Source organism: Polycladomyces subterraneus, assembly GCF_030433435.1.
Classification (GTDB): domain Bacteria; phylum Bacillota; class Bacilli; order Thermoactinomycetales; family JIR-001; genus Polycladomyces; species Polycladomyces subterraneus.
In genome coordinates, this window is record NZ_JANRHH010000019.1 from 1 (window position 1) to 115,343 (window position 115,343).

A 115,343-nucleotide genomic window follows, 5' to 3' on the forward strand; every position below is an offset into this window, starting at 1 on the left:
CCATGTGGGTACATACGGCAAGAAACGTAGAACTGCATGGGATGGGGTGATGACACACCCCTTAGCTTGAGGGTTGCCCGAAACAGAAATGGACTGAGGGCGTTAACCACTCAAGAATCCCACGGCTTTAGCCGTGTGGAGTGTCAAGTTCTTCGTCCTCGACAAATGTCTTAAGAGCGTTCTCAGCAAATTGAAGGGCATGCTCCAGTTGGTTCTGCCTGTAACTGCATACGCTCAACTCACAGAATGAAGCAGCTTCGATGTTGTACTTTTCTTCCGTCTTGTAGTGACTGGCCAGTCGGATTCATTATACAGCGCTTTCTCCGCTTTTTTCCAGTTTCCGTCGGCGACATGACACTTTCCTTTCAAATAGTACACAGTGGGTGCAAATTTGTGGTCGTCCCCGATACCCAAGCCGTCCAATTCCGACAACAGTTCGCGGCTGTCGCCGTATCCGATGGAGGATTCGATCGCCATCAACCGGATCAGCAATTTGTTTTCCTTGTGCGTTTCACATTCCAACAATTGCGGGATTTGTTCCAGCGTCAACCCGAGTTTGTCCAGCAGATACAACGGTTTATCGGGACTGACATGGGGAACGCCGCGCTCGATGTTGCTCACTGTGGCCGGTGAGATGTTTTCGTCGGCCAGGTCCTCGAGACGCAGGTTTTTGTTTTTGCGCACCTTTCGAATCACATTGCCGACTTGGATCACGTCGAATTCTTTCATCAAATTCTCCCCTTGGGAAAAACGATTTGGTTAATGATTCTATCATATCATTTGACGGAAAAGTGAGAAATAAATTTTAAACGCACACGGCTCCGATCCCACCCTCATAACGGTGGGACCGGAGCCGTGTGTAATTTCAATGTGTGGCTCATCAACCTTCTTTTTTTACCGCTTGCGCACGTTTTCGTTCGCTTTTGGTCAGGTAGCGTTTGCGCAGCCGGAAGGAGACAGGTGTTACTTCCAGCAATTCATCATCCGCTAAATATTCGATGGCATCATCCAAACTCATTTTGCGCGGCGGTTCCAGACGAAGGGCGTCGTCCGATCCGGCGGCACGGAAGTTGGTCAGTTGTTTTTTCTTGCATACGTTGACTTCCAGATCGGTTTCCCGGATGTGCTGGCCAACGATCATGCCCTCGTATACTTCGGTGTTGGGTTCGATAAACAACTGACCGCGATCTTGGGCGGCATGAAGCCCGTAAGTGGTAGCCACACCCGATTCCCACGCGATCAGCGATCCGAAATTGCGGGTCTGAATCTCTCCCACGTACGGTTCATAACCAGCAAACAAGGTGTTCATCACACCTTCGCCGCGTGTGGCGGTGAGGAACTGCTGGCGGAAGCCGATCAAGCCCCGAGTAGGAACGAGATATTGAAGGAATACCATCCCGTCCTCCCGGATTTGCATATCCTGCATCCGTCCCTTTCGTTGACCGAGCAGCTCGACAACGGCCCCCTGATGCTCGCTGGTCACTTCAATTTCCACCATCTCAAACGGTTCACACAGCTGGCCGTCGATCCGCTTCATGATGACTTCCGGTTTGCTGACTTGAAATTCGTATCCCTCCCGGCGCATGTTTTCAATCATGATGCCAAGATGAAGCTCGCCCCGACCGGCTACGAGAAAGACATCCGGCGAGTCCGTGTCGGAGACGCGCAGGGCAACATCCCTGGCCGCTTCCAGATAGAGGCGCTCCCGGAGTTTGCGGGAGGTGACGTATTTGCCTTCCCGTCCGGCGAACGGGCTGGTATTTACTCCGATCGTAACGCGCAGGGTGGGTTCTTCCACTTTGATTGGCGGCAGCGGTCGCGGATCATCAGGGTCGGCGATCGTGTCCCCAATCCCGACGTCGCCCAGTCCTGTCAAGGCGATGATATCACCGGCTGTGGCTTCCTCCACTTCGATCCGGTTCAGGCCGCGATGGGTAAAAACTTGTGCCACTTTAAGCGGGTGGGAAGTCCCGTCAGCCCGCATCCACAAGACATTTTGGTTGCGGCGGATCGTCCCGCTGTTCAATCGTCCGATGACGATTTTTCCTTTATATTCGTCGTAGCCCATCAATGTCGCCTGCAGTTGCGTCGGACCCGACGGGTCTACTTTCGGGGCGGGAAGGTCCGCTACGATCCGTTCAAACAGCGGTTCCAACGTATCCGCCAAACGGTCCGGCTCCGTCCCGGCCCATCCTTTGATCGCGCTGGTGTAGATCACGGAAAAGTCGGCTTGTTCATCCGTCGCACCCAGATCGACGAACAAATCGAAGGTCTCATTGACCACTTCGTCAGGCCGGGCGTTGGGTCGGTCGATTTTGTTGACGACGACGATCGCTTTGTGACCCCGTTCCAGGGCTTTGCGCAGCACGAACCGGGTCTGCGGCATGGGACCTTCTACTGCATCGACCAACAACAGAACCCCGTCCACCATGTTCATGACGCGTTCCACTTCACCGCCGAAATCGGCGTGCCCTGGTGTATCGACAATGTTGATCTTGATCCCTTTGTATTCGATGGCGGTGTTTTTGGAAAGAATCGTGATTCCCCGTTCCCGTTCCAGTGCGTTGGAATCCATCACGCGTTCCGCCACCTGTTGGTTTTCGCGGAAAATACGGCTTTGTTTCAGCATGGCGTCGACCAGTGTAGTTTTGCCGTGGTCGACGTGTGCGATGATAGCGATATTGCGAATCTGACTCGGTTGTTTCATGTCCGTCAAGGGGTTGTCCCCTGTGCCTCCTCCACTGCTAAAATAGCGGATTTCACTAAATGACATGGTATCACACGAGAGATGGATTACGCCATAGGCAATCAGATGAGGGAGATGAAAGGAATAAACGGACTGTGAAACGTATAAAAAACAAAACTAGATTGGATAGGATTAATCAGGCAAAATTTTGAGTGAAATCCGGGAAAGGTGAATGGGAAATGGAGCCGAACCGTCAAAAGCGGATCGTGATTCGGGAAGCGGAAAGGAAGGATTCCGCCGCCATCCTTTCCTGTCTTCAACAGGTGACGATGGAGTCGGATTTTTTGTCATCGGAACCGGATGAAATGAGTTTGACGGTAGAACAGGAAGAGCAATTCATCGAAGAGATGTCCGCTCGTTCCAATTCGCTGTTTTTGGTGGCCCAGTCAGGAGAAGAGATTGTGGGTACGCTAACGTTTACCGGGGGTACTACCCGACGTACCCGGCATGTAGGGGAGGCAGGAGCTGCCGTCTTGCGGGATTATTGGGGAAACGGAATTGGTTCGAAGTTGATCCAAGGACTGCTGGATTGGTGTCCACGGGCGGGGATTCGAAAGGTCAACGGAAGAACACGTTCGGATAATGTACGAGCCATTCGTTTGTGTGAAAAGATGGGATTTCAACGGGAAGGGGTGTCGAAGAGGGCAATCCAGATCGACGGGTGGTATTTCGATTTTGTGCTGCTGGGTCGTGTGGTGGAATAAAAGGGTAACTCCTGGGATTGGAGCGGAAAATAGCCGCAATTGATGGTCTTGGTTAGCGTGTGTCTGTTAAATATCAATCTGGCTCGTCCCAACCGCGCTCTACAAAGAAGTAAACCTAGGCGGCCACGTTCCATCTGAGAAGCCAAATCCACCGGATGATCATCCCAAGAATAAATTACAACGAGGAGGAGTATAAAAAGCTGGATATATAAAACCCGTCCAGGTTTTGAAGACCTGGGCGGGTTTCTTTTTGTGGGCAAACGGAATCAATGCTCCCTTCACTGACTTAGCATTTCTTTGTATCGATCATAGGCCTGTTGCGCATGGGTCATGGAGAATTCTACAGGTTCACCGTCAAGCACTGCTGGAAGCATATCGATGATGGTATGCCAACCGGAAAGATCTCTTGGACGATGGTTGTCGAGAACGGAAAAGAACTCCTTTAATACGAGCAAACATCCATCCTGCTTGGGATACAACTCCCAACGCAACTTATCATTGCCCCAAGTGTACTCCATTACCGTTTGCGGTTGTATCTCGGTAATGGTACAGGATACGGTGTTTCCTACCGGCTTGAACGTAAGTTCAACTGTACCACCAACTTTTAAATCGACAACTGCGTCAGCAAACCATTTGGATAATTTCTCCGGTTGGGTCAGCGCCGCCCAAACCTTTTCGACAGGGTGATTTAGATGGCGTTCAAAGCGTGCCACGTATCCTCCATCCATTTTCTCCACAGTTGCCAGCACATTATAATTGCTCTTCCTTTGGGAACTTAACATTTTGGTGTACTTACCATACAGCTCTTCCCAACGGCTGTATGAAAATTCAACAAGCTGACCTTCAAGCACCGAGAGAAGTATATCGGTGTGAACGTGCCAACCGGCAAGGTCTTTGGCACTTTGGTCGTTGATGGTGTAGAAGATTTGTTTGAGTACCAACAAACATCCGTCCTGCTTTGGATACAGCTCCCAACGGACCCGATCATCACCCCAAGTGTATTCCAATACGGAATGTGGCTTGACCTCCGTAATTGTACAGACCACCACATTTCCCTCTGTTTTACTGAAAGTGAGTTCGATTTTCCCTCCTTCTTTTAGCTCTTCAATAACCGCGTCAGCAAGCCAGTTGGCCAGTTTCTCCGGTTGGGTAAGCGCTGCCCAAACCTTTTCGACAGGGTGATTCAGATGGCGTTCAAAGCGTGCCACGTACCCTCCAGCGATTCTCTCTACAGTTGCCAGCACATTATTCCTCCTCGTCAAGATATTTTTCAAGAGCATCCAATTTGTTCGACCAGAATTGTCGATATGGCTCAAGCCAATGATCAATTTCTGCGAGCGGTTCTGGACGCAGACGGTACCAGCGCTTTTGTGCTTCCTGACGAACTTCCACCAACCCAGCTTCGCGGAGTATCCGAAGATGCTTGGAAACACCGGGTTGACTCAGTGCGGTTTGTTCGACTAATTCCCCAACCGTACGTTCACGTACTCTTAAATAATCCAAAATGCGCCGCCGATTGGGTTCGGCCAGTACCTCGAAGATGTTCAGGTTTTTCATGGCTATTATATTACTTATTGGTTATATAACTGTCAAGACATAAATAATCATTAGATTTAGGGTTTCCTTTTTCGGGATCCACATGAAGTTATCTGAGCTGAATTCGGAAACTCGTTCATCATTCCCTCGAGACTGGGTATTTCCCTTTGTATCCTACAACTCTTTACAAGGATGCGAATTTTTAGTACAATTGCAATTGTATCTTTATGAAGGGGGGATGTGCCATGCAACGGGTGATGGGAAAAATCAAGCAAAGGAAGCGAATGGCACAATACCGCCCTGATGGAATTCAAAACTGATACGGCAAATTTGCCGGTTGCCCATCATTCCACAGGTGCGTTAGCGTGCCTGTGGTTTTTTGTGCCGTTCATTCGTGGACAGGGGGGAGATCATGCGGATTTTCCGGGAACTTGGGTGGTTTTTCCGTCAGGAAAAAAGGAGTTACATCGTTGGGGTGTTAACGCTGTTTCTCGTTGCATTATTGGAACTGTTTCCTCCCTATGTTATCGGTGTGATTGTCGATGCCATCGAAAGCGACACGCTGACTTCCAGTATGATCGGGGTATGGATGACATTGCTTGCATTGTCCGGGGTGCTGATCTATTTCCTGCGTTACATCTGGCGGGTCATGTTATTCGGGGCGTCGATGCGTCTGGGCAAATTGTTGCGCGAACGGCTGTATCATCATTTCACGTGTATGCCGTCCGCCTTTTTTCACCGCAGACGAACGGGTGATTTGATGGCGCATGCCACCAACGACGTCAGCGCCGTAGAGCAAACGGCGGGTGAGGGTGTGCTGACCTTGGTGGACTCGCTGACATTGGGTGGTCTGGTAGTTTGCACGATGGCGTTCACCATTCACTGGAAACTGACGGTAGTCGCCTTGTTGCCGTTGCCTGTGATGGCGTGGGCCGTCAGCCATTACGGTCGGTTGTTGCATGAGCGGTTTCACCGGGCGCAAGAGGCGTTTTCCACGATGAACGACAAAGTGCAGGAAAACATCTCCGGGGTGCGGGTGATCAAGGCGATGGGGCTGGAAGATGCGGAGACGGAGGCGTTTCGCATACTGACACACGACGTGGCGGAGAAAAATATCGCGGTGGCCCGGGTGGATGCCTTGTTTGAGCCAACCATCTCAGGGATCGTCGGTTTTTCGTTTTTCCTGACGGTGGCAGTCGGTGCCTACTACGTTGTACAGAGTGAAATCACCGTCGGTGAGCTGACCCAGTTTTCCATTTACCTGGGGCGGTTGATCTGGCCGATGTTGGCGTTCGGATGGCTGATCAACATCCTGGAACGGGGAAGCGCTTCGTACGATCGGATTCGTTCGCTTTTGGAAGTGAAACCGGAGACCACCGAAGAGCAGGCGACATTGGACCGAACTTCCTCCACGGAAATGGAGGTGCACATCAACTCTTTCACCTATCCCGGGCAAACCTCTCCCGCGTTGCAACAGATCCATTTGCATGTACAGCCTGGCCAGACAGTAGGGGTGGTAGGCAAGACGGGCAGCGGGAAATCCACATTGCTTCGTTTGCTGCTCAGGGAGTGGGACGTGACGGACGGCGTTATCCGGTTGGGCGGGCATCCCTTGTCTGCCTACCGATTGGAAGTCCTACGGGGGATCATTGGTTATGTGCCGCAGGATCACTTCCTTTTCTCGACTATGGTGTCGGAGAATATCGCTTTCGGCAAACCGGAAGCGACGCGCGAGGAGATCGAGGCCGCAGCTCGATTGGCCAGAATTCACGAGGATATACTCCGGTTTGACCGCGGCTACGAGACAATGGTGGGCGAGCGTGGTGTCACCTTATCCGGTGGACAAAAGCAACGGATCTCCATCGCCCGCGCACTGCTGCTCGATCCGCCCGTTTTGATCCTGGATGATGCATTGTCTGCGGTGGATGCGGAGACCGAGCGAAACATCCTGCAAGCGCTCCGCCGTCATCTGACCGATCGAACTACATGGATTGCCGCTCATCGAATGAGTGCGGTTGAACATGCCGACCTGATTCTCGTCTTGGATGGTGGAACAATCGCGGAGTCCGGCACGCATGATGAATTGATGGCCCGAAATGGATGGTATGCGATGATGTATCGACGGCAGCAGATGGAGTCGCTGGTGCAGAAGGGAGGACAGGCGAATGGTCGCTCGTAGGTTGTTTCGTTATCTCCGACCTCATCGCAGGGAATTGGGATGGGCAATAGTAGCTTTGTTGGTGGCGACCGGCGCCAGTGTGGCCGGGCCCGTATGGATCAAATGGTTTATCGACGATCATTTGACACCCCGCAAACTGGATGCAGAGGTATTGTGGGGGTTTGCTGCCGGCTATCTCGCCCTGCATGTGATTTCGGTCGTGTTAACCTATTTTCAACTGTTGTCGTTTCACCGGATCGCCCAGTGGGTGGTACGGCAACTGCGCGTTGACGTCTTTGCCAAGGTGCAGCGTCTGGGCCTGTCCTTTTTTGACCGTACGCCAGGAGGCTCGCTCATTTCCCGCATCACCAACGACACAGAAGCGGTGAAGGATCTGTTTGTCAACGTCCTGTCTACTTTTATCCAAAACATCGTGTTTATCATCGGTGCCTTTGTCGCTTTGTTTGTGCTGGATGTGAAATTGGCTTCCGCCTGCCTGATCATCCTGCCGCTCATTGGTGGTGTAATGCAGGCGTACCGGCACTTTAGCACCCAAGTATACCGGCGAGTGCGGAACTTGGTGAGTGAGATCAACACCAAATTGAATGAAACGATCCAAGGGATGTCCATCATCCAGGCGTTTCGCCAAGAACAGCGGATGCGGCGGGAATTTGAGCGAAGTAGTATGGAACTGTATGGGGCACACATGCGTAACATCCAATTGGCCGGGTTGTTGCTCCGCCCCGCCGTCGATGCCATTTACCTCATCGCTTTAATCGTGGTATTGACGCTATTCGGCATCCGTTCTTTCGACGGAGTGGTATCGATCGGGACGATGTACGCCTTTTTGAATCTGTTGGAGCGACTGTTTGAGCCGTTCATCCAGATTATGCTGAAGCTGTCGCAGGCGCAAAATGCGATTATCTCCGCTGAACGGGTATTTCAACTATTGGACGAGGGCGATCTAGCTCCTGTTAAAACGGGGGATGAGAAACCTGTCATCACCCATGGCAGGATCGAGTTTCGCAACGTGACGTTTTCCTACGACGGACAACACGATGTCCTGCGTAACATCTCATTTGCAGTAGAGCCGGGTCAAACCGTGGCGCTGGTCGGACACACAGGTAGTGGCAAGAGTTCGATCATCAATCTGCTGATGCGGTTCTACTCGTTGCGGCAGGGAGAGATTCTCATCGACGGGGTTCCACTCACCGCATATGACGAAAAGGAACTGAGGCGTCAAATGGGGTTGGTGTTACAGGACCCGTTTCTCTTCGTCGGTACGGTCAGGGAAAACATTCGAATGGGGGATCCCGATATCACGAACGATCGGGTGGAACAGGCGGCACGGTTTGTACAGGCCGATACATTCATCCGTCGGTTGCCTCAGGGATATGAGACGGAACTGGGAGAACGGGGAGCCTCCCTGTCAAGCGGGCAACGGCAGTTGTTGTCGTTAGCGCGGATCATGGCACGGGAGCCGAAAATTCTGGTGTTGGATGAGGCAACCGCACATGTGGACACCGAGACGGAAGAGGCAATTCAACAGGCGTTACGGCACATGCGTCAGGGGAGGACGACAATTGCCATCGCCCATCGTTTGTCTACCATCCAGGACGCCGATCTGATTCTGGTATTGCATCGGGGAGAGATTGTGGAGCGGGGTACTCATGACGAACTGATCGCACGCAAGGGACTCTATCACAAGATGTATCTGTTGCAGGCATACGGCACCGCATCATAAGGAGTTGGCCAACCTGTTCTACTTGCCGCCAGCGGAGCATCCGATTTACCAGGAGCCGGCAGACAGGGATGAGCGGGGATATCAGGTTCACCTTGCGAAGGGCCAACGATCCCTGGTTGATCGGGAATTGAACGACGGGGTGTTCATTGGCGAAGTTATCCATCCGTTGCAAAAACGGCCGGCACTGATTTTGAACAGCTGACCAAACTTTATCTGCACGGGACCGCCAGGGATGGGCAAATCCAGCATGATGGTGGAGATGATCCAATCCATCCTGGAGATGTGGGTCAAAGAGCCAGACACCACGCCCGGGTTTACCTACATCGACCCAGCCCGGGAGACGATCGCCATCATTCTAAACCGGCTGCGCCACATGAAACAGCAAGGGATCACCATCCCCGAGGACAAGATTCATTGCTTCCCGATCACACCGGATGCCACGTATACAATCGGGTTGAATTGTTGCATAAGACAGCTGGTGTACCACTAAATGAAGTAGCTGAGTCCGCAGCAGAAGTAATCTTGTCCACGGTGCCCAACAGCGACAGCTTGAGCCGTACCAAGCGACTGTTGTCCATGGCGATTCAGACGCTGTTAGAGGACGACCAGGTTCACACGATCCTCGGAATCGAGGAGCTGTTCCGGAATGACCAGTTCCGAAATCGGGTGATCGCCAAGGTGAAAGACCCTTATGTCAAGCGGTTCTGGAAAAACGTCCAGCTACAGGATAAAGAGTTCAAAGAAGAGGTTGAACCGATCCTCAACCGGTTGGATCCGCTGCTCAAAAATCCGGCCATGCGCTGGCTATTGCCAGTTGGAATGGACGTTGGACGTTCGCCGGTATGAGGGCCACATCGTCCTGATCGACATCTTGGGCTTGAGCAATTTCAACATCAAAACAACCGTGGGTCATTTGATCCACGTATACCACAACACCGCCAAACAGCGACCGATCGGATCCAAGATTCACCTCATGATGATCAATGAGGCCCACCTGGTCCAAGTACCGGTACTGGCGAAAATCATCGCCGAGGACCGGAAATTTGGATTCGGGCTGGGACTGATCACCCAAGAGCAACAGTTTACCGATCCCAAACTGAAGCACGCCATCAAAAGCTCGATGGGGACGATCCTAAGCTGTGCCCAGATGGCCGGGGCAAAAAACGTGGAAGAAATGACGTCCGGCCATCTGGAAGCGTCATTCCTATCCAGGCTGCGGGAACGGAATGTGGCGGTGTTTACCCGCACCTAAAAGGATGAACGCAGCACCATTACCACCTGTGTGGTCAAAAACGAACCGCCGCACTTCTACATGCTTGACGGCCGGATTGCCAACTATCTTAACCGTGAAAAAGGAAAAGCCCAGGAGTGGAGATTGGAGTGGGGTAGGGAGCTCTTAGCCCAATCCCAGGAGGCAAAACCGGTAGAGGAAGTGGATCGCTTCATTGAGGAGTACATGAACAGCTCCGTACCGACGATCCGCCAGGTAGTGGAACAGAAGCAGGAAAAAGAGGAAAAACGGAAAGTGGTACAGATTGCGGACTATTGATCCGAGAATGGCCCGCTGAAGGCCTTCTATTTTCCGTTCTTAGCGACTTTTTTAGACGGGTGGCATTTCTCTATCTAAGGGATAATAGAGGTCTGAAATCGCCTGGTATAAATGGTGTATTAGTAAAAAAATAGGAGGTTGTTTCTCGGTGCTTTTTCATTGGATCGGACATCCTTCTTTTGGAGGCGATGAACAACTGAAGGCGGTTCTGTATGATATGGGGATCGCGACGAAGCGAAAGATGCTTATCTTCACCGGCTGGAATAAAAACCAGCTGAAATGGTATCTCCAACGGATCCGCAAGCGTGAAACGGAGGAGCAAAGTTATCTGGAATGCTTATTCCTTGCGGATTCGGCACCAAGGGGACAGACGCGCCTATTCGCTCAACAAAGCAGGAATTCGCTACGTCAAGGAAATGATGCAGAGCGACAACCTGTATGTCAAGGAGGCTCCAGAGGCTCACATCCGACATTACCTTGGCATTAATGAAATACTGGTCCGGTTGATTGAGAATGGAGTTGAGCGTGAAGGTTTGATTTGGCTATTTACGGCCGAGGCGACAGCTTACTTATCCCGGCTGCTGGAGGCCCTGGGTGAGAAGTTCGATCGCCGCAATCGGATCCGACCTGATGCCTGGGTTGTTTTGAACCATGTATCGTTTTGGCTCGAGTTCAACAATGACACAGAACCAACACGAGTATTGGAACGGAAATTTCGCCAATACGTTTATTCCCTGACCCTCACAAACAATACGGATCCGGTTTTGGGGTAGCTGAAAATGAAAAACGCGACAATATCTCGCCAGACAGTGGGAATCAGTGAAAACTGTAAGCTACGGAGACAGGGGTGCTCTTTGTTGAGGGGGAGGATGTGGACTTTATGCAATCCAAAGAGTTGACTTTGACTTCCTAAGAGCTTCCTGCTTCTTATTCGCTTCTATCCTACTTCTTCAAATTATGCTTGCTCTATGAGGGGGGTGACGTGTGGGGCTGTCTGTTCGCCGTGATCGACGCGTATGACAAAGAAATTGTGGGATATTCTTTCTCACGGTTCTGTAGAACCGATGAGCTTCTTTGCCACTGTCAACGGAATTGGAGTACCATCCCCCAAAGGAGTTAAAGGTCGTTGCCTCACATTGATCAGTCGCCTCTATGTTAAAGATTTACGAGATTACGGAACAATCAGGAATGAACAACCGTTGGGCAAGAATGGTCAACGCCATGAAAATGGTCGACCCAGTAATTGTTGACGAAACGCGTCAACAATTACTGGGCCATTTGTTTATGCTTAGCTTCAAATAAGCTACAACACTTTATCCTTGAGCATATGGTCCTTGATAGAAGGGAGGCGGGTTCCAATCGGTTTGAACATCGTCAGGGAAAGTTTTAAAGTAATAGCGACCTTTGCTTGCGGTCGAGATCATGACATGCAAAACTGGACCAATTATCATGGAGAGAAACGAGGCGTAGTAGATTGGGTAAACGTTAAATACACCCAGCGCGCCGATCAACACGGCAACGGACAGCGAAATCATTCCCGCCGGATTCCAGGAACGAAGATACTCTTGTCGGTACTCAACAAAATCAGACGGAGCTAGTCGCATCACCTTACGACAAATATAGTAATCAGCCAGCATTATCAATATCCACGTATTCGTCAGTATGCCCGTAATCGCAAGGAATGTGCCCATGTACTGAAGCACGTTGCTCGCGTAGAATACCACACCCAAAAACCAAATCAACAACATCCACCACTGGCGCCCTGGTCGGAAACGAAACGCGATATCCATCGTATTAGAAAGCGCAAGTGAACCTGAATAAAGATTCATCACATTGATACGTATCTGGGTAACAATTACAAACACCATGCCGAGGAAGCCCATGATAAACGGGAAGACAAAACCGGGATCGGATGCCATCGCATAGGGGTTGATGTTTTTGAGGTGCGGGAGCAAAGTATGGGCTAACATGGCACCTAAAATAATGACGGCGGTCATTGGTACTAACATCCCTATCATGATGGTCGCTGTTCCTTTATAAGTAACATCGGGTTTGGCAAAACGTCCGTAATCAGTCGCTAACAATCCCTGAAATACCACCTGCCCGTTCGCCATATTCATGACCGTCCACATGGTAGTAGCCGATATCTTATCCTTCGGGATCCAACCTACCGGACCGATAACATCATAGTTGGCAGACAGCTCGTATAACCCGAAGAGAAAAAGAGCGAGAAAAATCGGTACGCCCCACGTCTGCAGAAATTGCATCGAAGTCATACCTTTCCACACAAACCAAATGGTGACCAATCCGATCGCGGCAAAAATAGCGATTCCACCTGGCGAATTGATTTCAATGCCGGCAACATTGGCAATCGCGTGAGAGACAATTGTTCCCTCGAATATAAAATAGAAGATATAATTGATTGCGTAAATTAAGGATGTTATCGCTGAGCCCATATACCCGAAACCCAAGCCACGAGTGAGAAGGCTCATCGATAACCCTTCCTTGCTCGCAATCTTCATCGTACATGCGCCAATAGCCGTCGCTCCGACAAAAAAATACAAGATCGGAACAAGCATGGTAGGCCAACCGACTAAGTAGCTGAACTCCGCTCCATAAGTGAAAAAAAACATCGCAGTCGAGTTACCCCATAACACGAGAATAATCGCCGGGATCGGCCAGCGATACCGTTTCGGCACTCGGCCAATAGCATAATCCTCAATGGCTTCGGCTTTTGTGATATCCTGTGGTCCCTGAAACCATTCTTTCCACTTGCTCATTATCTCACTCCCTTACGTTAGTCTGCGATGAATATCGGCCAATTGTTCGTACATTTTGGTCGTTAAATCTCTCAATACGGGGAAGTAAGGGCGGATCTCCCGGTTTTTCTTCACATCCACCTCACCAATGGTGATGCTTTCTCCTTCATAGGGCGCTTTACATACGATCGGACTGCCGGGAACCTTCGTCTTCTTTTCCCCCGGACCAATGATGCAGCCGCCGCCCCAGTACTCCGTGTCTCCTTCCTTGCCAACCAAATTGGTATATATGAACCAAACTGTATTTTCCATCGCGCGCACTTTGACGATCGGCTCGAAGATCTCTTTTTCAAATTTGGGCGAACCGGAGATACCAACAAGGATATCCGCACCTTTCAACGTCAAAGCACGCGCCAATTCGGGATAAAAAATGTCGTAGCAGATCAAAATGCCGATGTTCCCTATCGGTGTGTGAAATATCGGGAGACCCTCACCTGCTTTGAAAAACCGCCTGTCGGGAAAGGCGCCGGGCCCCGCTTCATCGGTGGCGTGTCCCGGAAGCGTATGCTTCCTCCACTTGCCGATATAACCCTCCGGTCCGACAAAGGCTGCCGCATTGTAAAGAATCCCGTCAATGCTTTTCTCCGGCATGCCCCAAATGATATAGGCCTTGTGTTTCGCTGCAATCGAGGCAAAAAACTGGGTGGATTCACCGGGAATCGTTTCGGCAAGATCAAAAAACCTATCGCCGCAGTTATAGCCTGTTAACGCAAGCTCGGGAAATACGACCAGTTTAGCACCTTGCTTAACCGCATTAAGTGTAAATTCTTTCATTTTTTGTTTGTTGCGATTCTTGTCATTTGTTTTCGGTGTGATCTGACAAATAGCAACTTTCATGTTAATCACCTTTTATAATAGTTTTTTGAAATTATCTACTATAAAAAAGTTTAATGTCAAGGACTTTGAATGGGAGCGAAGAGCTTGTTCGGAAATCTGGGGCCCCGGACCGTCTGGTTAGTAAACACCAAGCTACTTACAATTAATAGAATTTTACCTATTTTCGCCATCTTGTTGCCAGAAGCATGGCAATTCGCTACATTTATGGCGATCACTATGTTTCACCCTGTCATTTTCATAAAGGGAGCATTCCGGAGGGGAAAAATATGAAAAAAGCATTGGAAAAAAGAGAAATTCCGCGCATGGGCACATCGGTTACCTTCTTAGGCTTCGGCGCTTTGGAAATCGGGCGAGACTGGGGCCTAGGGGATAGCCGGGAAAGACAAAAGCCTGATGAAAAACAAGCAGGAAAAGTGCTCCACACTGTTCTGGACTTGGGGATCAATCTCATCGATACGGCTAGCGCTTACCATCGTAGTGAAGAGCGAATCGGCAAATTTTTGTCCTCCCGCCGCCATGAATTCATTCTCGCCACCAAATGCGGAGAACACAGCAATGAACCGGATACGTATTACGATTTTTCCTACCGTGCGGTCAAGGAATCGATCGACCGCAGTTTAAAACGATTGCAAACGGATGTGATCGACATCATGCAAATCCACTTTGGGCCCAATCCGGAACAAGTGATTGAAGCCGGGGAAACCCTGGCCGCGATGAAAGATGCGCAAAAGGAAGGGAAAATCCGCTACCTTGGCGCTTCGATCGACGGGGAATTGGCCACCCACTTAATCGAGTCGGGCGATTTTGACGTGATGCAATTGGGATATAACCTTCTTGATCAAACCAATGAACAAAACATCGCCCTTTGCCTGAAAAAAGGAATCGGCGTCTTTATTCGTTCCGGGCTCGCTACTGGTCTGTTATCCTCGCGTGTGTTGCCGCATCTGAATGAAGAGTTTGCGCACAAGAAAAAAGTGCTCGCCCTTTTGGAACTAGTCGGAGGGGACGGTGACAAATTAGCTGCCCTGGCGCTTCAATTCCTGTACCGGAATCAGGGAATTAGCTCCATCCTGGTTGGTACCAAACAGCCTGAACGGATTCAGCAAAACATCGATCTATTGGAACAAGAGATTTCCGACGATCTGATACAAAAAGCGCTGGAAATTGTAAACGAGTAACCTTCTTGTTGCATATAGCCTCCATTCTGTAAGGAAGAGATTAATATACCCCTGTGTTCTTGTTATCTGGGAATATAAGTGTAAGGAACAGTGAGTCACGCAAAAGGCTCGTGATCCCAGACACGAATAACCCGCCCGGGTTGTCAGACCACAGGGCGGGTTACTTCTTTTCAATGATGCGATAATGTAGGACGTGCACGACTGGGACGACAAACGCTCAGTTTCATCATGAACGTCGTGGGTACTCCCAGGATGGGGCTCCCTGTTGACATGATAAGGAGATGAAGCATCATTGCCACGGGCTTGCTGTGTTTGCTATAGCCAACGTGCTGATTTGCTTGGCATCGTCTTGCATCATTTTGCTGATCAGTCGCATCTTGGCCGGTTTGGCCGCCATTGCAGTGACACTCTTTTTATTTTGATTCTATCAAACCAGAGAACTCTACACATTTTACCATCCCATATTGAAAGGGATCGCTTAATTTTGCCCGTAACGATTCCCCTGAGGATATTCCATATTATTCCCAAAGCGCATAATACTATCTAAATATATTGACGAATCAGTTAATATTGTTTAGTATATAGTTATCAAAACGCTTTTAATAACAACTTTTGAATGGATGGTTGTTTGAATGCTACACGTTCCTTCTGGTGGAAGTTCCGTAACGTTGAAAAACATTAATAAGGCTTCCATTTTGCGATCCTTGATAAAGTCTTCACCGCTCACAAAGGCAGAGATAGCTTCCCGAACACAATTAACCTTTGTTACAGTGTCCAACCTTTTGACCGAGTTAGTCGAAGAAGGATTGGTTCAGGAATTGGGCTATGCGGAGTCAAACGGCGGACGCAAGCCGGTTTTGTTCGGAATCAATTCTTCTGCCTACGTGTTTCTCGGCGTTGATGTGCAAGTTGAGAAACTTGTTTGCGTATTGACCGACTTTCAGTGCAAAGTGCTGGATTCCCGGACCGAACTGATCAATGTGCGACAGGGCCCGGATTCAGTAATTCGCCAGATTCGGATTTTGGTTGACAGGATCCTGAATGAAAACAATGTGGAATTCAAACGGATAGGGGGGATTGGAGCATCAACTCCAGGACCGATCGATGACAAAACTGGAGTGATCATTTCTCCTCCCAACATGCCTGGGTGGAAAAATGTACCGTTCCGCGATATGTTACAGCATGAATTCCAAGTAGCCTGTCATCTGGAGAAAGATGCGAACGCAGCTGCTCTTGGCGAAAGTCGATTTGGCACAGGAGCCGGGATACAACATCTGATCTACATAATCATCGATGTAGGGATCGGCGGAGGCATTATCATTAACGGTGAAGTGTACCGGGGTTTTTTGAATGGGGCCGGTGAAATTGGCCACATATCGATCGACGTCAACGGTACGGAATGTAATTGCGGAACTTGGGGTTGTTTGGAAGCGATGGCATCGAGAGCGGTGATCGAAAAAAAAATTGCACAAGAATTCGGTTATCCTGTTCCTTTTGACAAAATTCTTGAATTATCCGCACAAGGAGACAATACGGTCAATGAGCATCTTGCACAGGCGGGAAGCTATCTGGGGGTTGCGATAGCAAATCTGTGCAATATATTCAATCCCGAAATGGTGATTCTTGGAGGGGATATCGCCACGAGATGTGATGTCTATTTTGAGCATGCGAGACAAACAGCTAAACGGAGAATTTTGCCTGATTTTTCTCACCGGATTAAGATTGAACGCGCAAAGTTAGGCGAATTGTCGGGAGCAATCGGTGCCGCTGTTTTTGCATTTGAGAAGATGTTTCATGATATCACATCCTTATAGGGTGTTATGAAAGGGCTTTCATCAAGAGCATGTGCTTTCACAAAGGGAGATTTCAGAAATATACGGTGCAATGGAAAAGGGGATTCTACAGAACTAGTCGAGGAGTCTGTCCGATGAACGGGTATTTTGTATAATCCTTTGATGGTTTCGTCGAATAGACTCCTGGAAAACTAGTTCTGTTAAACATAAATAGCGACCAAATCGGGCGATGATCACTAAGCTGAGGAGGATTGCAAATGTCTATTTCCAAGAAAAGCCTTTTGGCTCTTGCGGCAATTTTGCTGCTGATAGTTTCAACTGCTTGTAGTAGTCAGGAAGCTCAAAACGGTAACATGGTTAAAGTGGCTTATCGGGATTTTGGTGCCAATGGCAAGGCACTGACAGAGTGGTTAAATGTCGTCAAGGCAGAATTTGAACAACAGCATCCCGGCGCTAAAGTGCAATTAGTACCGGTTCAGGCATCGGAGGCCGATTGGTTTGCTAAGATCGCCCTGATGATGAAGTCAGAGGATACAGCGCCTGATGTGGTAACAGAGGACACCTTTATGGTGAACTCAGATGCAAAAGCTGGATATTTAGAACCACTGGATGACAAGGTAAAAGGATGGTCCGATTGGGAAAACTTTTTTGATGGAGTGAAGAATGGCGTTACAGCCAACGATGGAAAGATTTACGGTGTCCCCTATAGCACAGATACACGAGGGCTTTTTTATAACGTAAACATTTTCAAAAAAGCCGGTTTGCCTGTTCCTTGGCAGCCGAAAAACTGGAATGACATCCTGACAGCGGCCCAAACGATCAAGAAAAAAGTTCCAGGTGTGGTCCCGTTCTGGGCGAATTCGGGGAAGGCATCTGGTGAAGCCACCAGTATGCAGACCTTTGAAATGTTGCTATACGGTACTAATGACACGCTTTACGATTCTAAAAGCGGGAAATGGATCGTCAAGAGCCCTGGTTTTCTGAATTCCCTCAAGTTTATCCAGACGATTTACTCAAAAGGTTTAGGTCCTCAATTGTCTCAGGTGTTGACTGGCCAAGCGGGTGACATATTGGTAACGCAACTGATGCCGAAAGAAAAAGTCGGCATTGTGCTGAATGGTAACTGGATACCGAGCACCTGGAGAAAAGATGGTCCTACCCCCTGGCCGGAGGGGACAAAAGTTTATCAATTCACCGCAATGCCGACCCAAAACGGTCAGGCCCCGGGATTCACTTCAATGTCGGGTGGTTGGGCTCTCTCGATTCCTTCAATGGCAAAAAATAAGGAGCTCGCATGGGAGTTTATTAAACTTGCAACCAGCAAGAAATATCAGAAAGAATATTCTCTCAAATCAGGTGACTTGACAACCCGTAAGGATGTTGCAAACGATCACGAATATAAAGCAGAGGGCATTTTTAATCAGGCGACAAAATTTTTGGAATTTACTCATTTCCGGCCTGCTGTTGACCAATATCCGGCTGTCTCTACCCAGATTCAAACTACGGTAGAAGCCGTTGTGACTGGTTCTCTTCCTCCTAAACAGGCGATGGATCAATATGCCCAAAACGTTACAAGGGTCGTCGGAACTGACAAGGTAGTAAGCAAGTGAACTAGTCTTAGGTGCGTGTTTCAGTCTAGTTCGGAAGGCATAATCGCCGTTCCAGAAAGCGGCGATTATGCCCCACCAGTTACAAGGGGGAGAATAGATCGTGGATGTGACACTCGAGAAAAATACGAAGAGAACGTTGGGAGGCTTGATTTCAAAAAGTGGATTGACAGGAAATATCTATCTACGGTCGTTTCTTTTTTTGTTACCGTCTTGGGTGTTGCTTCTTCTGTTTTTCTTTGGTCCGATTCTAATGACATTCTTTTTTGCGTTCACAAATATGTCCCTGACAGGAGTAGCTTCACGTAACATTGAGTTTGTCGGTTTTAAAAATTTTACCTCAATGTTTTCCGATCCTACTTTCTATACTAGTGTCACGAATACGATTGTCTTCCTTGTTTTTTCAGCGATCATCGGACAGCAAATCCTTGGGTTTATTCTAGCTTTGCTGATGCGGGAACGGTCGCGTTCGTTTCGGCGTATTATCGGCGTTCTCGTTCTTGCTGGTTGGGTCACGCCCGAGATTGTCGTCGCGTTCGTTTGGTTCGCATTCTTTGGTGATCAGGGTACAGCGAATACAGTGCTAGGATGGTTAGGGTTAAAACCTGTGGCATGGCTGCACCAGTTTCCAATGGTCTGTGTCATTATTGCAAACATTTGGCATGGAACTGCATTTTCGATGCTTGTTTTCCAGGCAGCATTGGGAGATGTTCCAAAAGAGATTGAGGAGGCCGCGATGATTGATGGCGCAACAGGCTGGCAGCGCCTGTGGCGGGTGATCCTCCCAATGATCCGCGGTTCGATCATGACAAACATGGTGCTTATTACGTTGCAGACATTGGGCGTATTCACACTGATTTATGCCTTAACGGGCGGAGGACCTGGAATCGCAACGGAAACACTGCCGATTTTTATGTACCATCAGGCTTTCGTCAACTATCAGTTGGGATACGGAACGGCAATTTCTCTCATCCTTTTACTTATAGGCATTATTGCAAGTATTCTCTATATTCGATTGCTCAAAGTAAAAATATGAAAGGTGGAGTGCCATGGCAACTAGAGGGAACAGAATACGCTGGAATTTCTATTTCATGGGTAGGGTCATCCCCTATTTGATTCTTAGCCTGATTGGCATATTGTTTGTCGTACCGTTGCTGTGGGTGATTTTTGCCGCTTTTGACGCGCACGCTACGCTATCTATTCGAATTCCGCAAGCAACGATTGGAAACTTTGTATCCATCTTGACAGATGAGGCTAATCAGAGATCTTTCATGAACGGATTGTTTCTTTCGTTGGGTCAGTCCGTTTTGGTCGTAATCGTGGCTGGGCTTGCAGCCTATCCGTTGTCTAGATACCAGTTGAAATACAAAAGACCGTTCATGTACGTGATCCTATTTTCAACCAGTCTTCCTCTCACTGCGGTGATGGTTCCCGTGTACCAAATGTTTGCTTTGTTGCAGTTTCAGGACTCGCTGATTGGCACCATGTTATTTTTAACCGCGTCTGCACTTCCGTACGCGATCTGGATCATGAAAAACTTTATGGATTCGGTACCGATAGAACTGGAAGAAGCAGCTTGGTGTGACGGAGCATCTGTCTGGCAGGGGTTGAGATTAGTTGTTGCCCCGCTGATGCTGCCTGGTATTTTTACGGTGATGATTTTTACGTTTGCAAGTAGCTGGGGAAACTTTTTTGTCCCTTATATACTGATACAGAGTCCAGAGAAACTGCCCGCTTCGGTGAGCATTTACCAGTTTTTTGGCCAATACGGACTTGTTGAGTACGGAAAACTGGCAGCGTTTTCACTCCTTTACACGATCCCTGCAGTAACCCTTTATATACTGGGACAACGATATATGTCGGAAGGATTTAACTTTAGCGGTGCCACAAAAGGCTGAGAATAAAACAATCCATGGAGGATGGATGTCATATGTTTTGGACTGAAGAAAAATTGGCCAATCGAATTCAGGAGTTATCTGAATACCGGTACCGAGAAGCTATTGCCATACCAACTTTCCGGTTTTTGATAGACGAAAAAGGGGAGGTAGGTGCCCGTCCACCTAAGGAAGGGAACTGGAGCACTATTAAGCTTGGAGACCGGTGGACAGGACGCGACCTCTATGCCTGGCTTGCTGCAAAGATCGACGTTCCAGCGAACTGGAAGGGGCGTCAAATCCTCGGGAGGTTTGATTTCGGGTGCACCGGAGGGGGCAACAACTCCGGGTTTGAATCGCTGTTATATGTAAACGGAGTCCCGTATCAGGGAGTAGATTCAAACCATCAAGAAGTTTTCCTCCCACAGGATGTTGCGGGTTCAACGATTGAACTTACGTTTCGTCTCTGGTCTGGTCTCGAGGGTGGTGGGAAACCCACGCCACAGGAACACCGGTTACAACGTGCAGAGCTGACATGGCTTGATGAAGTTGTCGATGATCTGTACTTTACCGCAAAGGCCACACTGGAGACTGTGAAACTATTAGACGAAGGCCGACCGGAACGTCTGGCGCTACTGACTGCCCTCGACCGGGCATTTCGTGAAATTGACTGGTCCCGGCCCGGTTCTGATCGCTTCTACAACTCAGTTTCAGAAGCTCGGGATCTCTTGCGATCTGAATTGAAAAATATGAAAAAAATTCACCCGGTCACAGTCCGATGCATTGGCCATACCCATATTGACGTGGCATGGCTTTGGAGGTTAAAGCATACTAGGGAAAAAGTGGCCCGTTCATTTTCCACTGTTTTGCGTTTGATGGAAAAATTCCCTGAGTATGTCTTTCTTCAAACACAGCCTCAGTTATATGAATACATCAAGAGAGATTATCCCGAAATCTATGAGCAGATTCGCTCCCGTGTGAAAGAAGGACGATGGGAAGCAGCCGGGGGGATGTGGTTAGAGGCAGACTGCAACTTAACCTCTGGTGAATCACTGGTCCGGCAGCTTCTTATGGGAACCAGATTCCTGCGCGAGGAATTTGGAGTGGAATGCACATACTTGTGGCTTCCTGATGTGTTCGGATACAGCTGGGCTTTGCCCCAGATTTTGAAGAAATCTGGAATCGATACTTTTGTGACGACAAAAATCAGTTGGAATCAATACAATCGAATGCCACATGACACGTTTAAATGGCGGGGTATCGACGGGACAGAAGTATTGGCTCACTTCATCACGACCCCGGAACCGGACTCCGATCGGGGGTATTACACGTATAACGGGCTAATTACCCCAGCAACGGTTCAGGGAATTTGGGATGAATACCAGGACAAAGAAGTTAATCAGGAATTGCTGCTCTCTTATGGATATGGGGACGGCGGTGGTGGCGTCAACCGTGAGATGTTGGAAATGCGCCGGCGGTTGCATGATATCCCAGGATTGCCGATGGTAACTACTGGACGAGTGGATGAGTTCTTTAAGGAATTGCAGGAACTCGTCGCGAACACGGATCAATATGTCCACACATGGGATGGTGAGCTTTATCTTGAATACCACCGTGGAACATATACAAGCCAGGCTTACAACAAACGTATGAATCGCAAGATGGAGCTTCTTTATCGCGAGACGGAATGGCTTAGCGTATTGAGCAGTGTACTGGGATCAGGGTGGTCAGCTTACCGGCAGGCAGACATCAACGAAGGATGGAAGATTGTTTTACGGAACCAGTTCCATGACATTATACCCGGATCCTCTATTCGCGAGGTTTACGAAGATAGCCGACTGGAATATCAAGAAGCGGAAAGGATTGCTCGTGAGGTGTGGAACAATTCTGCTGCCTCCCTCACGTCCGGAAGATCTTCACGCACATTTACGGTTTTCAACTCTTCGCCTTGGAAGCGTACAGATCTGGTTGTCATCCCTCTCCAGTCCGGAATGGAAATGGGACAATGGCGAAATGCAAAAGGGGAAGTGCTTGAGGCGCAGCGCTCAGGGGATTACTGGGTTGTTAAGGTTCCGGAATTACCGTCTATGGGATTTACAGAAATCAAATTTGAGACAGGCCATCAAGATTCGGCGGAGAAGATTCCATTTGAAGTTCGCCCGTCAGGAATCATTACGCCGCATTACGAGATTGAATGGAACGAACAGGGCCAACTTGTAAAAGTGTATGACCGGGGTGCGGAGCGTGAAGTTTTGGCAGACGGAGCTCGCGGCAACGTGTTTCAGGTTTTTGAAGACAAACCGATGCAATACGAAGCGTGGGATATAGACTTATATTACCAGGAAAAGATGCGCGAGGTTCATGATCTGAAATCGGTTAAGGTGACCGAAGTCGGCCCGTTGCGCGCCGTTGTCCGGTTTGAATGGACGTACATGGACTCATCAATCGTACAAGACTTGATTGTGTATCGTGACAGCCGGAGGATCGATTTTGCCACGACCGTCGATTGGCATGAGCGGCAACAGTTGATGAAAGTGGCGTTTCCTGTTGCGGTTCGAGCAACCGAGGCAACTTATGATATCCAATTTGGGAACGTAAAACGGCCAACTCACTGGAATACAAGCTGGGATTACGCCCGCTTCGAGACTGTTGGGCACCAGTGGGTGGACTTGTCAGAGCGGGGATACGGTGTAAGTCTGCTAAATGATTGCAAGTACGGTCACGACATAAAGGATAACGTGATTCGACTTTCTTTGATCAAGTCGGCAGTGTATCCGGATGTAGAGGCAGATCAGGGAAAACATGTGTTCACGTATTCTTTGCTGCCACATCGTGGTGACTGGATGGAGGGAAATACCGTACAAGAGGCATGGGCACTGAACAATCCGTTGACCTATGTGCAGGGAGAGTCCATACAGCCAGAATTCTCACTTTTCCGTCTGTCTGTCGACCATGTAATGGTGGATGCCGTGAAAAAAGCGGAAGATCACGACAAAATAGTCTTGCGTGTACATGAGTTCTCAGGCAGAAGAGGTCCTGTTGAGATTTACAGTGACCTGCCCATTCGCTACTGGCAGGAATGCGACCTGATGGAACGGGTGATCGGTGAGCAGTCGACCGAGCCTGTGATTCGTTTCCACATCAAACCTTATGAGATCAAAACGTTTATGGTGGACATGGTACGGAGGTAATACAGCACTTTTAGTTTGAAAATGTTTGGTTTACTAGTGATCTTGCTGTATCTCATTTTCAACACTACTTCATCGGAAGTATCGGGATAAGGAGGTGTGTCGGAGCCGGAAGCTGGCTGTGGAATTGATATGAAAGGTTTATATGTGGGGATTGATTTGGGCGGCACCAAAATCGCCGGGGCATTGGTGGATAAAGACGGTTCCATTTTGCGCCGCATTCGGTTGGAGACACGGGTGGAACAAGGACCGCAAGCAGTTATTGACAGACTGGTCGAAACAATTGTCAAGTTGACGGACGGTGTGCGCTCCTCCGTGAAAGGAGTCGGGGTGGCTGTGCCCGGTCCGCTTGATTCCCGTTCGGGTGTAGTGTTTTCTCCCCCCAATCTGCCCGGATGGGTGAATGTACCGTTGCGCCAGGCACTGGAGGATCGTTTGGGCATACCCGTCAAGCTGGAGAATGACGCCAATGCCGCCGCGTGGGGAGAGTATTGGTTCGGTGCTGGTCAAAGGCAGGGCACGATGATTTACTTGACCGTGAGCACGGGTGTGGGCAGCGGTTTGGTATTGGACGGCCAGTTGTATCGCGGCGAAAATACGTTTGCCGGAGAGATTGGCCATACGATTGTCGATCCGGAAGGTCCGCCTTGCGGGTGCGGCAGACAAGGGTGTCTGGAGTCGCTGGTGTCGGGTACGGCCATTGCGAAATTCGGTCAAACGACGGATCCGTCGTCGTTGATTCATTCACTGACTGCGGAAGATGGTGAGGTGGTCCGCGCGGAACATGTGTTTGAAGCGTATCGAATGGGAGATGCCCATGCCGAGATTATTGTTCGTCAAACAGCACGTTACTTGGCGATCGGGTTATCCAACGTGATTCATATTTTCAATCCAGGGAAAATCGTAGTGGGCGGCGGTGTCAGTCGTGCCGTCGATGTGCTGTTCCCCTTGTTGCAAGAACAGTTGGACAGTTATCTGATGGCGCCGTTTCGAGGAACGTGTGAAGTGGAGTCAGCCGCATTGGGAGAGGATGCCGGCGTATTGGGCGCGGCGGCACTTTGGACGGATTGAGAGGAACATGCGAGTGTTTCTGGAGTCGATATGTATTTGAGTCAGCACGTAGCAAATGGGGAAGGCATGAGGTCGATATCCAAACCCGATTAATATATTCCATTTTTGGTTATTTAACCTGATGAATCAAGGCGCTTCTAAAAAGCCGGAAGGCATCCCTTCCGGCTTTGTTTTATTGTACTTGCTGTAGAATCAACAGGATCTACATTCACCTCTCTCATCGAGGCGGGGTGACGATCCGGACTTTCCGCCTTCCTCCCGGGGTGCTTTTGTTTTGCGGGAAAATAAAAGACCCTCATAGAGCGAGTTTAAGGCAGGAGATGAATATTCCCCTTGATCGGGGTTTAATCATAATATTGAGTAACTAGCTTCCCACAACTCACCTCCACAAAATCGTGGAGGTTTTTTATGTAATTACGAAAACAGCCACCCTAGAATGTAATCTACTTTAGCTTCCGCTGGTATTACTCCGAAAACATCCTCTGTACGGTTCGTGCGCCCATTGAACATTCTGAATCGCAGCTTTCATCTAGTGAAGATTCGATCTTTTTTATCCTAATTAAAAAAGAACTGTGTTAAAATTTTGTTGTACGCAGGCGGGTGCCGTGTGGGGAATCGTGGCCCCCGAAAGGAGGTGAGCGGCGCTGAACATAGTCAACACAAACTTTTTGCTGGTAGGGATCGTGGTCAGTTTAATGACCGCGGTCAAAACTCTCCTAGAGATACGACAACTACTCATTCCCCCCAACAAACGAAAAAAGCCCCGCGCTCCCAAGCGTTAAGGTTGGCGCCTGCCTTGGGTAGTTAGGGCTTTTTTCTATGGAGACTATCCAGCGACTGATCCGCATATGCGGCTATCGTGCGTACACTTGCTTGATGGTCGAGAGGTTGGCCCGATCTCTCGACCTGCTTTTATTTTATTTTATCTTTACGCAAACAATTCGTCATTATTATTCCAACACAATGGCCTTTTGATACATTGGTAAATGGGATTGGACCCACATTGTGGATTTTACTTGCCCAGTGTATTGCTGGGGTTTTTCTGTCCTCTTTTTGTTTTTGTTGCCGTACCCCTTACACATCCTCCTGCGCCTCCTAGCTATCAGAGATCCCCATCGGCTTTTGACTCGGCCCTAGCTTCGTCAATTTTTTTGTTCATTTTGTTCCGTTCTATCTCATGACGAATTTCCTCCAACTCTATACGAGTAATTTCAATGATCTTGCCCAATTTCTCTATATACTCTTCGAGCTTTATATAACGATCTTTCATAAAAGCCCCCTTTCTAAAGGATGGTAAGTAACTTGGCTAACTCCCTTCCGGTAAACAACAGATGTCCGTCTTGCATAAATAATTTTATTTATTTATCATTTTTAAAAATTATGTTAAATTAAAAAGCCATTATTCCAAGGGATCTGGTGAGATTTGTTATTGTTCACTAACGAAACCTTATATTTTACACGTATCTCGGACTAAACCCCTATTGATCAGAACAAAGGGTACGGCAACGATTCGGAAACTCTGGAAAAAGAGTGGTTGAATGTCACCAAGCTGTGCATTCAAAAACGCCAATGGATCCAGCCTTGCATCCATGCAGGTCACAACGGCAACTTTACGGGCAGGGGGTATTGGTAAATTCCCCTGATTGAACGGAAGACGTGTCGAAGAGGAAAAGAGCAAAAGACGAGGAAGATGAAAAAAAGAGTATGCAAGCCAATGCGACTGGACTCATAGGATACTCCAAAGTAGCAGAGCACATAGATAAATGAGATTGAGGGGTAACAAAACGATGCTGAGGAGAAGAACGCCCGCAAAAAAATCTGCTGAAGGAATTTATGTTCTAGACAAGGTGAAAATTGGTAAAGTGGATCAATGGGTGATGATCCGCGGTACAAACAAAAGCCATCCGGTTTTGTTATTTCTGCACGGTGGTCCCGGCGCGGCTCAGATCGGTTTTGCCCGCCCTTTTAAAAAGCTCGAAGTCTCAGAACAAGCTCAAGGGTGGATTGATCGTTTTGTTTCCGATCTGGAAGCCAAAGAGGATTTGAGTCCCAAGACGCTCAAGGAGTACGCTTCCGATCTCCGACACATCGCTGATTGGTTTGAGGCGACATGGAACAGCCACAGGGAAGAGGAAACACTGTTTCATCCCGCGGGGATCGCCACAAAAACATTGATCCGGTATCGGGAGTACATGCATCTGAACCAAAACCTAAAGCTGGCGACGATAAACCGGCGATTGAACACAGTGAAGCGATTTTTTGATTGGGCTCAGCAGACCGGCGTGGTGAAGATCGATGTGGCGGATGCAGTGAAGCTGGTACCCGAGGAGAAGACGAGCCCTCAGCAGATGACGGATAAGGAAGAAGCAGACCTGGTGGCTGCCGTTCAACAACACGGATCACTGCGGGGTCGGACGATTATTTTGCTTATGTTACATACGGGACTACGCACAATGGAGGTTTGCAACTTAAACCTGAGGATGTGACAATAGGGAAACGGAGCGGGACACTTGTGGTACGCTCAGGGAAGCGAAACAAACAGCGGGAGGTGCCGCTTAACGCTACAGTCCGGGAATCATTGACCGTATACTTGGACACTTTGCCGGCCGACGTCGAGTACATGTTTTTGTCAGAAAAGACTGGGAAGCGCTTGACGGAACGAGCCCTGCGGCATTTGATCAAAAAATACATGCGTCTGGCCGGATTGGAGGGATTCAGTGCTCACGATCTTCGGCACCGGTTTGGGTACGTGATGCCTGAAAAAACGCCGCTACATCGGCTGGCACAAATCATGGGTCATGACAGTTTGGACACCACAATGATTTATATCCAGGCAACGCGAGAGGATCTTCAGGCTGAGGTGGAGAAAATTGCGTGACAGTGATGAACTGGGACTTGTGGTCAATATATTTACAATGGGCATGGTAAACATTGGTAACAAGAACCTTACGGTTCCCTAAGCGATCATTACCCTTTTTGCATTCAACCCAAGAAGGAAAAGACGGTAAAGGAGATTTGCGTTAAACTGGAGTTTAGCAAATCGGTTCTGTATCGGGAGCTGCAGAAAACGGGAATAAACGTACACCATAGTTTAAACCAAAAGATTCGTTTTCCTGAAGTTGTCCTCCCTAAGGCTCCTGCTTCCTCTGGCTGGCACATATCTTGCATTCATTCCCCGGTGCAATTGAAGAACGAAAGGGGATGGATGAAATGTTTGACAAGTACTTTGAGGATTACGAGATCGGGGAGAAGTGGCGGTCTACCCGGGGACGGACGATCACAGAAGCGGATATTGTCAATTTCGCCTCATTCTCCGGGGATTGGTATCCTTTACACACGGATGCGGAGTGGGCGGAAAAGTCCCCTTTTCGCCGTCGGATCGCCCACGGCATGCTGGTCCTCTCCGCAGCTACAGGGCTGAATAAGATGGAGCCGGGGTATATCGCGGCCTTCTACGGGATGGATCAGGTCCGTTTCACCGCTCCCACCTTTATCGGGGACACTATTTATGTAGAAAACGAAGTGGTGGAAAAAACGGACAAGGGAAAACACGGGGTTGTTACCCTGTGTTCCGCGGTGAAAAAGCAGACAGGGGAGACGGCGGCGGTCTCCATCATGAAGGTTTTGATGTACAAGCGGCCCTAGGTGAGACGATACTCCACTTCCGATTTAATGCCCAACTTGCGCATCTTGTAGTATAGGGTGGAACGGCTGACCCCCAGAAGCCGGGCGGCTTTCGTACGACTCCCCTTCGCTTCCTTCAGTGCCTCTAGGATGCAATGCCGCTCCCAGGACTCCTTGGACAGATGATAAGATGAAACATCTTCAGCCTTGGTTTTGTCCGAGGAGACGGCGGCATCCCGGACCGGGGCGAGCCGGATCTCTTCGGGCAGGTGCTCCGGCTCGATCCACCCTTCCAGCTCCATGTTCATAGCCCGCTCGATGACGTTTTCCAGCTGCCGTACGTTGCCGGGCCAAGAATAGACCTGTAGCAGCGAGAGGGCCTGGGGTGTAATCCCGATCACATGCTTGTTCATCTTCTTATTCAGCTTTTTGATCAGGTGTTCGCACAATACAGGAAAATCCCCCATCCGTTCCCGCAAAGGGGGGATATGGAGGTGGATCACGTTGATGCGGTAGTACAAATCTTCACGAAAGGATCCTTCCCTTACCATCTGCTCAAGGTTTTTGTTGGTCGCAGCGATGATGCGGACATCCACCTTCCGCGTCTTTACATCACCTACACGCTCAAACGCTTGTTCCTGCAGAACCCGCAGCAGTTTGGCCTGCAAGGACAAAGGCATGTCCCCGATCTCGTCCAGAAAAAGAGTGCCTTTGTCCGCCAGTTCAAACTTCCCAGGCTTACCCCCGCGGCGCGCTCCGGTAAAGGCTCCCTCCGCATAGCCAAAAAACTCCGATTCCAACAGCTCAGCCGGGACGGCGGCACAATTCACCTTGATAAATTGCCCTGGTCGCCCCGACTCCCTGTGAATCGCTTCGGCAAACAGCTCCTTCCCCGTGCCGCTCTCCCCAGTAATGATAACGGTGGAGGCGCTCCTGGCTGCGAGGGAGGCTTCTTTTTTCAACCGTTCCATGGCCGGGTCCAAGCTGATGATACCGTTGAAGGCATCCGAATGGCGAGTGATCCGCTGGTATTGATCCCGGTAATAATCGCGCTCGCTTTCTAGCTGCTCGATGCGGCGGAACACGTTTCTCCACTGTTCCAGCTGGTGGAATATTATCTTGGCGATGACTCCCAGGTGCTTACCCGAGCGGATGATGGGCTCCTGGATGAATACACAGGTCTTTCCCCGGACCGTCTTGACCTCCCGTTTGATTTTTAGCTGGTGCATTGCGGTCTCCAGCGAACACTCTGGGACGACTTCCGACCAGGGCTTGCCCCTGACTTCTTCCATTTTCAGGTCAAATAGATCTAAAAAAGCATCGTTGGCCACCGCGATTCTTCCATGGGTGTCAGTGATAATGATTCCGTCATAGGACTGGGCGACGGCGTGCTGCAGTGTGTGCTGTAAATTTTTCGTGCTTTCCAGCTCTTGTGCGATGGCTTCCAAGGCGGTGACATCCTGCAGCACCGCCATCGCGCCCCCTCTTTCTTCGAAATAGGAGATGGGGATGAAGGAAGCGATGACGGTGTTTTGCCCGATTTTTTTTTGTCGGGGTTTTGCCAAAGCGCGGTCCACCAACGTCTTTTCCAAATCCGGACCCAATTCGGGAAAACAACGGTGGATCGTCTCCCCGATGACCGCCTTTCGGGATATGCCAAACATGCTTTCGGCGGCGTGATTGAAGATGACGACACGCAGATTGCTGTCGATGGCGATTACGCCATCCTGCAGGTGTTCTATCAGACTGGTCAGCTGGTTCACAAGCAGCTCACTGTGATGCAGAAACCCGCGGATGATGTCTGATTTGCCCATGGTCCCCTGCACCCGTCCCCCTTCGTCCACCACGACACCGTGACCCACGTCGTTAGAAAGGAGGACATCCTTGGCTTTATGGATGGTAGCCTTGGCGTCCAAAGTAACCACTTCTTTGCGGATGAGGGGTGTGATAGAGGAGTTTAGGTCAGCTCCTTTTAAAAGGGCACGGTATAAGGCGTATTTGCTGACGATGCCGACCAGCTTGTCCCTCTCGTCCAACACACAGGCAATGTCCAAACGGTGCTTTAAAAAGGCTTTCAGCACATCGGAAACCTTGTGGTAAGAGCGCAATACGATCGGTTGCTGCATGTAATCGTCTGCGATTTTCACCTGATTCACCCCCCAGAATATTCATTATAATCATACAACTGTGTAAATTATAACACATTTGTCTGATTGTTTGTACAAATGAGGCCCCACTTTTCCCCTTGAAGTATTGGCATGGTTTATGCGTATAACATAGGGCGAAAGTGTCTTTAGGGAGGGAGTTCAATGAATGTGGCCGCCGGAATCCGTCGGGCGGTGAAAGCGTTTTCTAATCAAACCGCCCTGCGTATGGAAAATGAGCAGATCACCTACGCAGGGCTGGAGGAGAGGGCAAACGCCGTCGCCGCCTACCTGCGATCCAAGGGTTTTCGCGAAGGGGATAAACTGGGGGTTTATCTACCGAACTGCCCGGATTATCTAATTTTGCTGTACGCAACCTGGATCCTTGGCGGTGTGGCGGTTCCCCTGAATTACCGTTTTCATGGGAAGTCACTGCGCTTTGTGCTGGAGGATGCGGAAATTAAATGGCTGGTCACAACGGAAGGGGATATTACACGGCTGAAGGGGCTGACAGATGCCCTCCGCCTGCTCCTGTTGGAAAAAGACCTGACTCATATTTACCGCCAGTCGGCGGAAGAGATCCCGATCTGCCCCAAGCGGGACGATGAGGACGCGATGTTGATGTACACCAGCGGCACCACGGGGTTGCCAAAAGGAGTACGGCAGACCCACCGCAATAACAGCTCTTCGGTGGAGATGGTCATCGACGCCTGGGATCTCACCCATAAGGATCACCTCTTGCTCCCGATCCCCATGTTCCACGTCGGGGGGTTGCAATGTTCCACCCTTCCGACCCTGTTTACTGGCGGCACCATCAGTTTTCTTCCCAAGTGGGATGCCAAAGCGTGGCTTGTGGCCAGCCGGAACGAAAAGGTGACCTGGAGTGGTTTGGTGACTACGATGCTGGTGGATGTCGCTAACTATTTAAAGGCTCATCCCGAAGAAAAAGAGCCACTTTCCTCTTACCGGTTTATCGTTTTCGGTGGATCGGCGACTCCTATGGAAATAATATCCTTTTTAGAGCGGGAATTGGGGACGCCTTTGATCGAGCTCTACGGCCAGACGGAGACGACGGGGCTTTCCATCACCTACTGTACGGGGGAGAAGACCCTCCCGGGTTTCATGGGTAGGGCCATGGAACAGGTGATACAGGCTAAGGTGATCACTCCCGGGGAAGAACACGTCATTTTGCCGGGGATGGATGAAACCGGCTTCCTGTACGTCAAAGGGGATACCGTCACCCCCGGCTATTGGAAGCGGGAGGATTTGAACGAAAAACGATTGAAAGACGGCTGGCTGAAGACGGGGGATTTGGTCCAATGGGACAAAAACCGATATTTTCGCTATGTGGACCGGTTGGATGACATGATCATCTCCGGAGGTGAAAACGTCTACCCCAAGGAGGTGGAAAACGTCCTCTCTCAACATCCAAAGGTCTTGGAGGTGGCAGTAATCGGAACCCCCCACCCCCGTTGGGTCCAACAGGTGACAGCCGTGATCGTCCCTGGAGGAGTAGGGGTGACGGTAGAGGAGATTCAACGCTTTTGCCACGACCGCCTGCCCGGCTACAAATGCCCCAAACGCATCGAGTTGCTGAAAGCGTTGCCCCGCACAGGGAGCGGTAAGGTGGACAAACGGCGGCTGAAAGAAATGTTTAAGGAGGATAAAGATCGAAGATTCAGTCACATATGAGCGGCAACCTGTGGAAGGTGCTGGTTCAATCGGGGGACCGTGTGGAAGCGGGGCAGGAAGTGGCCATTTTAGAATCAATGGAGATTCCGGTGACGGCGGAAACCGCTGGAAGGGTGAAGGAAGTCAGCAAGCAGGAAGGGGAATTCGTCCAGGAGGGCGATACCCTCTTCATCTGGAAATCGATTGAGGGAAAGGGGGATTTCATATTGGATTTTCGTGAAATTGCCGTCGTCGTTGACGGATATATCGCCACCGTAGAGCTCAATCTCCCCGAATACCGCAACCCCTTGACCAACCGCATGGTGGAGGAGTTGATCCACGCGATCCGGGCCCTTGACGTAGATCAGGAAGTGCGGGTGATTGTGCTGACGGGACGGGGCTCCGCCTTTTGCGCCGGGGGGGATATCAAGGAGTTTAAGAAAAACCTCTCCAAGCCCGCCCCACAGCTGTACGACGAAGCCTTGTGGTCCAACCAACTGTTTGAGCTAGGGGCAGTGGTGCGGACGCCGTTGATCGCCTCGGTGAACGGCCCGGCCCTCGGGGGCGGATGCGGACTGGTTGCCATGTGTCACATGGCCATCGCCTCGGATCAGGCCCAATTCGGCACCACAGAGTTGAAGCTGGGCCTCGTCCCATTTGTCATTCTGCCCTGGATCCGGAGGGCTGTGGGGGAAAAGAATGCCTTGGAGATGATGCTTACGGCGGAGGTCTTCTCCGCAGAGCGAGCCAGGGAGTTGGGCCTGGTACAGCGGGTGGTGCCCCACGACCGCTTAAGGGAGGAGACACGGAAAGTGGCGGAACAAATCGCCTCCTACAGCCCCTTATCGCTGAGGCTGGGCCTTGACGCCTTTTTCTCCACGAAGCAGATGGGCCTGAAAGAGTCCTTCAACTACTTGGGCAATTTACGCATGGTCTCCTTTATGAGCGAAGACCTTCGGGAAGGGGCGACTGCCTTTCTGGAAAAACGGCAACCGGTGTGGAAGGGACGGTGAACGAATGAAAAAAGTGCGGATAGGAGCGGCGCAGGGCTTTTACGGCGACACCTTGGAGCCGGCCGTCGAAACAGCGAAACGGGGAGAGATCCAATACCTCTGCTTCGATTGCCTGGCGGAGCTGACCTTGGCCATCCTGGCTAAGGACCGAACGAGGGACCCCGATGCGGGATATACCAAGGACGTACCTTCGGCGATGAGAACACTCCTTCCCCTCGCCAGGGAAAAGGGGTTTAAAATCTTGACCAATGGCGGCGGAATCAACCCGTTGGGCGCTTGGCGGGAAGTGATCAAGGTCGCCCGGGAGCTGGAGCTTGAAGATCTGAAAGTGGCGGTGGTCACCGGGGACGACATTCTCCCCCGCCTTGCGGAACTGAGGGGAAAAGGAGTCTCCCTGCAGGATTTGGAGACGGGAAGGAGCTTTGACTCTCTGAAGGCTCCTCTGATGTTCGCCAACGCTTATCTCGGATCCTGGCCCATCGTGGAAGCCCTCCGGCGGGGTGCCGACGTGGTGATAACAGGGCGGACCACGGACACTGCTCAGTTTCTAGCCCCTTTGATCTATGAGTTCGATTGGGGGGAAGAGGATTGGGACCGATTGGCCCAGGGGATCCTGATGGGCCATTTGATGGAGTGTTCCGGCCAGTCCACCGGGGGCAACTTCAGCGGCAACTGGTGGGAAATCGACGATCTGGATCGGATTGGCTTCCCGGTGGCGGAAGTAGATTCCGATGGTACCTTTGTTTTGACGAAAACGGAGGGTACCGGGGGTCTGGTCTGTGTGGACACCGTCAAGGAGCAGATGCTCTACGAGATCCACAATCCTGCGGCTTACGTCACCCCAGACGTGGTCGTCGACTTCACCACAGCTACCCTGAAGGATGTGGGGTTGAACCGAGTGTTGGTCAAAGGAGCCACGGGAAAACCCCGGCCGGATGCGCTGAAAGCGGTCATGGGGTACGAAGACGGTTACATGGGGCAGGTGATGATTGGCTACGCCTGGCCGGATGCGATGAAGAAGGCCCGGGCGGCCGAGCGGATCATCCGTAACATAATGGCTCGCCGGGGCTGGGAGTATGAGGAGATCCACACCTCCTTTGTCGGTTACAACTCCCTCCACGGTTCGACGGTCCAAGGGGATGAAGAGGAGCTGAACGAGGTTTACTTACGCATGGCTGTACGTGCCAAAACCAAAGCGGACGCTGCCAAATTCCGCCGCCTCTTTCCTCCTCTGGCTTTAAACGGTCCCCCAGGGTTGGGCGGGTTAACCGGGATGGAAACCCGTCAGCTGGTGGGGATGTGGTCCACCCTGATCCCCCGAGAGCTGATCGAAAACAGTGTGGAGATCCATGTGGAGGTGGTGGGTGTCGATGGCACGGGTGCAGCTTAAGGAACTGTCTCAGGTGAGGGCCGGGGACAAGGGTAATTCCGTCAACGTGGCCCTTTTTGCCCCCGATGAGGCTATCTATCGTGTATTTCTGAAGGAGGTCACGGCGGAGCGTGTGAAGGAGCACTTCAAGGGCCTCGTCCACGGAGAGGTGGTCCGCTACGAGGTGCCCAACCTCTTGGCACTCAATTTCGTCATGCGGGAAGCCTTGGGCGGTGGCGGTTCCTCCTCCCTTCGTACCGACAACCTAGGAAAATGCTTCGGGAGCAACCTGCAGCGCATGAAGGTTGAAGTAGATGATGAAATCTTGCGGGAAAGGTGGAAAGACCATGCCGACCCTTCCCTACTTTACTGAGGAACACGACGAGCTTCGCCGTACAGTACGCCGCTTCGTTCAAAAAGAGGTGACCCCTTATGTGAACGAGTGGGAGGAAAAGGGCGAATATCCACGGGAAATCCTGAAGCGGATGGGAGACTTGGGCTTTCTCGGACTGCGGTATCCCATGGAAGTCGGGGGTCAAGGTGGGGACTATTTTTCCTCCATCATCTTATTTGAGGAATTGGCCCGCTGCGGCGCAGGCGGATTTCCCTTGAGCATCGCCGTACAGACGGATATGGCCACGCCGCCGATCTTGGAATTCGGCACTAAGGAACAGATCGAACAGTTTTTTACCCCAGCCATCCGCGGGGAGAAATTGGCCTGCCTCGGGATCACCGAACCCAACCACGGCTCCGATGTGGCTAGCATTGAAACCCGAGCCGTCCGCGATGGCGACGAATGGGTGATCCGGGGCAACAAGACGTTCATCACCAACGGACCCCGGGCCGACTTCATCACCCTGGTGGCCCGTACATCCAACGTCTCAGGGTACAAGGGAATCAGCCTCTTTTTGGTGGAACTGGATCGTCCCGGCGTCTCCGTCAGCCGCAAGCTGGACAAGGTGGGAAATCGCTCTTCGGATACGGCGGAGATCATCTTCGACGATGTTCGGGTGCCTGCGGACCATTTGTTGGGCCAAGAAGGAAAAGGGTTTTATCACATCATGTGGGAGTTGCAGGGAGAGCGAATGATCGGCTCCGCCTTGGGGCTGGGGCTAGCTCAGTACGTCTATGAACTGGCGGTCCAGTATGCCAAAGAGCGAAAGCAGTTTAATCGTCCTATCGGCCAATTCCAAGTGATCTCCCACCTGTTGGCGGAGATGGCCACGGAGATCGAGGCCTGCCGGCAGATGACTTATGCCAATGCCTATCGGTTTGCCAAGGGGAAGATCTCCAGCAAAGAAATCGCCATGACCAAATTAGCCATATCGAAGATGGCTCACTGGGTGGCGGACCGGGCCTTGCAGATCTTCGGAGGGTACGGCTACATGGAAGAATACCCCATCGCCCGGATCTGGCGGGACACCCGACTGTATCGCATCGGAGGTGGGACGGATGAGATCATGAAGGAGATCATCGCCGACCGGATGGGATTAAAGGGTTAAGGAGGATGGGCATTGGGACACTGGATTTTCAACAAAGAACACGATATGTTTCGCCGAAGCGTTCGAAAATTCGTTGAAAAGGAGATCATCCCTTATGTAGAGGTGTGGGAAAAAGCCGGGGAAGTACCTCGTTCTCTCTTTTTAAGAGCCGGGGAGCTGGGCTTTCTAGGAATTAAATTTCCCGAGGAGTATGGAGGCAGCGACGCTGGATACATTACAGACGCCGTTTTTTCGGAGGAATTGACCAAGTGCGGCTCTGGGGGCGTGGCCGCCGCCCTAGGGGCCCACACCAACATCGCCATGACCCCGGTATGGCGCTTCGGCAGCCATGAGCAGAAGGAAAAGTATCTCGCACCGGGGATCCGTGGGGAAACCATCGCCGCCCTGGGAATCACAGAGCCCGGTGCCGGATCCGACGTCGCCTCGATCCGGACAAGGGCCCGCCGAGAGGGGGATCATTACATCCTCACCGGCAGCAAGATGTTTATCACCAACGGCGTCAATGCTGACTGGGTGGTTGTCGCCGCCAAAACCGACCCGGCGGCCGGACACAAGGGGATCAGCCTGTTTATCGTGGAGAGAGATCAGCCTGGATTTACCGTGGGCAAAAAGCTGAACAAGCTGGGATGGCGCTCCTCCGATACTGCGGAGCTAATATTAGAGGATGTTCGGGTGCCGGCGAACAACAGGATCGGCGAGGAAAACCGGGGCTTCTATTACATCATGCAAAACTTCCAGTGGGAGCGAATTTGCATGGCCCTACAGAGCATCGGATTGGCGGAAAAAGCCCTGGAAGATGCCATTCTCTACAGCGCGGAGCGGACCCAGTTCGGCCGCCCCATCAGAGAGTTTCAGGTGCTGCAGCATAGGATAGTGGACATGGCCGTAGACATCGAAAAGGCAAAAAACCTTACCTACTGGGCTCTTTACCTCTACGACCAAGGTAAGGACGCGCTCAAGGAGACGACCATGGCTAAGGCCTACGCGGGTGAGATGGTCCGCCGGGTGACCGACGCCGCCTTACAGATTCACGGCGGCAATGGTTACATGATGGAATTTCCCGTGCAGCGCTACTGGCGGGACGGACGCCTTGCGTCCATCGGCGGTGGAACAACCCAAATCATGAACGAAATCCTGGTGAAACAACTTGGTCTACACGAAGGGGGAGACAAATGAAGACCAAAGAGCAACCCACCATTCACAACCTGATCCAAGCCCTGCAGGAAAAAAAGCGGAGGATTCGCGAAGAGATGGGCGGGGCTGCTGCCATCGAAAAGCAACACAAACTGGGGAAACTGACGGCACGGGAGCGGATCGATCTGTTGATGGACCCGGGCACCTTTGTGGAAATGGGGGTGTTAGCCCATCATCAGATGAAAACTGGGGACATGGCTGGCAAAAAAACCCCCGCCGACGGGGTGATTACAGGCTACGGGAAGATCAACGGGCGCTTATGTTGCGTGGCCGCCTATGATTTTACTGTCATGGCCGGGTCCATGGGAACTGTTGGGGAGAAAAAAGTGTCTCGTATGCGGGAGTGGGCCCTTAGAAACCGCATCCCTATCATCTGGCTCATCGACTCCGCGGGGGCCCGTATCCAGGAAGCCGCCGGTTCCTGGTTCGCCGAGACCGGGGACATCTTTTTCGAAGAGGTAATCATGTCCGGGGTGATCCCCCAGGTGTGTGCCGTAATGGGCCCGGGAGCCGCCGGGACAGCCTACATCCCCGCCTTGGCCGACTTTGTCCCCATGGTCAAGGGCACCAGCTTTATGGCCTTGGGAGGCCCTCCCCTGGTGAAGGCAGCCATCGGCGAAGACGTGACAGAAGAGGAGTTGGGGGGCAGCAAAATCCACTGTGAAGTCTCCGGTGTCGGTGACCTGGAGGTGGAGGATGATGCAGCCTGCATAGAGGCGATCCGGGAGTACCTGAGCTACTTTCCGCAAAACAACCGGGAACTGCCGCCGATCGTCGAGACCGATGACCCGGCAGACCGGCTCTGCGAAAAGATGAACGAACTGGTGCCAGTGGAGGCCAACCGTGCCTTCGATATGCGAAACGTTATCCGAGAGATCGTCGATCACGGCAAGTTTTTCGAGATGAAGCCCAAGTGGGCCCGCAATATGATCACCGCCTTCGCCCGCATCGGCGGATACTCCGTAGGCATCGTGGCCAACCAGCCCATGTGGTTGGGTGGAGCCATCGACGTCAACGCTTCGGACAAGGCGGCCCGGTTTATCAACTTGTGCGACGCTTTTAACATCCCTCTGGTCTACCTGGTGGACACCCCCGCCTTTATGATCGGCTCCGCCGTGGAAAAGCAGGGCATCATCCGACACGGAGCCAAGTTCCTCCATGCCACTGCTAACGCTACGGTGCCCAAGCTCACCGTGGTAGTACGGAAAGCCTTTGGCGCAGGATATTACGTGATGAACGGCCGGGCCTTTGAGCCGGATCTAATCGTCGCGTGGCCCAACGCCCAAATCAGCCTGATGGGGGCGGAGGGCGCCGTAAATATCATCTTCCGCAAAGAGATCGCTCAGGCGGAAGACCCTATGGCCCGCCGCAAGGAGCTGATCGAAGAGTATAAGAAGCGCATCAGCCCGGAGTTGGCAGCCGGCGCCGCCCTCATCGACGACGTCATCGCCCCGGCGGAAACCCGGAGGGTCTTGGTGCAAGCACTTGAGCGAACCCGGGGCAAGACAGTGGAACGCCCCTGGAAAAAACACGGTGTTTTCCCTGTGTGATCCCCGTCAGAGAAAAAGGCTTCAACGCCGGAGGAAGCCATAAGGCTTTCCTTCGGCGATTGTATAAAAAGATTTATGTAAGCGCTTTAAGGAGGCGGTTTAGATGAATGTAGGCGGGATCGGTTCGTGGCTGACCAGGCGCGCGGAGATTTCCGGAGAAAAAACCGCTCTCATCTTTCCCGGCGGGTCATATACTTACAGCCAATTGAACCGTCGCGTCAATCGGTTGGCCCACGCCCTGTTGCAAAAGGGCGTGCGCAAAGGGGACAGGGTGGCGGGGATCCTCTTAAACACTCCTCATTTTATCGAGGTCCTGTTCGCCTGTGCCAAAATCGGTGCCATCTTCGTCCCCGTCAACTTCCGGCTAAGCCCCCAAGAAGTGAAAACCATTTTGCAGGATGCCGGTGTTCACGTCGCCTTCTACCATACCCATTTCACCCATCTTCTCCAGCCGATCCGCTGGGAGACGGAAGTACTCCACGGTATTTATGTGACGATGGACCCTGCCCTTTCGGGGATGGAGTCGGACCTGGAGTATGAGGAACTGATAAAAGGGGCCGATGATTCCGAACCGGGCGTCCATGTCGGCCTGGAGGATATCCACCTGATGATGTTTACCTCGGGGACGACAGGTAAGCCCAAGGGGGCGATGTTGAGTCATGGCAATACCGTCTGGAACGCGATCAACGTCTTTTTAAGCGAGATCAACGTCGAGTCGAATGATATCATTCTGACCGTCGCTCCCCTCTTTCATATCGGGGGACTGAACATCCTGACGACACCCGCCCTATACAAAGGGGCCACCGTCGTCCTCCTTCCCCGGTTTGACCCCGAAGAGGTGATCAGAACAATTGATCAGGAAAAGATCACGCTCCTTTTCCTCGTGCCGGCGATGTGGGCAGCCTTAATGCAGTCATCTTTTTTTGATCCCACCCGCCTCTCTTCGCTACGCACCCTGATTTCCGGAGGAGCTCCCTGCCCCTTGCCGGTGATCCGCTTTTATCAGGATCGAGGCTTTTGTTTTCTGGAAGGATACGGGATGACGGAAACCGCACCCTCTGCCATGATTTTGGGAAACGCGGATGCAACAAGAAAAAACGGGTCGGTAGGCCGGCCCTGCATACACGTGGAAGCCCGCATCGTCGACGATTGGGATCGGGATGTTCCCCCCGGGGAGATCGGTGAGCTGGTGCTGCGGGGCCCCAACATCTGTAAAGGGTACTGGAACAACATCACGGCAACGGAGGAAGCATTCCGGGGCGGCTGGTTCCATACGGGGGATTTGGCCCGACAGGATGAGGAAGGATTTTACTACCTGGTTGACCGTAAAAAGGACATGCTGATCTCCGGCGGAGAAAACATCTACCCAACCGAGGTAGAGCAGGTTCTCTACCAGCATCCCAACATCCGAGAAGTGGCCGTAATCGGCATTCCCGACGAAAAGTGGGGAGAAATTCCCATGGCGGTGGTGGCCCTCAAGGAGGGAGCACAGCCGATAGACCTCAAGGAAATCCAAGACTTCTGCCAAGGGAAGCTGGCCAAGTACAAGATCCCGAAGCGGCTCCGCTTTGTCGACGAATTACCGCGAAACGCCACGGGCAAGGTGCTAAAAAGGATGTTGAGAGAAGAAGAAATCAAGGTACTGGAGAGTTGACGCTCCACACGCCTGAAGGCGTTGGATTCTTTGATCCTTAGCGTCTGCAGTCCGTTTCCGTTTTGGACAAACATTTAAGTTTAGGAGGCCATCACATCCCATGTAGTCCCACGGTATCACCGGGTGTACCCACAAGGCGGCAGTAGGTTAGTCCTGCTTAGACATCCAATTGTGGGGTTTTGCTACCGAGACCCGCCAAACCATTGTATCTAACTCAATAACAGTGGGACAAGGACCACTCAGAATACTAAAAATTGATTTTTAAATAAATATATTTCCATTTTATATATCGGAGGGATAAAAATGCCGGTGAGCAAATTGGAGTATAACCTCATCCACCGAGCGTGTGTGGGGGATATCCTGACCAGGGCAGCTTGGCGCTTTCCGGAGCGAGTCGCGGTCAAAGACGGAGATGTCTCACTGACCTTCAAAGAGTTGAACGAACGGGCCAACCGCCTGGGCGATGCTCTTTTAAACCTGGGCCTTGCGCACCAGGACCGCGTGGGAATCATGTCTCTCAATTCATGGGAATTTTTGGTCTCTTATTTTGCCTGCGCCAAAGCCGGTTTCGTAGCGGTTCCAATAAACCTGGGGCTGAAGGGGCCGGAGATCACTTACTGCTTGAAGGACGCCCAAGCGAAAGCCTTGATCGTCGATGCCATGTTTGCCCAGATGATCACCCCGGTGCTGAAGGAACTGGAGGATATCGAGCACATCATCTGGTACGGGGCGGAACAGCCGATGTCCGACGGAGGGAATATTTTCAACCGCCTGCTGAAGGAAGGGGATCCTGCCGAGGTGGAACAGGTGGTGGAGGATCGGGACATCGTCCAACTCCTCTACACCAGCGGTACCACCTCCCACCCCAAAGGGGTACTAACCAGCCACGTTGCCGTCACCATCACCTCCCTCTCTTCAGCCCTGACCCTTAAACTAGACGAAAAGGATACCGTCCTGGCGGTCCTACCTCTGTTTCACTGCGCCCAACTCAACGCAATCACCCTGCCGGCCCTGCTTGTCGGCGCGACGACGATATTGCAAAAATCTTTTGACGCTAAACAGGTATCGGTCGCACTGGAGCGGGAGCGGGTAACCATGACGGCGCTTCTGCCGATGATGTACGCGGCTCTTCAAGCAGAGTCGACGGCACAAAAAAGGGATTTCTCCTCCATGCGCCTGGCCATCTACGCCATGGCCCCCATGCCACGGACGCGAATCAAAGAGATTCAGGATCTGTTTCCCAACGCCAACATCCTTCTGGGATCAGGGCAGACGGAGCTGACTCCCCCCACCACCTTCCAGCGTCCGCATCACCAGTGGGTAAAAGCGGCATCTTGGGGGGCAGCCACACCTAGCGTACAGATCGGAATCATGGACGATGAGGGCAACCTGTTGCCCAGGGGGGAGACCGGGGAGATCGTATACCGCAGTCCCCAAGCGATGGAAGGGTATCTAAACCTGCCCGGGCCGACGGAGGAGACTTTTAAACACGGCTGGCTCCACAGCGGCGATGTGGGCTATATAGACGAAGAAGGGGTAGTCTGGTTTACCGACCGGAAGAAAGACATGATCAAAACAGGTGGTGAAAACGTGGCTTCCATCGAAGTGGAGCGCCGGTTGATGGAACACCCGGCGGTCCAGGAAGCCGCCGTGGTGGGTCTCCCCCACCCTCGGTGGGGGGAAGCGGTCACCGGAGTGGTCATTCTCAAACCGGATCAATCCGCTAATGAGGAGGAATTGATTGCATTTTGCAAGGAAACCTTGGCCGGGTTTAAAGTGCCCAAACGGATCGAAGTTGTGACAGAATTCCCCCGGACGGGCACTGGGAAAATCCGGAAGCATCGCTTAAGGGAACAGCTTAAGGACCTTTACACCCAAGAGATCCCCAACAGGTAACGGCAAAAAGAGTCTTTTACTACGGTCGGAAAGCGATATTTTAGAGCACAAAACGAAGCTTGCTAAGAGTAAGTTTTGATGATCCAGGAAAAGCCCCCCTTTAAGTGGTATTTACGCACACTTTTTTATTGCGTGTCCACTTTAAGGGGGCACTTCATTTTCCCCGCTTTTTGTTACGGATTCAAATGAAAAAGCTAATCCATCTCAAAGGCTGTCCATAGGTACGGATCTTCTATCTTTCCACTCTTTCTCTTTTTCTTAATTCGCTTTTCAATACTTTTCCCACCGCATTCTGAGGTAGTTGATGAATGAATTCTACTAGACGAGGACATTGAAATTTTGCTAGTTGGCTTTTGCATTGTTCGATGATTTCTTTTTCGTCAATATCTATTCCCGGCTTGGGAACAACGTAAGCTTTAGGCACTTCGCCCCATTGTGGGTCCGGAACTCCGACCACGGCCACTTGATCTACACCAGGAAGAGAACGGATGACTGCTTCCACTTCCGCGGGGTAAACGTTTTCCCCCCCGCTTATAATCATATCCTTCAATCGGTCTACCACATATAGAAATCCTTCCTCGTCCATCTTTCCGAGATCCCCAGTATGGAACCACCCGTTGTTTAAAGACGCTTCGGCCTCTTTCGGTCGATTCCAATATCCCTGGAAGGTCTGGGGACCCGAGCAGACGATCTCCCCGATCTCGCCCGGAGGCAGTTCTTGACCGCTGGAAGGGTCCACGATTTTTATCTTTCCGTGAAATAAAGCTTTCCCCGCAGAATGCGCTCGATCCAAGCCCATTTCATGGGTCCAAAAAGTGATGCCTCCGGTAAATTCGGTAGTTCCGTATACTTGTCCCACCTGGATGTTTCTTTCACGGTAGGCGTGTATCAATTCTTTCGAAACCGGCGACGCGCCACAAAGGATAAACCGCAATGCGGGAAGATCGACCCGTTCAATCTCCGGCACCTGCAGCATGGCCTGAATCATAACTGGCACCGACATCATGTGTGTGATGTGTTCTTCCTGGATCACTTCCCATACTCGTGATGGATGAAACTCCGGCATGAAATAAGTGGTGGTTCCGGTATGCACGTTGACAACAACCGGGTTTAATCCGCCAATGTGGAACAGAGGAGTAACTGACAAAAACCGGTCCCGGTACCGCCAGTCCAGAATCCGTACGGTTCCCACCGATGCCGCGAAGAAGTTGTTGTGACTCAATATCGCTCCCTTAGGTTTTCCCGTCGTTCCAGATGTGTACATAATAACTGCCGGTGCGTCGCCGCCGATGACGACGGGGGGCTCTTGATACGATTGGTCTTGAATGGCCGATTCAAACTCGATTCCTTCCCCCGATCCCCCGACTCGAATGATAAGGGATATGGCATGTCGATATCCCAACTGATGGACAGTATCTCCAAATTCAGCGTCATACACCAACGCAGATACCCGTACGTCTTGCAGGACAAAATCCAGTCCCGAAGCCGGCAACCGCCAGTTAAGGGGGACGGTGACCACACCGATTTTGGCAGCCGCAAAAAAAGCGGTGACGTGTTGATGGTGATTTCGGCATAAGATCCCCAACCGATCTCCCGCACTCAAGCCTCTCCTTAATAAAAACGAGGCGAACTGATTAACCCGGATGTTGAATTCTTGAAACGTATAACGGTATCCTTCCCCGACCAACGCTTCTAATTTCGGTGAAATACGGGACCTTTGGGTCAAAATATCCCCCAAATTGACTTTCATACCCTCTCACCCCCCGCAGTCATTCGAGTTTCAGCCTCCTCCGCTTCTTTTAACGCTTGTTCCTGATATATCTTGAAGAAGGTTTGGCAGAAAACTTCCCATTCTTCGGCTGTCTTCATCGATTCTGCATTAGGATGATCCAGCAACGGCCGATTGAGCAAGTCTTTCAAAGTGGACGAAAGAGACTGGATTTGAAGGGGATCCGCTCCATGTAAGGAGTCCTTTACAAAAATCTCTGGGTCATACCATTCCTGTGCTTTTTGGAGATCCCGGTAAACCTGGGTCAGGAGCACGTTTTTAGGCCCTTCCCATAATTCATTGATCATGGCGTCACGTAACAATCGGGGCAACGACGAAAAATCCTCCATCACCCCGTAGCCGCCAAACAACGAGATGGCTGTTCTTAAAACTTCCACGGTTTCCTCTGCCGTGAAGACTTTTTGCAGAAGGATGAGTTCCCGGAGAATCAACCGTCTCTTTTTAATGTCTGGGGAATTTATTGTCCCGGGATGGTAAGAGAGTCGGTTGAAAGCATCTTGAATTTTGAATACGCCGGCGACAGTTCGCCGGGTGGTCGTTTCTATTTCCTCCAATTGGCGGGCTGCCAGGGGATACTGCCGGATTTTTCGTCCGAACACTTCCCGGAAATCACTGTATAATCGGACTTCTCGCGCTGCACGTAGCATGAGCGCTGCACTGGCCAAACCTATGGCAAGCCGAGAACGGGTCAAGACAATGCCAACCGCATGGGCCACTCCTTTTTCAAGCGGTCCCACCGGATAGGCGACAGCCCCTTGGTAATCTACTTCCGCGGTGGGCAGCTCCACCGTCCCCATCTTGGATTTCAAGCGGTTGATCACGTAACCGTTACGTTGTTCCTTCTTCTTTTCTTCCGGGAGCCAAGACGGGATCACAAAGACACCGACATGGTCTGTCCCATTAACTTTGGCTGTCACGACCGCATAATCCGCATGAATCGCCGAACAGAAGAATTTGTTACCGTAGATTTTGAACTTTTTTCCGTCAGGAACGGCGGTTACCAGGTTCGCGGGGATATTTGACCCCCCGTGCATCTCCGACATGAATTGGGCTCCGATACCGAAATTCCCATTGATCCCTTCTTTGCAGTGTGCCAGAATTTGCTCCAATTCCGGAATACGATCGTCGGGAAATTGATCCAAAAGAGCAATCAAACCTTCAGTGCATGCAAGCGGGCAGGCGATCCCTGATTCGCCAAGTTCGTTTATCAACAAGCGTTTCACAAAGCTTTCAAATGGATACTTTTTTCAGAAAATAACGCTTCCGAAAAGACCTCTTTCTCCAGAATCTCGATTTCATAAGGACGTACAAGGCGATCCACCCGACGGTTGAAAGCGTCATAATGTTGCAACTCAGGAGGGTTTGACCGGATCGCCCGGTCAACTAGATTATTCCATCTATAAGAAACTTTAGGAGAGAATACCAGTGCCTGTTCATGGGTTTTTTCCCCGCCGTATCGCAAGACCAGTTTTTGCAGAAAAGAATCATCTCGGTAAAAATCTAATCTTTCCCTCTTCTCCACAAACGGTTCAAATGAATAGGAGATATCAGGATTCACTATAGTTTCACTCCCCCACCTGATTTCTATCCTTTTTAATGTCTCCCCCAGCAAATGTTGCTTCAACTCCATTCAAGCCCGGGATGAAGAACAGACTGTTGGTCGCCCATGTCCCCAACAATTTCCCATGCGACTCTTCGGGAGTTCATAATTTACTTTCCTGTCAAGATCGAATTGATCTACCGGGCAATTCGGCAGATGAACCCCCAGTTTATCCCCTGGGTCACAGGTAGGCGGTAACGGTGTTTGCCCTCAACTCCAGCCCTCGTAGGTGATGCCCTCATTTCTCATACGCAGAATTGGGAAACGCTTTCACAACCCGGCGAATGGTCGCGGCATTGGACTTCCTTCCTAAAGACGCTTTCGCGCTCATGTTATACGCATAAACCATGCCAATGATCCAAGGAGAAAAGGGGGACTCAGTTGTACGAATAATAAGACAAATGTGTTGCAATTCCCACAATTGTATGACTATTTGTATAGGGGATGATTGGAGGAAAATCGCAGACGATTACATTCAGCAACCAACATGTTGCACCCTTACCACAAGGCGCCAGATGTGCTGAAAGCTTTTTAAAAGCATCGTTTGGACATGACCAGCGTGTTGGACGAGAGAGCCTTGGCTGGCACATATCTTGCATTTATTCCCAGTGCAGTTAAAAAACGAAAGGGGATAGATACAATGTTCGACACGTACTTTGAGGATTACGAGATCGGGGGAGAAGTGGCGGTCTCCTCGGGGGAGGACGATCATAGAAAATTTTGAGTATATTGAATTCAAATCGAAAGAGAGGTTATTTGCTGTGTCAATTGTAGACGATCATTATCGCAATCTGGTAGAACAGGTGAAAAACGATGTCATTAATTGGAGACGTCATTTACACAAAAATCCTGAACTCTCTTTTCAAGAGGAGCAAACTTCGCAGTACGTCTACGATAAGCTTGCTTCCTTTGGTGGACTCGAGTTGTCCAGACCGACGAAAACCTGTGTGGTTGCTCGATTGATCGGCAATCTACCAGGACGTACGGTTGCAGTACGAGCGGACATGGACGCATTGCCGATTCAAGAAGAGAATTCCTTTGAATTTGCCTCTCAAAATCCCGGTGTCATGCATGCGTGTGGTCATGATGGCCACACAGCGATGTTGCTTGGCGCTGCCAAGATCCTTTCCAGTATGAAGGACCAGATTTGCGGCGAAGTACGCTTTCTGTTCCAACATGCGGAAGAGTTGTTCCCAGGTGGTGCCGAACAAATGGTACATGCGGGTGTCATGGAAGGTGTGGATATGGTGATTGGAGCACATCTGTGGTCACCACTGGAGGTTGGCAAAATTGCGGTTGCAGCCGGTCCGGTGACGGCGGCACCTGATGTGTTTCGCATCATCATCAAAGGCAAGGGCGGTCACGCAGCCCAACCCCATATGACTGTCGATAGCATCGCAATCGCCGCTCAAGTGATCACCAATCTGCAGCATATTGTGTCGCGAAATACAGATCCATTCAATCCGCTTGTGGTCTCAGTCACGCAGATTTACGGGGGGACGACGCATAACGTAATCCCAGGGGCGATCGAGCTGGTCGGTACGGTGCGCTCGTTCAACCCGGAGCTGCGAGAGGAAGTGCCACGCTTAATGGAACAGATCATCAAGGGGGTGACCGAAGCGCACGGAGCGACCTACGATTTTGTATATGAAAATGGGTACCGCCCGGTCATCAATGATGAGAGGGTAACGAGCTTGCTGAAAGAAGCGCTGATTGAGGTGTTAGGAGACGAAGCGGTTATAGAGGCGGTGCCATCGATGGGTGGCGAAGATTTTTCCGCGTTTCTGCAAAAAGCACCGGGGACGTTTTTCTTGATTGGGGCCGGCAATACGGAAAAGGGTATTGTTTATCCGCACCATCATCCCCGATTTACGGTGGATGAGGATGCGTTGTCAATCGGTGTGCTGGCTTTTGTAAACGGCGTTTTCAAACTGCTTCAAGAACAACCGATAAGGGGGGTAGCGTCATGAGACTGTTTCGCTGGTTGGGTGCTCTTCCTATTCTCGGGATTCTCGTTGGGGTCTTTTTTGCGAATCGTATACATCCCTTTGTGCTTGGCATGCCGTTTCTCATGTTCTGGATTGTTCTGTGGGTGGTCTTGACCAGCATGATCATGTTCGTGGTTTACAAGATGGATCCATCAAATCATGGGGGTGACGCAGAATGAATGTGGCACTGATCGTCATCTTTGCGTTCTTGCTGATAAGCATTTATCTCGGCATTCGCGCAAAAAAGGGCAAGACGATGAACTTTGAGCAATGGACAACCGGTGGTCGCAGTTTCGGTACAGTGTTTGTCTTTCTGTTGAGTGTTGGTGAGATCTATACTACATTTACGTTTCTTGGCGCCAGTGGGTGGGCGTACGGAAAAGGTGCGCCCGCCCTGTACATTCTCGCCTACGGGTGTATCGCATTCATCATCTCCTATTGGTTGCTGCCTCCCATTTGGCGTTATGCCAAAGAGAATCGACTCGTGTCTCAGTCGGATTACTTTGTGTATAAATATAACAGTCCCGCTCTTGGCATCTTGGTATCCATTGTCGGGATTGTGGCGATGATCCCTTATTTTGTGTTACAGCTCAAAGGTCTTGGCATTATTGTGTCCCAAGCATCCTATGGAAGTATTTCTCCGAATCTCGCCATTTGGATCGGGGCTATTTCCATTACGGTTTTTGTGATGATTTCCGGCGTTCATGGATCGGCCTGGACATCGGTTCTCAAGGATATCATTATTCTGGTGGTCGTGGTTTTTTTGGGACTCTATTTACCCATCCATTATTATGGAAGTTTTACGCAAATGTTCCATGCGATTGACGCCGCCCATCCCGAATTGCTCACATTACCGGATAAAGGCATGAGCGTCTACTGGTTCATCTCCACCATCCTGTTGACCTCCCTCGGTTTTTATACCTGGCCTCACGGTTTTACCGCTATCTACACAGCAAAAAACGAGCGGGTCTTTCGCCGAAATGCGGTTGTCTTTCCACTGTATCAATTAGTTCTGCTATTTGTGTTCTTTGTCGGATTTGCAGCGATTTTACAAGTTCCGGGTCTCCAAGGAGCTACCGAGGATTTAGCCTTGCTCAAAATATCCAAGCTCGCTTTCCCGCCTTGGTTTGTCGGGGTGATTGGAGCAGCTGGTCTCTTGGCCGCATTGGTACCGGGATCCTTGCTGTTGATGGCCACGGCAACGTTGATATCGAAGAACCTGTACAAGGTGTTTAGACCACGCGCGACGGACGGTCAAATAGCCAAGCTTGCCACCTATCTGGTCCCGATTATAGCCCTCGTCTCGCTTTATTTCACATCTAATGGTGGCCAAACAATAGTGGCCCTGCTTTTGATGGGATACAGTTTCGTCATACAGTTCTTCCCGTCATTGTTCTTCAGTTTGTTCAGACACAATCCAGTGACGTGGGCGGGTGCATTCTACGGGATTCTCGTCGGTGAGATCGTAGTGGTATACATGACCGTCACAAATACGTCTATCGGATCGATGATGCCATTCTTGCCTCAGGCCGTGAAGGATTTGAACCCGGGTATTGTGGCACTTATCGTCAACATCGTAGTGATGTTTATTGTAAGCTTACTCACTAGAAATGTACGAGTTTCGAGACACGGGACGGCGTCAGTGACGTAAGAGGTGGTGTACTGTTCCGCTTTTTCTCATTTAGGGGTATCGAGTTGGGCAAGGTCTTTCGGAGTTATACCCATTTGTTCGCGGCTTTCCCCTTGGGACGTTTGCTTATTAAGCCGCCAATAACCTGGCGGTTTTTCCGTTGGCGGAGAAACGGGATTCAGGCTGCTGGTGATGATTTGCCGGGGGCCGGATTGCAGAAGCACCGACAAACCATGCATTGGTGATTCCATCGTTGGGGTACATTGGGGACTATTTCGCTGCCTGATACCAGATAAAGTACGGGAGGCACATGAGCAACTGATGTCGCTGTACCAAGCTGTACCATGCTTAAACCCATGAACAAAAGAAAAATCCACCCCCAGTTTTTAGTGGGGTGGGCTGAAGCCAGTCAAACCACTTCTACTACCATGCTGATGCCTTGGCCGCCGCCATGCAGAGAGAGGCGAGGCCAATTTTTTTTGCTGCTTTAGTTCATACAGCAAGGTGAGAAGGATGCGGGCGCCACTAGCCCCACGGGGTGACCAAAGGCGATGGCATCGCCGTTGACATTGACGATCTCCCGATTGAGCCCCAGTTCTTTCTCCACAGCCAGGCACTGTGCGGCGAAAGCTTCGTTAATCTCTATGAGGTCGACGTCGTCAAGGGTTAGCCCCGCTCGATCCAGAGCCAGGCGGGAGGCCGGGACCGGACCGATGCCCATGATCTCCGGGGGGACGCCGGCGACAGCCCAGTTTATGATCCGGCCTATGGGTTTTAAGTTGTGGTGGTTGACCGCTCTTTCCAAGTCGATCACGCGGCGGCTCCGTCATTGATGCCGCTGGAGTTTCCGGCCGTCACCGTGCAAACACCGAGCGCAAGGAAGCAAGACCCTCAATGGCGGTGCGCTTGGGCATTATAAACTGTAATTTTCAAATTTTATAAAAATTATTAGACCGCTCGGCGTTCACCCTCATAAAATAGGGCCAATGATAGCCGTGCCCCCCTTCTCTCGGTTTCGACTCGGTTTATGAACGAATTCGCCCCTTCTCGTCGTATTCATAAAACCCTTTGCCCGTCTTCCGTCCCAGTTCCCCTCTTTCCACTTTCTCCTCGATAAATCGGGGCGGACGGGACAAAGTGGCTGAGGTGGAATCTTATGAATCGGTCCACTTCGCTTTTCCGGATCGCTCCACCTGCTCCCTGCTAGGAAGTCGGTCTTGGCCGCTCTGAACCGGGAAGTGCAGGACCGCAAGTAAAGTAACGCTTCGCTTAAATGAAATTGCCCGCGAATGAATTCCTGCGTAAATGGCACAATGGTAAATTAGCCGCGGGACACAAAATGACGGCGGATGTGTTAGCAGAGATATATCAGGGGAATATTGGGATTTGTCTTGTTACTGCAGTTAGGATGCACTGGCATTATACAGTAACTGCTCGTCTTGGTATATATTTTAAGTTAGATTATTGGTAAAGTTTCGTCCCATCAGTAGGAATTGCGGGGGAGAAAAAAGAATAAAAAGGGAACCGGGGTGGGGGAGGAGACAATCATGATGAAAACAGCGAAACCGGAAGCACCTGAACAATTGGTGCAAATCCAGTTGGAAGCCTACAACCACCATGATTTGGAGCTGTTTCTATCTGTATACAGCCCTTATGTTATGGTGTACGACCATCCCTGTGAACCTATCATGTCTGGTCTCGACGAGATGAGAGAACATTATACCCGGCTGTTTGAACAAAATCCCAACATACACGCCGAGTTGATTCAACGGATTTCCATGGGACCCTATGTGATTGACCATGAGCGGATCACCGGACGGAATGGAGAACCGTTGGAAGCGATCGCCATTTACGAAGTGAGAGATGGACTGATTCAACAGGTATGGTATGTACAACTATGATGATAGACAATTATGTGGGTGTTGAGGATGTGTCGCGTAAATCGTCCGAGAGATTTGCCGGACACATCCTAAGGTCATATGCCGGGTAATCTCAATTGTTGGGTGTTTCCACCGTATGACATTTGAGTATTACGGCAGGGAGAATAGCGCAACCTGATGATCAAACACGGTTCAGAGAAGCATAGGATTGCGCCATGGATCGGGTGTACATTTCTACTACATTTCCGTCTGGATCTTTGAAATAGAGCGCCCGGTATTCCGGTTCAAATTGGCCGGATGGTAACGGGAATGCCGAGCGATTGCAACTGTTCAAAGGTGCAGTCGAAATCTTCTTCCTCAATATACAGGGCAAAATGTACATGTTTGCCACCCTCATCATACAATTCAGGAGACGGCCAGGAGGTCACGGGTTGTTCCATGATCCGGCGTTCCTCTGGTGTCCACTTCCGGGGAAGCCACAATCCCAACCGTGTGTTTCCCCCGACATAAAGCCAAGTTGCCCAGACATACGGGTGTTGGCGACTCACGAATTGCTCCGCTTGGAAACCGCTCGTACCGGGCTCCCACTTCCATTGATCCACGACGGGAAACCCGAGCACTTCTGACCAGAAGTGTACGGCCCGGTCCATATCCGCCACTTCCAGTACCAATTCCGATACGCCTTTGACGGGAAGTTTCATTGGCGATCCCTCCGGAACCCTGTTATATCATGATAGGCAATGAAAGATTACCCACTTTTTATAATTGATAAACATCATTGTTTTGAAAATGCTGCTCCACATCAAAATTCCCTTCCTTCATACGGTCTGTACGACAAATTATGATAAAATTTTTAAGAATATTCAGGTAGAATGGAAATAGCCGTCAAAAAAAGGAGGGGAGTACATGAAACGTTGGGGTAAATGGCTGGGCATATGGATGGCCGTCTTGCTGGCCGTTTCCGGCATCAGCCTGCCCGCTCGGGCGGAAACGCCGTCAGCGGACCAGCGATTGGATGCGACGCTCAAACACTACGTAGCCGAACTGCAAGAAAATCCCGAGACCCGGGGGATGTTGGTTGGTTACGAGGTGGTATCACTTGACCGTAACCAAACCTTGTCGGCACTGCGGGAGCACAACACGTTTGTGCCGGGATCCACAGTGAAACTGTTGTTGGCCGCGGCGGCAGTGGATCGTTGGTCTGGGGATGCGAAGATCCCTACGGAGTTGTGGCTGGACGGAACCCTCAGCCCCGGCGGGGTCTTCCGGGGGAATGTATGGCTCAAGGGATATGGCGACCCTTCATTGGACGAAAGGCAGTTGCGAAAGCTGGCAAAAGCGCTTGCGGACCGGGGTATCCGCAAGGTGGAAGGGAATATCGGTGTTGATGACCGGTACTTCGATCGGGTGCGACTGGGCACCAGCTGGATGTGGGATGACGAACCGTATCCGATCAGCGCACAGATCGGGGCGTTATCGGTGGATCAAAATACAGTACGCGTGCAAGTGACACCAGGACACCATGCAGGACAAGCCCCTCGTGTGACGGTATCACCCGCACCAGATTATGTGCAGGTGATCAATCGGGCTCAGACGGTGGAGGGAGACCAACAGCAGCTGACCATCACACGGACTCGCGCCAAAAATGAGATCGTCGTCACCGGTACGATCGGAGAGGAACATACAGGTGTCACGGTAAGAAGAACGGTGGAAGAACCGGATTTGTTCACCGGTTGGGTGTTCAAGGAACAGATGAGCCAGGTGGGCATTCGCTTTTCTTCTGCCACCCAGGTGGTATCCGGTGAATTGCCCACCTCCGCCGAACTCGTATCACAAACGACTTCTCCGCCTGTGGACCGGTTATTACAGCGTACAATCAAGACTGGCGACAACTTTTACGCGGAAATGTTGCTCAAGCGGCTGGGGGCGACGGAAAAGGGAGTTGGCAGTGCGGAAGCAGGGATCGAAGCGATTCGAACCTTCGCCTCGCATGTGGGAGTGGACATCGACTTTCGTCAAGTGGACGGGTCCGGTTTGTCCCGTCAGGACGTGGTAGCGCCCCATCACTTGATCCAGTTGTTAACGGCGATGGACAAGCATCCAGCGCGGGAGCGATTCTGGTCGTTTTTACCCGTGGCGGGTGTGGACGGGACGCTGAAAAACCGCATGACGGGAACACCTGCGGAAAATAACGTACGGGCCAAAACCGGCGGGGAATTCGGTCTGACTGGCATCACCACGTCCCGTTCCGGGGAACGACTGGCCTTTGCCGTTTTGATCAGAGGTACCAAGGAAAAGGCGCTGTCCAAAGCGTTTCAGGATCGTATCGCGGTGGCGGCGACCACGTATCCGGATTTGCCCGATCCCGGGGAGTTGCCACCGGAGGACGCCTATTTGTTGACGGAACGGTTGAACCCGCTGTTGGATGCCGAACCCTACCGGGGAGTCGTCAGCGGGGTGATGGTGGAGTCGCTGGATCGCGGGGATGTTCTGTTTGAACGGAACGGTTCTGCCCTGCTGACGCCCGCCTCCAACGCCAAATTGTTTACCTCGTCTGCGGCGTTGGGGTTGTTGGGACCGGACGCTCGTCTGCATACACGGCTGTTTCGAACTGGCCCGATTCAGGATGGTGTGCTGAATGGGGATCTGATTCTGCAAGGGGGAGGAGACCCCACCTTGGCCACGGAAGGTGCGCTCCGTGTGCAGGATGGCCCCACGATTGAACAGATGGTGAAGGATATCCAAGCCGCGGGGATCAAGCGGATCACTGGCAGCGTGATCGTCGACACCACGGCGTTTTCGGACGATGTGTACGGTCGTGGATGGGCGTGGGACGACGAGAACGGATCCTACCAGCCGCAAATCACAGCATTGTCTGTCAACCGGGGAACCGTTCGGCTGGACTACCTGCCCGGCGGGCAAGCGGGTGATCCAATCAGGCTTAGCTTGACACCACAGACGCGCTATGTCCGTGTGATCAACACTGCCGTCACCGGTCCTGCTGGCTCTGAAAACACGCTGTCCATCTCCCGTGATCGGGGAACCAACACGATCCGGGTATCGGGCAGTTTGCCCCTGGATTTTCAGGGGGACTACACGCGTGTTCCCGTGGAAAACCCGCATTTGTATACGGGTGAAGTATTGCGCGAGCAATTGGAAAAAGCGGGCGTTGTTTTTGACCAACCTGGTTCAGCACAGGCGGGAGCGGTGCCGCAGGGGGCAGAACTGGTCCGCGATTATCCGTCTCCGTCGATGTCTGAGATCGTTCGCTATATGAACAAAAACAGCGACAATTTTTATGCTGAGATGTTGATTCGGGTACTCGGACTGTATAAAGAGGGAGCGGGCACAGCACAGGCCGGCGTGGAAGCGGTCAACACCTACCTGCGTCAGTTGGGATTGAACTTTCAGCCGGATTTGGTCGACGGTTCCGGTTTGAGCAGACAGGATCAATTGTCCGCTGAGGAGTTGGTGCAACTGTTGATGGCCGTTTCCCATTCTCCCGTCGCGGTTCCGTTCACCGATTCGCTTCCCGTGGCCGGTGTCGACGGCACATTGCAGAGTAGAATGCGCAATACTGCAGCGGCCAACAACCTGAGAGCCAAAACGGGTTCGCTGACCGATGTGAGCGCCTTGTCGGGGTATGTGCGGACCAAGGATGGGGAACGGTTGGTGTTTTCGATGATCATGAACGGATACACCGCCGGTTCGCTTCGCCAGTTGCAGGATCAGATCGGTGTGACGCTGGCCGAATTCCAACGAGGGGAGTAATGCGAGATGCGCATGCGCAAATGGTTTGTCTGTCTGTCCCTGTTCGGTTGGCTGTGGATGTCGCTGGTGCCGCAACCGGCTCGTGCGGACTCACCACCTCGGGAATTTCGCGCATTTTGGGTGGATGCGTTTCATGACGGATTCAAAACGCCTGCACAAGTGGACAAGCTGATCGCTGACGTGCAGAAGTCACATGCGAACGCGGTCATCGTGCAGGTGCGTAGGCGAGGAGATGCGTATTTCAACAAAGCGCTGGAACCCCGTACCGAAGATCCCGCGTTGCAACCGGGGTTCGACGCATTGGCCTACCTAATCGAAAAGGCACATCAAGCCCGGCCGCGGATCGAAGTACATGCCTGGTTGGCCACCTTGCCGATCTGGAATTCAGCCACTCCGCCCAAGTCGCCCCAACACGTGTTCAACACACATGGTCCCTCGGCCCAAGGGCGGGACTATTGGCTGATGAACCGGGTTGACGGGGTCAACCGGGATGGTGCCAACTATGTGTTGGACCCGGGACACCCGGACGCGTTGGATTACACCGTGGAACAATATCTCAACGTCGTCCGCCAATACGACGTGGACGGCATTCATCTGGACCTAGTGCGATATATGGGTCCGGAGTGGGGTTACAATCCCGTCAGCGTGGAGCGGTTCCAACAACAGACGGGAACCTCGGGCTTGCCCGATCCGCAGGACGAACGGTGGAAAGCGTGGCGCCGCGAACAAGTCACCTTTTTGATGCGCAAAGTCTATTTGAAAGCGATCGCCATCCGTCCCGACATCAAGGTGTCCGCCGCGGTGATCGCCTGGGGGGCAGGACCCTCTACTCCTGAAGCATACCGGCAATCCGCCCCTTATACACAGGTGATGCAGGATTGGGACGGTTGGTTGCAAAAGGGATTTATCGACATGGCCATCCCCATGAACTATGACCGGGAACACGTAGATTCGCAAAAATTATGGTATGATCAATGGATTGAGTGGGAAAAGGATCACCAGTATGGTCGGCAGATCGTGATCGGTCCGGGTGTATATCTCAATGCCATCTCCGGGTCGTTGGCGCAGATCAAACGGGCGCAAATGCCTTCAGCCAATGGCAATCGCGCCGCAGGGGTCAGTTTGTACAGCTATGCGGAAACCAACAAGGACAGCTTGCCCAACGACACATTATACACGTCGTTGTCGCAACCCAATTCGTACGGAGAGCCGGTGTTTGCCGAACAGGCGGAGATTCCGGACATGCCGTGGAAATCCCGCCCCACCAAAGGATATTTGATGGGAAACGTAACGGATGCCAAGGGACAACCGGTAGACGGTGTGACGGTGGAGATCAAGGGGCAAGGCTTGAACCGTTATGAAAGCAAGACTGACGGGAGCGGATTTTTCGGTCTGTCTGACTTGCCTCCTGGTTATTATCTGGTGAAGGTGGATGGCGCGGTGCCGAAACTGGTCAAAGTGAAAGCTGGCCGGGTGACGGAGACGGATTTGCAGATGAAAAAGTGAAAGGGGAATGGCAGCCCTCCGACCGGAGGGCTGCCTCTCTTCTTCTTCAAATGGACTCAACAAGCTCGATGGGAGTTTCTCCTCACCCCGAAAGTTATCCTACAACATGCCCAATGTGGCCCATTCGATCTAGTTTTAAACAGTAACAATCACTACTATTTCCAACGGTTGATGATCGTTACATTTCCTCAAATTGATAGAAGGGATTTTTTGCAAAATAACGAATGAACCTATGACCCGCACATAAACCTCATAGAAACGGACAAAGGGGGATTGGGGATGTGGCTATCTGATGCTCCCAATCGTTTGTACGGTTCAGCGGATTGGGAACGGCGGTTTTCCCATCCGGAGCGCTCCGCTGAGGAACCGCGGGACGAGTTCGAAAGGGATTACGGTCGTATCGTACACAGTGCGGCCTTTCGGCGAATGCAATCCAAAACGCAGGTGATCGGGACCGGGGTGAGCGATTTTCCCCGCACCCGGTTGACACATTCGATGGAAGTGGCGCAGATTGCCCGTGGGATCGCCATTGCGCTCAACCGACACTCCCCCTTGTTGCAGCCGGACCGGAAGATTGATACCTCGCTGATTGAAGCGGCGGCGCTGGCTCACGATTTGGGTCATCCCCCGTTTGGCCATCAGGGAGAGCGTGCGTTGGATGCCTGCATGCGGGAACACGGCGGTTTCGAAAGCAACGCTCATACGTTTCGCCTTTTGACCCGACTGGAAGGGAAGCCGCCGGAAGGATTGAACGTGACCCGGGCGCTGCTGTTATCCATTTTGAAATATCCCATTGTATACGATGATGCCTGCAATCCGCAGGCAACCTCTTTCCCGCCCAAAGCGGGCCTGTTTGCGGAGGATCGGGAAGCGTTCGAGTGGGTTCTGCGTCCGTTCAACGATGACGACCTCGCTCATTTCCTGCAAATGGAGCATTCCGACGAGAATCGCCATGCACGAACGCTCAACAGGACGCTGGAATGCTCCATCATCGAAATCGCCGATGATATCGCTTATGCGACACACGATTTGGAGGACGCGCTCAATTTGCGGATGGTGGACGTGGAGCCGATCCGCCAACTGATCGAACGGGATCAATTGCACGAAGCCTACCCGGGATTGAAAAAAGCAGTGGACTTGCTGCGGGATTTTCGCTCCCGGGACGATGATTTCAAATCGAAGTTGAAGCATATGTTTGCCTATTTAATCGATGCATTCGTCCGTCACGTCCAACTGCGACAGGTGCCGGGCGTCACGTCCGACCGTTTGCGATGGACCGCTGATCTGCCTGACGAATTGCGGAGATTGTGCGCTGACCTCAAAAATCTCGTCAAAGAGGAAGTGATCGATTCCGACACGGTGCAAACAGTGGAATGGAAAGGACAATACATCGTTCGCAAATTGTATGAAGCGTTTTTGCAGGAACCCAAACTACTCCCCAAAAAGGACCGCCAACTGGCCGAAGAAGGGAAGAAGGAACGCGTCGTATGTGATCACATCGCGGGTATGACCGATTCCTACGCGTGGAAGACCTATGCCAAATTGTACGGGATCAGTCAGCGCTTTTTTGACTGAATGGCCCCTCATCGGGGATGAGGCTATTGACAAAGTCGCGGGTTCCGATTCCCCATCTCGTAGCAATAGCTAGAGTCGCGCGACGGGAAACGGCACACCCGGGAATCACGAGGAAACGATGTTGTCATCACACTCTCCCCCTGTTTGGGGCTTTTGTTTTGCGTATCGCGTTTTCATTGGAAGGTGATAGGAAAAGATGATCGCATGAGTGTCGGAGGTGAAATGCATTGTACCAGCGTTTTGCATTGATCTTGACGGTTGGTCTGTTGACGGCGGCCGTCGGTGCTTGGACGGTGACACAGTGGCAGGGAAAAACGGTGAACGGAGAAACCTGGATTTTGCAGGGCACGTTGAGATACTTGGACTTAGAAGGCGGTTGCTGGGTGCTGGAGGATGACACAGGGAAACGATTTCAGCTGGTTGGATTGCCCCCCTCACTGTTGCAAAACGGTGTTCGCTTGCGACTGGAAGTAAAAAAAGCGGAGCGCATGATGGGGAAATGTCAGACAGGGGAATTTGTCCGTGTATTGCGCGTACTTCAGGTTCAAGCGTCCCAAAACTCAACTGTCACGGACAAAAATCGACGGCGAAATCTCCCTCATTTCACCCGTGGGAGAAGTGGGGAGAATGTGGTACAATCGTCTTAAATCACTTTTCGAACCGGCAAAAGCCGTTCATGATTACCATATCGACAGAATCTGGAGTATGGCAAGAAAAAACAGATAGAATCCAAAAATATCTGAAAACTGTTCGGGTATCAGACAAATTCCCTGGATCACTGAAAATGACAGCAAAGCTTGTCGGATTCTTGATTGTGGGGGGTGAGGAGAAAATGGATACCCAGCGGGAGACCCGGCCGCAGGAATTGGGAGACATATTGCCCTTTATCGACAAAAGTGTACGGGAGTTATACCGGTTTGAGCCGGGGCAGGATCCCGCGCCGATCCGGTTGTTACTGGGGAGAGTCCAGCAAGTGCAGGAAACCCTGCATCGACGGAATTTAACCAAACGCTACCCCCAGTTGCACGAAGTGGTTTGCTTCCTTTACTTGTGTTGCTTCAGTGTCGTTCATCTTGGTGGTGAGTCGTTTCACACTTACCGGGAGGAAGTGAAATTGCGCTATAAGGGATTACTGCGGAGCCTCTACTTCTTTTTCCGTCGCCCGCGCGTCACGAAAAAATGTATGAACCAATATTGAACATCCACCATGGTCAATGGCCGTGGTTTTTGTTTGAATGGAGAAAAAGGGGGAACAAAGGATGCGCATTTCATTGGTACAAATGGATATCGCGTGGGGTGACCCGAAAATAAACCGGCAACAGGCGGAAGAATGGATTCGTCGGGCGGCGGAACGGGAGCAGGCAGATGTGGTCGTACTGCCAGAGATGTGGAACACAGGTTATGCGTTGGATCGTTTGGAAGATTGTGCTGATCGGGGCGAGCTGGTGGAATGGATGGCGTCGACGGCAGCGCGATACCATGTTCATTTGGTGGGAGGATCAATCGCCGAAAAAAAAGCGGACCGTTTTTGGAACACCGCTTACATTTTCGACCGGAATGGTAAACAAGTGTCCCGGTATTCCAAGGTGCATTTGTTCCGGTTGATGGATGAGGAAAAATATTTGCATGCGGGGGATCAGCGGGTTTCATTTTCCCTTGAATCACACCGCGCGGGCGTGATGATCTGCTATGACATCCGTTTTCCCGAATTGGCACGTTCCTTGGCGTTGGACGGAGCGGATATCTTGTTCATTCCTGCCGAGTGGCCGCTTCCGCGCCTGACACACTGGCGGCTGATGAACCAGGCGCGCGCCGTAGAGAATCAGTTGTACGTCGTGGCATGCAACCGGGTGGGTGTCGGCGGTCGGGATGTGTTTGGCGGGCACTCCATGGTGGTCGATCCCTGGGGAGATATCCTGGTCGAAGGCGGGGAAGAGGAAGAGTTGCTGACGGTGGAGATCGATCTCGCTGAAGTGACGCGCATCCGGCGGAAGATTCCGGTGTTTGAAGATCGTATGCCCGACGTGTACCGGATCTTGGGGAGAGATCAGGACGGAGATGCAGAATCCTGACCGCCCCATGTTGGACAGGCGGTGTGGGTTTCCGGCTGGGGAGTGTCTGGTCATTCCGGAGGTGGCACATGTTTTTCTCGGGAGAGCGTGCCCAAGCCATGCCGAGCGAAGACCCGGGAAGCGCAGGAACATAGGATCGGGTAATTTCCTTTAAGCGAATCGTAATTTGACCGGTCTGCGCTCCAGGTCTGAAGCAACCAGGATCTGCTTCCATGAGGGCACGGGTGGAGCAAGACGGGAAAGCCGTGAGGATCGTACTCACCAGACAAGCCTATTTTCAGGTCCGGAGAGGGATTTTTTCAACGAGTGATTGGATGGATTGTGGGTAGCCTATGATTGACAGAATGGGGTCCATTCGGTATGATGATCATCGTATCCTTAACCGTAAATACCTACCTGACAACTAGGTTTTGAGGGAGCGATCGGAAAATGAAGCGTTGGAGCTTGATCCTGATCACGGTATTATCGATGATCCTGCTTGCCGCGTGCGGCCAAGTGAAGATCGTCGATCAATCCTCAAGCACGGATCATCTGTTGGATCAAATCAAAAAGCGGGGCACGATCCGCTTTGGAACGGAAGGAACCTACAAACCTTTCAGCTATCATGATGAGAAAACGAAGCAACTGGTCGGCTTCGATATCGACGTGGCCAAGGAAGTGGCCAAACGCTTGGGCGTAAAAGCACAGTTCGTAGAAGGTCCTTGGGACACGTTACTCAGCAGCCTCAGCGTGGGTCGCTTCGATTCGGTGGCCAACCAGGTCGGGGTCAAGCCGGAGCGAATGAAAAAATTCGACTTCTCCAAGCCGTACACCGTATCCTATGCAGTGTTGGTGGTGCACAAGGATAACAAGGACATTCACGGACTGGCGGATATCAAAGGAAAACGCGCCGGTCAAACTCCGACCAGCAACTACGGACAGATGGCCAAAAAAGCGGGTGCCAATCTCGTATCATATGAGGATATGATGACCGCGATGCGCGATGTGGCCGCCAAGCGGGTGGACGTCAGCATCAACGACCGACTGGCCGTAGCTGAAATGATGAAAACGGTGAAGCTGCCGGTCAAAGTGATTCCGATCCCGGAAGAAAAAGGGGTTTCCGCTTTCCCGGTGCCGAAGGGGAATAAAGACCTGGTGGCGGCGATCAACCGCGCATTGGACGATATGCGCAAAGACGGAACGTTGGTGAAGATTTCGGAGAAATGGTTTGGTCAGGACATCACGAAGTGAGGGATGGGCGGCTCTTTTATCGGAGCCGCTTTCTCCTTTGAACGGACATCTTTGGTGTATCTGGTGAATACTGCCCACTTGTCTTTCCCAGCTCACCAGACACACCCTCCATACTTTCAGATGAAGCAACCGGAAAGGTGGGACAACCGTGAGTGGATGGTGGGAACACATCCAATGGGAAAATATCTTTGATGTCCAATCGGCGATCGAATCGGCACCGTTTGTATTGAAAGGGATCACATACACCATTTCTATCAGTTTCGTCACCATGGCGATTGGATTGGTGTTGGGACTCATCACCGCGATGGCCCGTATGTCGGACAACGTCCTGCTCAGATGGCCGGCTCGTGCCTACATCTCGGTAATCCGTGGCACGCCGTTGTTGGTGCAACTGCTCATTTTGTACGTCGGTTTGCCTGTGATCGGTATTTCCCTAACCGCAATTGCTGCTGGGGTGATCGGCTTATCGCTCAACGTGGGCGGATATTCGGCCGAAACGATTCGCGGTGCCATTCTCTCCATTCCCAAAGGGCAATGGGAGGCGGCACAATCTCTCAACATGACGTATTGGCAAACGATGCGGCGCATTATCATCCCGCAGGCGACGCGCGTGGCATTGCCGTCGCTGGCCAATACGTTCCTCAGTTTGGTCAAGGACACGTCGCTGTTGTCGGTTGTCACTGTGCCGGAGATGATGTATCAGGCGAAAATCGTCGGCGGCCAGACCTATGATTACATGACCGCCTACATTCTGGTGGCCATCATTTATTGGATCATTTGCACGGTACTCAATGTTTTGCAGGATTGGCTTGAAAAACGGTACAGCCGTTTTGCGGCGTGAGAGGAGGGGCGGACATGATTCGCATTCGTGGTTTGAGGAAACAATTCGGAGAAACAGAAGTGTTGCGCGGGATCGATCTGGACGTGAATGAAGGCGAAGTCGTCTGTGTGATCGGTCCGAGCGGATCGGGGAAATCGACGCTGCTTCGGTGCATTAATCTGTTGGAAACGCCCACTGCCGGTACGCTCGCCGTCGCCGGTAAAGAACTATCGTTCGGACAGGGGAAAGTGAAGGAAAAGGACGTTCGCACCCTACGCAGCAAAACGGGGATGGTCTTCCAAAGCTTCAACTTGTTCCCTCACAAAACGGTGCTGGAAAATGTGATCGAAGGTCCGGTTGTGGTGAAAAAGGCGGACAAACGCGCCGCCATCGAGAAAGCGGAATCGCTGCTGAAAAAAGTGGGGTTGTTGGAGAAACGGGACGAATATCCGACGCGTCTCTCCGGGGGACAACAGCAACGGGTGGCGATTGCCAGAGCGTTGGCGATGGAGCCGGAAGTGCTGTTGTTTGATGAGCCCACCTCTGCTCTAGACCCCGAACTGGTGGGAGAAGTGCTGAAAACAATGAAGGAACTGGCACAGGAAAATCAGACGATGGTCATCGTCACCCACGAGATGAATTTCGCCAAAAACGTGGCCGACCGGGTGCTATTCATGGATGCAGGCCAAATCGTGGAGCAAGGAACACCGCAGGCGCTGTTCACCGAACCGAAAGAGGAGCGGACCCGGCAGTTTCTGGCCAAGATGCTGGCGGATCCGACGGTGTGACGATTTTCCCAAGTAGTTTAGCCCTGTCCGTTGACAGGGCTTTTTTTATGAAATTCCGTCATTTGCTCCATCATGCCATCAACTTCTAACGCCGGATCGCTGATGAAGAGAATGTTGACCTATTCCTCCTTATTTGCAAACCCACCCATGTTTAAGATGAAATCGATTTTGCTTCGGCCAGCTTTTCTGACACCTCATTTTGATACGTTTCAGAAGTCCAGTAGACTGAGATGAGCGTGACCAGACACATAAAGATCAAATAAACAGCCACTGTCCAAGGTTTACCACCCGCCCAGGCCATGAGTGAAGTGGCGATGAGCGGGGCGAGCCCTCCGGCAAATACCGATGCCAACTGATAACCAATGGAGATTCCACTATAGCGTACTCGTGTGCCAAACAGTTCAGAGAGGAAAGCAGCTTGCGGACCATACATCGCTGCATGACCAAGCGCCAGCGCGATGATGATTGCCAGCCAAGTAAAAAAGGTACTTTTCGTGTCAAGCAGCCAAAAGAAGGGGAAAGCAAATAATGCAGTAAACGCGGCTCCACCCATGTATACCGGACGACGACCGATACGGTCTGACAGAGCGCCAAACAGCGGCACAGCGATAAACTCTAGAGCGGTAGCAATGGTAACTCCATTTAACGCCATGCTTTTGGGCATTCCCAATTGTTCAGTCGTATAGGTAAGAACAAATACACTAAAGATATAGAATGTTCCGTTCTCGGCAAAACGCGCACCCATCGCCTGCAGCACCTGTTTCGGATGCGCTTTCAACACTTCCAAGATTGGTAGACGGGCTTCTGTTTGCGTCTCCTTTACTTTTTGGAAGGCGGGTGTTTCCATTACACGCAAGCGAATAAACAGACCTACCCCGATGAGAAGAAAACTGACCAAGAAGGGGATTCGCCACCCCCATGTTAAAAATTGCTTCTCCGGCAGAGACGAAAACATGGTGAATACAGCGGTCGAGAGCAACAGCCCTCCCGGTACTCCCATCTGTGTCCAACTTCCATAAAAACCTCTTTTCCCTTTTGGCGCGTGCTCTACGGACATCAAGGCAGCCCCTCCCCATTCTCCTCCTACGCCGATCCCTTGCAGCAAGCGCAAGACGATGAGCAGAATGGGTGCCCAAATGCCGATGCTTTCATAAGTGGGCAACAGCCCGATCAAAGCGGTGGCGATCCCCATGATCATCAGGGTGATGATGAGCATGGACTTACGGCCAATTTTATCGCCGTAATGACCAAAAATGATTCCTCCAAATGGCCGCGCGACAAAGCCCAGCGTAAAAGTCGCAAAAGCTTGCAGCGTCCCAATCAGCGGATCAGACTCTGGAAAGAAGAGTTGAGGAAAGACAAGAGCTGCTGCTGTTCCATATAAAAAGAAGTCATACCACTCGATAGCCGTACCGATGAAACTGGATAGAGCTGATTTGACGACTTCGCTGTTTTTCTGAGCCATCTCAGTTCACCTCTATTTCATTCTGTTTTTACCTAATATTTACAAAATTATAATCATAACAGTAATGATACAACTCGACGATTTCCGCATGTGTTGGAATGCGTGGATTCATTCCCGGACTCCCGCTTTCCAAGGCATCGGCAGCCATTTTATCGACTACTCGTTCAAATTCGGTCCGATCGATGCCCTGTTGTTTCATATTGGGAATGTCAAGATCCAGGCAGAGTTGCTTAATCATGGAGACAACAGCATCAGCCGCTTCAACATCAGAAACCGATTTCAAATCTTCGGAAAAAACGCGCCCAATACATGCCAATCGCTCGATGCACGCCTCTTTGCTGAACTCTAACACAGCCGGCAGTAGCATCGCATTGGAAATGCCATGAGGAACGTGAAAAATGGCTCCGATCGGACGGGACATTCCATGAACCAGGCAAACGGAAGCATTTGAAAAAGCCATACCTGCTTGCATCGCAGCTAAAGCCATATTTTCTCTGGCCACAATATGATCTCCATTTTCATAAACTGTTCTTATATTCTGACTAATTAACCGAATCGCGGACAAGGCCAACGTATCCGTGAGGGGTTGAGCCCGTCGGGACAGATACGCCTCAATCGCATGACATAATGCGTCGATTCCGGTGGCAGCGGTAACATGGGGCGGTGATGAAAGGGTTAAGATGGGATCGACAATTGCTACAGCGGGAATAAATGCGGGATGTTTGATCATCATCTTTACATCATTTGTGGTGTTGGTGATCACGGTCACACTGGTCACTTCTGATCCTGTCCCGGCTGTCGTTGGGACGGCAATCAATGGGATTGGTTGGTGGGCAATCTCTTTTTTCCCCCCGATGTAATCACCGATATACCCACCGTTTACCGCGACGATCGAGACTGCTTTGGCTGCGTCCAGACAACTCCCTCCACCAATGGCGATGAGGAGATCACAGTTTTCTTTTTGAAAAAGTTCCAGCGCTGTGGCGACATGTTGATCGGTAGGTTCTGAATTGACACCCAGGTAAGAAACGGAAGCAACTCCAGCCTGGTCGAGTAATTGCTCACACCGTCTGATATAATCGAGCTTTTCCATGATCCTATCGCTGACGATCAGTGCTTTGCTCCCTAAATTTGCAGCGTGAACACCTACTTGCGAAAAAGAATCACGGCCATAAAGAACAACAGACGGTATGCGAAACTCGTTTATCATCTTCCTCCCCCCTCTACTTGGACGTGCATACATCATACATATGTCAATCAATGACGCTAGATTCGTTTCCGTCCAAACATTTTATCCCCAGAATGCATCAACTTAATAGAATTATTCGAATATAATACTAAGTCACAATATTATGTTTCGTCAAGGAGAAACTTGATCAAGTAGAGAAGGGAACCGTCTCCCCACGGTTCCCTCTATTATACTTTCCTTAACTCCCCCCATCCAGATAAAACAACCCCGCATTCACCACCGACACTTCTACGCGCGGGTGGTACTGCCACACTGCCTCTCCAATCCGTTGTTTCTTTTCCGCCCGGGTTTCGTCGCTGAGGCGCATGTGATCCGGGTAGTAGAGGTCCAGCTGATCCAGTTCCTGTTCCAGTTGTTCGTAGGCCTCATAAGCCCAGGTGCGATCCTGTTCTTCGATGTGCTTTTGCAGGGTGAATTCCAGTTCGCCTACGCCTTCGGCGATGCCGAATTGCGGTTGGATGACGTGCCGATTGGCGGGCAGTTTGGACGACCAGTGTTTGTGTTGGAGACGTTCGTAAAACGAGGTCACCACTTCTCCGCTGTGCAGATTGATGCCCAGGTCGACAATCTCGTCCTTTTTCCGGTCGCAGACATAGGAGACGAGAAAGTTGACGCCCAACCACGGCACGTACGGCCGGGAGAGCAATGGGTGCGGAGCGGCGGTGGTTGGTGATTCGAACAGACGAACGAAACGCCCCCGTTTTTGGGCGGATTCCAACAGCAGGGCAAAGCGGGGCGAACCGAAGTTCATCAGTTCACCGCTCAGGTCGGGTGAAGCCGCTTGCGGATCGAAGATCAGCGTGAGGATGGCAGGGTTGGCGGGCAGGCCCATCCGCTCCACATACATCCAGTAAAACGGACGGTTCATGATGTCTTTGTCCGCCTCAACTGACAGTTGCACCTGCAGGTGGGCTGGACTTCTCTCGATGATGCTGCATTCCTGGGACAAAAAGTAGCGTTCAGCGAAGTTGCGCACTTGTTGTGGATTCATGGTCTGAATCCTCCCGTTGCCGTAGTGTCCGGTCACCGGAGTGGCTGCGGGCTTGATGGATGCTGTCTCCGATTTGGCCGAACCGTTCGCGGATTTCCCGGTCATCTTTCGCTTCTATCACAATCTGCATCAGGTTTTGTTCCATCGAGTCCTTCAGGTCCAGCCGCTCCAGGATCGTTTCCAGATCACCGATCACCGACTGGAACATGTCGATTTTCTCATGCAGCAGCCAGATAATATGCTCTTCGATTGTATCTTCCGTCGCGAAATTGTAAATGTGCACATCGTGGGTTTGTCCCAGCCGGTGAACACGTCCGATCCGCTGTTCAACGCGCATCGGGTTCCACGGCATGTCGTAGTTGATGATGTGATGGCAGAACTGCAGGTTGATCCCTTCGCCACCCGCTTCGGTGGCCACCATCACCTGGGCGCGTTTTTGAAACAGTTCCATCATCCAGTCCTTCTTGTTGCGCTGAAATCCACCGCGGTACGGGATGGCGGAAATCCCTTTCTCAGCCAGGGCGCGCATGATCATCTCCTGGGTGGCACGGTATTCGGTGAAAATGATCCACTTCTCATCGCTGTTCGACAGCATTTCCACCACTTTTCTCACTTTGGACTGTTCCTTGACGGCGCGGAGCAGGTCGATCAGGTGCTGCACTTCCGGTGAAACGGTTTCCCGTCCTTTTTCTCCCCGCTGGAACAGCTTGAACAACGTGAGAAACACCGCATCCCGACTGCTGCACACTTCCCGTTGTAAAACGAGCAAGGAGAGCAGGGTCTTCAGATTTCCACGGCCTTCCCGGTAGCGATCGCGGACGAAACGAGTGACCCCTTCGTATAAGGCTCGCTCCTCCGGAGAGAGCTGGATGGGAACGGTGTAGACGTGCCGCCGGGTGAAGGACAGATTGCTGTCGCTCCGTTTGTTGCGGATCATCACCCGATGGATTTCCTCGCGAAGGTGTTCCGGGTTTTTTGCTCTGCGTTTGCTCGCCATGTGTTCGGTTTGAAACGTGGATTGACGGCCGAGGTGCCCCGGTTTGAGCAGCGTGACTAAGTTGTACAGCTCATCCAACTGGTTTTGCACCGGTGTGGCCGTGAGCAACAGGCAATATTTCTTTTGCAGGTCGTTGATGAATTGCCAGTTTTTCGTCCGTCGGTTTTTCAATTTGTGTGCTTCGTCGACGATCAGCATGTCATAGCGGTGAGACTGTACGATGCTCCGGTGCGGATCGCGTTTGGCGGTATCGATGGAGGCAACCAGGATGTCGTATTTCTCCCACATCCACTCTTTCTTTTGTGCCATCGCTGGAATCTGAAACTTCTGGTTCAACTCTCGCGTCCACTGAAGGACGAGAGAGGACGGTACTAAGATGAGAACTTTTTTGACCAATCCGCGCAAGAGATACTCTTTGAGGATCAAACCGGCTTCGATCGTTTTCCCCAAGCCGACTTCGTCGGCCAAGATTGCTCGTCCACGCATCTCGCCGATTACGCGGCGGGCCGTTTCGATCTGATGAGGGAGCGGTTCAAACCCGTGCAGGTGCTGAAGGCACTGCAACGCGTCAAAATGTGGAACGACTTTCGCTTGAGTGGCTTCCAATGCCAACCGGAACTGGTCCCACGTGCTCCAATCGGCGTCTTTCTCGATATGTCGCATCAATTCGACCAACCACTTGCGATCCATGCGAATGGGTAACGACACCGCGAAATCCTCCTCGTCCGCTTCCAAGTGTTTGCCAGATTTTAGTATGAGCGAATGAGGAAAAAAGTATGTAGCAATGGTTCCCCAAACTGAGGTCGATGGAAGTTTTGGGCGTATCCGGAAGTGAGTGCGGGGGATGTCTTCCGAACGATGGCTTGGGATACTAGGATACTGAATGGAGGAGGGAGACTGTATTCGAGGAATAGTGGTCATCTTAGCTCATAAAAGAGTGACCATTTTCCGGCGAGCTTATGAGCTGCGAAACGGGAGCGTGGGAAAATGGTTCACCCCGGCACGCTCCCATCTCAATCCGTCCCGCCATCTGTAGCGGAAGAGCCGAACATGATGTCCTGCAACCATTGCGGAACACCGACGCGTCGGGCGTAGCGGAGGCGAATCTCGTCATATTGTTTGGTGTTGGGCAATTGGGCGAACAATTCGTGGCTGGGTCCACCCCACGCATCATTGGTATTCACTTCCAACAGCCACCATTGCCCGTCCACGTCTACTCCCAAATCCAGTCCCACTTCCTCAAACTGATCAACCGTATCCAGCGACCGGCACACCCAATCGGCGATCTCTTGAAAAGATTGTTGGGGGTCTTCCTCAATTCCCGATGCCTGTAACACTTGTTCCGTCGGGATCACCTCGCCTCCGGAGATCGCCACATTGGAAACGATGCCTCCACTCCCGGCCACGCGCACCAAATCGCCGGCGTACACCCAACGGTTGTCGGTATCGCGTTGGAGGTGGACTCGGATGTCAAACGGACGGTTCTGGTAGGTTCGGAGCGGGGCGGCCTGTTGGGCGATATAGGTGTCGGATTTCGAGTGGGAGGAGGAGAAGCTCGGCCAGAAACGGAGCCAATCGGGGAACAGGAGCCGTTCTCCCGTTTCTTGCCGGGTCCAGTGAATATTGTTTGCCTGTTGTTCCACCAGACTGATCCGTCTACCACCGAATCCGGCGGCGGGTTTGATATAGACCCGCTCGTATCGTTGGAGCAAACAACGCAGGGAAGTCTCGTCCAACAGGTGAGTTTCCGGCAGATGGCAGGGGGCGTCGCGTTGTTCCGATAGTAACAGGTGCATGCCCCATTTGTTGAGAAAACGTCGTTCGGGGTCCCATCCCGCCGGCTTCATTTCCCATCTCCCCCACGGATGTGATGGGCGGAATGCTGAGTGTAGGATTTGACGTCAACGAGATGGTTTTTTTCATCCACCAAAACGATAAGGTGCTGAAACCGTTCCAAATCTGATTCGGTGTAGAAGCCGATACTGAGGATGATCACGAGGTCTCCCACTCGGAACAAATGGGCGGGTGGACCGTTGACGCAGATCTCTCCGCTTCCGAAGGGAGCGGGGATGGCGTAAGTCTGCCACGTCTGGGCGGAGCGGAGACCGTTGATCTGCACCATTTCAAACGGGCGGATCGAAGCGGCTTCCATCAATTGTTCATCAATAGTGATGCTCCCGACATAGTCGAGATTTGCCTCCGTTACCCTTGCCCGATGAATTTTTCCTTTGCACGTCATATGCAGCATATATCATCCGTCCTTAGGTGTTAATGGGATAATGTATGATGAAATGGGAAAAAGGTTTAGAAAATGGGCCGGGAAACCCGTTCCGCATTTTCAGCAGTTTCAAATCGTTTCGCCATTAGCAAGAGAAGTGTGTATAATGGAACATGGAATACGTCATGGAAGCGATTATGCCCCGAATTTTCTTGTGAAAAGTGTCGATTCTGTTCGGGATTTATGGCACAATGAGAAAGAGAATTGCTGTTTACAGGGCAGATCAGCCCTGATAAGGGAACATTTTCCCGATTGAAGGCAGATAAGCTGTTTACACCCCATCGTTCGACAATTGGATATGACAAAGCGGTTGAAGGCGGGAGGAGAGACCACGCTTTGAAACGTGGCGCCGAAGGAGCAAGCCCATCACACAGGGTGAATCTCTCAGGCAAAAGGAGGCCCGCTGGACGCGACTCTGGAGAGTGCTCACCCCAGAGTGAGCCACCCAAGGGGCAATCCCGCTCCCATGCGGGATGAACTCTCAGGTTTCCGGACAGAGTGGAACGCACCGATTCAGGCGATCCCTCTGTCTTTTTGTTTGAAAAGATGGAATGTGTGGCAAACTGTGGTGGAAATCGTGCGGAGGTGGAGAGGTTGTCGGAATTGAAGCGTACCCCTTTATATGACGTGTACAAAGATAAAGCGAAGCTGGTTCCCTTCGCCGGGTGGGAGATGCCGGTACAATTTTCAGGTATCAAAGCGGAGCACGAATCTGTACGGACGCGCGCGGGGTTGTTCGACGTCTCTCATATGGGAGAAGTGGAGATCAGTGGTCCTGATGCATTGGCGCTGGTGCAGAAGCTGACGACCAACGACGCTTCCAAATTGCAAGTGGGACAGGCGCAATACTCGTTGATGTGCTACCCGGACGGCGGTACAGTGGATGATTTGCTCGTGTACAGGGGAGAAGACTCGTTCATGTTGGTCATCAATGCCGCCAATATCGAAAAGGATCTGGAATGGATCGAGAAGCACGCTGAAGGGGAAGTTACGGTACGGGACATTTCCCGGGAAACGGCCCAGTTGGCGCTGCAGGGGCCGCTCGCCGAGCAGATCCTGCAAAAGTTGACCCGAACCGATCTCTCTTCTATCGGATTCTTCCGTTTCCAGCACGATGTTGATCTCGACGGGACGATTGCGCTCGTGTCCCGCTCCGGATATACCGGAGAAGACGGCTTCGAAATCTACCTGAGTCCGGACGATGCGCCCGCGCTGTGGAACAAAATCCTGGAAGCGGGTGCGGAAGAAGGGGTAGTACCGTGCGGATTGGGCGCCCGGGACACGCTGCGTCTGGAGGCGCGTCTCCCGCTGTACGGACATGAGCTGTCTGCCAGCATCTCCCCGTTGGAAGCCGGGCTGGGATTCGCTGTGAAGCTGGATAAAGGCGATTTTATCGGACGGGATGCTCTGATCAAACAAAAAGAAGAGGGTGTGCCGCGTAAATTGGTCGGTCTGGAGATGATCGGACGGGGGATCGCTCGTGCGCATTATCCGGTGTATGTGGGTGAGGAGGAAGTGGGTGAAGTCACTTCCGGCACGCAATCGCCCACGTTGGGCAAAAACGTGGCGCTCGCTTTGATCGACTCCCGGCATGTGGAGATGGGGAACCGCGTGCATGTGGATGTGCGAGGCAAACGGGTGGAAGCTGCAATCGTGCCCACACCCTTTTACAAAAGACCGAAAAAATAAGCTGATGGCAACAGGGGGATGGAGTGGATGAAGTTTCGTTACTTGCCAATGACCGAACAAGATCGCCGGGAGATGATGGCGACACTCGGCATCGATTCGGTGGAGGAGCTTTTCGCGGATATTCCCGAGTCCGTCCGTTTCCGTGGGCGGCTCAACATTCCCGAAGCGATGGCGGAACCCGATTTGGTACGGCACATGAACCGCCTGGCCGGGAAAAACGCCTCGTTTGACCAGTATGTTTGCTTTCTGGGAGCGGGGGCGTATGAGCACCATATTCCCAGCGTGGTGAATCACGTGATCTCCCGCTCGGAATTTTACACCGCGTACACCCCGTATCAGCCGGAGATCAGCCAGGGGGAACTCCAGGCCATTTTCGAATTTCAGACGATGATCTGTGAACTGACCGGGATGGAAGTAGCCAACTCCTCGATGTATGACGGACCGACCGCATTGGCGGAGGCGGCAGGTGTGGCGATGGCGACCACGCGCAAACGGAAGGTGGTGGTTTCCCGTGCCGTCCACCCTGAAGCGCGCGCCATATTGTCCACCTATGCCAAAGGAATCGGGCTGACGGTGGTGGAAGCCCCCTGCACCGACGGCGTGACCGATTCCGCCCGGCTGGAGGAGCTGGTAGATGCCGACACAGCCGCCGTCATCGTGCAAACGCCCAACTTTTTCGGCAACCTGGAAGATCTGGGTGTCATCGAGCCGATTGCTCATCGGCACAAAGGCATGCTGGTCGTCAGTGCCAATCCGATCGCGCTCGGCGTACTGAAACCACCGGGGGCTTACGGGGCAGACATCGTCGTCGGCGATGCACAACCGATGGGAATCGCTGTGCAGTTCGGCGGTCCGCACTGCGGTTATTTTGCCACGACCAAAGCGTTGATGCGTCGGATCCCGGGCCGCATTGTGGGGCAAACGGTAGATGAAGAGGGCAAACGCGGGTTCGTGCTCACCCTGCAGGCGCGGGAACAGCATATCCGCCGGGAAAAAGCCACCTCTAACATTTGTTCCAACCAGGCGCTCAATGCATTGGCTGCCGCTGTCTACATGTCGGCGATGGGCAAACAGGGTATCCAGGAAGTAGCGCGGTTGAACGTACAAAAAGCGCATTACGCCTGGCAGCGTCTCGCGCAGATTCCGGGGGTGGAGCCGCTGTTCGATCGCCCGTTCTTCAATGAATTTGCGCTGAAATTGCCGAAACCTGTCGGGGAAGTGAACCGGCGACTTCTGGAGGAAGGCATCATCGGCGGTTACGATCTGGGTCGCGATTATGTCGAATTGGCGGATGCCATGCTGTTGGCGGTGACAGAAATGCGGACCAAAGAGGAGATCGACCGGTTGGCAGAGGTAATGGAGGGGATCGTGCGATGAACAAGGAAAAGGCGCTGATTTTCGAGATGAGCCAACCTGGGCGGGTGGCGTACAGCCTGCCGGAATCCGATGTGCCGGAAATCCCGTTGGAAGAGGCGATTCCGACAGAAATGCTCCGCGAAACTCCGGCCGAATTGCCGGAGGTGTCTGAGCTGGATCTGATCCGGCACTACACCGAGTTGTCCCGTCGCAACTACGGGGTGGACAATGGATTTTATCCGCTCGGTTCCTGCACGATGAAATACAATCCCAAAGTGAATGAAGATATGGCCCGTCTTCCCGGCTTTGCCAAGATCCATCCGTACCAGCCGGATGAGACGGTGCAGGGTGCGTTGCAGTTACTGTACGAACTTCAGCGGGATCTGGCAGAAATCACGGGTATGGATCAGGTGACCCTCCAGTCCGCGGCGGGGGCACAAGGTGAATGGACCGGTCTGATGATGATCCGGGCCTACCATGAAAGCCGTGGTGAATCCCAGCGGAACAAAGTGATCGTGCCCGACTCCGCGCACGGCACCAACCCGGCCAGCGCAACGGTCGCCGGATTTGAAACGATCACGGTGAAATCCAACGAAAAAGGGCATGTAGACGTGGAAGCCCTCAAACAAGTGGTGGGAGAAGACACCGCGGCCTTGATGCTGACCAACCCCAACACGTTGGGACTGTTTGAGGAGCAGATCCGGGAGATTGCCGACATCGTCCACGAGGCGGGCGGCCTGCTTTACTACGACGGGGCCAACGCCAACGCCATTCTCGGTATCGCCCGTCCGGGGGATATGGGCTTCGACGTGGTACACCTCAACCTGCACAAAACATTCACCACTCCGCATGGAGGCGGTGGTCCGGGGGCAGGGCCGGTCGGCGTGAAGAAAGAGCTGATCCCGTTCCTGCCGACACCGATTGTGGAAAAAGGGGAAAACGGCTACTACCTGAAAGAGGACCTGCCCCACTCCATCGGTCGGGTCAAAGGGTTCCACGGTAACTTCGGCATTCTGGTGCGCGCCTACACGTACATCCGCACGATGGGGCCGGACGGATTGCGTCAGGTATCCGAAAACGCAGTGCTCAATGCCAACTACGTCATGCGCCGTCTGGAGCCGTACTATGATCTGCCGTACCCGCAACACTGCAAGCACGAGTTCGTTCTCTCCGGCAAACGACAGAAAAAACTGGGCGTGCGTACGTTGGATATCGCCAAACGGTTGTTGGACTACGGTTTCCATCCGCCGACCATCTACTTCCCGCTCATCGTGGATGAATGTCTGATGATCGAACCGACGGAAACGGAAAGCAAAGAAACACTGGACAGTTTCATTGACGCGATGATCCAAATCGCGCAGGAAGTCGAAAACCATCCCGAAGTGGTGCAGGAAGCGCCACACCACACGATTGTCAAACGCCTGGACGAGGTCACTGCTGCGCGCAAACCGATTTTGCGCTGGTAAAAACCACAGGAAGTGAAATCATAAAAAACCGGGAAAAGCGGGTATTCGATTTTGTTTGGATAAAACGCATGCTTCCTTCAAGAGGGGGCGTGCGTTTTTTCAGTGGAAAGATTGAGACGGTTTCTTCTCTAAGCAGAAGATCATTCCCTCAACACGGGGGATTTTTTGTATCATGATAGAGAGATTTAATAGAGAAAGGGTTCAGTTATGAGCAAACTGAAAGAAGCCAGAACGGCAGCAGGATTGTCACAAAAAGTATTGGCAGAGAAATCGGGACTCAGTGTAAATGTTATCCGCTCACTGGAACAGGGAAAAAAAGAGTGGACACGGGAACTGGCCGAAAAATTGGCTCCACATCTGGGCGTGTCGGTCGATACGCTGATGCGGTCGGGGAAAAAAGTGGACTCCTCCAAATCCAAGAAAAAACAAACGAAATCATCTTCTGTGCAAACCACACCCAAGAAACGAACGAGAAAGAAAAGCAAGCGAGAGACAGCCTCCTCTTTGATTCGGATGGCCAAGGAGCTGGTCGCGATGGTGGATGAAGCTTTGATCCCGGAGCCGTATCATCACGAAGTGCTGAAAATGGCGTACCGAATGAGCAACATCGGAACGGAGATGCAGGGGAAAGAAGAGTGAACACGATCGGACGAAATTTCCGAAAAGTGGGATGACGTCAAAAGTCTTGGCGGTCGGGGATTCCCCGGCCACGTTTTCGATTGTGGGATGAAAATGAAACGTTACTCGTCCATCTAAATCCGTGTCTTAAGAGTCGATCGAGTAAGGCGGAATATAAGGGCCATCTATAGATCACAACGAACGGCGATTTCCTTTCCACCGGAAGCTTCCATTTGTGAAACCGTATCATCAATGGTACCCGGCAGTCAAGTGTGGTTCTTCCTTTCACGCTTCGTCCGGTGAGAGAAACCGTTGTCCCCGCTTTTGCCAATTCTAAAGCAATCCCACGGCCTGCTCCTCTGCTTCCACCTGTGACCAGCGCAAGCGTCTCATGCTCTGACTATCCTTTCATAGATAAATATGGCGCTGATCTTCCATTTCCGGAAGAAACAGCGCCAATCTGATTTACCCTTCATCCCATCTGTTTCCATGCAGCAAGAAACACGCATACCCACCCGGCCAGGAAGGCAACACCGCCGATCGGCGTGATGGCGCCCAGCTTGGTCACATTGGTGAGCACCATGGCGTAGAGACTTCCGGAAAAGAGCACAATCCCCGCCAAGATCAGCCAGCCCGCTGCAGTGATCAGTCCGCTGCCGCCGAAGCGATCCGCCAACAAGCCGATGGCGACGAGTGCCAAACCGTGTACGATGTGATAGTGCGCACCGGTTCGCCAAATTTCCATCATCCGTTCCGAAACCTTACCTTCGAGACCGTGTGCGCCGAACGCACCCAACGCGATGCTCAAAAACATGTTCAAACTGCCCAACAACAGAAACACACGCATGTATGATCGCTCCTATCTTCTGTTTAAGATGTTTCTGGCCAACGTTGCCTCCTCTTGGACTCACCAGAGACGACCACATATCCGTCGGCCGTTGTCCTCCCTCATGTTACCACCCGTAATTCCTCCATAAACCGTTTACGTGTGACGGTTAGTGGAAAAGTTCCCGCCTTCCGCCCGTTTATGTACAAGATGGAGTAATATTTGCCTTCCTTCTCCAACGGCAGTTTTTCGAAACGCAAGTGGTGTTGAAAAACCCCGTTTTTGGCGCCCCGTATCGGCTTGGTGAGCCCTTCTGCGGTCGCCAGCGGAGAAACGAGATGAGGCGCATAAAAGTGAACGGCGATCAGATTGTCCCGTGTCAGGTCGATGTTCTGTAATTCAAAACCGATGGCGAGGGTCTGCCAATGGGGGAAACGTTCGCAATCCAGTTGCTTCAACGGTTGCCAAACAGCGATGTCCCCACTTGGTTGGGGGAGAAACCCCCAGGCGTACTGAAACCAAGTCACGGTTGCCACGTATTGTCATCCTTCCTGTTCGATTGTCCCAACATTATTATAATTGAGTTTTCATCACAGGCATGTTTTTTTACTTTTCAATAAGACCACATTGACAAAACTCATTTTCTAGACGTAAAATTCAAACTAGTCGAGGAGGGAAAGGAGCGGTTCATCGGTGAAAGGAACGATGATGCAGTATCCCCTGACGTTGCCCCATCTGTTAGAAAGGGCCGGACGTTACTTCGGTTCGGTTGAGATCGTTTCCAGAACGCCGGATAAAAGCTTGCACCGTTACACCTACGCCGACTTTACCCGTAGGTCCCGATCGCTAGCACAGGCGCTCCGGCGGGCGGGTTTGAAAAAAGGGGATCGCGTAGGCACGTTGATGTGGAACCATTACGCCCATCTGGAGGCGTATTTTGGCATTCCCGTATCCGGCGGGGTATTGCATACGGTCAATCTACGTTTGCATCCGAATGAAATCGCTTACGTGATCAACCACGGCGGGGATCGATTCCTGATCGTCGACGATGTGTTGCTCCCGTTGCTGGAGAAAGTGACTGATCGCATCCGGGTGGAGCGCGTGATCGTCGTGCCGCTGACAGGCCAACCGGTGCCGTCCGGTTATGAGGATTACGAGCAGTTCATCCGGGAACCGGCCGACGATTTCACCTACCCGGAGCTGGATGAGAATGATGCGTTGGGCATGTGCTACACATCCGGCACGACGGGACGGCCCAAAGGGGTGGTGTATTCACACCGGGCTGTGGTGCTGCATTCGTTCGCATCGGCGATGGCGGATACATTGGGGGTTTCCGGCCGTGATACAGTGTTGCCGGTGGTGCCCATGTTTCACGTCAACGCCTGGGGCCTACCGTTCACCATGACCATGGTGGGCGCAAAGCAGGTGTACCCCGGACCGCATCTTGACCCCGTCAGTCTTCTCGACATCATGCAGGAGGAACAAGTGACGTTCTCCGCCGGGGTGCCCACAATCTGGTTCGGCATTTACAGAGAATTGGAGAAACGGCCGGGTCATTGGCGTCTGCACCCCAAACTGCGGATGGTGGTGGGAGGGGCGGCCGCTCCGGAAGCGTTGTTGCGGGGGATGGACCGTCACGGCATCCATGTGGTGCATGCGTGGGGCATGACGGAAACGACACCCCTCGGCACGGTGTCGGTGTTGAAGCCGCACTTGGCCAATCTGCCGGAAGATGAGCAATACGCGTACCGGGCCAAGCAGGGTATCCCCGCGCCGTTTGTGGAAGTACGGGTGGTCAACGAGCAGGGAGAGGTGCCGCCCGATGGTGTCACGATGGGTGAACTGCAAGTAAGAGGACCATGGATTGCGGGGGCGTATCACGATAAGCCGAATATTCGCGATTCATTCACTGATGACGGTTGGTTCCGCACCGGTGACGTGGCGACGATCGACGAAGAAGGGTACGTCAAAATCACGGACCGGACCAAGGATCTCATCAAATCCGGTGGCGAGTGGATCAGTTCGGTCGATTTGGAAAACGCGATCATGGCGCATCCCGCCGTGGATGAAGCGGCTGTCATCGGAATCGCACATCCCAAGTGGCAGGAACGGCCACTGGCGGTGGTAGTGAAAAAAGAAGGAGCGACATTGACGTTGGAGGAACTGCACGCGTTTCTGGCACCGAAATTCGCCAAATGGTGGTTGCCGGACGATGTGGTTTTCGTGGAGGAAATCCCGCGTACGTCGGCGGGCAAATTCCTCAAATCCCGGTTGCGTGAACAATTTCGCGATCACTTTATGACCAAGGGGGTAAACGCTTGATCGACTACAGCCGGTACAAAGACGGGACGGATCTCAATTGGTATGAAAGCGACCCGACCATGCGGTATTATGCACACCGGTATTTGTCTCACCTGATGGAATGGGGCGAATCGCGCTTGGTGGAGTTGGGTGCGTATGTGGCAGGGCCGATGGAAAAACGGGCCCGTCACACCGACCGTGACGGCGCTCCCAGACTGATACGCTATGATCGGCAAGGTCGCGAGATCAATGAAGTGTGGTATAACGAAGGATATCTGGCCACGGTGGGGGACTGTTTCGAGTTCGGTGTGGTGGGATTAAGGTACAGGGACGATGTGCCGCACAAAGTCCCGTTTTTCTACACCCAGTTGATGCATATGCTGATGTCCGAGGCAGAGACTGGTTTTACGTGTCCAGTCACGCTGACGATGGCGGTAGCATTCGTATTGGAGAAATATGGGACGGACGAGCAGAAGCGCCGGTATCTGTCGCGCTTGGCCAGCATGGATCGGCACACGCTGGAACAGGGAGCCACGTTTTTGACGGAGATTCAGGGCGGCTCCGACGTGGGTGCGACGCAAACCCGCGCGGTGGCCTGTGGTGATCACTATGAGCTAACGGGGGAGAAATGGTTCGCCAGCAACTGTGACGCGGGTGTAGCCATCACGTTGGCGCGGGTGAACGATCGGCCGGGCACCGCGGGATTAGGGCTGTTTTTGCTCCCGCGTTACCTGGACAATGGTGAAAAAAACCGGATCTCCATTCGCCGGCTCAAGGACAAGTTAGGTGTGCGGGCCGTTGCCAGCGGGGAACTGATCCTCGATCGGGCGGTCGGATATCTGATCGGTGAGCCGGATCAGGGGTTCAAATATATGGCGGAAGCATTGAACATCTCCCGTATGTGCACGGCGACGGGCGCGCTCGCTATCTCTCGCCGGGCATTTTTGGAGGGCGCTGTATACACGTCCAAACGAGAAGCATTCGGCCGGACGATTATTGATTATCCGATGGTGCGGGAAACCTTGCTGAACATCATCGCGGATATCGAGGCGGCATGGGCGATGGTGGCCCGCATGATCCAACTGTTTGACGAGTGCCACACCTACGGAAAGGGAGATGCAGAAAAACGCACATTGCTTCGGCTGCTGCTGGCGATGAGCAAGTATCGTTGCAGCGAACAAGCGGTTCTTCATGCCAAACAAGCACTGGAGTTACACGGGGGGAACGGGTATATCGAAGAATATGTGACCCCCCGTCTGTTGCGGGATGCACAAGTGAACACGGTATGGGAAGGGACGTCCAACATCATGGGCCTTGAATTGCTGAAAACGCTGGGCAAAGAGGCACGGGTACGAAACGGACAGAGCGTAATCTTGCGGGAAATTCGGGAGACGTTGGACGCAGTCGATTTGCCGGAACTGGCCGAATCCGTCGCTTGTGTGAAGGAGCAGACGATCCACGTTACATCGGATATGAATGTGCTCCTCGCAGCGGATCCCATGGTACAAAACGCCCATGCCCGCCGTTTCATGGATAAACTGACCGATCTGTATTGTGCGGCCCGTCTGTTGGAGGAGGCGCAGTATGCCAAAAAGGAAACCGGGTCAGAACGGCTCGTCCACATCGCACGATATTGGATCAATCGCACCTATCGCCCCTACATGTACGACGTTCGCGGGCAGGAAATCCCCAGCATCGATTTGTTTGATATCGCGGTACGGTATGCGGAACAGGCCCATGCGGATCAGCGTTGAACTGCTAGCTCTCACGGCAGATCAACCCCGGCGGCAAAGAAATGTCGCTGGGGTTTGTTTTGTATAAGTAACGATCATTATGATGATGGAACCGATGTCTATGACTCAATTATATCAATCATCCACCCGCATAATCCTGTCTGTTCCCTTCAATGTCGGCACATCAGCGACGCCGATCCCGAACATAGCGATCCGCAATTCCGTTTCGATCCGTTGTAACTGTTGGGAGATCGCCTCGGGTGTCGGTTTGGTCGCGGCACGCAAGAGGGCGCGGCCGAATCCGGCCAGGTCGGCACCCAATGCGATTGCTTTGGCCGCTTCCACACCATTGGACAATCCGCCGCTGGCGATGAGGTAACCGGCGGGGACTTGTTGTCGTGCTTCGCGGATGCAATCGGCGGTGGGCAAACCCCAATCAACGAACGCCTCTGCAGCGGCGGTCAGTATTGGATCACGGGACCGGTGTTTTTCGACCAAAATCCATGAAGTCCCGCCGGCACCTGCCACATCGACGAATTGAACCCCTGCGTCAAAAAGTCGTTTGGCCAAATCGCCGTGAATCCCCATCCCAACTTCCTTGACACCGACCGGTATCTCCAGCGTACGGCAAACTTCTTCGATCTTGCTCAGAAGGTGGGCGAATCGGGTGTTTCCTTCCGGCTGAAATACTTCCTGCATGGCGTTCAGATGCAAAACCAATGCATCAGCTTCGGTCAGTTCGATGATGCGGCGACAGTCGTCGACATCATAGCCGTATTGGAGCTGAACCGCCCCCAGATTGGCGAGCAACGGGATGTGTGGCGCGTATTTTCTGATTTGAAAGGTATAGGACGTCTCCGGATGTTCGATCGCTGCCCGTACGGAGCCCAGACCCATCGCCCATCCGTGTTCTTCGGCGGCTTGGGCGAGGTTTTTGTTGATCTGAAACGCCTCATTCGTCCCGCCGGTCATGCTGCTGATCAACAGCGGCGCTTTCATCGGTTTGCCGAGAAAAGAGGTGGAGAGGGAGATATCCGTAAAATTGATCTCGGGCAAGGCTTCATGTCGGAAACGGTATCGCTCCAGGCCTGTGGTAATGCCCCGGCCGGTCACCTCACGATGAAGGACGATCTCGATGTGTTCCGCTTTTCGTTTTTTGGTCGGTTCCTGGTTCTGAGACATGCGCAGAATCCTTTCATAATGACAGACTTATGATCGATTATACCCTATTTTGCAGTTGGGAGTATTCAATATTCTAGTATCTCGAGACGACTACAATGAGTATCACTGTGCAAGTATCGCAAAGCTCAAAAGGTTGCAGATGCTCTGGGTGTACCCCTGTCATCGTCCCGAAGGAAGCCGCGGATGGAAGTCCTCAGTATTTATATTCTGCCTTCGTTTAAGATAGGGCTATACAGCTTACGGATCATTAGGAGAGACTGAATGAAATCGATCCGTAGGAATAGCGCCTGGTTTTCTGAAAAGTTCATCAACGGGGTGATCAAAGATTGGATGGCGGAGCAGCAGTATTGGATCATCCGGCGAACTCCGTGGTCAGGCTAGCTAAGATGCTGGCCTTTAAAGGAAAGAAGCTCCTGGCCGGCGAAGTGGTATTCACGTGGGGATCACCGTAGCGATTTTGATGGAAGCCGGAGACGTAGTGACTGCCAAGCTGGATCAGCTAGGCGATGTGAGGCGTTGTGGTGAAATGATGCAATACCAGAAGTTGGCCGAAGTGCTGTGGTCTACTACTTATAATACAACTTTGTAAGGTGGGATGACGATGAGTGATTATTTAGTCATGCAATTTGAAATGACCCGAGGACGTTTGCATCAGTTTTTAAACTCAACTTCTGAAGCCTTATTTGATCAAATGCCAAAAGGGTTTAACAATACGATTCGCTGGAATGTAGGTCATATCTTGACAGTCGCGGACGCATTGTTTGGTTTGAAAGCGGTCCCTGCGGACTATAAGGAGTTATTCTGGAAGGGTACGAAACCTGCGGATTGGACTGGGGAAGTACCCTCTTTGGAAACGTTAGCTTCTCAGTTGCAGAAACAGACGTCCCAAATCAAAGAAACATTTACCGACCGGTTAAATGAGAAGTTGGCGAGACCAATTAATCTCAACGGATATCAAATCGAAACGATCGGCTCGGTGTTTAGTTTCAATAATATGCATGAAGCTGTACATCTGGGTTATATGAATGCATTAAAGCGTGCTATTGAAGGGCAATAAGAATAAAGAATAGTATAAATACAAGGGTGCCTTTACAGGCGGCCCTTTTTAAGTAGGAATGCATTTGGTAGGTATTGCTAATCCGATTAAAATGCCAATGAGGAAATCAGATGGGTACTAGTCTTTCTTGACGTTAGCTTTGTGCTGGCGAAAGTGGTTCAGCCTTGCTACGAAAAAGCGAATCTGTCAAAAGGCTCAAATTTAACGAAAGAGAAAGGATGAAATCATGCATCATAAACTACCTCCACACATCGCAGACCAATTAGTTTTGCCTGTCATTGCTGCCCCTATGTTTCTTGTTTCGAGTCCAGATATGGTAATCGAAAGTTGTAAAGCGGGGATTATCGGCTCATTTCCGTTGTTGAATGCGCGTACGGTCGATATATTGGATGACTGGATGAAACGTATTACCGAAGAGCTAGAGAGGATACGGGTGGATCATCCAAACCACCGCATTGCCCCTTGGGCGGTGAATTTGATCGTACACCGTACCAATAAACGATATGAGGCGGATTTAGACCTTATCAAGAAATACCAGCCGCCGATTGTGATTACATCGCTCGGTGATCCCACGCCTGTTGTTAACGTCGTGCATGAGTATGGCGGTCTTGTTTTTTCAGATGTCAGTACACTTTACCACGCGAAGAAAGCGGCCCGGACTGGAGTCGATGGGTTGATTCTTGTTTGTTCCGGGGCAGGGGGGCATGCCGGAACGATTAACCCCTTTGCTTTTGTTGGAGAAGTTCGGGAATTTTGGGACGGAATTACCATCCTGGCCGGGTGTCTATCCAGTGGGCGGGATATTCTCGCTGCTAAAGCTCTAGGGGTGGATTTGGCTTATATGGGAACCCGTTTTATCCCCGCTTCCGAGAGTTTGGCGAGTGAAGACTACAAAAGGATGCTGATCGAGTCAACGCTCGACGATTTGATTTATACGGATGCTTTCAGTGGAGTGAATGCCAATTACCTCAAGCCGAGTATTCGAAGAGCCGGTCTTGACCCGGAACAGCTTCAAAAGAAAGAGTCTGTCGATTTCTCTGAGTTGAACCAGTCCGATGCAAAAGCATGGAGGGATATCTGGTCTGCAGGGCAAGGTGTAGGGCAGATCAAGCGGGTACAAACTGTTGCTGAAATTGTTGCAGATCTCCGGCGAGAGTACGACGAAGCCCTCAGCAATTTCCGTCACGCATCTCTTGAGCCTTTTTGACCCAACAGCTCCACCATGCATGTTTACTGATGGGTGGCCAAGAATAGCTCTGTTCGGGTCCGATGATGAGAGGCCGGAAATAGTTTGGAAGCAAAAGACGAGCCGTCGAGGAAAAAACGTAAATTCACTACGCTGGTGGTCATACCGTTCGAATTGACGTTTCAGTTCAAAAAGTAGGGCAATTGCGTTAAAATAAACAAGCGGTCGTTTGTAGCGGGGAGAACGGGGAGAGTGTCATGCGGGAGATGATCGTTTGGAGGAATGAGGGAAAGCGGTTTCAATGTCGTGCGGCGGGAGTGGCCATTCACCAGGGACGCGTGCTGGTTCACAAAGAAAAGGGTCAATCCCATTGTTCCCTGCCCGGCGGCAGGGTTGAGTGGGGCGAGTCCATCGTCGATGCGCTTCGTCGGGAGATGCAGGAAGAGTTATGTGTAGAAGTGACAGTGGAACGATTGGGATGGATCATCGAAAATTTCTTCACGTTTGAGGGAGAAGCGTATCACGAGATAGGGTTTTACTATCTGATGCGGTTACCCGGTGACACGCCTTTTCTGGATGAAGCCGCACCCTTTTCCATGGCGGAAACTCATCTGTTGTTTCGTTGGGCGCCCCTTTCGCAGCTCGAAAATGAAGCATTTTATCCGATCTGTTTGCGAGAAGGGATAAGAGAGTTGCGTGATGGCGTGGTCCATTTCATTGAAAGAGAAAACCAAATCATACAACGGTGCTGAAAGGAGAGAAAACCATGACCGTTGAAAATCGAGTGGTGATCGTCACGGGAGGCAGCAGCGGGATCGGAAAAGGCATTGCTCGCGTTTTGTGTGAAAAGGGGTACCGGGTGGCGATTACCGGCCGAGATGCGGAGAAATTGGAGCGCGCCCGGTCGGAAATTGAAAAAAGCGATGGGCAAGTGCTGACGATCCCGATGGATGTGCGCAACGTGGAGCAAGTGGGGGAGATGATCCGCCGGACCAAGGAGTCATTCGGACAAATCGACGGTTTGGTCAACAACGCGGCAGGCAACTTTTTGGTCAAGGCGGAGGAATTATCGCTGAACGGTTGGAAAGCGGTGATCGACATCGTTTTGAACGGGACGTGGTACTGCACACAAGCGTTAGCCAAAGAGTGGATTGCCGATGGTACCCGCGGCTCCATCGTCAATATCGTGGCCACTTATGCGTGGACCGGTGCGGCGGGGGTGGTCCATTCCGCGGCAGCCAAAGCGGGGGTATTGGCCATGAGCCGGTCGCTCGCGGTGGAATGGGGGAGCCGTTATGGAATCCGTATCAATTGCGTGGCACCGGGTCCGATTGAAAACACAGGAGGAACGGAGAAACTGATCGCTTCTGAGCAAGCTTACCGCCACTTGCTCCAAACCATCCCGGCCAAACGGCTCGGCCGACCCGAAGAAGTGGGGAATCTGGTAGCGTTTTTGCTTTCGCCTGAAGCGGAATACATCAATGGCGATTGTGTGACGATTGATGCCGGGTTTTGGATGACCGGCTCCCGGTTGATGTGAGGAAAGCTTTATCCGGCAGGAAGAAGACTCCTGTCGAGCGATTCTAGGGCGTGTCTGACACGAGGATCAAACCGCGGGCAATTTCCTCTAAGCGAAGCTACTTTGCCCGCGTCCTGCGTTCCCGGGTTCGGAGTGGTTATGATCTGCTTCCTAGCAGGGTGTAAGTGGAGTGGGCCGGGAAAGCAATGCGGACAATAGTGATCAGACATGCCCTAATCGTTAAAGTATCGGGAGACAGCTGTTCACGCAAGTTTTAGTCTGAATATTATGAATATTATCGGTTTGCTTTTGCTATCAAATGCTGTGATAGTTGGTGTGATCTAGTCCAAACTATACAGAAATAAGACTCTAACGGGGACTTCAGAATGAAGCCAAAACATCGGCGGCAAAGAAAACTGATCGGAATTCTCCTCACTCTGGCGGTAGTGGCGTCTGCCATCATCTACCGCCCGGTCCTGGCGGATTGGTGGATGGCTTTTCAACCGGCACGCTTTTCTCAGTTGAAGCTGGGAGATCGAATATTGATCGCAGCACCGCATCCCGACGATGAAACGATTGCAACGGGAGGTGTGATTCAGCGGGCACTCCGACAAGGGAAGCGGGTCATCGTGGTGTGGATGACCACCGGTGACGGCTATCGATTGGCAGTGGAACGGGATTTTGGCATTCTCCGACCATTGCCGGCCAACTATCGGGAATTGGGCTTGCTTCGCCATCGGGAGACATTGCAGGCCGGACACCGGTTGGGCTTGAAAAACGGGGAGATGCTGTTTTTGGGATTTCCCGACGGAGGAACTCGTGCCTTGTGGACCGATCACTGGGACTTCACACATCCCTATCAAGCTCTGAACGGGTCGGCCAAAGTGCCGTATTCGTTTGCATATGCGCCCGGTGTTCCTTATTGTGGCGAACAGGCCGTGCGGGAATGGGTGGAACTGATTCGCCGATACCGTCCTACGGACGTGTTTTATCCAGATCCCAATGATAATCATCCCGATCACTGGGGAACGGGGGCCTTTGTGCAGTATGCCTTGGCACAATTGCGCTTGCCGGTAAAAGAGTGGACGTACCTGGTGCATCGGGGTGATTACCCTCAACCGTGGCTGTACGACCCCTATCTGAAACTGCACCCGCCCTATTTGTTTCACAACGAAGGAACCAAATGGGTGGAGGAGCAGGTTGATAAGGAGGAGGAAGTTCGGAAAAACGCGGCTCTGCATCAATATGCCTCTCAGGAGAAAGTGCTGGGATGGTTTTTGGAGGCGTTTGTCAGGAAAGATGAGGTATTTGGTCAATATCCGAAGCCATACATCCAGATGATCCGTGGAGGGCTTAGTGGGGGAAAATGGCTGTTTCGTGACCCGGAGAACGGTGTGTGGCACCGCTGGTTGCATCCGGACGGAGATATCGAGCAGGTGGGCATGATGGACGACACGGAAAGGGTGTGGTTCGGTCTGCAAACAGCCGCTCCCATTTCACAGCGTATGCGCTATACGATTCATGCCCGGCTGTTTGCTGCCGATGGCGTCAGGCGGTTGGATTGGTCCGTCTCGGAAGGCCATTTGCAAGCGGAGCGTTTGGCATTTAATAGCCTGTCTTTGCCGAAGGGGAACCTTGTGCGGATTCACGGCAATGAAATGTGGGTGGGCGTACCCCGGTTCCTATTTCAAGGCGTGGACCAAATCTTCCTTTCCACTGAGAGCGAAGAGGGTGGCCGCCAGATCGATCGGACTGGTTGGAGGATGGTGCGGTATCGCGGTGGGTAAGCAGTTTTTTGGCTGCACCCCTTTCAATTGTTTCGGAATTATTTTACAATTTAAGAGAAACTGGCGAAAGGAGGGGCAGCGACTGAAACACTTGCGTATTGGGCTGGTGATCATGTGTCTGTACGGAATGGTCATGGCCTTACCGACGACGGCGGGGGCTAAAGAGGAACACTCACGACCACTTCATGTCGTCACGTACAATATCCAGCACGGGGCCAATCACCACGGACAGCTGGATTTGGAAACCATTGCGGAAAACTTGCAGTCCAGTGAGGCGGACGTGATCACCTTGCAGGAGGTGGACAAGCACTGGTCGGAGCGGAGCCGGTTTGTGGATGAGGCGGCGTGGCTGGGGGAACGGCTGGGGATGCAAGTGAGGTTTGCGCCCATTTATTCTCTCGATCCTCTTCGCGAGGGCGAGCCGCGGCGAGAGTATGGATTGGCCATATTGAGCCGTTATCCAATCGTCTCCTTTGAAAACCACGAATTGTCCCGTATCAGTTCACAGGAACCGGACAAAGGGGTGCAGAAACTACCAGGATTTCCGGAGGCGGTCATCAATGTCCGTGGTGTGAAGGTGCATGTCTTTTCCACCCATTTGTCGTTGAATCCAGACGTGCGTATGTTGGAAACAGAAGAGATGCTGGAAATCATTCACCGGAGAGAAGGTCCCGTCATTTTGACCGGAGATATGAATGCAGAACCAGGGTCGCCGGAAATGAAACGGTTGAGCGCAGAAATGACGGATGCCTTTGCGGTGGGGGGAGACGGCGCTGGTTGGACGTATCCAGTTCCCGCACCGGTGAAGCGGATCGATGATGTGTTTGTGTCGTCTGACGTGCGGGTGGAATCCTGTGAAGTGTTGCCGGTGGAGGGCTCGGATCATTATCCCGTGTCGGCCCGTCTGTCCGTCGAAAAAAGTGAATGAGGGGGAAAGGGAGTGAACGTTCGGCGATCTGTGGCGTTATGGATGATTGGGAGTTTGGTGTTGTCGCTATTCTCGTTCCCCGTGTTTGCTGCACAATCAGATCGAGCCTCGGACCCTGTTTCGCTGTTGAAACAAATGAGCTTGGAAGAAAAAGTGGGCCAGATGATAATGGTGGGGTTTTACGGCAGTGAGCCCAATGCGGACATCGAGCGGCTGATCCGGGATGCCCATGCTGGCGGCGTGATTTTATTCGCCTACAGCCAAAACGTGGTGGATCCGGTACAGACAGCCCACCTGACCAACGGCTTGCAATCGTTGGCGCAAGAAACGCGCCTGGGTGTGCCGCTCTTGATTTCCACCGACCAGGAGGGCGGCGTTGTGGCCAGACTGACGACCGGTGCCACCGAATGGGCCGGTAATATGGCGCTGGGTGCGACGCGGAAAGCCGATTACGCCTACCAAGCGGCCAAGATGACCGGTGAAGAACTACGCGCCGTCGGAATCAACATGAACTTGGCTCCTGATTTGGACGTCAATGTCAACCCGGCCAATCCCGTCATCGGGGTCCGCTCCTTTGGAGAGAACCCCCAACTGGTGGCGGACATGGGAACGGCAGCGATTCACGGATATCAGGAGAACGTGATCGCGACCGGGAAACACTTTCCCGGACACGGGGACACCGATGTCGATTCCCATTTGGGATTACCGGTGATCAACAAGAGCCGGGAAGAATTGGAGAAAGTGGAGCTGGTGCCATTTAAACGGGCGATTGCCGAAGGAATCGATGCCATCATGACAGCACACATCCACGTCCCCGCTTTGGATGACACGCCCGATCTGCCTGCTACTTTGTCCCGCCCCATCTTGACCGGCCTGTTGCGACAGGAGCTGGGCTTTCGGGGGTTGATCATCACTGACGCGATGACGATGGCGGGTGTGGCCAACTATTTCGGAGGTGTACCCAAAGCGGCAGTAAAAGCGGTACAGGCCGGAGCGGACATCCTCCTGCTCACGCCGGCGCTGAAGACGGACGAGCAGATGGCGGTGTACCAAGCGGTACTGGAGGCGGCCCGAAAAGGGGAGATTCCCGCGGAGCAAATCGATCAATCGGTGTTGCGCATCTTGAAGGTCAAAGCGAAATACGGATTGTTTGAACATCACTTCGTCGATCCGGCTGATATTCCTGATCATGTCGCAACGGAGAAGCACCTGCGCACCTCGATGAAAATTGCTCGGTCTTCAATCACGCTGGTCAAAAATGAGAACAATCTGTTGCCGCTTCACTTAAAACCGGAACAGAAACTGGGGATCATCAGCCAGTTCTCCCTAATCGATCGTGTTCATCCGTACCACGCTAATGCGACGGAAATCTACCATAGCCAAGTCAATCCTTCCGATGCGGATATTCAAGCAGCGGTGGACATGGCCAAAACACAGGATGTATTGCTGGTCGGAACCTACAATGCGACTGCCAACCCGCAACAGGTGAAACTGGTGAAAGCGCTCCAAGAATTGCACAAGCCGATGGTCGTGATCGCGTTCCGCAATCCGTACGACATCCAGGCGTTCCCTGATGTGCCTGCCTATCTCGCCGCATACGGCTTCCGCTCTGTATCGCTCCAGGCGGCGGTGGAAACGGTGTTCGGGGATAACCAACCGAAAGGGCGGTTGCCTGTCACCATTCCGGGTTTGTACCCCTACGGCCACGGATTGCGTTACGATTGGGACGGTACGGATGAGACATCCGACCAACTCTCTACAAGTCAGATGGATGCCAACAGTTCAAAGGAAGTTCAACTGCAAGAGCAGGACAGCTCAAAATAAATGGAACCGGCCGACCATTAACATGGTCGGCCTTTGTTGGCGAACCCGGCTCTTGATGGATAGGGAATGAGGGGGAAGCGAGACACGTTTATTGAAAGTATATAGATGCCACTCTATTCCGCACCAATCCCCGTCTGGGATCGCACGTACAGTTCGTTAAAATTCCGCTCGGCTTCCGGTTCGCGGGATAAGAGCGTGCCCAATACGGCGCCGAGCATACCGAGCGGTACGGACAGGATCGCCGGATTTTTCAGCGGGAACAGGGCTTGATCAGGTTCCATCAGGTTTGGACTGACCAATACGAGTAGGATGGAACTGATCAACCCGGTGAGGATCCCGGATACAGCCCCCGTAGTGTTGAAGCGCTTCCAAAAAAGGCTGAACACGATGACGGGCAGGTTGGCACTGGCGGCCACGGCAAATGCCAACGCCACCAAAAAGGCGACGTTTTGTTCTTTGGCGAGCAGTGCCAGGATGATCGCTACCACCCCTACGCCGATGGAAGCCCATTTCGCCACGCGCATTTGCTCCCGTTCCGTCACTTGCCCGCCGCGCAACACATTGAAATAGAAATCATGGGCGAACGCTCCGGCGGCCGAGATCACCAACCCGGCTACGACGGCCAGAATGGTTGCAAAAGCCACGGCGGAGATAAACGCGAGGAAGAAGTTGCCGCCCAACGCATCTGCCAGCAGAGGAGCAGCCATGTTTCCGGCCTTGTCTGCGGCCTTGATCTTTTCCTGACCGACCAGCAGTGCTGCACCGAATCCAAGGAAGGTCGTCATGATATAGAAAGAACCGATGATGACCATTGCCCATGCGACGGAAGTACGGGCTTCTTTGGCGTTGGGGACGGTATAGAAGCGGATCAGGATGTGGGGCAGTCCCGCCGTTCCGGCGAGCAGGGCCAATCCGAGTGAAAGGTTATCCAGCGGGTTTTTGTACAGTTTTCCGGGTTCCAAAAACGATTGCCCGTATTTGGCTGACACTTGGTTAAATATCTCCACGATGCTGAAGCTGAAATGGCTGAGAACCAGCAGGCCGAGCAAGATGGTTCCGGTCATGAGGAGCACAGCTTTGATGATCTGCACCCATGTCGTGGCCAGCATCCCGCCGAATGCGACGTACAGGATCATCAACACGCCGATGAGGATGATGGACACCTCATATTGCAGCCCGAGCAAAAGTTTGATAATTCCGCCCGCACCGACCAATTGGGCAATCATATAAAAGGTGGAAATGGCCATCGTGGAAAGTGCTGCCGCGGATCGAACCGGTTTTGCTTTCAACCGGTACGCCAGCATGTCCGCCAATGTGTAGCGTCCGGTGTTGCGCAACGGTTCGGCCACGACGATCAACACAACGAGATAGGCCACCAGCCAACCGACCGAGTACAGAAATCCATCAAATCCGTTCAAAGCGATCAGCCCGGCAATCCCTAGGAACGAGGCGGCGCTCATATAATCTCCGGAGATCGCGATACCATTTTGCCAACCGGAGATGGAGCGGCCGGCCGCGTAAAAGTCGGTGGTGGTTTGCGTCCGTTTCGATGCCCAATACGTGATGCCCAGCGTCAACAGCATGATCAAGGCGAATAAGGTGAATGCCACGGTATTCATGAAGCTTTCTCCTTCCGTTTGCAGATGATTTCCTCGATCAGGCGGTCCATGCGGTTGGCGTGGCGAATATAGAGAAACGCCAATACCCATGCCATGAAAAACTGCGACAGGGCAAACAGATAAGCACCGTTCATCGAGCCGAAAACCGGCGTGTTGAGAAAGCGGAAATACCCGGTGAGTACGGGAAGGGCGAAATAGTAAAGAGAGAAAAATACGACGGACCATGTCATAAAGCGTCTTTTTCGTTTCATCAACATGCGGAACTCAGGTGAACGGGCGATTTGTTCCCAATCGATGCCGTGTGAGTCGGTTGTCATACAGTCCCCTCCTTAGTAAAGTGGATTTATTCATCAATATTATGTTTAGTTGATATATAACAAATATTCTTTAAATAAATCAAGAAGAACAACCTGTCAACAAGCGTCTCCAGACGTGTTACCGAACACCAGACACGAGCAGAAATTTATTTGCTGGCAACGTGCGTACTTTGCCCACTTCCTGCGCCCCCGGGCAGCTGTGATTTGCTTTTGCAGGGCGCAGGTGGAGCAAATCTGGAAATTAGCGCTCGATATTTAGACACACTCTGAGTTTAACTGTTGCAAGGTGTGTCCTTGTTCTCGTGCGATCAACTCCATTGGCTGACGGCCAACCACAAGATTCGCACTGCGAAAAAGAGGAGTACAGCTCCCAACAATCGATCGGTCCAATGACGATACCGATGATACCCCTTGCGGAAGCGGGGGGAGGAGATAATGACGGCCAACACGATAAACCATCCCCCTACCGCTACGATATTTTCCAATCCGTACATCCAGTAGTACCATTGCGGATCTCCCGGCCGTAAAAACTGGGAGAAAATCCCCAAAAAATAGAGTGCCGCTTTTGGGTTGAGTGCATTGCACAAAAAGCCTTCTCGAAAACCTTGCCAACCGCTTTTGGTTTCGGTGTCTTCTCCGTTTCCTTCCGCTGTTTCCGATTCCGTTTCAGTGGCAGGGCGGGAACGGATCGCTTGCGTACCCAACCATGCCAAGTAAGCCGCTCCGGCCAGTTGAATCACGGTGAACACGGCGGGCGATTGCTTTAAGATGAGTGCATATCCACCAACGGTATAGGCGATATGGATGGCCAGCGCCGTTGCGATACCGAATGCCGTGGCAATTCCGATCCGTGCCCCGTAGCTCAAACTGTTACGCGTTACGACGACAAAGTCCGGTCCGGGTGAAATCGCACCCAGCAAACCAATGAGAAAGACTTGGAGAAACATCTCTCACACTCCCGTCATTTTTCGAGGTCAATTTATATTATAAAGAGAGATTGGGCTATCTTTTTTGAATCATTGGCAGGAGATTCGGATTATAATGCAGAAGATTGTTACTGTTGAATAATTGTCATAATTCGTCGTTTTGTGACGATGTGTCCTCGATTGAGAAAGGGGGCACGAATGGAAACATGGATTTGCACATAGGTTGGTAAAAAGTTGGTTTTTTCAAGGCGTTCTTATCTTATGGTTTGTTACAAGTTTCACAATAGGAGAGGGGTGAAAACATGCTGCACATCGTCTGTTGTGTGAAGCAGGTGCCGGACAGCAGGGAGATCCGGATCGATCCCAAGACCAATACGCTGATCCGGCAGGGGGTTCCGGCTATCGCCAACTTTTACGACATGCACGGGCTGGAAGAGGCACTACGCATCAAAGATCAATATGGCGCCCGCATCACCGTAGTTTGTATGGGGCCACCGCCGGCGGAGAAAACGCTGAAACAATGTATTTCCCTCGGAGCCGACGAGGCTGTTTTGGTGACGGACCGCCGGTTTGCCGGGGCGGATACGCTGGCCACCTCCTACGTGTTGGCCAAAGCGATTCAAAAGATCGGGGAAGAGTGGGGTCCCGTCGATCTGGTGTTTTGCGGAAAACAAACGTTGGATGGCGACACCGGACAAGTGGGACCGGGAATCGCCTGCCGTCTGGATTTGGAACAGTTGACGTATGTGGAAAAAGTAGTGGGCATCGATCTGGAGAAACGAACCATCACGGTTCATCGTCACCTGGAAGACGGTTTGGAAGTGGTGGAAACCCGTTTGCCGGCGCTGTTGACGGCGCTCAAGGAGTTGAACAAGGTGCGCCGTGCGAGCATGCCGGGCATGCTCAGGGCAGCACGGTTTAAGCCGGTGATCTGGACGGTGGATGATTTTCCGGACATGGACAAAAAGCAAATTGGGCTGAAAGGCTCCCCCACGATCGTTGCCAAGACATGGGTGCCTGAACAAAAGCCCACCAACGGGGAAGTCGTAAAAGATCAATCACCGCAGGAAGCGGCTGCATTCCTGGCTGATCGGCTGTGGTCGACGGATTTGCCCGATAAATTGGGATGGAACCAACAGTCGGAGGAGGTGTCGGCATGACGGAAAAGAAAAAAGCGGCTCAACCGGAAGACATGCCAGACTGGTCTGAATACCGCGGGGTGTTGGTAGTGGTTGAGCAGCGGGACGGCGTTGCCAAAAGCGTGTCGTGGCAACTTCTGGGCATCGGCCGGAAGCTAGCGGCGAAGCTGGAGGTGGAAACCATCGCACTGGTGATGGGCCACCGGGTGGGCCATCTAGCAGAAGAGGCAATCCAACGGGGAGCCGATAAGGTGTACATCTGTGACGATCCCGTGCTGTCCGTCTACCGAACCCGCCCCTACAGCCGCGTCTGCCTGCAACTGATCCGGGACATCAAGCCGGAGATCGTGCTGATGGGTGCCACCTACACCGGACGCGACCTGGCCGGAGCGATCGCCACCCACTTACCGACGGGACTGACGGCGGATACCACCCAGTTGGACGTGGAACCCCATCCCAGCCGGTTGTTGCTGGCCAGCCGCCCCGCTTTCTCAGAGAAAATGGTCGCCACCATTTTGTGTAAGCAGTACCGCCCGCAGATGGCGACCGCCCGGGCAGGCGTGTTTGAAGCCCTGCCGCGCGACCCGTCTCGCAAGGGGGAGATCATCCCGATTACCTGCGAGATGAAGGAGGAGGAAATCGCGGCAAGGGTGTTGGACTTCATCCAGGATGAAAAGCGGGTCAATCTGGAAGACGCCGATGTGATCGTCGCAGGCGGTCGCGGATTGGGTGGTCCCGGACCGTTCCGCCTGTTAAAGGAACTGGCTGACGCATTGGGCGGCGTGGTGGGTGCATCCAGGGCAGCAGTGGATGCCGGCTGGATCGGCCATGAGCATCAGGTGGGGCAGACCGGACACACGGTACGTCCCAAATTGTACATCGCCGTGGGGATTTCTGGTGCGGTACAGCACTTGGTGGGGATGCAGAACGCCGACGTGATTGTGGCCATCAACAAGGATCCTGATGCACCCATTTTCAAAGTGGCCCACTTCGGGGTTGTGGGGGATCTGTTTCAGATTGTCCCCGCTTTGACGGAAGAAGTGAAAAAACGGAGAGGACTTCCTTTTTTGAAAACGGAAAAAAATGACCCGGTCGCGGCGCGTTAACATGAGGAGGGAGAGAGTAATGGCCAACGAAAAATTTGACGCCATCGTCGTAGGCGCGGGTCCGGCGGGGAGTGCGGCGGCTTATACCATGGCCAAGGCGGGATTGTCCGTGGTCCTGCTTGAACGGGGGGAATTTCCGGGAGCGAAAAACCTGTTCGGCGGGGTGCTTTACCGTAAACAACTGGAGGACGTGTTACCCGATCAGTGGCACAAAGCGCCGGTGGAGCGACACATCGTCGAACAGCGGATCTGGCTGATGGGAAAAGACTCGGCGGTTACGTTCAGCCATCGGAACGAGGCCTACAAGGAACCTTACAACTGCTGGACTGCCCTTCGCGTGAAGTTTGACCAGTGGTTCGCCTCCCAGGCGGAAGCGGCGGGGGCCGTGCCCATTTACGAGACGGTGGCCACCGAGCTGATCACCGAAGGGGATCGCGTGGTCGGGGTGCGTACTGACCGGGAGGACGGCGATCTCTACGCTGACGTGGTGGTGATAGCCGACGGCGTCAACTCGCTGCTGGGTAAACAATTGGGCATCCACAAAGAATGGCAACCGGATGAGGTCTCATTGGCGGTGAAAGAGATCATCGCCTTGCCCAAAGAGAAGATCCAGGACCGCTTCAATCTAGAAGGTGATGAAGGTGTCACCATCGAGTTCATGGGCGAAACGTCGCTGGGAATGGCCGGGATGGGCTTCCTGTACACCAACAAGGATACGCTGTCGCTTGGAATCGGTGTGATGGTGAACCATCTTAAAAAGAAGAAGATCAAGCCGTACGAACTGTTGGACCATGTGAAAAAGCACCCGATGATCCGACGGCTGATCGAAGGTGGGGAAACCAAGGAGTACGCGGGACACCTGATCCCAGAGGGCGGATGGAATTCCGTCCCACCGCTCAGTGGAAACGGATGGTGCATCACCGGAGATGCTGCCCAGCTCGTCAACTTTGTGCACCGGGAAGGGTCCAACTTGGCCATGACTTCTGGCCGTATGGCGGGAGAAGCGGTGATCGAGGCCAAAAAAAGAGGCGACTTTTCGCGGGAGACACTTCGTCTGTATGATCAGAAGGTGGCCGAGTCCTTTATCCGCAAGGATTTGGTCAAGTACAAAGGTATGCATCAGATTTTGAAGGAAGAGGACCCTGAGTTGTTGTTCACCCGCCTGCCGCAGGCGGTGAACCGGGCGGCGTACGAAATGTTTCTCGTCGACGGTGTCCCCAAAGGCGAAAAGCAGAAAAAAGCCATACAATATCTTAAACAGGCAGCCGGGGGAACCTGGAATCTGCTCAAAGTGGGCATGAAGGGATGGAGGGCGATGAACGGATGAGCAACAGCATTGCGGAGAAGTTGTTTACCATCCGGTACAAAGTGGATGACCAGTCCCATTTAATCATCAAGGATCAGCAGGTTTGTCTGACATGCGAGACGAAGGAATGCACCCATTTTTGTCCAGCGGACGTCTATGACTGGACAGGAGAGATGACCACCGTCGCGTTTGAGAATTGCATCGAGTGCGGCACCTGCCGTATCGGGTGCCCCTACTATAACATCCATTGGGTGTATCCCAAAGGCGGGTACGGCATTACGTACAAATACGGTTGAGATCACATCAGCTGATCCGGTTTCCGTCAGGAAGCCGGTTTTTTATTGATAAAGGATAAAGCGCTTTCATCCCCTGTTGAAATAGGGAGATGAAAGCGCCGGCGAATGGTCTGACCGCCAACGGAGAAAGCAATGAAATGAGCGGACTCTTATATAGATCGTGAATGTTGTTTGGCTGATGCGCTTACGGTGTCCCAGTGATGTCCTTGGTAGCCTAGCTGTTTGCCACCTAACTTCTTTTTATCTCTCTGATCCACAAGAATCATTTTATCCGGGTCATGCCGGTGCTGTTTGTAGAATTCCACCGCTATCTTGATGTATTCCGAGAAATCCGGACACACCACCCCAGACCCCTCCAGATCCTTCAAGGCTTGTGTGCAGTCATATTCTGCTTTTAAGTTTAGATAATCGATGGTCTCTTTTTCTACCATCACCCATCTACGAAACGCGGGTATGGAAAGCAATCCATACACAATCGATAAGGGGATCGTGAATGATGGTTTTTTTCCAATCAACGCTTCGCAAATCATCTGATACGCGTCCTTCGCGTGGTACGGGCGTGGGTCAGTCAAATGATAGACTTTGCCCTCGCCCTTTGGATGATGTGCCAAATAACAGGTCGCATCGACAACGTAATCCACGGGGACCAGATTGATTAACGCTTTTCCCTTCCCGATATAGGGGATCGGCCATTTGGCGAACTTGTCCAAAAACCGCATGATGAAGTAGGGGCCATCGAATTTAACGGTTTCGCCATTTTTTGAATCCCCCATCACAATGCCTGGTCGAATGATCGTGGTAGGGACTTTGTCGCGAATTTTTTGCACCAGCACTTCTGCCTCAAATTTGGTTGACTCGTAGAAGTTTTTGAAGGATTGGCCGCAATCCAATTCCGTTTCCAAAATTCTTCCAGTCCGAGTCCCCGAAACGTATGCGGTACTAAAATATACGTATCGCTGTAGTTTCGCTAATTGTAACACCCACTGGTTCACATTGTCTGTTCCAACAACGTTCACCTGATAAGCAACATCTTTCGGAACGGCCAAGTCGTAAATCGCGGCGAGGTGAAATACATGAGTAACGGTTTCTCGGAGCCTCTGTAACGTAGCTTCATTCATCCCCAGATTTTTTAATGTGATATCACCGGGGACGACAGTAAATTTGTCTACCGCCCCGAAATCGTTTTCCAAGAGGTGGATTTCTGCTTTCGCCTTATTCAATTGGCTGGGATGTACTAACAACTCAAATCGGGAAGCAGAGTCCTGAAGAAGCAATTTCCTGATCATTTTCGTTGCGATAAAACCCGGGAATCCTGTGATGAAATACGTTTTTTGATTCAACATTTTTCCCTCCCAATGGTTTTCTTTAGCGGATACGGCCCTTCATATAAGGGCGGTGCTTCCAATCTGTTGAAACATGGGGAAACTGGAAATCTTGCTTGTGGCCGTGATCATGACATGTATCACTGGAGCAATGACCATGAATGGATAGGGCAATGAGTGCGTAGATCAACAGCGACGGCAGCGAAATCTCTCTCGCCTGATCCCAAGAGGGGATTCAACAAAATCAGTCAATGAATACATTCGCGCTATTATTGTTTCGTTTTACGAGTTTTCCCTTCAATATAAATTTTCTGTTTTCATATTCTACGACCAATTGTACCAAAATTCTGTCATGATTGCGAGAGGGGACCCCTCTCCTCCGGCCTTTGTTTTCATCTTCGCATTGGCATGGGGAGAAAACGCTTCAGTCGGCACCAGTCTATTTGTAGTCTCAACACCTAACAGTGGTTTCACTTTACGGAACATTCGTTCTAATGTATGCTGAAATTAACAAACAGTCGAAGGGAGGGGTGCGAATATCAGTCGCACCTACAATCGACGCCAAATCGGACAAGTTGATCACGATCATGATTCATTGAAATATTGAAAAAGAAAAAAATCTGAGAAGTGTCAACCTGTTTCATCGGAGGGATGACAGATGATGAATCCTCATCGGAGACAAACAACGGAAGAATGGGACTTTGAAGCGGTGATCGGGAAACTGTTCGACGACCTGATCATCACCGATGAACGGGGACGCATTCTCACGGTCAACGGCGACTTTGAGAAAATGTATGGTCAGCCGTCCCATCAATTGGTTGGAAAAACGGTGGCGGAATTGGAGAAACAACGGGTGTTTTATCCTTCCGTCACATTGCGTGTACTGGAAACGGGAGAAAAACAGACCGCCGTGCAACAAACGAAAAGCGGGCGTCGGATGCTGGTCACAGGCCTGCCCGTGTTTGACAAAAACGGACAGTTGCGATGGGTGGTATGTATCTCGCGGGATATCACCGAACCAGTTCGATTGCGCGAACATTTGGCTGTCTTGGAAAAAGAAGTGGACCGTTTGCAGGCGGAGCTGGAGGTCCTGCGGCGCGACCGGATGACGAATGAACCGATCGTCGCGGCGAGCAAAGCGATGCAACAGGTGTTGGAGACGGCGCGAAAAGCAGCCAAAGTGGATGTGAACATCCTGTTGCTGGGCGAGTCCGGTGTCGGCAAAACGGCATTGGCGCGTTGGATTCACCAGCACAGTGCCCGAGCCGGAGGTCCGTTGATAGAGGTGAATTGCGGCGCGATCCCGGAGGCGCTGTTGGAATCGGAGTTGTTCGGATACGAAGCGGGTGCGTTTACTGGCGCACAACGGAAAGGAAAGCCAGGATTTGCGGAATTGGCCGACGGCGGAACACTGTTTTTCGATGAAATCGCCGAATTGTCACCCGCCTCCCAGGTGAAGGTGTTAAAACTGATTCAAGAAAAGCGGTTTTATCGGGTGGGCGGGACGGAAGCGCGGTCATCCAATTTTCGTCTGATCGCCGCAACCAATCAGGATTTGGAACAACTCGTCAAAGAGGGGCGATTCCGTCAGGATTTGTATTATCGTCTCAATGTGGTTCCGATCGTCATTCCGCCGCTTCGGGAGCGGAAAGAAGATATCGTCCTGTTAATCCGTTCGTTGATGGAGACGATTTGTCGCAAATATGGCGTTCACAAAACGGTGGACCCGCAAGTGGTGGACTGGCTGACACAACTGTCGTGGAAGGGAAATGTCCGGGAACTAGAAAACCTGTTGGAACGTTTGGTGGTGACGACGGAATCCACGGTAATCCGCATGGACGATATGCCGGAGCCGTACAGGCAATCGGGAACGCTCCCCGCTTTGCGATGGGAAAAAGGGCGAACGCTGAATGTCATCCTGAATGAGGTGGAACGAGAAGTCTTGCTGTCGGTGGCCAAAAAAGGGCGAACCACCGCACAAATCGCTTCTCTGTTGGGCGTCAGTCAACCGACTGTCGTACGCAAATTGAAAAAACACGGCATTCGCCTGCATGGCTGATTCATTTTTGGATCACAATTCAATTTTGGATCGACCCAACCGGAGAAAAACGACGTTCGGCAGCAAAATATACGGCCCTCAACTTGGCACGAAGATTGCTTGTATTCAGGAGTGAGGAAACATGCTTCAGAAGGAGGCGGCAATGGATGAACGAACATACCATGACGGCCCCATCGGCAAAAGAGTGGTGGGAAAAGGATCGACAACTGATTTGGCACCAGATGGCACGGTATCACTCCGACGCGCACCCGCTGGTGGTGACGCGGGCTGAAGGTGCGTGGGTGACTGACGTGGAAGGGCGGAAGTATTTGGACGGGATGGCGGGATTGTGGTGTGTCAATGCTGGATACGGCAGACAAGAGCTGGCCCGGGCGGCATACGAGCAATTAATCGAGATGCCGTACTACCCCCTCACGCAAAGCCATCTGCCTGCGATCCGGTTGGGTGAGAAATTGCGGGAGTGGTTGGGGGACGATTATTTATTCTTCTTTTCTAACAGCGGTTCGGAGGCCAACGAGACGGCTTTCAAAATCGCCCGTCAATACCATCGCCAAAATGGCGAGCCGAACCGTTACAAGTTTCTCTCTCGCTACCGAGCCTATCATGGCAATACGCTGGGGGCGATGTCGGCGACGGGACAGGCTCAGCGCAAGTACCGGTATGAACCGTTGGTTCCGGGTTTTCTCCAGGTCCCACCTCCGGACTGTTACCATTGTCCTTTTGGTAAAGCACCGGATTCCTGCGCCAGGGAGTGCGCGGAAATTTTTGACTATACGATGAATTGGGAAATTGACCGGACCGTGGCCGGTGTCATTATGGAGCCGATCATCACGGGCGGCGGCATCCTCATCCCTCCTGACGATTATTTACGTCGGGTGAGAGAGATTTGCGACCGGCATGGTGCGCTGTTGATCATCGATGAAGTGATTTGCGGGTTTGGCCGTACTGGCAAGCCGTTCGGATTCATGCATTACGGCATCCAACCTGACATTGTCACGATGGCCAAAGGTATCACCAGCGGGTATCTCCCCTTGGCAGTCACTGCAGTGCGCAAAGAATTGTTTGAAGCGTTCAAAGGGACGGAGGAATATGATCACTTCCGTCACGTCAACACTTTCGGAGGTAATCCGGCCGCATGTGCGTTGGCGGTCGAGAACCTGAACATCCTTGAAAAGGAAAAATTGGTGGAACGATCTGCAACATTGGGTGAACAGATCCTGGAGTCGTTGTCCGATATGGAAGATCTGCCGCATGTGGGTCAGATTCGAGGCAAGGGTCTGTTGATTGGAATCGAGCTGGTGGAGGATAAGGAAACACGTCAACCGGCCAACTCGGATCGGGTCAATGCGGTGGTCGCCACATGTAAGGATCTGGGCGTGTTGGTCGGCAAAAACGGGGACACGGTGGCCGGTTTCAACAATGTGATCGCCATCTCCCCGCCGTTGTCCCTGACGGATGAAGATGCGGCCCTCCTCGTCAATAAGGTGAAACAGGCGTTGCGGGAGCACGCGAGTTGAATGGCTGACAGATGGGAGGAATGACGGGTGAAGGAACAAGGACAACTGCAGAAAAGTCTCAAAATGCGCCATATGCGCATGATTTCGATGGGGGGCGTGATCGGTGCCGGGCTGTTTGTCGGCAGCGGTGCGGTCATCCACGCGACCGGGCCGGCAGCCGTGATCTCGTATTTGCTGGCGGGTGTATTGATTGTCTTGGTCATGCGTATGTTGGGAGAGATGGCGGCGGCACATCCCTCCATTGGGTCGTTTGCTGAGTACGGTCGAGTGGCGTTGGGCGGTTGGGCCGGTTTCTCGATCGGGTGGTTGTATTGGTATTTCTGGGTCATCGTCGTGGCGGTGGAGGCGACTGCGGGTGCAGGCATTCTGCAATATTGGCTGCCCGGCGTGCCGTTGTGGGTGTTGAGTTTGGTCTTGATGGTGCTATTGACACTGACCAATGTCATTTCCGTCCGCTCGTACGGGGAATTTGAATATTGGTTTGCCTCGATCAAGGTGGGGGCCATCGTCGTCTTCATGATCCTGGGCGGCCTGTATGTCCTGGGATTGTGGCCGGGTACGTCGATGAACTTCTCCAATCTCTACGCTCACGGCGGGTTCGCCCCCCACGGGTATACCTCCATCCTCCAGGGGATCGTGATTGTCATCTTTTCGTTTGTCGGATCGGAGATCGTCACCATCGCCGCTGCCGAATCGTCCGAACCCGAAAAGGCAGTAGCCAAGGCGACCAACTCCGTGATCTGGCGCGTGCTGATTTTCTACATCGGGTCGATCTTGCTGGTGGTCACGATGTTGCCCTGGAATGCCGCCAGTGTGCTGAAAAGTCCCTATGTCAGCGCGTTATCGGCGCTCAATATCCCTGCTGCTGATCAGATCATGAATGTCATCGTGTTGACGGCGGTCCTTTCCTGCCTCAACTCCGGTTTGTACACCTCGTCACGGATGTTGTACGCATTGGCGAAAAAGGGGGATGCCCCTCGTTGGTTCATGCACCTCAATGGCCGGGGAGTTCCCATTCGCGCCATCCTTCTGGGGACGGTTATTGGTTACCTGTCCGTCGTCATGTCGTATGTGTCGCCGGATCAAGTGTTCCTGTTCCTCGTCAACTCGTCAGGTGTAGTCGCATTGTTCATTTACCTGCTGATCGCAGTCTCCCAGCTCCGCATGCGCGCCCGGCTGGAGAGGGAACGGCCGGAGAGGTTGCAAGTTCGGATGTGGGGCTATCCCATACTCACCTATCTGACCATCGCCGGCATGTTGGCGGTGATCGGGTCCATGGCGTGGATTCCCTCGATGCGGTCCCAGTTGTGGGCCAGCTTGCTCAGTTGGTTGGTGGTGTTGGTGGCTTATGCGTTGCGCTACCGGTGGAGTGTGAGCGAATCGGATGACGTATCGCAAACGGAAAAGGCTTAAGCAGTGGGTCGGTTGTGGTTGCGGGTGCAGGGAGATCGGAGCCAGTACAACATTAGAAACAACGTGGCGCTTCGACCGAACGGCCGAAGCGCCTTTTCATATTTACAAAACGACAGCATCAACCATAACCTGGAAATTATGTATCAAATGAGGAATCTCCTTCCCACAGTTTCCTTATAAATGGGATTCGGATCTGACCTCAACAAAAAGTAAGGATTTATGTAACTGATATTTTTGGGCAAAGGTGAATACGAACGCCTTAAATGGAATAGAATTTACGGAAATTTGAGTCAATGAAGATATTGAGATTTGATTGTTTTACTCATCTCGCATATCTCGCAGGAAGATATCTGAGTATTCGATCTATAAACTGAAAGGAGAGACGGTATGGAAGGAACTTTTAAGAAAAAGTTAAGCCTGCTCGATTTGACCTTTCTGGGTCTTGGTTCCATCATCGGGTCTGGTTGGCTGTTGGCATCCATGAACGGAGCGAAGTACGCTGGATCTATTGCCTGGGTGGCCTGGGTGGGCGGTGCCATCGCGGTCTTATTAATCGGTCTGGTATACGGGGAATTGGCTGCGGCACTACCGCGTGCTGGCGGTTTTGTTCGATATCCGGAATACACGCACGGATCGCTGGTTGGCTTTTTGTCGGGTATGGCTTCATTGCTCGCGTATTCTAGTGTTGCTGGAATTGAAGTTGAGGCGGTCGTAAGCCATGCATCCTACTACTGGCCAGCTCTGATGGGCAGCGCCGGTCCATCCCTCACGGGTCGCGCCATTGAAATCTTACTTCTCCTTTTGTTCTTCCTGTTGAACTATTGGAGTGTGAATGTGTTCGGCAAGATTAATACCATTATCACGTTCTTCAAATTCGTTGTTCCGTCCGTGACTATCATCACCTTGTTCTTTTTCTTCAAGGAAGCCAACTTCGCGACTGTGGGCGCCGCCCCAGGTGGTGCGGAAGGCGTGTTTACGGCCATCTCCGGTGGAGGTATCATCTTTGCTTTCCTTGGTTTCCGCCAAGCGGTCGACTTTGGCGCGGAAGCGAAGAATCCGCAACGTGATATTCCGCGCGCCATCATTATGGCTGTTACACTCGGTACCATTGTGTATATTCTGCTTCAAGTGACGTTCCTCGGCACTGTTCCGAGTAACGCGCTGGCAAGTGGCTGGGGGCACGTTGCTGACTTCATGCCAAAGTCCGCGAACTACCCGTTTGTATGGATTGCGGGTTCACTCGGCTTGAGTTGGTTGTCGACGCTCCTGTTGGTTGACGCTGTAATCTCACCAGCTGGCACAGGTAACATCTACCTATCAGGTACTGGTCGTGTACTCTACGCGTGGGCCAAAAACCGCCACTTCTACTCCTGGTTTGCGAAGGTCAATCCACGTACAGGCGTTCCTCGCGCTGCCCTTTGGTTAAGCTTCCTGTTGGCGATTGCTTGGATTTTGCCGCCCAACACAGACACTTGGTCGAAGCTCGTCGATGCTGTCACATCTGCAACAGTCATGACGTATATGATTGGTCCCATTTCCATGACCTCGATGCGCAAGACAATGCCTAACATGAAGCGACCATTCACACTCAAGGGCGGTTCGGTGTTGAGCCCGTTGGCGTTCATCGCAGCCACCTGTATCATCTACTGGGCAGGTTGGACAACCGACAGCATGCTGATAGGTCTAACGCTCGGCGCATTGGTTTTGTACTTCGCATTTATCGACAAAGACGAATCCACTCGCGCAAGTCTGAAGCAGGCTTGGAAGTCCGGCGCATGGCTCGTCGTCTACTACATCTTTATTCTGGTGATGTCGTATATCGGCTCGTTTGGTCCGATGAAATCCCCGTGGATACCAGGTCAATGGGATACCGTGGTCGTTGTCATCGGTGCCATCATCCTGTTTTACTGGGGCGTCAACTCGGCTCTGCCGAAACCGTCGTTCGAGACAGACTCGGAGGGCGAGGCACCGCCGGAATTTGTGCAAGCCTGATTCGACACTTACAGAAAAAGTCGCCTGAAAGCCCACGGTTTCAATCGTGGGATGAAAGGCGGCGTTGCTCGGTGCCCTCTGAAGAGGGAACTTAGAGCAACATTTTTGTTTTTGTTGTTTCAGTATAAATAAAATACTGATATAATTAAAACCATGGGACAAGCATACAGAAGACCAAAAAGACGGTTTCTCTGATTAACTACCACTTTGTTTTCTGCCCACGTTATCGCAGAAAAGTGTTGATAAACCAAGTGAAAGAGCGATTCAAACAGTTGGTGAAAGACATTTGTCAGGAAAACATCTGGGATATCCTTGTCATGGAAGTGATGCCAGATCACTGTCATCTGTTTTTAAACTGCCTGCCCAGCCCAGCTTGTGGACGCGCTCATTCTTTGTTAGTACGGCTGAAAACGTTTCAAGTGAAACGATGTGTCGTTAGCCATTACCGAAGCTCAGGAAGAAAATGAGTGTATTCCGGGAGGCACCCCGTGCGATGGGGTGCTTAGTTCATTATGTCCGCTAATCTTATTTAGCGGACATTATATGGATTACATTTTTGCCAGCTTGAAACGGGGTAGTCTAACGAATCTAAAATGGAGGGAACAAGGTAAACCAAAATTGATGGGAAAATTGAGCAACGGAGCGTCTATAACAACGGTGAAAGCAGGCGCGCTCCTTGATCGAGAATGCGCTGTGAAAGAGAGCGGTTCCTCAAATCTTCGGTCCTCAACAGTACGGAATCAGTGAGATCGTGCTCGAATTGCTCCGTAAGTTCCCTTGCCACGTTGGCACTATACAAGACTTCGCATACCTCGTAGTCCAGGCGAAAACTTCTCATATCATAGTTTGCGGCGCCTACTACGGCAATCTCACCATCGATTATCATTAGCTTTGCGTGCAATATACCTTTGTTGTACAGATAGATATGGACCCCGGCTTCCAACAATTCTCCGTAGTATGTACGGCTTGCAGCGCCTACGATCGTAGTTGTGAGGTCCATTGAGCGAGGAACCAGCAATCTAACTCGAACACCGCGTGCCACGGCTGTCTTTATCGCCATGATAATATCAGCATCGGGAACAAAATAGGGGGTGGTGATGTCAATAGTCTGGGTCGCTTGTGTTAGACAAATGAAGTATGACTGCCGGATGACTTGGGTGGGAATTCCAGGATTACCTTCTAACGTTTGTACGTACACTTCCTGCAACGCCTCTGTGTTAGCAGTTTCATCACTGGTACCATCCATGGTGCCCATCTCAGCGCCCCATTCTGTAGACCATTCAGTAAAAGAGGCACTACCTGGTTGAGCTATGTTCCGCGTCATACGCCTTGGACTCTGAATGGGGATTAGCGTATTTTCAACTATTGTTTTCCGTGTCTTCGTCTTCATCCGTTCCGGCGAAGCGATGCTCCAATGGGCGTCGAATACAGCTTGCAAATCGGCTGCAACTTCACCTACGATTCGCACATGGTTGTCGCGCCAGAACCCTACATTCGGCTTCATTCCTGTATACTCATACCCGACGTTGATACCACCTGTAAAAGCTTCCTTTCCGTCGATCACGACGATCTTACAATGATCCCGGTAATTCCAATTGGACAATACCCAAGGGAAGCGCATGGGAAAAAACGTACTGCATTCAATCCCTGCATCCATCATCCGAATGATCTGATGCCGTGGAAATTGTCGGCTTCCCAAACCGTCTCTCAAAAATCGGACCCGAACACCTGCGGAGGACCGTTCGATTAGCAGGTCCGTGATACGTCTGCCAATTTGGTCATCCCGGTATATGTAATATTCCAGATCAATCGTTCTTTTCGCGTTCTGTATAGATTCGATAAGTTTCTCATATGTTTCAATGCCGTTTTTAAGCACCTGAACTCGGCCGGTCCGAAGGCCATGTACGGTCAAACGCCGTAAAGCATGAGCAATGACCGAGGCTGAGAGGCTGAATGAATCAGGCAACTTATCCGACTTATTGTGCGGAGACGTCAGTCTTTCTCGACGAATGCGCACGGGATTCGATGCGCTGAGATAGAGTCCAAAACCGATAAAAGGCAAAATGAGGTTGATGGTTAGCCAATTCAAAGCATTGGCTGGCCTTCGTACCTCGCGGATTGCTACGGTTAACATTAAGAACATGTTTAATAGGTACAGCCAAAGAATCCACACTAATGAATCCCTCCCTCATTCATTCTATAAGTAAGATGTCCAAATTTAAGATGTCCAAACTGTAATGCGCGTATACGATTGGAATTTCAAATGATACGTTCGGGAGTAAACCAAACTTACATGATAGCACAACCACCATATTGAATACGCAGGAGAATCGGTCCTTTTACATGTAATGCATACTGCAAACTGTCACAGTCATGTCCATTAACGGACATATAAAATCAGATCAAAACTGTGCTTATGCAGGTGTGGCGGATATTTCCGTCTTTTGACATCTCTGAGTGAGTGTTAATAGAGGAGAGTCTCAACCTTACCCATAGGACAAGCGGGGGGAAATGTGTAAACGGCGGGGTTAATTTTCTGACGGATATTAGGTGTACGGCATTTTAGTACCCCTATTACGCATGCTATGAGAACAATAGGAAATAATTTAGTCACCATTGCTGCACCATGGTGGCAGTTGTGTTGCACATAATGTCAATATTGGCTGTAGGATATTAGCTCTTAGCTAATTATGAGTAAGTTAAATGCAACAGGACGGGGCAACCGTCCTTCACAGGATCGTCGGCTACTTTCCGCGCTGTTTGAATCTGTTTTCATCAGCACGGAATTGGGTACGGCGATCAAAAGCAAATGATGAGCCAATATCAAGCCGGGGGTGATCTAACCCGGCTTGTTTTTTGTTATTGAGTTTTCATGAACTTACATTCATCTTGGAAAGGTTAACGGGAAATTTCGGGTGGTTTGGGTTAATGGCGGTGTGGGAAAAGAGAATCTGTCCGTTGCCGCGCAGATCTGATTGATATTGGGGATCAGAGGATCTCGGAAATTGGATCCCAGCGGGCGTGCCGTGGTTGCTACGGTTGTTTCAGTTTCGTCGTTTGCACTATGATGAAAGGGGAAGATTTGTGGTGAAAAAGGGGGAAAACGGATGCGCGTCTTGGTAACCGGGGGAACCGGTTTTGTCGGTCGCAATCTGGTCCATCTTCTGCACGAGGCGGGTCATGAGGTAACTTTGTTACACCGTCCGACGTCCCGGTTGCACGATCTGCCCGACGGCATTCGAAAAGTGCAGGGAGACGTAACGGATGCCGATTCCATTGCAGGCGTTTGCGAGGGGATTGACTGGGTGTTCCATGTGGCGGGAGAGGTGAGTTGGGGCCGTTTTGTCCGCAGGGCCATGTCAGATAGCCATGTGAAGGGGACGCAAAACATGGTGAACGAGGCGAAACGGGCCGGTGTCCGCCGTTTTATACAGACCAGTTCGGCTGCCGCAGTGGGCCTGCCTGACTCCGAGGAGCCGGTGGATGAAACTTATCCGTTTGACGGCGAACAATTGGATGTCGGGTATGCGATTGCCAAGCGGACGGCCGAGGAGATCGTTCTGCGGGCGGTGGATGACGGATTACCCGCAGTAGTGGTCAATCCAACCGTGATCTTCGGTATCCGTACATACACTCCCAACTTTGTCGCAGCTGTGGCCAAAGGGCGGCTCACCATTGCGCCTGACGGCGGTGTCAATCTATGTGACGTGCGGGACGTGGCCCGCGGTCATCTCTTGGCGGCGGAAAAGGGGCGGATCGGGGAGCGCTACATCTTGGGTGGAACCAATCTCCCCTTTGTGGAAGCGTTTCGCCGCATTGCCCGATTGGGTGGATCGGACAAGCCGATTCGTGTGTTGAAGCGGACGGCGGCGATCCCGATCGCGTTGGTTTCCGAAGCCCTTTCCTGGATCAGTGGTCGGGAGCCTATGTTGGCATGGGATTTGGCTAAACTGGCGGGTCGTCGCATCTATTATTCTTCGCAAAAGGCGGTGCGCGAGCTGGGATACACGATCACTCCGTTTGACGAGGCGATGCAGGAAACGGTTGACTGGTTGATGGGTAACACCAAGGTGGATGTTGACTAGAGTGTGTCTGGTAATCCGAGAGGGAGAAAATATTTTCCCAGGTGATCGACTTACTAAGCTCGGCCGAGCGAAGACCCGGAAAGCGCAGGAATGAAATCGCGCCCTGCGCTCCGAGTTGGAGCGGCCATGACCACTACTTCCTTGAGGGCGTAAGTGGAGCGAACCGAGAAAGCAATTGGACAGTATTCACCAGCCCTAATCTAAAGAAGGGTGGACTATTCCGGGCAAGAGGGCACGAAGGAGCAGTGAAGATGGAAAAGACATGGCGATTGCTGTGGACGGGATACCAAAATGCGGCGGAAAACATGGCGGTGGATGAGGCGATTCTGATTGCGCACAGCGAAGGAAAGGCGCCGCCAACCATCCGGTTTTACGGATGGAATCCTCCGACGCTGTCCATCGGCTATTTTCAGCGGGCGGAAAAAGAAGTGGATCTGGAGCGATTGCGTAAACGCGGTTTGGGCTTTGTGCGGCGGCCGACCGGGGGCCGGGCGGTTTTGCATGATCGGGAGATCACGTACAGCATCATCGTTTCCGAATCTTATCCAGGCATCCCCCGCTCGGTGACCCAGTCGTACCGGTTGTTCAGCAACGGACTGCTGGAAGGCTTCCGCCAACTGGGTTTGCAGGCAGACATGGTGTCGCTGGCGGACGAAGCCGAGAAAGAGCGCTTTGCCTCCATGGGATCGGCGGCTTGTTTCGATTCCCCCTCCTGGTATGAACTGGTTGTGGAAGGGCGCAAGGTGGCCGGCAGTGCGCAAACGAGGCAACGGGGTGTCATATTGCAACACGGTTCCATCCTGCTGGATCTGGATGTGGACTTGCTGTTCGATGTGCTCTGTTTTCCATCCGAGCAGGTGAAGGATCGGATGAAGGCAGGTTTTCTTGAAAAAGCGGTAGCCATCAATCACCTGCGGCAAATCCCCGTCACGATGGAAGAGGCCTTGGAAGCCTTTACGCATGGATTTGAAAAAGGGATGGGAATCAGGCTGTCGCTCGGCGAACTGTCCGAATATGAGGAGACGCTCGTCCGACAACTGGTGGAAACGAGGTACGGCCGGGATGAATGGAATTTGAAACGATGAGGGGATGTAAATGGATGTGGTTGTTCCATTATCATTTTTGGACGAACAAGGTGGAAAAGATGGAACAGTTCTACAGGTTGCACGGCTTTCGGACGATTTTGCGCATGGGCAAGGAAAACGGTGAAATACGCACGTACAACCCGCCGCTGGAATGGGACGATTTTCGCCATCGCCCCATTCTGTTTCGCATCATCGAGTTGATCCGTGGGCAGGTGAATGTGACCTTCGGAGCGGGAACGCGGGACCGGTTTGATCACTTTGGGCTGTTGGTGGATGAAGAAGAGCATGATGCCGTCATGAGTCGAGCACGGCTGGCGGGTATGACGGTCAGTGAATCCCAGGCGCGGACGTTTGTGCACACGCCGTGGGGATTTCGTCTGGAATTGCAACGACGACGGGATGTCGTAGAAGATGACGGGAAAATAGTGATCTCGAAAGCGGTATTAGTCATGCCATTCTCCACTGACCCCCGCATGTTGGCGGAATGTCTTCAAGCGGACTTACAGGAAACGGGGGGAAGGTTCATTCTCAGGCGGGATGGTTGGCAATTGCAGATCACAGAAGGGGACCTTCCGTGGCTGGACAGTGTCCATCTAAAAACCGCCGAAGCATTTGTTGAAGCCGTGGATCCGGTGGGTGTCCGATTGATTACGGTGAAGGAATGAGAGAAGCTGTTTGGCCAAAGCATCCAACAACCACCCGGTGGCTGTGACAGAGCAGTCGCCGGGCATTAGAACGCTATCAGATAGCAAAATATTCAGTTTTTAAAGAATGTAAAGTCAACACCTCGCTCAGCGGGAACTTTCTTCATCCATGGAATCCCATTCGACGAATGAATTTCACGTTTAATTTTGAATGAGGAGGGAATAAACCAACGCGACAACTACTGAAGGAGGAGAAATCATGTGGACGATTCGCCCCGCCGTGGTAAAGGATGCACGCATGATTCAGCAACATCTGCACAAGGCGTATCGACCGATCAAAAAGTACGGGTTTAACATGGAAGCCGTGGATGTTTCCGTCAAGCGTGTGGAAGAGAGTATCCGCGAAGATGAGTTTTACGTGATCGCAGACGAGGATGACCGTATTTGGGGAACCGTTCGGCTGCAGGACAACGACGAAACGCGGGATACACTCAGTTGGTTCAGCATCGCCCCGGAGTTGAAAGGACAAGGATTGGGCAAAATGCTGTTTGAATTTGCACAGGAACGGGCCAAGGAACGGGGACGAAAGAAACTGTATCTCGATACGGCCAAGGATCACCCGTGGCTACCTGATATGTACCGGCGTTGGGGTTGCAAGGAAATTGGGACGATTCGCTGGCCGGGTCAAAATTTTGACGCCGTTCAGTTTGAAATAGAGCTCTGATCTATCCGTCATCGTGGTGAAGAAATAGGAAAACTGGCAACGCGTTTCCGAGGGGCCCCTTTTCCTGCCATTGCAGGGGAAGCGGCTCCTTTTTGTTATTGAGTGAGTGGCAGTTTAGTCAAACGGGAATAAAAATGAATAAACACGAATTTTATAATTGACAATCATGAATAAAACAGAATAAAATGGAATCTGGATAATGAAGTTTCTGAATATAAGGAGTGATGGTAATGTTTGCGGAGGAGCGTAGGCAAAAGATATGGGAATTGCTTCAAAAGCGGCAAAGAGTGCTAGCCAAAGAGCTGGCCGAGATGTTTGGTGTTTCAGTGGATTCCATACGCAGAGATCTTTCGATCATGGAAGAGCAAGGATTGCTCAAAAAAACCCATGGCGGTGCCATCCCGATTCCCAAGGTGCGGACTCTGCCGCCGCCGCCTGCCATTCGATATGGGAAGGCATCACCGTATATCCGTGCCATTGCCAAAATGGCCGCCTCTTATATACAGGAAGGGGATACCGTATTCATTGGCAGTGCGGGCATTCATGATTGCATGCTCCAATTTCTCCCGAAAAACACCACTTTCACGGTAGTGACGCATTCCATCCGAATAGCCGATGCCTTACGGGAAAACGAGTACATTGATACGTATCTGATCGGCGGCAGGGTGAAACCATCCGGAAGCATTACGGATACATTGGCCGCCGAATTTGTAGGCCAATTCACCATTGATCTCTGTTTTGCAACCGGAGGTGGAATTTCCGAAAGAGGAATCAGTACGGCTACTCCTGAAGTGGCGGGTTTTGGTCGTGCAGTAGGTGAGGTATCACGGAGAATCATCGGTTTAGCTCCACATGACAAACTGGGGATTGATTGTTTTGCCAAGATGATTCCGATCCAACGCATCGATCTAGTGATCACGGACGAAGAAGCGGATCAAGATGCTGTACAGAAATTGAAGAATCAGGGAATCCAGGTGCTCGTGGCGAAAGCGGAGGAGGAATAAATTCGGTGATTAAGCCGGTTTTCCGGTCTGATTCGAACCGGGAACCGGCTTTGTTATTGGACGGGGAGCGGGTGATTGGTGGACGTCCTTTCCCGCCACTGCTTGGCATGTCGGCGTACCACGTCGACAAACGCACGCAAAGCGGGGGACAGCCATTTGTTCTTGTGATATGCCATCTGGGTGAGTACGACCGGCTGATCCTGATACCATGGAAGGGCGATCAATTTCCCTTCGTTCAGCTCGGTTTCCACCGTGACCCGGGGCAGGTAGGCGATGCCGAGGCCCACCATGACACATTGTTTGATCGCTTCAATGTTCCAGAACTCGATTTCATGAGCCGGATGTACTGATTTCATGTCATGTTCAAAACAATGGCGATAACTGCATCCTTTTTCCGTTTTCAACAGGGTTTCGTGGATCAAGTCCTCTGGATGGACGCATTCCCTGTCTTTCAGAGGGTGCTGGGGTGAGGCGATCAACGCCATCGGTTCGGCCAACAGCGTTTCCACGTGCAAGTCCGGCTCCTCGGCGGGCGGAGCCAGCAGGAAGGCGACATCCAATTCACCGGCCCGCAGTTTTGGAGACATCTCCCAGCACTGACTGGGCACCAGCACGATTTGCACATCTGGGTACCGTTCCTTGTACTCACGCAAGATGGCCGGAAGACGGTACACCGTCAACGATTCGGGGGCACCGATCATGAACTTGCCAGCGGGTTGTGAATCATCTGTCACCGCCGATTCGGCCGCCTGGGAGAGTCTGAGGATTTGCGCTACGTATTCGTACAGCCGTTCACCGGCGGAGGTGAGGACCACTCTTTTTCCCAAACGGTCGAACAACGGGCGCCCCAGTTCCCGTTCTAGCGCCTGAATGTGAGAGGTGATGGTGGATTGTGCATACCCCAACGCCTCGGCAGCGCGGGTGAAGCCGCCCATGTCGGCGACGACCTTGAACGTTTTCAAGTGACGCAGTTCCATGTTTCTCTTCTCCGTTTCTCTATCGATTTTCCCGATCCATATCATCAAAACCATCTATTTTATTAATAGCAAATGCGGGCATATAATCAAAGATGAAAAAAGGGAATCCTGTCGATAGAAAGAAGGGACAAGACAAACCGTGAGAGTGGAGCGCAAGCTAGGGCCCGTGCTGCTGAGCGGATTGATCATCGGCCCGGTATTGGGTTCGGGCATCATTCTGTTGCCCCCGCTCGTGTATCGAATCACAGGAGATCAGGCCATTATCGCATGGGCTGTGACGATGGGGCTGAGTTTTTTGTTTGCGTATTTGTTTGGGCAGTTGACCATCCGGTATCCCGGTGATGCCGGTATGGCGTTGGCCGTGGAAAACGCATTCGGCCGGCCGATCAAACGGTTGACAGCGCAATTCCTGATCGCGGCCGTGTTTGTGGGGCCGGTTGCGGTGATGCTGACGGCGGGTGAATATCTCAGTGTGTGGCTGACGGGAGATCGGGGTCACACGATGATGATCGCATTTCTCCTGCTGGGAATCTGTTTCACCATCTTGCTGTGGCCGCTCGCATGGGTGAGCCGTGTCTCTCTGTTGTTATCTTCACTGGCGGCTGGTACGCTGGTAGTAGGGAGTTTGGCTGCAATTCCCTATTTTCGCAGCGGATCGTTATGGCAAACGCCGTTTCATCTGCCCGACTTTGGATATGGTTTACTCCTGTTGTTCTGGGCATTGGTCGGTTGGGAAATGATTGGAAACTACAGCCTGGAGGTACGCGACCTCGAGCGGACGATTCCTCGGGCGGTCGTTTACAGTGCCGTCGTGGTGACGCTGGTCAGTCTGGCTGTGGCGGCGGCGACACAGTGGATCGATCCTGCCCGCGTGCCGGAGGCGAGTACGTATCCGCTTCGTTTGGCGTTGGTGTTGATGCCGCTGTTTGGTCGCACGACGATGACGGTGATTACCCTGCTGACTACGGGGCTGTGCATCAGCACCTATCTGTTGGCAGTGGGCAGTGCGTCGCGGTTGATCGCGTCATTGGCAGATGAAGCGGCGTTGCCCGCGTGGATGTCCAGACGGACACGGTATCGTACGCCGGTGGGCGGGTTGGTGTTTTTGACCGTAATCCATCTGATGGTGCTGACATTGACGGAGCTGGGCTGTCTCCATCTGGAGCGATTGGTTTCCATCGCTGACGCGTTTTTTCTGTGCAACGCGTTGTTCGGGATCATGGCGGCGTTTCGTCTTTTTCCCCAAAAACGGTTGAAAACCGTAGCGGTATTGTTGGGAGCGGGATTTTTCACCATTTTGGCATTCAGCCCGTGGTGGGTGTTGCTGATTATTGCCGGGATGGTGGGAGTGCAACTGTATCGATCCCGTACGGAGCGGTTGAAACAACAACCCGTAGAACGGTCATGACGGTACACAGGTACAAAACTAGAGGGGGATGAGCACCAATTAAAAGGGGGGCAGAACAATGTCGCCTTCCCACGATTGGTCATTCTGTAAGGAGCAATGTTTTCCCAGGCGAAGCGACTCGAGCGGGGAAAACAATGTGGACAGTATTCACCAGACATACTCGAGTTAAAACTCTTCTGAGATCCAAATGAATTGATCAAACTCCCAATCCAGAGTGGAAGGAGATAGCATATGGAGAATTTTGTTTTTCACAATCCGACAAAGCTGATCTTCGGAAAAGGGCAATTGTCTGCACTGCGCACCGAATTGGCTGCTTACGGCCCAAATGTATTGCTCGTCTACGGAGGAGGAAGTATCAAGCGCAATGGCATCTACGACCGCGTGATGTCTATCCTGCGTGAAATGGGGAAAAACGTGTACGAGCTGTCGGGTGTGGAGCCCAATCCCCGATTGAGCACGGTGAACAAAGGAATTGAGATCTGCAAACGGGAAAACATCGACTTTCTGTTGGCCGTGGGCGGCGGGAGTGTGATTGACTGTACCAAAGCGATTGCCGTCGGCGCTCACTATGACGGTGACGTGTGGGATATCATCATGCGCCGGGTGAAGGCGACCTCTGCCTTGCCGCTCGGCACGGTGCTGACGCATGCCGCGACCGGATCGGAGATGAACAACATCTCGGTCATCACCAACTGGGACACCCAGGATAAAGTAGGCTGGAGCAGTCCCCACGTTTATCCGAAGTTTTCCATCCTCGATCCGACGCATACGTTTACGGTGCCCAAAGAGCAAACTGTATACGGCATTGTCGATATGATGTCGCACGTGCTGGAGCAGTATTTTAGCAAGTCTCCCAACACACCGGTGCTGGAGCGGTTCTGC

Annotated in this window: 99 protein-coding genes, 2 pseudogenes and 1 riboswitch (1 of these 102 running past the window's edge); of the genes and pseudogenes, 72 read left to right on the top strand and 29 right to left on the bottom strand. The window is 52.0% G+C overall.

The genetic code is table 11. The features are described 5' to 3' along the window. Positions 1–234 precede the first annotated feature (234 nt). The gene (locus NWF35_RS03785; RefSeq protein WP_301237745.1) at positions 235–729 is read right to left on the bottom strand and encodes a helix-turn-helix domain-containing protein; all 495 of its coding nucleotides are present in this window, start codon (positions 727–729) and stop codon (positions 235–237) included. A gap of 151 nt (positions 730–880) precedes the next feature. Then, positions 881–2,707 carry a translational GTPase TypA gene (typA, locus tag NWF35_RS03790; protein WP_301237850.1) on the bottom strand — a complete coding sequence of 609 codons (1,827 nt, stop codon included), beginning with the start codon at positions 2,705–2,707 and terminating at the stop codon, positions 881–883. Positions 2,708–2,925: 218 nt separating this feature from the next. Here typA and NWF35_RS03795 point away from each other — a divergent pair, with 218 nt between their 5' ends. After that, on the top strand, positions 2,926–3,450 hold the full coding sequence (locus tag NWF35_RS03795) for a GNAT family N-acetyltransferase (RefSeq protein ID WP_301237746.1): 525 nt from the start codon (positions 2,926–2,928) through the stop codon (positions 3,448–3,450). A gap of 278 nt (positions 3,451–3,728) precedes the next feature. Here NWF35_RS03795 and NWF35_RS03800 read toward each other — a convergent pair whose 3' ends face one another. Next, complete coding sequence (locus NWF35_RS03800; RefSeq protein ID WP_301237747.1) at positions 3,729–4,694, bottom strand: SRPBCC family protein; 966 nt, start codon at positions 4,692–4,694, stop codon at positions 3,729–3,731. A gap of 1 nt (position 4,695) precedes the next feature. Next, a complete protein-coding gene (locus NWF35_RS03805; protein ID WP_301237748.1) occupies positions 4,696–5,007 on the bottom strand; it encodes an ArsR/SmtB family transcription factor in 312 nt (103 codons plus the stop codon). A 391-nt stretch (positions 5,008–5,398) separates the two neighbouring features. Between NWF35_RS03805 and NWF35_RS03810 the strand changes: the two genes are divergently transcribed. From NWF35_RS03810 to NWF35_RS03845, 8 genes are all read left to right on the top strand, one after another. Further along, entirely contained in the window at positions 5,399–7,165 is a 1,767-nt protein-coding gene (locus NWF35_RS03810) for an ABC transporter transmembrane domain-containing protein (protein WP_301237749.1), read from the top strand. Further along, positions 7,152–8,888 carry an ABC transporter ATP-binding protein gene (locus NWF35_RS03815; RefSeq protein ID WP_301237750.1) on the top strand — a complete coding sequence of 579 codons (1,737 nt, stop codon included), beginning with the start codon at positions 7,152–7,154 and terminating at the stop codon, positions 8,886–8,888. Before NWF35_RS03810 ends, NWF35_RS03815 begins: the two co-directional genes overlap by 14 nt. A 4-nt stretch (positions 8,889–8,892) precedes the next feature. Beyond that, on the top strand, positions 8,893–9,090 hold the full coding sequence (locus NWF35_RS03820; RefSeq protein WP_301237751.1) for a hypothetical protein: 198 nt from the start codon (positions 8,893–8,895) through the stop codon (positions 9,088–9,090). A gap of 30 nt (positions 9,091–9,120) precedes the next feature. After that, positions 9,121–9,378 carry a hypothetical protein gene (locus NWF35_RS03825; RefSeq protein WP_301237752.1) on the top strand — a complete coding sequence of 86 codons (258 nt, stop codon included), beginning with the start codon at positions 9,121–9,123 and terminating at the stop codon, positions 9,376–9,378. Further along, positions 9,351–9,734 (top strand): hypothetical protein, encoded by a 384-nt coding sequence (locus NWF35_RS03830; protein ID WP_301237753.1) that lies wholly within the window; start codon positions 9,351–9,353, stop codon positions 9,732–9,734. Before NWF35_RS03825 ends, NWF35_RS03830 begins: the two co-directional genes overlap by 28 nt. Next, complete coding sequence (locus NWF35_RS03835) at positions 9,703–10,140, top strand: ATP-binding protein (RefSeq protein ID WP_301237755.1); 438 nt, start codon at positions 9,703–9,705, stop codon at positions 10,138–10,140. The genes NWF35_RS03830 and NWF35_RS03835 overlap by 32 nt, the downstream gene beginning before the upstream one ends. A 30-nt stretch (positions 10,141–10,170) precedes the next feature. Next, complete coding sequence (locus NWF35_RS03840) at positions 10,171–10,437, top strand: hypothetical protein (RefSeq protein ID WP_301237756.1); 267 nt, start codon at positions 10,171–10,173, stop codon at positions 10,435–10,437. A gap of 344 nt (positions 10,438–10,781) precedes the next feature. Then, a complete protein-coding gene (locus NWF35_RS03845) occupies positions 10,782–11,210 on the top strand; it encodes a replication-relaxation family protein (protein WP_301237757.1) in 429 nt (142 codons plus the stop codon). A gap of 540 nt (positions 11,211–11,750) precedes the next feature. Here the strand turns inward: NWF35_RS03845 and NWF35_RS03850 are convergent. Together NWF35_RS03850 and NWF35_RS03855 are read right to left on the bottom strand one after the other, a co-directional pair. Next, a complete protein-coding gene (locus NWF35_RS03850; RefSeq protein ID WP_301237758.1) occupies positions 11,751–13,217 on the bottom strand; it encodes a purine-cytosine permease family protein in 1,467 nt (488 codons plus the stop codon). A gap of 12 nt (positions 13,218–13,229) precedes the next feature. Further along, positions 13,230–14,093: a carbon-nitrogen hydrolase family protein gene (locus NWF35_RS03855; RefSeq protein WP_301237759.1), complete on the bottom strand. Its 864-nt coding sequence runs from the start codon at positions 14,091–14,093 to the stop codon at positions 13,230–13,232. Between the two features lie 266 nt (positions 14,094–14,359). Between NWF35_RS03855 and NWF35_RS03860 the strand changes: the two genes are divergently transcribed. The 8 genes from NWF35_RS03860 to NWF35_RS03895 all read left to right on the top strand — a co-directional run bounded on the left by NWF35_RS03860 (position 14,360) and on the right by NWF35_RS03895 (position 24,804). Continuing rightward, complete coding sequence (locus NWF35_RS03860; protein WP_301237760.1) at positions 14,360–15,271, top strand: aldo/keto reductase; 912 nt, start codon at positions 14,360–14,362, stop codon at positions 15,269–15,271. Between the two features lie 281 nt (positions 15,272–15,552). After that, the gene (locus NWF35_RS03865) at positions 15,553–15,693 is read left to right on the top strand and encodes a hypothetical protein (RefSeq protein WP_301237761.1); all 141 of its coding nucleotides are present in this window, start codon (positions 15,553–15,555) and stop codon (positions 15,691–15,693) included. 246 nt (positions 15,694–15,939) lie between these two features. Next, positions 15,940–17,085 carry an ROK family transcriptional regulator gene (locus NWF35_RS03870; RefSeq protein WP_301237762.1) on the top strand — a complete coding sequence of 382 codons (1,146 nt, stop codon included), beginning with the start codon at positions 15,940–15,942 and terminating at the stop codon, positions 17,083–17,085. 236 nt (positions 17,086–17,321) lie between these two features. Next, complete coding sequence (locus NWF35_RS03875; RefSeq protein WP_301237763.1) at positions 17,322–18,674, top strand: extracellular solute-binding protein; 1,353 nt, start codon at positions 17,322–17,324, stop codon at positions 18,672–18,674. A 136-nt stretch (positions 18,675–18,810) separates the two neighbouring features. After that, positions 18,811–19,707, top strand: coding sequence for a carbohydrate ABC transporter permease (locus NWF35_RS03880; RefSeq protein ID WP_301237851.1), 897 nt, complete (start codon positions 18,811–18,813; stop codon positions 19,705–19,707). A gap of 13 nt (positions 19,708–19,720) precedes the next feature. Continuing rightward, the gene (locus NWF35_RS03885; RefSeq protein WP_301237764.1) at positions 19,721–20,569 is read left to right on the top strand and encodes a carbohydrate ABC transporter permease; all 849 of its coding nucleotides are present in this window, start codon (positions 19,721–19,723) and stop codon (positions 20,567–20,569) included. 32 nt (positions 20,570–20,601) lie between these two features. Beyond that, positions 20,602–23,736 carry an alpha-mannosidase gene (locus NWF35_RS03890; RefSeq protein WP_301237852.1) on the top strand — a complete coding sequence of 1,045 codons (3,135 nt, stop codon included), beginning with the start codon at positions 20,602–20,604 and terminating at the stop codon, positions 23,734–23,736. Positions 23,737–23,832: 96 nt separating this feature from the next. Beyond that, entirely contained in the window at positions 23,833–24,804 is a 972-nt protein-coding gene (locus NWF35_RS03895; protein WP_301237765.1) for an ROK family protein, read from the top strand. A gap of 1,102 nt (positions 24,805–25,906) precedes the next feature. On the opposite strand, the gene NWF35_RS03900 is transcribed toward NWF35_RS03895, so the two are convergent. Beyond that, positions 25,907–26,074 (bottom strand): hypothetical protein, encoded by a 168-nt coding sequence (locus NWF35_RS03900; RefSeq protein WP_301237766.1) that lies wholly within the window; start codon positions 26,072–26,074, stop codon positions 25,907–25,909. 517 nt (positions 26,075–26,591) lie between these two features. Between NWF35_RS03900 and NWF35_RS16770 the strand changes: the two genes are divergently transcribed. From NWF35_RS16770 to NWF35_RS03910, 3 genes are all read left to right on the top strand, one after another. Continuing rightward, positions 26,592–27,290, top strand: a complete 699-nt coding sequence (locus NWF35_RS16770; RefSeq protein WP_363321542.1) for a tyrosine-type recombinase/integrase — start codon at positions 26,592–26,594, stop codon at positions 27,288–27,290. Positions 27,291–27,316: 26 nt separating this feature from the next. After that, complete coding sequence (locus NWF35_RS16775; protein ID WP_363321543.1) at positions 27,317–27,682, top strand: tyrosine-type recombinase/integrase; 366 nt, start codon at positions 27,317–27,319, stop codon at positions 27,680–27,682. Between the two features lie 332 nt (positions 27,683–28,014). Beyond that, positions 28,015–28,449, top strand: a complete 435-nt coding sequence (locus tag NWF35_RS03910; RefSeq protein ID WP_301237767.1) for a MaoC/PaaZ C-terminal domain-containing protein — start codon at positions 28,015–28,017, stop codon at positions 28,447–28,449. On the opposite strand, the gene NWF35_RS03915 is transcribed toward NWF35_RS03910, so the two are convergent. Then, positions 28,446–30,575, bottom strand: coding sequence for a sigma-54-dependent Fis family transcriptional regulator (locus tag NWF35_RS03915; RefSeq protein WP_301237768.1), 2,130 nt, complete (start codon positions 30,573–30,575; stop codon positions 28,446–28,448). The genes NWF35_RS03910 and NWF35_RS03915 overlap by 4 nt on opposite strands. A 162-nt stretch (positions 30,576–30,737) precedes the next feature. Here NWF35_RS03915 and NWF35_RS03920 point away from each other — a divergent pair, with 162 nt between their 5' ends. From NWF35_RS03920 to NWF35_RS03960, 9 genes are all read left to right on the top strand, one after another. Next, the gene (locus NWF35_RS03920; protein WP_301237769.1) at positions 30,738–32,264 is read left to right on the top strand and encodes a class I adenylate-forming enzyme family protein; all 1,527 of its coding nucleotides are present in this window, start codon (positions 30,738–30,740) and stop codon (positions 32,262–32,264) included. Next, positions 32,261–33,256 (top strand): enoyl-CoA hydratase-related protein, encoded by a 996-nt coding sequence (locus NWF35_RS03925; RefSeq protein ID WP_301237770.1) that lies wholly within the window; start codon positions 32,261–32,263, stop codon positions 33,254–33,256. The genes NWF35_RS03920 and NWF35_RS03925 overlap by 4 nt, the downstream gene beginning before the upstream one ends. A gap of 4 nt (positions 33,257–33,260) precedes the next feature. After that, complete coding sequence (locus tag NWF35_RS03930) at positions 33,261–34,646, top strand: acyclic terpene utilization AtuA family protein (RefSeq protein ID WP_301237771.1); 1,386 nt, start codon at positions 33,261–33,263, stop codon at positions 34,644–34,646. After that, positions 34,627–34,998 carry an AtuA-related protein gene (locus tag NWF35_RS03935; protein ID WP_301237772.1) on the top strand — a complete coding sequence of 124 codons (372 nt, stop codon included), beginning with the start codon at positions 34,627–34,629 and terminating at the stop codon, positions 34,996–34,998. The genes NWF35_RS03930 and NWF35_RS03935 overlap by 20 nt, the downstream gene beginning before the upstream one ends. Then, the gene (locus NWF35_RS03940) at positions 34,973–36,127 is read left to right on the top strand and encodes an acyl-CoA dehydrogenase family protein (protein ID WP_301237773.1); all 1,155 of its coding nucleotides are present in this window, start codon (positions 34,973–34,975) and stop codon (positions 36,125–36,127) included. The genes NWF35_RS03935 and NWF35_RS03940 overlap by 26 nt, the downstream gene beginning before the upstream one ends. A 12-nt stretch (positions 36,128–36,139) precedes the next feature. Further along, the gene (locus tag NWF35_RS03945) at positions 36,140–37,303 is read left to right on the top strand and encodes an acyl-CoA dehydrogenase family protein (protein WP_301237774.1); all 1,164 of its coding nucleotides are present in this window, start codon (positions 36,140–36,142) and stop codon (positions 37,301–37,303) included. Beyond that, entirely contained in the window at positions 37,300–38,871 is a 1,572-nt protein-coding gene (locus NWF35_RS03950; RefSeq protein WP_301237775.1) for an acyl-CoA carboxylase subunit beta, read from the top strand. Before NWF35_RS03945 ends, NWF35_RS03950 begins: the two co-directional genes overlap by 4 nt. Before the next feature lie 103 nt (positions 38,872–38,974). Further along, complete coding sequence (gene menE / locus NWF35_RS03955) at positions 38,975–40,525, top strand: o-succinylbenzoate--CoA ligase (protein WP_301237776.1); 1,551 nt, start codon at positions 38,975–38,977, stop codon at positions 40,523–40,525. 303 nt (positions 40,526–40,828) lie between these two features. Continuing rightward, positions 40,829–42,421, top strand: coding sequence for a long-chain-fatty-acid--CoA ligase (locus NWF35_RS03960; RefSeq protein ID WP_301237777.1), 1,593 nt, complete (start codon positions 40,829–40,831; stop codon positions 42,419–42,421). A 232-nt stretch (positions 42,422–42,653) separates the two neighbouring features. Here NWF35_RS03960 and menE (NWF35_RS03965) read toward each other — a convergent pair whose 3' ends face one another. The 3 genes from menE (NWF35_RS03965) to NWF35_RS03975 all read right to left on the bottom strand — a co-directional run bounded on the left by menE (NWF35_RS03965) (position 42,654) and on the right by NWF35_RS03975 (position 45,768). Further along, the gene (gene menE / locus NWF35_RS03965; RefSeq protein WP_301237778.1) at positions 42,654–44,171 is read right to left on the bottom strand and encodes an o-succinylbenzoate--CoA ligase; all 1,518 of its coding nucleotides are present in this window, start codon (positions 44,169–44,171) and stop codon (positions 42,654–42,656) included. Continuing rightward, complete coding sequence (locus tag NWF35_RS03970) at positions 44,168–45,352, bottom strand: acyl-CoA dehydrogenase family protein (protein WP_301237779.1); 1,185 nt, start codon at positions 45,350–45,352, stop codon at positions 44,168–44,170. The genes menE (NWF35_RS03965) and NWF35_RS03970 overlap by 4 nt, the downstream gene beginning before the upstream one ends. A gap of 77 nt (positions 45,353–45,429) precedes the next feature. Then, entirely contained in the window at positions 45,430–45,768 is a 339-nt protein-coding gene (locus tag NWF35_RS03975; RefSeq protein WP_301237780.1) for a hypothetical protein, read from the bottom strand. A gap of 809 nt (positions 45,769–46,577) precedes the next feature. On the opposite strand from NWF35_RS03975, the gene NWF35_RS03980 reads away from it, so the two are divergent. From NWF35_RS03980 to NWF35_RS03990, 3 genes are read left to right on the top strand one after another with little or no spacing between them, the layout of a single operon-like run. After that, positions 46,578–47,780 (top strand): M20 family metallopeptidase, encoded by a 1,203-nt coding sequence (locus NWF35_RS03980; RefSeq protein ID WP_301237853.1) that lies wholly within the window; start codon positions 46,578–46,580, stop codon positions 47,778–47,780. After that, a complete protein-coding gene (locus NWF35_RS03985) occupies positions 47,777–47,977 on the top strand; it encodes a DUF3311 domain-containing protein (protein WP_301237781.1) in 201 nt (66 codons plus the stop codon). The genes NWF35_RS03980 and NWF35_RS03985 overlap by 4 nt, the downstream gene beginning before the upstream one ends. Continuing rightward, on the top strand, positions 47,974–49,449 hold the full coding sequence (locus NWF35_RS03990; RefSeq protein ID WP_301237782.1) for a sodium:solute symporter family protein: 1,476 nt from the start codon (positions 47,974–47,976) through the stop codon (positions 49,447–49,449). Before NWF35_RS03985 ends, NWF35_RS03990 begins: the two co-directional genes overlap by 4 nt. Positions 49,450–49,837: 388 nt before the next feature. Here NWF35_RS03990 and NWF35_RS03995 read toward each other — a convergent pair. Further along, positions 49,838–50,289 (bottom strand): annotated as a pseudogene (locus NWF35_RS03995) (acetyl-CoA C-acyltransferase); the annotation flags it as partial. Between the two features lie 164 nt (positions 50,290–50,453). After that, on the bottom strand, positions 50,454–50,564 hold the full coding sequence (locus tag NWF35_RS04000) for a 3-hydroxyacyl-CoA dehydrogenase family protein (RefSeq protein WP_301237783.1): 111 nt from the start codon (positions 50,562–50,564) through the stop codon (positions 50,454–50,456). A 411-nt stretch (positions 50,565–50,975) separates the two neighbouring features. Between NWF35_RS04000 and NWF35_RS04005 the strand changes: the two genes are divergently transcribed. Next, a complete protein-coding gene (locus tag NWF35_RS04005; protein ID WP_301237784.1) occupies positions 50,976–51,329 on the top strand; it encodes a nuclear transport factor 2 family protein in 354 nt (117 codons plus the stop codon). 263 nt (positions 51,330–51,592) lie between these two features. Here the strand turns inward: NWF35_RS04005 and NWF35_RS04010 are convergent, their stop codons facing one another. After that, positions 51,593–52,009, bottom strand: a complete 417-nt coding sequence (locus tag NWF35_RS04010) for a VOC family protein (RefSeq protein WP_301237785.1) — start codon at positions 52,007–52,009, stop codon at positions 51,593–51,595. A 205-nt stretch (positions 52,010–52,214) separates the two neighbouring features. On the opposite strand from NWF35_RS04010, the gene dacB reads away from it, so the two are divergent. The 9 genes from dacB to NWF35_RS04055 all read left to right on the top strand — a co-directional run bounded on the left by dacB (position 52,215) and on the right by NWF35_RS04055 (position 63,070). Next, on the top strand, positions 52,215–55,079 hold the full coding sequence (dacB, locus tag NWF35_RS04015) for a D-alanyl-D-alanine carboxypeptidase/D-alanyl-D-alanine endopeptidase (RefSeq protein WP_301237786.1): 2,865 nt from the start codon (positions 52,215–52,217) through the stop codon (positions 55,077–55,079). 6 nt (positions 55,080–55,085) lie between these two features. Continuing rightward, entirely contained in the window at positions 55,086–56,585 is a 1,500-nt protein-coding gene (locus NWF35_RS04020) for a family 10 glycosylhydrolase (RefSeq protein WP_301237787.1), read from the top strand. 279 nt (positions 56,586–56,864) lie between these two features. Beyond that, entirely contained in the window at positions 56,865–58,160 is a 1,296-nt protein-coding gene (locus tag NWF35_RS04025; RefSeq protein WP_301237788.1) for an anti-phage deoxyguanosine triphosphatase, read from the top strand. 227 nt (positions 58,161–58,387) lie between these two features. Further along, on the top strand, positions 58,388–58,807 hold the full coding sequence (locus NWF35_RS04030; RefSeq protein ID WP_301237789.1) for a hypothetical protein: 420 nt from the start codon (positions 58,388–58,390) through the stop codon (positions 58,805–58,807). A gap of 185 nt (positions 58,808–58,992) precedes the next feature. Further along, the gene (locus NWF35_RS04035; RefSeq protein WP_301237790.1) at positions 58,993–59,358 is read left to right on the top strand and encodes a hypothetical protein; all 366 of its coding nucleotides are present in this window, start codon (positions 58,993–58,995) and stop codon (positions 59,356–59,358) included. 61 nt (positions 59,359–59,419) lie between these two features. Continuing rightward, a complete protein-coding gene (locus NWF35_RS04040; protein ID WP_301237791.1) occupies positions 59,420–60,232 on the top strand; it encodes a carbon-nitrogen family hydrolase in 813 nt (270 codons plus the stop codon). Positions 60,233–60,661: 429 nt separating this feature from the next. Next, positions 60,662–61,462 (top strand): transporter substrate-binding domain-containing protein, encoded by an 801-nt coding sequence (locus NWF35_RS04045; RefSeq protein WP_301237792.1) that lies wholly within the window; start codon positions 60,662–60,664, stop codon positions 61,460–61,462. Between the two features lie 148 nt (positions 61,463–61,610). Then, positions 61,611–62,303 carry an amino acid ABC transporter permease gene (locus tag NWF35_RS04050; RefSeq protein WP_301237793.1) on the top strand — a complete coding sequence of 231 codons (693 nt, stop codon included), beginning with the start codon at positions 61,611–61,613 and terminating at the stop codon, positions 62,301–62,303. A 14-nt stretch (positions 62,304–62,317) separates the two neighbouring features. Then, positions 62,318–63,070, top strand: a complete 753-nt coding sequence (locus NWF35_RS04055) for an amino acid ABC transporter ATP-binding protein (RefSeq protein WP_301237794.1) — start codon at positions 62,318–62,320, stop codon at positions 63,068–63,070. 151 nt (positions 63,071–63,221) lie between these two features. Here the strand turns inward: NWF35_RS04055 and NWF35_RS04060 are convergent, their stop codons facing one another. The 6 genes from NWF35_RS04060 to panD form a co-directional block, all read right to left on the bottom strand. Further along, the gene (locus NWF35_RS04060; RefSeq protein WP_301237795.1) at positions 63,222–64,535 is read right to left on the bottom strand and encodes an MFS transporter; all 1,314 of its coding nucleotides are present in this window, start codon (positions 64,533–64,535) and stop codon (positions 63,222–63,224) included. A 28-nt stretch (positions 64,536–64,563) separates the two neighbouring features. Further along, positions 64,564–65,745 (bottom strand): iron-containing alcohol dehydrogenase, encoded by a 1,182-nt coding sequence (locus tag NWF35_RS04065; RefSeq protein WP_435873828.1) that lies wholly within the window; start codon positions 65,743–65,745, stop codon positions 64,564–64,566. A gap of 217 nt (positions 65,746–65,962) precedes the next feature. Continuing rightward, entirely contained in the window at positions 65,963–66,775 is an 813-nt protein-coding gene (locus NWF35_RS04070) for a YqhG family protein (RefSeq protein ID WP_301237796.1), read from the bottom strand. After that, on the bottom strand, positions 66,744–68,462 hold the full coding sequence (locus tag NWF35_RS04075; protein WP_435873831.1) for a DEAD/DEAH box helicase: 1,719 nt from the start codon (positions 68,460–68,462) through the stop codon (positions 66,744–66,746). Before NWF35_RS04075 ends, NWF35_RS04070 begins: the two co-directional genes overlap by 32 nt. Before the next feature lie 323 nt (positions 68,463–68,785). Then, positions 68,786–69,619, bottom strand: a complete 834-nt coding sequence (locus NWF35_RS04080; protein WP_301237797.1) for a YheC/YheD family protein — start codon at positions 69,617–69,619, stop codon at positions 68,786–68,788. Next, complete coding sequence (panD, locus tag NWF35_RS04085; protein ID WP_301237798.1) at positions 69,616–70,020, bottom strand: aspartate 1-decarboxylase; 405 nt, start codon at positions 70,018–70,020, stop codon at positions 69,616–69,618. Before panD ends, NWF35_RS04080 begins: the two co-directional genes overlap by 4 nt. A 340-nt stretch (positions 70,021–70,360) precedes the next feature. Then, a riboswitch (glycine riboswitch) is annotated at positions 70,361–70,460 on the top strand. A gap of 184 nt (positions 70,461–70,644) precedes the next feature. On the opposite strand from panD, the gene gcvT reads away from it, so the two are divergent. From gcvT to NWF35_RS04105, 4 genes are all read left to right on the top strand, one after another. After that, the gene (gene gcvT / locus NWF35_RS04090; protein WP_301237799.1) at positions 70,645–71,739 is read left to right on the top strand and encodes a glycine cleavage system aminomethyltransferase GcvT; all 1,095 of its coding nucleotides are present in this window, start codon (positions 70,645–70,647) and stop codon (positions 71,737–71,739) included. A gap of 27 nt (positions 71,740–71,766) precedes the next feature. Next, complete coding sequence (gene gcvPA, locus NWF35_RS04095; RefSeq protein ID WP_301237800.1) at positions 71,767–73,116, top strand: aminomethyl-transferring glycine dehydrogenase subunit GcvPA; 1,350 nt, start codon at positions 71,767–71,769, stop codon at positions 73,114–73,116. Continuing rightward, positions 73,113–74,561 carry an aminomethyl-transferring glycine dehydrogenase subunit GcvPB gene (gene gcvPB, locus NWF35_RS04100; RefSeq protein WP_301237801.1) on the top strand — a complete coding sequence of 483 codons (1,449 nt, stop codon included), beginning with the start codon at positions 73,113–73,115 and terminating at the stop codon, positions 74,559–74,561. The genes gcvPA and gcvPB overlap by 4 nt, the downstream gene beginning before the upstream one ends. Positions 74,562–74,768: 207 nt before the next feature. Further along, complete coding sequence (locus tag NWF35_RS04105) at positions 74,769–75,200, top strand: helix-turn-helix domain-containing protein (RefSeq protein ID WP_301237802.1); 432 nt, start codon at positions 74,769–74,771, stop codon at positions 75,198–75,200. Between the two features lie 451 nt (positions 75,201–75,651). Here the strand turns inward: NWF35_RS04105 and NWF35_RS04110 are convergent, their stop codons facing one another. Both NWF35_RS04110 and NWF35_RS04115 read right to left on the bottom strand, forming a co-directional pair. Beyond that, positions 75,652–76,026 (bottom strand): DUF423 domain-containing protein, encoded by a 375-nt coding sequence (locus NWF35_RS04110; protein ID WP_301237803.1) that lies wholly within the window; start codon positions 76,024–76,026, stop codon positions 75,652–75,654. A gap of 101 nt (positions 76,027–76,127) precedes the next feature. Further along, on the bottom strand, positions 76,128–76,541 hold the full coding sequence (locus tag NWF35_RS04115; RefSeq protein ID WP_301237804.1) for a hypothetical protein: 414 nt from the start codon (positions 76,539–76,541) through the stop codon (positions 76,128–76,130). A 157-nt stretch (positions 76,542–76,698) separates the two neighbouring features. Between NWF35_RS04115 and NWF35_RS04120 the strand changes: the two genes are divergently transcribed. Beyond that, positions 76,699–78,327 (top strand): long-chain fatty acid--CoA ligase, encoded by a 1,629-nt coding sequence (locus NWF35_RS04120; protein WP_363321547.1) that lies wholly within the window; start codon positions 76,699–76,701, stop codon positions 78,325–78,327. Beyond that, positions 78,324–80,060: an acyl-CoA dehydrogenase family protein gene (locus NWF35_RS04125; protein WP_301237805.1), complete on the top strand. Its 1,737-nt coding sequence runs from the start codon at positions 78,324–78,326 to the stop codon at positions 80,058–80,060. Before NWF35_RS04120 ends, NWF35_RS04125 begins: the two co-directional genes overlap by 4 nt. 114 nt (positions 80,061–80,174) lie before the next feature. On the opposite strand, the gene fni is transcribed toward NWF35_RS04125, so the two are convergent. Beyond that, positions 80,175–81,221, bottom strand: a complete 1,047-nt coding sequence (gene fni / locus NWF35_RS04130) for a type 2 isopentenyl-diphosphate Delta-isomerase (RefSeq protein ID WP_301237806.1) — start codon at positions 81,219–81,221, stop codon at positions 80,175–80,177. 436 nt (positions 81,222–81,657) lie between these two features. On the opposite strand from fni, the gene NWF35_RS04135 reads away from it, so the two are divergent. The 8 genes from NWF35_RS04135 (at position 81,658) to NWF35_RS04170 (ending at position 89,522) form a co-directional block, all read left to right on the top strand. Then, a complete protein-coding gene (locus NWF35_RS04135; protein ID WP_301237807.1) occupies positions 81,658–81,810 on the top strand; it encodes a hypothetical protein in 153 nt (50 codons plus the stop codon). A gap of 12 nt (positions 81,811–81,822) precedes the next feature. After that, positions 81,823–82,278, top strand: a complete 456-nt coding sequence (locus NWF35_RS04140; RefSeq protein ID WP_301237808.1) for a DinB family protein — start codon at positions 81,823–81,825, stop codon at positions 82,276–82,278. 226 nt (positions 82,279–82,504) lie between these two features. Continuing rightward, on the top strand, positions 82,505–83,485 hold the full coding sequence (locus tag NWF35_RS04145) for an NAD(P)H-dependent flavin oxidoreductase (RefSeq protein ID WP_301237809.1): 981 nt from the start codon (positions 82,505–82,507) through the stop codon (positions 83,483–83,485). Between the two features lie 236 nt (positions 83,486–83,721). Continuing rightward, positions 83,722–84,216: an NUDIX hydrolase gene (locus tag NWF35_RS04150; RefSeq protein ID WP_301237810.1), complete on the top strand. Its 495-nt coding sequence runs from the start codon at positions 83,722–83,724 to the stop codon at positions 84,214–84,216. Between the two features lie 14 nt (positions 84,217–84,230). Then, positions 84,231–85,004 carry a 2,4-dienoyl-CoA reductase gene (fadH, locus tag NWF35_RS04155; protein WP_301237811.1) on the top strand — a complete coding sequence of 258 codons (774 nt, stop codon included), beginning with the start codon at positions 84,231–84,233 and terminating at the stop codon, positions 85,002–85,004. 365 nt (positions 85,005–85,369) lie between these two features. Next, positions 85,370–86,770 (top strand): PIG-L deacetylase family protein, encoded by a 1,401-nt coding sequence (locus NWF35_RS04160; protein ID WP_301237813.1) that lies wholly within the window; start codon positions 85,370–85,372, stop codon positions 86,768–86,770. A 91-nt stretch (positions 86,771–86,861) separates the two neighbouring features. Then, a complete protein-coding gene (locus NWF35_RS04165; protein WP_301237814.1) occupies positions 86,862–87,698 on the top strand; it encodes an endonuclease/exonuclease/phosphatase family protein in 837 nt (278 codons plus the stop codon). Between the two features lie 12 nt (positions 87,699–87,710). Next, positions 87,711–89,522 (top strand): glycoside hydrolase family 3 protein, encoded by a 1,812-nt coding sequence (locus NWF35_RS04170; RefSeq protein WP_301237815.1) that lies wholly within the window; start codon positions 87,711–87,713, stop codon positions 89,520–89,522. Between the two features lie 113 nt (positions 89,523–89,635). Here NWF35_RS04170 and NWF35_RS04175 read toward each other — a convergent pair whose 3' ends face one another. The 3 genes from NWF35_RS04175 to NWF35_RS04185 form a co-directional block, all read right to left on the bottom strand. Then, the gene (locus NWF35_RS04175) at positions 89,636–91,141 is read right to left on the bottom strand and encodes a monocarboxylic acid transporter (RefSeq protein ID WP_301237816.1); all 1,506 of its coding nucleotides are present in this window, start codon (positions 91,139–91,141) and stop codon (positions 89,636–89,638) included. Further along, a complete protein-coding gene (locus NWF35_RS04180) occupies positions 91,138–91,458 on the bottom strand; it encodes a DUF485 domain-containing protein (protein ID WP_301237817.1) in 321 nt (106 codons plus the stop codon). The genes NWF35_RS04175 and NWF35_RS04180 overlap by 4 nt, the downstream gene beginning before the upstream one ends. Before the next feature lie 308 nt (positions 91,459–91,766). Next, the gene (locus tag NWF35_RS04185; RefSeq protein ID WP_301237818.1) at positions 91,767–92,405 is read right to left on the bottom strand and encodes a LysE family translocator; all 639 of its coding nucleotides are present in this window, start codon (positions 92,403–92,405) and stop codon (positions 91,767–91,769) included. A 281-nt stretch (positions 92,406–92,686) separates the two neighbouring features. On the opposite strand from NWF35_RS04185, the gene NWF35_RS04190 reads away from it, so the two are divergent. From NWF35_RS04190 to NWF35_RS04205, 4 genes are read left to right on the top strand one after another with little or no spacing between them, the layout of a single operon-like run. Then, positions 92,687–93,544, top strand: a complete 858-nt coding sequence (locus tag NWF35_RS04190; protein ID WP_301237819.1) for an electron transfer flavoprotein subunit beta/FixA family protein — start codon at positions 92,687–92,689, stop codon at positions 93,542–93,544. After that, the gene (locus NWF35_RS04195; protein ID WP_301237820.1) at positions 93,541–94,629 is read left to right on the top strand and encodes an electron transfer flavoprotein subunit alpha/FixB family protein; all 1,089 of its coding nucleotides are present in this window, start codon (positions 93,541–93,543) and stop codon (positions 94,627–94,629) included. Before NWF35_RS04190 ends, NWF35_RS04195 begins: the two co-directional genes overlap by 4 nt. 19 nt (positions 94,630–94,648) lie before the next feature. Continuing rightward, positions 94,649–95,956 (top strand): FAD-dependent oxidoreductase, encoded by a 1,308-nt coding sequence (locus NWF35_RS04200; RefSeq protein ID WP_301237821.1) that lies wholly within the window; start codon positions 94,649–94,651, stop codon positions 95,954–95,956. After that, on the top strand, positions 95,953–96,231 hold the full coding sequence (locus NWF35_RS04205) for a ferredoxin family protein (protein ID WP_301237822.1): 279 nt from the start codon (positions 95,953–95,955) through the stop codon (positions 96,229–96,231). The genes NWF35_RS04200 and NWF35_RS04205 overlap by 4 nt, the downstream gene beginning before the upstream one ends. 149 nt (positions 96,232–96,380) lie before the next feature. On the opposite strand, the gene NWF35_RS04210 is transcribed toward NWF35_RS04205, so the two are convergent. Beyond that, on the bottom strand, positions 96,381–97,574 hold the full coding sequence (locus NWF35_RS04210) for an SDR family oxidoreductase (RefSeq protein ID WP_301237823.1): 1,194 nt from the start codon (positions 97,572–97,574) through the stop codon (positions 96,381–96,383). 637 nt (positions 97,575–98,211) lie between these two features. Here NWF35_RS04210 and NWF35_RS04215 point away from each other — a divergent pair. From NWF35_RS04215 to tnpA, 5 genes and pseudogenes are all read left to right on the top strand, one after another. After that, the gene (locus tag NWF35_RS04215) at positions 98,212–99,612 is read left to right on the top strand and encodes a sigma-54 interaction domain-containing protein (protein ID WP_301237824.1); all 1,401 of its coding nucleotides are present in this window, start codon (positions 98,212–98,214) and stop codon (positions 99,610–99,612) included. Positions 99,613–99,758: 146 nt separating this feature from the next. Continuing rightward, entirely contained in the window at positions 99,759–101,129 is a 1,371-nt protein-coding gene (locus tag NWF35_RS04220; protein ID WP_301237825.1) for an aspartate aminotransferase family protein, read from the top strand. 63 nt (positions 101,130–101,192) lie between these two features. Continuing rightward, positions 101,193–102,542: an amino acid permease gene (locus NWF35_RS04225; protein WP_301237857.1), complete on the top strand. Its 1,350-nt coding sequence runs from the start codon at positions 101,193–101,195 to the stop codon at positions 102,540–102,542. A gap of 387 nt (positions 102,543–102,929) precedes the next feature. Beyond that, positions 102,930–104,534: an APC family permease gene (locus NWF35_RS04230; protein WP_301237826.1), complete on the top strand. Its 1,605-nt coding sequence runs from the start codon at positions 102,930–102,932 to the stop codon at positions 104,532–104,534. Between the two features lie 164 nt (positions 104,535–104,698). Beyond that, positions 104,699–104,973 (top strand): annotated as a pseudogene (gene tnpA, locus NWF35_RS04235) (IS200/IS605 family transposase). Positions 104,974–105,180: 207 nt separating this feature from the next. On the opposite strand, the gene NWF35_RS04240 reads toward tnpA, so the two are convergent. Continuing rightward, positions 105,181–106,677, bottom strand: a complete 1,497-nt coding sequence (locus tag NWF35_RS04240; RefSeq protein WP_363321551.1) for a phospholipase D-like domain-containing protein — start codon at positions 106,675–106,677, stop codon at positions 105,181–105,183. Positions 106,678–107,641: 964 nt separating this feature from the next. Here NWF35_RS04240 and NWF35_RS04245 point away from each other — a divergent pair. The 5 genes from NWF35_RS04245 (at position 107,642) to NWF35_RS04265 (ending at position 112,076) form a co-directional block, all read left to right on the top strand. Continuing rightward, on the top strand, positions 107,642–108,619 hold the full coding sequence (locus NWF35_RS04245; RefSeq protein ID WP_301237828.1) for an NAD-dependent epimerase/dehydratase family protein: 978 nt from the start codon (positions 107,642–107,644) through the stop codon (positions 108,617–108,619). Positions 108,620–108,870: 251 nt separating this feature from the next. Then, positions 108,871–109,704, top strand: a complete 834-nt coding sequence (locus tag NWF35_RS04250; protein WP_301237829.1) for a lipoate--protein ligase family protein — start codon at positions 108,871–108,873, stop codon at positions 109,702–109,704. Positions 109,705–109,718: 14 nt separating this feature from the next. Further along, on the top strand, positions 109,719–110,369 hold the full coding sequence (locus NWF35_RS04255; RefSeq protein WP_301237830.1) for a hypothetical protein: 651 nt from the start codon (positions 109,719–109,721) through the stop codon (positions 110,367–110,369). 238 nt (positions 110,370–110,607) lie between these two features. Continuing rightward, positions 110,608–111,072 carry a GNAT family N-acetyltransferase gene (locus tag NWF35_RS04260; RefSeq protein ID WP_301237831.1) on the top strand — a complete coding sequence of 155 codons (465 nt, stop codon included), beginning with the start codon at positions 110,608–110,610 and terminating at the stop codon, positions 111,070–111,072. 230 nt (positions 111,073–111,302) lie between these two features. Further along, positions 111,303–112,076 (top strand): DeoR/GlpR family DNA-binding transcription regulator, encoded by a 774-nt coding sequence (locus tag NWF35_RS04265; protein WP_301237832.1) that lies wholly within the window; start codon positions 111,303–111,305, stop codon positions 112,074–112,076. Between the two features lie 53 nt (positions 112,077–112,129). On the opposite strand, the gene NWF35_RS04270 is transcribed toward NWF35_RS04265, so the two are convergent. Continuing rightward, positions 112,130–113,053 (bottom strand): LysR family transcriptional regulator, encoded by a 924-nt coding sequence (locus NWF35_RS04270; protein WP_301237833.1) that lies wholly within the window; start codon positions 113,051–113,053, stop codon positions 112,130–112,132. A gap of 139 nt (positions 113,054–113,192) precedes the next feature. Between NWF35_RS04270 and NWF35_RS04275 the strand changes: the two genes are divergently transcribed. Beyond that, positions 113,193–114,461: an APC family permease gene (locus NWF35_RS04275; RefSeq protein WP_301237834.1), complete on the top strand. Its 1,269-nt coding sequence runs from the start codon at positions 113,193–113,195 to the stop codon at positions 114,459–114,461. Between the two features lie 231 nt (positions 114,462–114,692). After that, on the top strand, positions 114,693–115,343 hold the 5' portion of the coding sequence (locus NWF35_RS04280) for an iron-containing alcohol dehydrogenase (RefSeq protein ID WP_301237835.1). Its footprint extends 513 nt past the window's final position; the window shows 651 of its 1,164 coding nt (coding positions 1–651); its start codon is at positions 114,693–114,695; its stop codon lies beyond the right edge, outside the window.

What these genes read in the sequence shown, in the direction of transcription:
- NWF35_RS03785 (WP_301237745.1), bottom strand. Translation starts at nt 729, where the DNA reads ATGAAAGAATTCGACGTGATCCAAGTCGGCAATGTGATTCGAAAGGTG.
- typA (WP_301237850.1), bottom strand. Translation starts at nt 2,707, where the DNA reads ATGAAACAACCGAGTCAGATTCGCAATATCGCTATCATCGCACACGTC.
- NWF35_RS03795 (WP_301237746.1), top strand. Translation starts at nt 2,926, where the DNA reads ATGGAGCCGAACCGTCAAAAGCGGATCGTGATTCGGGAAGCGGAAAGG.
- NWF35_RS03805 (WP_301237748.1), bottom strand. Translation starts at nt 5,007, where the DNA reads ATGAAAAACCTGAACATCTTCGAGGTACTGGCCGAACCCAATCGGCGG.
- NWF35_RS03810 (WP_301237749.1), top strand. Translation starts at nt 5,399, where the DNA reads ATGCGGATTTTCCGGGAACTTGGGTGGTTTTTCCGTCAGGAAAAAAGG.
- NWF35_RS03815 (WP_301237750.1), top strand. Translation starts at nt 7,152, where the DNA reads ATGGTCGCTCGTAGGTTGTTTCGTTATCTCCGACCTCATCGCAGGGAA.
- NWF35_RS03825 (WP_301237752.1), top strand. Translation starts at nt 9,121, where the DNA reads ATGGGCAAATCCAGCATGATGGTGGAGATGATCCAATCCATCCTGGAG.
- NWF35_RS03850 (WP_301237758.1), bottom strand. Translation starts at nt 13,217, where the DNA reads ATGAGCAAGTGGAAAGAATGGTTTCAGGGACCACAGGATATCACAAAA.
- NWF35_RS03855 (WP_301237759.1), bottom strand. Translation starts at nt 14,093, where the DNA reads ATGAAAGTTGCTATTTGTCAGATCACACCGAAAACAAATGACAAGAAT.
- NWF35_RS03860 (WP_301237760.1), top strand. Translation starts at nt 14,360, where the DNA reads ATGAAAAAAGCATTGGAAAAAAGAGAAATTCCGCGCATGGGCACATCG.
- NWF35_RS03865 (WP_301237761.1), top strand. Translation starts at nt 15,553, where the DNA reads ATGAAGCATCATTGCCACGGGCTTGCTGTGTTTGCTATAGCCAACGTG.
- NWF35_RS03875 (WP_301237763.1), top strand. Translation starts at nt 17,322, where the DNA reads ATGTCTATTTCCAAGAAAAGCCTTTTGGCTCTTGCGGCAATTTTGCTG.
- NWF35_RS03885 (WP_301237764.1), top strand. Translation starts at nt 19,721, where the DNA reads ATGGCAACTAGAGGGAACAGAATACGCTGGAATTTCTATTTCATGGGT.
- NWF35_RS03890 (WP_301237852.1), top strand. Translation starts at nt 20,602, where the DNA reads ATGTTTTGGACTGAAGAAAAATTGGCCAATCGAATTCAGGAGTTATCT.
- NWF35_RS03900 (WP_301237766.1), bottom strand. Translation starts at nt 26,074, where the DNA reads ATGAAAGATCGTTATATAAAGCTCGAAGAGTATATAGAGAAATTGGGC.
- NWF35_RS16770 (WP_363321542.1), top strand. Translation starts at nt 26,592, where the DNA reads ATGCTGAGGAGAAGAACGCCCGCAAAAAAATCTGCTGAAGGAATTTAT.
- NWF35_RS03910 (WP_301237767.1), top strand. Translation starts at nt 28,015, where the DNA reads ATGTTTGACAAGTACTTTGAGGATTACGAGATCGGGGAGAAGTGGCGG.
- NWF35_RS03920 (WP_301237769.1), top strand. Translation starts at nt 30,738, where the DNA reads ATGAATGTGGCCGCCGGAATCCGTCGGGCGGTGAAAGCGTTTTCTAAT.
- NWF35_RS03925 (WP_301237770.1), top strand. Translation starts at nt 32,261, where the DNA reads ATGAGCGGCAACCTGTGGAAGGTGCTGGTTCAATCGGGGGACCGTGTG.
- NWF35_RS03930 (WP_301237771.1), top strand. Translation starts at nt 33,261, where the DNA reads ATGAAAAAAGTGCGGATAGGAGCGGCGCAGGGCTTTTACGGCGACACC.
- NWF35_RS03935 (WP_301237772.1), top strand. Translation starts at nt 34,627, where the DNA reads ATGGCACGGGTGCAGCTTAAGGAACTGTCTCAGGTGAGGGCCGGGGAC.
- NWF35_RS03940 (WP_301237773.1), top strand. Translation starts at nt 34,973, where the DNA reads ATGCCGACCCTTCCCTACTTTACTGAGGAACACGACGAGCTTCGCCGT.
- NWF35_RS03950 (WP_301237775.1), top strand. Translation starts at nt 37,300, where the DNA reads ATGAAGACCAAAGAGCAACCCACCATTCACAACCTGATCCAAGCCCTG.
- menE (WP_301237776.1), top strand. Translation starts at nt 38,975, where the DNA reads ATGAATGTAGGCGGGATCGGTTCGTGGCTGACCAGGCGCGCGGAGATT.
- NWF35_RS03960 (WP_301237777.1), top strand. Translation starts at nt 40,829, where the DNA reads ATGCCGGTGAGCAAATTGGAGTATAACCTCATCCACCGAGCGTGTGTG.
- menE (WP_301237778.1), bottom strand. Translation starts at nt 44,171, where the DNA reads ATGAAAGTCAATTTGGGGGATATTTTGACCCAAAGGTCCCGTATTTCA.
- NWF35_RS03985 (WP_301237781.1), top strand. Translation starts at nt 47,777, where the DNA reads ATGAGACTGTTTCGCTGGTTGGGTGCTCTTCCTATTCTCGGGATTCTC.
- NWF35_RS03990 (WP_301237782.1), top strand. Translation starts at nt 47,974, where the DNA reads ATGAATGTGGCACTGATCGTCATCTTTGCGTTCTTGCTGATAAGCATT.
- NWF35_RS04005 (WP_301237784.1), top strand. Translation starts at nt 50,976, where the DNA reads ATGATGAAAACAGCGAAACCGGAAGCACCTGAACAATTGGTGCAAATC.
- NWF35_RS04010 (WP_301237785.1), bottom strand. Translation starts at nt 52,009, where the DNA reads ATGAAACTTCCCGTCAAAGGCGTATCGGAATTGGTACTGGAAGTGGCG.
- dacB (WP_301237786.1), top strand. Translation starts at nt 52,215, where the DNA reads ATGAAACGTTGGGGTAAATGGCTGGGCATATGGATGGCCGTCTTGCTG.
- NWF35_RS04020 (WP_301237787.1), top strand. Translation starts at nt 55,086, where the DNA reads ATGCGCATGCGCAAATGGTTTGTCTGTCTGTCCCTGTTCGGTTGGCTG.
- NWF35_RS04025 (WP_301237788.1), top strand. Translation starts at nt 56,865, where the DNA reads ATGTGGCTATCTGATGCTCCCAATCGTTTGTACGGTTCAGCGGATTGG.
- NWF35_RS04035 (WP_301237790.1), top strand. Translation starts at nt 58,993, where the DNA reads ATGGATACCCAGCGGGAGACCCGGCCGCAGGAATTGGGAGACATATTG.
- NWF35_RS04040 (WP_301237791.1), top strand. Translation starts at nt 59,420, where the DNA reads ATGCGCATTTCATTGGTACAAATGGATATCGCGTGGGGTGACCCGAAA.
- NWF35_RS04045 (WP_301237792.1), top strand. Translation starts at nt 60,662, where the DNA reads ATGAAGCGTTGGAGCTTGATCCTGATCACGGTATTATCGATGATCCTG.
- NWF35_RS04055 (WP_301237794.1), top strand. Translation starts at nt 62,318, where the DNA reads ATGATTCGCATTCGTGGTTTGAGGAAACAATTCGGAGAAACAGAAGTG.
- NWF35_RS04060 (WP_301237795.1), bottom strand. Translation starts at nt 64,535, where the DNA reads ATGGCTCAGAAAAACAGCGAAGTCGTCAAATCAGCTCTATCCAGTTTC.
- NWF35_RS04065 (WP_435873828.1), bottom strand. Translation starts at nt 65,745, where the DNA reads ATGATAAACGAGTTTCGCATACCGTCTGTTGTTCTTTATGGCCGTGAT.
- NWF35_RS04070 (WP_301237796.1), bottom strand. Translation starts at nt 66,775, where the DNA reads ATGAATCCACAACAAGTGCGCAACTTCGCTGAACGCTACTTTTTGTCC.
- NWF35_RS04075 (WP_435873831.1), bottom strand. Translation starts at nt 68,462, where the DNA reads ATGGATCGCAAGTGGTTGGTCGAATTGATGCGACATATCGAGAAAGAC.
- NWF35_RS04080 (WP_301237797.1), bottom strand. Translation starts at nt 69,619, where the DNA reads ATGAAGCCGGCGGGATGGGACCCCGAACGACGTTTTCTCAACAAATGG.
- panD (WP_301237798.1), bottom strand. Translation starts at nt 70,020, where the DNA reads ATGCTGCATATGACGTGCAAAGGAAAAATTCATCGGGCAAGGGTAACG.
- gcvPA (WP_301237800.1), top strand. Translation starts at nt 71,767, where the DNA reads ATGAAGTTTCGTTACTTGCCAATGACCGAACAAGATCGCCGGGAGATG.
- gcvPB (WP_301237801.1), top strand. Translation starts at nt 73,113, where the DNA reads ATGAACAAGGAAAAGGCGCTGATTTTCGAGATGAGCCAACCTGGGCGG.
- NWF35_RS04105 (WP_301237802.1), top strand. Translation starts at nt 74,769, where the DNA reads ATGAGCAAACTGAAAGAAGCCAGAACGGCAGCAGGATTGTCACAAAAA.
- NWF35_RS04110 (WP_301237803.1), bottom strand. Translation starts at nt 76,026, where the DNA reads ATGCGTGTGTTTCTGTTGTTGGGCAGTTTGAACATGTTTTTGAGCATC.
- fni (WP_301237806.1), bottom strand. Translation starts at nt 81,221, where the DNA reads ATGTCTCAGAACCAGGAACCGACCAAAAAACGAAAAGCGGAACACATC.
- NWF35_RS04140 (WP_301237808.1), top strand. Translation starts at nt 81,823, where the DNA reads ATGAGTGATTATTTAGTCATGCAATTTGAAATGACCCGAGGACGTTTG.
- NWF35_RS04145 (WP_301237809.1), top strand. Translation starts at nt 82,505, where the DNA reads ATGCATCATAAACTACCTCCACACATCGCAGACCAATTAGTTTTGCCT.
- NWF35_RS04150 (WP_301237810.1), top strand. Translation starts at nt 83,722, where the DNA reads ATGCGGGAGATGATCGTTTGGAGGAATGAGGGAAAGCGGTTTCAATGT.
- fadH (WP_301237811.1), top strand. Translation starts at nt 84,231, where the DNA reads ATGACCGTTGAAAATCGAGTGGTGATCGTCACGGGAGGCAGCAGCGGG.
- NWF35_RS04160 (WP_301237813.1), top strand. Translation starts at nt 85,370, where the DNA reads ATGAAGCCAAAACATCGGCGGCAAAGAAAACTGATCGGAATTCTCCTC.
- NWF35_RS04175 (WP_301237816.1), bottom strand. Translation starts at nt 91,141, where the DNA reads ATGAATACCGTGGCATTCACCTTATTCGCCTTGATCATGCTGTTGACG.
- NWF35_RS04180 (WP_301237817.1), bottom strand. Translation starts at nt 91,458, where the DNA reads ATGACAACCGACTCACACGGCATCGATTGGGAACAAATCGCCCGTTCA.
- NWF35_RS04185 (WP_301237818.1), bottom strand. Translation starts at nt 92,405, where the DNA reads ATGTTTCTCCAAGTCTTTCTCATTGGTTTGCTGGGTGCGATTTCACCC.
- NWF35_RS04190 (WP_301237819.1), top strand. Translation starts at nt 92,687, where the DNA reads ATGCTGCACATCGTCTGTTGTGTGAAGCAGGTGCCGGACAGCAGGGAG.
- NWF35_RS04195 (WP_301237820.1), top strand. Translation starts at nt 93,541, where the DNA reads ATGACGGAAAAGAAAAAAGCGGCTCAACCGGAAGACATGCCAGACTGG.
- NWF35_RS04200 (WP_301237821.1), top strand. Translation starts at nt 94,649, where the DNA reads ATGGCCAACGAAAAATTTGACGCCATCGTCGTAGGCGCGGGTCCGGCG.
- NWF35_RS04205 (WP_301237822.1), top strand. Translation starts at nt 95,953, where the DNA reads ATGAGCAACAGCATTGCGGAGAAGTTGTTTACCATCCGGTACAAAGTG.
- NWF35_RS04210 (WP_301237823.1), bottom strand. Translation starts at nt 97,574, where the DNA reads ATGTTGAATCAAAAAACGTATTTCATCACAGGATTCCCGGGTTTTATC.
- NWF35_RS04215 (WP_301237824.1), top strand. Translation starts at nt 98,212, where the DNA reads ATGATGAATCCTCATCGGAGACAAACAACGGAAGAATGGGACTTTGAA.
- NWF35_RS04220 (WP_301237825.1), top strand. Translation starts at nt 99,759, where the DNA reads ATGAACGAACATACCATGACGGCCCCATCGGCAAAAGAGTGGTGGGAA.
- NWF35_RS04225 (WP_301237857.1), top strand. Translation starts at nt 101,193, where the DNA reads ATGCGCCATATGCGCATGATTTCGATGGGGGGCGTGATCGGTGCCGGG.
- NWF35_RS04230 (WP_301237826.1), top strand. Translation starts at nt 102,930, where the DNA reads ATGGAAGGAACTTTTAAGAAAAAGTTAAGCCTGCTCGATTTGACCTTT.
- NWF35_RS04240 (WP_363321551.1), bottom strand. Translation starts at nt 106,677, where the DNA reads ATGTTCTTAATGTTAACCGTAGCAATCCGCGAGGTACGAAGGCCAGCC.
- NWF35_RS04245 (WP_301237828.1), top strand. Translation starts at nt 107,642, where the DNA reads ATGCGCGTCTTGGTAACCGGGGGAACCGGTTTTGTCGGTCGCAATCTG.
- NWF35_RS04250 (WP_301237829.1), top strand. Translation starts at nt 108,871, where the DNA reads ATGGAAAAGACATGGCGATTGCTGTGGACGGGATACCAAAATGCGGCG.
- NWF35_RS04255 (WP_301237830.1), top strand. Translation starts at nt 109,719, where the DNA reads ATGTGGTTGTTCCATTATCATTTTTGGACGAACAAGGTGGAAAAGATG.
- NWF35_RS04260 (WP_301237831.1), top strand. Translation starts at nt 110,608, where the DNA reads ATGTGGACGATTCGCCCCGCCGTGGTAAAGGATGCACGCATGATTCAG.
- NWF35_RS04265 (WP_301237832.1), top strand. Translation starts at nt 111,303, where the DNA reads ATGTTTGCGGAGGAGCGTAGGCAAAAGATATGGGAATTGCTTCAAAAG.
- NWF35_RS04270 (WP_301237833.1), bottom strand. Translation starts at nt 113,053, where the DNA reads ATGGAACTGCGTCACTTGAAAACGTTCAAGGTCGTCGCCGACATGGGC.